The organism is Paenibacillus sp. R-74696, assembly GCF_055814915.1.
In genome coordinates this window covers 1-115,343 of the sequence record NZ_JBPULM010000023.1, presented here as the reverse complement: position 1 = coordinate 115,343, position 115,343 = coordinate 1, and the positions used below count along the sequence as shown (strand labels likewise).

The window sequence follows — 115,343 nt, the reverse complement described above, 5'->3', positions numbered from 1 at the left end:
GACCTTCGAGAACGGCCGTATTGTGAAGGCCGAGGCGGAGGAAGGCGAAGCGATTTTGCAAAAGCTGATTGATACGGATGAGGGTGCGCGTTATTTGGGAGAGGTTGCGCTGGTGCCGCACCATTCCCCAATATCGGAGTCCAACATCTTGTTCTATAATACGCTGTTTGACGAAAATGCTTCGAACCACTTGGCCATCGGCAGCGGCTATGCCTTCAATATTGAAGGCGGCAAGAAGATGTCGCCAGAGGAGCTGGAAGCAAACGGCGTTAATGCGAGCCTGACCCATAATGATTTCATGATCGGCTCTGCCGATATGGATATTGATGGCATTCAAGCCGACGGCACCGTCGTTCCTGTATTCCGTAAAGGCAACTGGGCGTTTTAAGATGTGAAAAATAAGCATGAAAAAACAGGCTCGGAGCTGCACGATGCAGCTTCGGGCCTGTTTTTCGTTGTTCTGCCTGATTCGTGTATGATAACGGCTAGGTTCCCCCGGCCAAGTCTCTAATATAGCTTGCCTTGGCGGTACAGAACCGTTGACAGCTTCATCACCGAATGATTATAGCAATTTTGCCGCAGCGTGTAAGTGGCGCTGAAGAAGGAAGGCAAAATGGAGCCGAGTGTGCTTTGCATTTTCTCAAACAGCATGCGATGCACCTGCTCTTCCGTCAAATATTGCGTTTCACGGCCTTGAAGCCACTCGAAATAAGAGACGATAACGCCGCCGGCATTGGCAAGAATATCGGGTATAATAATAACGCCGTTCTCGGAAAGCTTCTGGTCGGCTTCGCCGGTTATTGGCGCATTTGCCCCTTCGACGATGATCTTGGCTTTCACTTTAGCTACGTTATCCTGGCGTACCTGTTCCTCTAGCGCGGCCAGCACGAGCACATCGACATCCAGATACAGCACTTCCTCACGTTCCAAAATGTCTGCTTTGAGCTCAAGCTCTGCGAGCTCTTCCTTCGTCTTAGGCAAATCGCCTTGATGGCGATTGGCGTAGTCAATTAGTGCCGGAATTGATAAGCCGTCGGCATTGTAAAGCGTTACATTGCGGTCGCTGACCGCCACGACCTTATTGTTGAGATAGGTACATTTATGCGCTTCCAATGCTACGATGGAGCCAACATTACCGAAGCCTTGAACGGCGATGGACAGCGATTTTTCCGCTTGGGCGAGAACATTTTCAGCAAATGGATTAGAGCTGTTGGTCAAATAGCCGCGATGCACTTTAATAAAATCATGCAGCATATAGCGGAAGGTGAAATAAACGCCCTTGCCAGTCGCTTCCCGGCGTCCTAAGGAGCCGCCGTTAATGACGCTTTTTCCAGTAAAGCTGCCGAGATAGGGCTTGCCGGGATGAATATTTTTATATTCGGCCATCATCCAGTCCATCTCGCGTTCACCAGTCCCCATGTCGGGTGCGGGAATATCCTTTTCCGGACCGAGAATATCGGTAAAATATTGGACATATTTTTTGCATATAATGTATAGCTCTTTGGCTGAATAGTTGCGCGGATTAATACCGACGCCGCCCTTGCCGCCGCCGAAAGGAACGTCGTGAAGCGCATTTTTGAGCGTCATCAAGGCTGCCAGATTGGTAACCTCTTCTTCATTTACGGATTCGTGGAAGCGAATGCCGCCTTTGTATGGTCCAAGTGTATCGTTATGCTGGATGCGATAGGCGGGTATACGAACGACGTCGCCATCATCCATCGTAATGCGTAAAAAGGCTTTATTCACCTTGTTTGGCGTGGATAAAATAGCAGCTAAAGAGAGGAAAGCCTGATCGCGATGCTTTCCTTGTAAATCGGACAAAAAGGTGGGGTCACCTGATAATGCATGCAACGATTGCTGAACGATTGTGCCAGTTTGGTTTGCCATGTTTAATCGACCTCCAGTATGGGTAACGAAGATTGTAGTACATGGAGCCGGAGAGGGCACCTACATCATTTTAACATAGCAAGAAGACTAATCCAAAATGGAATATAGGTATTTCGTAATGAATACTGAGTTTTTTAGTTATTTAGACCTATATGACAAATGGAAAATAATCCAAAAGTATGTTGAAATATGTCGCTTTCCTCGTTAACATGTACAGAGCAAGAGAAAATATCATTAGATAAATAGAGGGAGAAGTGAAAGGTCATGGAACAACAATATCAAAATCAGAATGGCTACCAACAACAAAACCATTTGGCAGAGCCGGTAAGCTTTAAAGAGTGGATGATTACTATTCTGCTTTGCGCTATTCCACTCGTGAACATTATTATGCTGTTCATTTGGGCTTTTGGAGGCAATACAAAAATCAGCAAGTCAAACTATGCCAAGGCTTCATTGTTATGGGCTGCTATTGGTATCGTTTTATACATTTTGTTCTTCTTAGTATTCGGTGCTGCTCTAATTGCAGGCATTTCCGAAATGGAAAACTACTCTTACTAATATTTACAGCAGCCTGCGTCAAGCAGGTAAACAAATGGCGCTCCAACCCGCTGCCATGCGGCGAGGGGCGTCTTTCATTTTGCCCAAATCATGCTATAATAAACGACAATGAAATTCTACCATGGAAATAGAGGTGTTACGGATGGCGAAAAAAAATCGGCAGGCAGCAACGCAAGCGAGCAAGCCGAAAGCGGCCGCGGCAGATAGCCAGCAGGCGACCTTGAAGGATTTGCTGAGTGCTGATGTGCTGAGCAAGCTCAAGGAGCAGTCGAATGCGCTGAAGGCAGCGGAGGAGCAGAAGAAGCAGGATGCCGCCCAGAAGGCGGATGAAGCGCGGAAGCAGGAGCAGAAGCGGCTGGAAAACGATATGGAGTATTTGCTCAATAACAGCAAGCCGGGCGACTGGAAAAAATACAAATAAAGACGTATAGCGCGTTTGCTTGTTAGGCGCAATAAATACAAAAGGAATCATCGCTTCTGCCTGCGTGATTCCTTTTGTGCTTCGTATGCAGTTTATTTACTCGCTCTTGCAGAGTAGGGGTTTTTCGTTCGCCAGGCTTCACGCCATTCCAGCTTCCCCGCAGCTGCTCGGGATTCATTAAGCCTCGTTGTGCGAGCTTCTGTCTTGCTTTCTTCGCTGTGCTCATTGCCATAATCGTATGCCTCCTGTTTGCTGCTATGTGGTGCCCGATGCTTCAAAGCACTTGCTTCTATTATATGCTGAAAAACGTGCTTAGGAAAGTGTCGGCTTCTGGCAATTGACAGACTTTGCAGGCTGCGTTAAAGTCAATAGGCGAGCTTGAAAAGTAAGCGTCATCATATTGGACGGGCTAGCCGTCAAAAATCAGGTAAAAATGTTCAATTAACCGTTATATTAGGCTGCTTAGCGCCTGTACATCGGTTTGTTTCGTTATACTGAATTGAGGCGCAATTACATCCTCTTGTTGTTGCGAAAAAAGAAAGGGTGAAGGAAATGTCCGTAGGCGTATTGGCACATTTATTTGAGAGCTTGTCTTACCGGGAGCTGGCTGAGAAGGTGGGCGCTGCCGGATTTGGCCATATCCAGCTGGCGATGTGGAAGGCTATTAATGATGTCGATTTTAATAAACCGGGCAAGCTGACTCCAGGGCTCGCGATGTCGATAGCGGAGGAGCTTCGCAAACAAGGCGTGTCGATCTCCGTGCTTGGCTGTTATTTGCATTTCTTTGAGCGCGATGAGCAGAAGCTTCGCGAAAATATAGAACGGTTTAAGGAGCTGATTCGCTACGCACGTTTGCTCGGCGCGCCTATGGTTGCTTTTGAGACGGGAACCCATCCGGATGGCGTTTATACCGAGCAGGACTGGAAGACGCTAAAATCGACGGTTCAGGAGCTTATAGAGGAAGCGGAAAAATGGGGCGTATTCATTGGCATCGAGGCAGCCAGCGGTCATTTGATTGGCACGGCGGCGGAGCTGCATGCTTTTCTGCAACAGATCCCGTCCTCGCATGTTGGCGTCGTAATCGATCCGGGCAATTTGCTCACGACAGAAAACTTTGCCCGTCAGGATGAAGTCATTGAAGAAGCGTTTGCCCTGCTTGGCGACCGAATCATAGGCGCTCATGCGAAGGATCGTAAACCCGATGCGAATGGAGAGCTGCAGACGGTTCCGGCGGGCTATGGCGAAATGAATTACAGCCTTTATATGCGCTTGCTTAATAAGTACAAGCCGGGCGTTCATATTATTATGGAGACGGCGAGCGAGGAGCAAATGGCGTTTTCCAAAAGCTATATTGAGCGCATTCGTTCAGAATACGCATAGAGGTCGGTTTAATAAAAAAGGTTGAATTGGGCTTCCGTCCAATTCAACCTTTTTTCATGCGTTTATTGATTTCCTAAATTAAACCTCTATAGCTTAACATCCTTAACAAATTGCAGCAGCTCTTCTGACATTTTAGCCAGCGCTTGGGACGAGGAGGTTATTTCCTCCATCGTAGCCAGCTGCTGCTCGGTTGCGGCCGATACGCTTATGGCGCCGGAGGACGTTTCTTCTGCAACCTCGGCTACCCCTTGCAGGGACGCCGCCAGCTTATTCGTATCCTCGGACATTTGCTGCGAGGCTTCGGATACGGAGTGGATTTGCAAGGTCACGGAATTTACGGCTTGCTTAATGTTGTTAAAGGACTCACCAGCAGCAGATACCGCAGCAATACCTGCTTGTACGACCTCCTTGCCGTCATGAACGGATTGGACGGTACGCTCGGTATCCGACTGAATGGAGCGGACCAGCACTGCAATTTGCTGGCTGGACTGGGTCGACTGCTCAGCCAGCTTGCGAACCTCTGCGGAGACGACAGCAAAGCCGCGTCCTGCTTCTCCCGCGCGTGCAGCTTCAATCGCGGCGTTAAGCGCCAGCAGATTCGTCTGCTGGGCAATACCAGCGATTACCTCTACGATTTTGCCAATTTCATCGGAGCGTGAGCCTAAAATGCTAACGTCCTCCGCAATATTTTGTACCGTGGACTGAATATGGCCCATTTGCTCGACAGCGGATTGCACCGCGACCGTTCCATCTACAGCAGTCTGAGCGGCTGCCCGCGATTTTTCCGAAACCTGAAGGGCGCTCGCCGCAATGCCGCTCGCTTCCACTGACATATTGTTTACAAAAGCTACGCTCTCCTGAACGACTCTAATTTGCTGCTCGGAGCCGCCAGCTACCTGCTCAATAATTTCAACGACCTGCTCGGTTGCTTTAGTCGTCTGTTCAGCCCCGGCAGTTAACTGCTCGGACGAGGCTGCAACTTGCAGCGCATTTTGTGATACTTGCTCAATTAGATTGCGCAAATTTTGCGACATGGCATTAAAGGATGCAGCTAAAACACCTAATTCATCGCGATTTTTCACCTTAACGGCTTCACTTGTCAAATCCCCATTCGCAATACGTTCAGCGACGGCAGTAATTCGAACAATGGGCACCGTAATCATCCGGCTAATGAAATAAGCAATAGCTATCCCGGCCACAATCGAAATTAATGAAATAATGAGAACCATCAGCCGGGTGCTGGCCACTTTGGCCGACGTTTCTTCCGAGCTTAGACGGAGCACCTCTTCTTGCTCCAGAACGAAGCGATCCGCTGTTTCCATAAACTTGCTGATAATCGGTTCGTTTTTGGCGGCGAGGCGCATATAATCCTCTACTTTATTTTGTTTCTTGAATTCAATCATTTCCTCGGCATTGCTCGTATAGCTTTGTTGGAGCAAATCGAGTCCTTGCAGCAGCAGCCAGTCATTTGAATCGTTTGTCATGCCTTGCAGCTGCTGACTGACTTCATTATAACGGCGAACGGAATCACGGTAGGCATCGATTTCCGCCTCGTCATTCATCAGAAGATAGCCTGTAATGCTCAAGTTTTCATTTTTAATAGAGAGACTTAAATCTTTGACCAGACTGACACTATGGGCGCGTTCTTGCAGCAGCTTCTGATAGGTGCTGTTAATCGAGCCAATTTCCACATAGTTAAGGGAGGCGATAACAATGAGCAGCAGCAGAATCGAGAAAAAGCCGCCGTAAAGCTTTTTACTAATCGTTAGTTTCATCAGTTATTGTCCTTTCCGCCTAAGAAGCGGCATCTGCGAAAATTTCGTTCGCACCGTCCCGGAATTGTTTTGCGGCTTCAACCGGCGTAATTTGCCCAAGCAGCGTTTGATTTCTGATTTTGGTGAACAATGTGTTGATGCTGGTCGAAGTTAGGGGAACAGGCGGATCAAGCGGACTAGAATTTTTCTCAACTTCATCCATATAAATATACTGCTCTTTATCGGCTTCTTTCATCGTACTGAGCAGATGCTCGCGTACCTTAGCTGTGGCGGGAACACCGCGCTCGCCAAGCAAAATATCATTCGCTTCAAAGTTGTTGAAGAAAAAGTCAACGAACAAAGCCGCTTCATCCTGCAGCTTCGTATAGGCAGAGATCGAGAAATACATCGAAGGCTTAACGTAGTTTCCTTCAGAGCCGCCTTTAAAGGCTGGAAGCGGCAGCAGCTTTAATGCTGTGCCTGACAGATCCGTAAAGGAGACGACGTTATTGCTCGTCAGCCTATGGAAAGCAGCAAGCTGATTGACGAGAAGCGAATCCTTGTCAGCTGAGCGGTCTTTGAGAGTTGCTGCGCTTGCCATTAGGCCGTCATCAATAAGCATTTTCTCCAATGTGAAGAAGTCGGATAAATATTCATCCTTATCATAGCCAAGCGAGCTGCCGTCCTGGGAATAGTAGCTTGCTCCCCGCTGTCTGAGGTAATAGGAAAAGTCGAGCGACTCCGTACCGATCGGGACAAAGTTAGGGTCACTGATTTTTTCCTTAAGGTCGCGGGCTGTTTGAATGAAATCTTCATACGTATAGCCTGCTTCTGGAACAGGAATGCCAGCTTTCTCGAATATTTCCGGATTGTACATCATGCTTAAGGCATTTATGCCGGTAACGACGCCGTAAAGCTTGTCGTCTATCGTGCCTGTCGTGCGCGAGCTTGCGTCCAGATCGGAAAGATCAAGCTTGCCGGAGGCAGCCAAATCATCCAGCGGCAAAATCAGCTTGCGCTTGGCATACTCATCAATATATTTGTAATCCATTTGAATGACATCAGGGAAGTCTTGATCAGCTGCTGTCATAGCGAGCAGCGTCCAATAATCAGCATTTGGTGCATCTACCGGTTCAATTTTTATGTTTGGATATTGCTTTTCAAATAAATCAATGACTTTAAGCGTTCTTTCACGCCTCCCGTCATTGCCCCACCAATAAACCTTAAGCGTTTTTTGCCCATTTTCTGTTGCTGCAGACTCTGTGGTAGCAGCTTTGGTTGAGCAGCCAGTAGCGATTAGAGCTACAATGATGACAGTAAGAATGCTGAATCGGATTTTAAGAGCTGTCTTCACTTATTTCCCCCTTGCGGCTTTTTTTGCCATTTATATATGGTTAACTACTTATTATATCGGATTTACAATTTTTTTAATTAGAGCTGACATGTCCAATTTTATTGAACGGATGGCGAATACTATTTTGCGGCACTGTTTGCATAGGTATTAAAAGGAGCCCGGGTATCGAAGTCGGGGGACGGCAACGAAGTGGAGCGCCTGCCAGCGGGCGAAATTTATTTAAATATAAGCATGTATAAGTTCTCCCCTTATAATGGGCTTATATTTCACCCTCGAAACGGAAGCTTTGCCGCCAGAGGACGGCTTTCGGCCGTTTCACCTTATCACACGGGGAGGAATTTGCGATCGTATCCATAGTGGGAAGCAATCAGCAGCTGATTATACCAGAGGGATTATCGTTCCAAAATGTGACCGAGAGCCGCTTAACCTTTCAGGATGTGAGTGAGCGGATTTGCAGCTTTATTGCTGGAGATGTGCATGCTTCGTATCATTTTGTAGTGGGGACGGACAGTCAAGTATTTCGGGGGTATACGAAGTTTGTTACGGGGGTTGTCATTCGCAGAATTGGAAAAGGGGCCTGGGCCTGCTACCGCCAAACGGTTGTTCCCAGGGAAATGATGAAGCTCAGAGAAAAGCTGACGCTCGAGACGGTATTGTCGCAGGAGGTTGCTTATTATTTCATGGATGGCGTGCTGCAGCGAATGGAGGATTTGCTGCTGCCCTATGTGTATCAAGGGGCATCACTGGCGCATTTCATTGATATCGATGCCGGAACGGTGCCTTCTGTTAATGAAACCTCGCTTTATGTACAGGAGATGGTAGAGCGGGTGCAGGGAATGGGAACCTATGCTGCGCGCGTCAAGCCGGATTCTTATGCCGCTTCCTCCTATGCCAACCGTTTTACGAAAAAGGCGGTTCCCCGCTACAAGCGCAGGAGTCTGTTCTGAAGCAGCTAGACATCAGGCAGGCTTTCTTGCATATACGGTGGCACTTAGCTGCCCAGCATGGTATATTTCTGTTAGATCATAGGAATAGAAAGCAGGGATTATCGTGCGTATTGGGGCAATTGAGGCAGGCGGTACAAAATTTGTGTGTGGCGTTGGCAATGAGCATGGTGTCATTGAGGATCGCGTAAGCTTTCCGACGGAAAAACCAGAAATAACGATGGCGAATGTAGTCGACTATTTCAAGGACAAGCAGGTCGAGGCTATTGGCGTCGGCACATTCGGTCCGATTAATATTGATAAATCCAGCCCGCAATATGGGTTTGTTACGACAACGCCTAAACCGGGCTGGGGGAATTTCGATTTTCTTGGCGCATTGAAAGCTCACTATGATGTGCCTTATGGCTGGGATACGGATGTTAACGCTGCTGCTTATGGAGAAGCGGTGTGGGGTGCTGCTAAAGGATTGGATAGCTGCATTTATTATACGATTGGTACTGGCGTAGGCGTAGGCGTTTATTCGGAGGGCAAGCTGGTCCACGGACTTGTGCACCCGGAGGGCGGACATATTTTGACCCGCCGTCATCCTGAGGATACGTATGATGGCTTCTGTCCTTATCATGGCGACTGTCTGGAAGGCGTAGCGGCAGGTCCTGCTATTGAGAAGCGCTGGGGCGTGAAGGCAGTAGAGCTTCCACCGGAGCATAAGGCGTGGGAGATGGAAGCTTTTTATATCGCACAGGCTGTAGCGGGCAGCATTTTGCTGCTGTCGCCTCGCAAAATCATTTTGGGCGGCGGCGTTATGCATCAATTGCAGCTGTTCCCGCTTATTCACGCCGAAGTGAAACGTGCCTTGAATGGTTACGTGCAGGCAGCGGAAATATTGAACAACATTGAAGACTATATCGTATCGCCAGGACTAGGTGATAATGCAGGACTATCCGGTTCGCTTGCGCTTGGGCTTGACGCTTTGACAAATAGCCGGAAATAATCAGTCCTTTATAGAGGAGACGACAATGCAGAAACCCTATGAATTACCTCGTGCAACACCGGAAAGTCAGGGAATAAGCTCGGCAGCTATTCGTTCTTTTTTGGCAGGCATTGCAGATAATCATTTGGATCTGCATGGCTTGATGCTGATTCGGCATGGGCATGTCGTAGCCGAAGGCTGGTGGACGCCCTATCAGGCGGATCGGCAGCACATCGCTTATTCGTTGACTAAAAGCTTGAGTTCAATGGCGATTGGTTTCGCGGTGGAAGAAGGTCTGCTTTCCGTGGAGGATGCGGTGCTGGACTATTTTCCCGAGGAAGCGACCGAGGAGGTCAAAGCCAATATGGGCGGGCTTAAAATTCGCCACTTGCTTACGATGTCCACCGGACATACGAAGGACACGGCACGCTTTGATATGTTCCAATCCTGGTTGTCTGATCATGTCACTCCCAAGGTAGGCGATCGAGCCGACCGCAATTGGATAAAAGGATTTTTCGAGCAGCCGATTGAGCGTGAGCCAGGCTCGTTTTTCCTCTACAACAGTGGGGCAAGCCATATGCTGTCAGCTCTTGTACAGCGGGTGAGCGGCCATGATCTGCCGAACTATTTAATGCCGCGGCTGTTCGAGCCGCTGGGTATTGATCGTCCAGTATGGGATGCGGCGCCTAACGGAGAAGCTACTGGGGGCTGGGGAGCCAGGCTGAAAACTGGAGACTGGGCGCGTTTTGGCCAAATGCTGCTGGATAAAGGTATGTTTAACGGCAAGCGCATTATTTCCGCCGAATGGATTGAGCAGGCGACTGCCAAGCAGATGGACAACATCAATCATGGCGACGTCGTAACAGGCTCCGGCACGGATTGGCAGCAGGGCTATGGCTATCAATTTTGGCAGTGCAGACATGGCGCCTATAGAGGCGATGGGGCTTTCGGTCAATTTTGCGTCGTCCTGCCGGGGCAGGATGCCGTCATTGCCATCAACAGCGGCGTGCAGGACATGCAGCTAGTGATGGACATGATGTGGGAGCATCTGCTGCCAGCCATGCTGCCAAACTCGCTGCCAGAGAATGAAGCCGAGCTTGCGGGCTTGCGGGAGAAGCTGGGCAGCCTAGTCCTTCTAGAGCGCACTGCGCAGCCGCGCCCTCTGTTTGCCGAGGGGACGATTCATTATAAGGTGGAGCAAAACGAGGATGAGGTCACGGAGCTCAGCCTGATATTTGGCAGAGAAGTGACAACTTTATTGTGGAGCGATGCGGCAGGGATGCATCGTCTGGACTCTGGTCATCAAGAATGGTATTATGGCAATGAGCTGGCCAATGAAGCCGCAGCAGCCCGCGCGACCTGGCTGAGCAGTGATACGCTGGTTTTCGATATTTGCCGCGTCTTTACGCCTTATCATGACGAGGTTATTTGCACATTCAGCGGCAATCGTATTACAATCGCCTACAAGCATTTTGATTTTGTAACCCGGCATGGCGAGCTTGCTGGCGAGCGGCTTTCAAACTAGCATTTGACAACTATTCTATTAAACTTGAAGCTGCGGAGAAAGGAGGCCTTTGGTCATGAAGCGTTTGTGTCATAGCCTTATAATGTCCATGGGCCTCTACGGGCCGTTTTAAGCATAAGCATGAAGAGGATATGGCTTATTTATTATAGGCCGCTGCCGCAGGCAGCTTCTCTTCATATGCAGAAGGACCGTAGGCTGATGGCTTGCGGTCTTTTTTTGTCCAAATATAGAAACGGGTGTGGCGGACAAGCCCGGTCGTAATTCCTATTTTAAAGGAGATAATGCCCCATTTATGATTACCAAAACGTATAAACCTTATATTTTCAAAGCAGAAGCAGGCCAACCCACCGATGATTATTTCAATTATGCAACGGCCGTCCAAACGATTAAGAGCATGCTTGAGGAAGCCTTCGGCTCACCTATGCAGCTGTACATGCAGGATGACGGGGACGATGTGTGGGACTGGGTTTCGGATGATCTCGCGAGTGGATACGAAGGTGTAAAGCGGGAGGCTGCTATATACGACTTGGTGGAGGATCGCTCATTTCGCTTTGAGGATTCGAAGTCTGAAGCCAATTACCGGATCAATCCTTCGCTGCGCAATAATGTCATTTCTTATCCCGAATATGAGGTAGCGTTCGCCCGTATTCCTTTTTTGCGCCAGTATGGCCTGAACACGGAAGATATTATTTTTGCGAAAAATGATGAGACGATGCGTGCTTTTCTCGAAGCGATGCAGGCAAGGCAGCTTAGTGAGCGGCGCGTGACTATTTTTACTGATACGAAGGAAGGGTTTGAGCGCAGCAAGGAGCAAATCACGCGTATGGTAGAACGCGACGAGGTGATGATGAGCGATTCCTTGAAGCAGCAAATTTACCGTTCCATCGATGAGTTTTTCTCCCGGGATCGCGAGTTTTTCCAAACCTATAACGTACCGTATAAAAGAGGTATCCTCCTGTATGGCAAGCCGGGGAATGGCAAGACGACGCTTGTAAAATCAATCGCAGGCAGCGTAGAAGCTCCCGTCGCCTACTGGCAAATTACGGAGTATACGACGAGCGATTCGATTCAACAGGTGTTTTCCGCTGCGATGAAAATGGCGCCGATGATTCTCGTGATTGAGGATATTGATTCGATGCCAGAGTCGGCACGCTCCTTCTTTCTGAATACGCTCGACGGGGCAACATCCCGTGAAGGGCTGTTTCTAATCGGCACGACGAATTATCCAGAAAAAATCGATCCGGCGCTCATGAACCGCGCGGGCCGCTTCGACCGTGCTTATGAGATGAAGCTGCCGGATAAAGAGCTGCGGCTCGCCTACTTGCAGCGCAAAGGGTTCGGAAGACTGGCAGAGGAAGCGGATGGACTTATGGAGGACGCAGCGTTATTTACCGAGGGTTTCTCGTTTGCCCAGCTAAATGAGCTGTATGTGTCCGCGGCGCTTCAGAAGCACTACGAGCAAACTGTAGATTTGAAGCGGGTCATTGAAGAGCTGAAAACAGACTTTGACAAGGACCGCCGCGGAGTATGGATGGCAGACAAGGGACAAAAGCCGGTAGGCTTTCAAACGCGTTAAGCGTGCCTCGCACCTAACTAATATAATCGGATGGCGGCAAAGGATGCTGCCATCCGATTATGTTTGAATTGAAAGGAGTTTTGAAATGGTAATGGATTATGGTTCAAATGCAATCTCGCCATCCCGTCATTCGCGTGGACGTCGTTCGCCTTGGAAGCGAGTGCTGTTATGGGCAGCCATTGTCGTCATTGTTTTGATTTTGGGGATTTTCCTATTTTTACAGGCGAAGACGTATAGTCCGCTGGAAGAAGCGCTCACCGCGCTGGAAAGCGACGGCTCTGTTCAGGTAAGTGAGCTTAAGCATGGTTACCGTTTTGAGCCGGCAGCGGGCGAGGAGCTGCTCTTGCCTAACATCATTTTTTATCCAGGAGGTCTGGTGAAGCCGGAAAGCTACGCACCGCTTGCGCGGCGCCTGGCGGAAGCTGGACATCGCGTTTATGTGGCGTCAATGCCATTTAACTTGGCGCTTACTGCGCAGGACCGTGCAGATGAATACATAGCAGAGCATCCAGAAGAAAGCTATGTGATTGGCGGGCATTCGCTTGGCGGTGCATTTGCTGCAAGATATGCAGCAGAGAATCCGAATAAGCTGGCCGGCATCTTTTTCATGGGCGCTTATGCCGATGATGGGGCCGATTTGAGCGGCAGCAAGCTTGCGGCACTGCAAATTACGGGAACGCTGGATGCTGTGCTGAACAAGGAAACCTGGGAGCAGTCCAAGCAAAATTTGCCTACGGAGCTGACCGAATATGTATCGATTGAAGGCGGCAATCATGGCGGCTTTGGTACCTATGGCAAGCAGTCCGGCGACAATGATGCGACGATATCTGCTGCCGAGCAAGCGGACAAGGTGGCAGCTGCAATCGATGCTTGGCTTTCGAAGCTGCAAAAATAAAACGGTTGCCAAAGGATATTTTAGCCATTATAATGACGTTGAAAAGGTTTTCAAAAAAAAGAAAATAAAGGATGGTTTGGCGATGAAGCCTACGATCCGCGACGTTGCTAGAATGGCTAACGTATCCATCAGCACCGTTTCCCGTGTCATGAATGCGCCGGAATCGGTCACGAAGGATAAGCGACAGCGTGTGCTAGAAGCGATTGAAAGCTTGAACTTTCACCCGAATGCGCTGGCCCGAGGTCTTATTTTCAAAAAGTCGCAAATGCTTGGTGTTCTCATTCCCGACATCCGCAATGCTTATTTTGGCGAAATTATTCGCGGCATGGAGGATGCGGCTAAGCAGCTCGGCTACAATTTGATGATTTGCAATACGGACCGGGTGCCAGAGCGAACTATTTCTTATCTGGATACGTTGAACAAGCAGCAGGCCGATGGCTTATTGTTCGTCAGCGATTATGTCCAGAGCCAGTATTACGAAACGATGCAAGCTTGCGGTTATCCTGTCGTGCTTGTGTCAACCGTATCTTTCGAATATGAGCTTCCATCCGTCAAGGTTGACGAGGAGGCAGCTGCTTTCGAAGCGGTCAGTTATTTAATCGAACAAGGGCATCAGCATATTGGCCTCATCTGCTTCACGCTGCCCGACCCCATCTCAGGTCAGACCCGCCATGACGGCTTCGTCCGGGCTCTCGAACAAAACAACCTCCATCATTGTGCAGACTACGTAGAGTTTGCAACACACTGGTTTGAAGAAGCATATGCAGCCACCTCTCGCTTATTCGACCGACACCCACATCTTACTGCTGTATTTGCTTGCTCCGATGAATTTGCAATGGGCGTTATTTCCTGCTTGAATGATCGCGGAATTCGTGTTCCCGATCAAGTATCCGTTGTAGGCTTTGACAACCTGCGCATGTCTTGGATGACGATACCGAAGCTGACGACGATTGCCCAGCCCATGTATGCGATCGGCTGGAGAGCTGTAGAAAAAATGCATGAGCAGCTCGAAGGCAGAGAAGCTGCTGTTCTAAGAGAATGGCTTCCTCACGAGTTAATCATCAGAGAGTCCACTTTGCCTGCGCCTCATGTTCGCCTCCAAAGCACTGTGCATAAAGAAGCCTAGGCTGATGTTTGTTCGCTGTACTTGTCACCTGCGGTTCATTTGCTGAATACGTTTGATGTAAGCGCATTCAATTTGGGTGGAGCAGTGGCATTCTTTGGCTATCTCATTTCGCTTCAATCGTGAAGGGGGGGATGCATCATTACGCTATGAATATAGCTTCCATGAACGACGTACAACCTGCAAACGTACATCATGCGGCGAACGTTCATCAACGAGAATGACTTGCGATTCACTTGACTATGAACGATAAGGGGATGGTTCTTTTGAAAAAGCCATTTAAGTTTGGTTACACGCTCATGCTGAGCATGGTTTTAATTATGGCGCTGCTCGTAGCTGCTTGCGGAAGTGGCGGCAGCAATAGCACTCCAAGCGAGGAAGCGGCAGCAACAGCTACACCTGAGGCTAGTGCGGAAGCTACGAAGGAGCCGGCAGGAAACGCGGAGGGTTCGCCGCTGGAGCAGGCGCTTGCCGGCAACTACAAAGGAACGAAGGTATCGATGTTTGGTCCATTCGTTGATGTGGACCAGGTGAAATTCGAGGAGAGCATTAAGGCGTTTGAGGAGCAAACGGGCATCGACATTCAATATGAAGGCTCAAAGGAATTTGAGGCGACGATTTCCATTCGAATCGACGGCGGCAATGCGCCGGATATTTCTGATTTCCCGCAGCCAGGCCTGCTGGCGAATTTCGTGAAATCGGGCAAGGTTATCGATGTGTCGCAATTTCTGGACGCCGATAAGCTGAAGGGCAACTACAATCAAAGCTGGCTGGATATGGCGACGATGGAAGGTCCGAGTGGATCGATTATGGCCGGCGTATGGAATCGCAGCAGCGTGAAAAGTCTCGTCTGGTATCCAAAGAAAGAGTTCGATGATGCGGGTTATACCGTACCTAAGACCTGGGATGAGCTGCTGGCACTCACGGAGCAAATTGCCGCAGACGGTGATCCGGCATGGGCAATTGGAATCGAAAGCGGAGCGGCAACCGGGTGGCCCGCAACCGACTGGATTGAAGACATTATGCTGCGCACGACAACACCAGAAAACTATGATAAGTGGGTAAAAGGCGAGCTGCCGTTTACAGATCCTATTGTGAAAAATGCATTCGAGAAGCTGTCGCAAATTTGGCTGAATGACGACTATGTTTACGGTGGACGCAAGTCGATCGTAACGACCGCGTTCGGGGATTCGGTTACACCGATGTTTGATCATCCGCCTAAAGCATGGCTGCATCGCCAAGCCAGCTTTATTACAAGCTTTTTCCCTGAAGGGTTGAAATCGGGTGAAGATTATGACTGGTTCTACTTGCCGTCGATTGATGAGGCTTATGGTGACCCAGTGCTTGTTGCAGGTGATTTGTATGCGATGCATAACGACCGTCCGGAAGTACGCGCAGTTATGGAGTTTTTCACGACAGGCGAATCGATTAAAACTTGGGTGCAGTCCGGTGGCATAATCGCGCCAATGAATGATGCAAGCCTGGATTGGTATCCGACGGATGTGGAGCGCAGAATGGGCGAGCTCGTGAAAAATGCTTCGACGCTGCGCTTCGATGGCTCTGATCTGATGCCTGGCTCGGTAGGAGCAGGCACGTTCTGGAAAGGAACGACGGACTATATTAGCGGTACTGTTGATTTGGACGGCGCGCTTAAAGAAATACAGTCTGGCTTTAACAATTAAATTTTAATTGAAGGAGGGGCTGGGCCATGCTAGCTTCCACGCCAAAAACGAGCAAGTCGCGAAACGTTGCCGTTACTCTGGCTGTCGTGCTTGTAAATGCGATTTTACATTCAGGCATTTACCTATTCCTGCGCGATACGAATTTGCCATCTGTCTTATATGCTTTGCTTGCTATCATTTGGGGAGTGCTGGGCGTTTATTCGATTTATTGGTCGTTTAACTGGGCAGTGGAACAATATCCGGACATCTGGAAGCGACGCATCCAGCCCTTTATTTTCGTAGGACCTGCTGCGTTGCTGCTCGGCTGGCTGCTGCTTATCCCGACGCTGCGCACCTTATATATGAGTCTTATGGATGCCGGTACGGAGAAGTTTGTCGGACTTTCCAATTATGCCGCTATTTTTACAAACCGATTGCTGCTCACCGCGCTGCGCAACAATCTAATATGGGTCGCTTTTGGCGCTACCGCCTGCATCTGCTTGGGCTTGCTCATTGCAGTGCTCGCTGATCGCAGCAGCTTCGAGAAATTGGCGAAGGGCATCATCTTTATGCCGATGGCGATTTCCTTCGTCGCTGCTGGCGTCATCTGGAAATTTATTTATTTCTACAAGCCGGGAGATGAGCAGATCGGTCTGCTCAATGCAATCGTGGTCGCCTTCGGGGGGGAACCACAGGCATTTACCAGCATGCTTCAGCCCTGGAACAATCTTTTCCTGGTCGCCATTCTGATTTGGATGCAGACGGGATTTGCGATGGTGCTGTTCTCGGCGGCGCTCAAGGGCGTGCCGGAGGATATGCTTGAGGCGGCGCGCATTGACGGCGCAGGGGAAATTCGTATTTTTCGCAGCATCATTATACCAGCGATTTCGGGGACGATTTTGTCCGTATCGACGACAATTGTTGTCTTTACGCTCAAGATTTTCGATGTCGTCATGGTGATGACTGGAGGGCAATATGATACGGAAGTGGTGGCGACGCAGTTTTACCGCCAGTTTTTCATGTATCGCAACGCGGGCTATGGCTCAACGCTGGCGATTGTGCTGCTCATCGCTGTCATTCCCGTCATCATTATTAATTTGCGGCAGTTCCGGAAACAGGGGGGATTCTGATGAAGCGAACAAGGAAAAAGACGATGTCGAAAACAATCGTCAACGTCGTACTCGCTTTTATTTGCCTCATCTGGCTCATCCCGACGGTAGGCCTCTTGGTCTCCTCCTTCCGGCCTGCGGTTGATATTTTGCAGACGGGCTGGTGGACGGTATTCCCGCACCGTGATTATGTTGCGCAATCGACGATCACGCTGCCGAAGGAAACCGATTTGCGGCAGCCGATTGAGGTGAAGGGCGAGGTGTTTGACGATGATCAGTTGCGCAGCGGCGTCACCGCGCAGGATGGCAGCAGGCTGATCTGGGAAAATCGCCGGGCGCGCACGATTCAGGTGCAGCAGCCAGACTGGAAGGTGAACTCGAACTTTACGCTGGATAACTATAATGGCGTACTGACAGGCAAAACCTTTGAAATTATGCAGTCAGACGGCACGGTAAGAGCGCAGAAGGGAGAAGGCCTCTCCAAAGCATTTCTCAATACGCTGGTTGTGACGATTCCATCGACGATTATCCCGATCCTGATCGCGACCTTCGCCGCTTATGCATTTGCTTGGCTGCGGTTTCCGCTGCGTCGATCGATGTTCGTTGCTGTCATTATGATGCTGGTTGTGCCGCTCCAAGTTGCGCTCATCCCGATTTTGAAGGATTATACGGCACTTGGCCTGAACGGCAGCTACCTGGGCATATGGATTGCGCATACCGGCTTTGGCCTGCCGCTGACGATATATTTTATGTATACGTTCATCAGCCAGCTGCCTAAGGACTTGTTCGAATCGGCATTTATGGATGGCGCGTCGAACTTTACGATTTTCACACGGCTTATTCTGCCGTTGTCGGTTCCGGCGATTGCCTCCATCGGTATTTTTCAGTTTCTATGGGTATGGAACGATTATTTAGTATCCTTGGTGTTTATCGGCAGTCAGCCGGATGTACAGGTCATGTCGATGCGGATTGCCGCAATGGTAGGATCAAGAGGCAGCGATTGGCATCTGCTGACAGCAGCTGCATTCGTCTCGATGCTGATGCCGCTAACTGTATTTTTCGCCCTGCAAAAATATTTCGTACGCGGCTTATTGGGCGGCTCGGTGAAAGGGTAGGCAACTAAGGGCGTCTCTTCTTCAAGAAACCCGTGCGTATGCCCGAAAGATTGGGTACAATAGCTGGGTAGGAGGAGATTGAGGATGTCAGATATTACATTTTTGCGAAACTTCCCCTTTTTTGAACATTTGAATGATTTGGAGCTGGCGGCGATCGCTCCGCTGTTCGTGACGAAAACCTTTGCTAAGGGCACCCAGCTGTTCTGGGAGCAGGATGAAGGCGATGAGCTGTATATGATTAAAGCCGGAGCGGTGCAAATTTACCGGCATGAGGAGGATCGCGAGGTTATACTTGCTATTTTCCATGAAGGGGACTATTTTGGCGAGATGGCGCTGATTGATAGTACGAAGCTCCGTTCTGCGTCAGCGAAAGTATTGGAGAAAAGCAAGCTATATGTATTGAAGCGCGAGCAGTTTTTCGCCCTGCTGAAGGAAAATCCGGGCATTGCGATTCATATTTTGGGCATTACGCTGGAACGTCTGCGCAAGGCGAATGAGCTGATTACCGACCTGACGATTACGAATGCTCGTACGCGAATCTCGCGGCTGCTGCTGCGGCTGTCGGATAAATACGGAACGACGATCGGTCTGAAGCTGACGCATCAGCAAATTGCCGATATGACGGGAACGGTGCGGGAGACGGTGACCAAGGTGCTGCTTGAAATGCAAAATGAAGGTTATATTCGTATTGTGAGCAAAAAAATCAGCATTTTGAACAAAGAGCAGCTGCAGGTCATCGGCGGAATCCACCAGGATGGCAGGCTTAATGATGAGGAATCTATCGCTCAAGAAGGCTGATTGCCATTATTTTTGCGAAAATGTAATTTGGATTACATTTTTATGCGGGAGAAGTTGTTATGATCTAAAAGAAGAAGATAATAATAATGACGTGATGTCATCCTCCCGTTTATTCATTACCTATTCATAATGCGCTTCTGAGCGAAGCGCCCTCTCTATTAAGCAAGCATGATGCCTTGCGAGAGGCCGCCCTGAAAGTAGTATTTCACTACTGAGAGGGCGGCCTCCTTTTTTTTCGAATATAGGAAAGTATATCTTAATGTAATCCGTTCTCTATATTTCTCGGACTGAAACGCGCCGCGCCGCCAAAGGATGCCGGCAGCCGTTTCACCTTGCTTAACGAATAAATGATGGCTGCCATTGTTTACGATACGCAAGCGGCGTCATACCCTCCCTCCCCTTAAACAAATTGATAAAATGGCTGACGTTGTCTATTCCCACAAGCGGGGCGATTTCGGCTATAGGCTGATCCGAATATTTTAATAGCTCCTTTGCTTGTGAAATGCGAATGCCAATGACATATTCGTGAGGAGAGAAGCCTGTATAGCGCTTAAATTGCTTGGCGAGATGGTATTTGCTCACCGCATGCTGGCGCGCGAGCTGATCGAGCGTCAATTTCTGTGCATAATGCTGCTCTATTTCCCCAATAGTGGCGAAAATATAGGGCGGCAGCTCTGCGCTTGGCAGCTCCGGTTCGTGCGCTGCAAGCAGCACCTCGGTTAAAAGCTCAGTAAGCAGCAGTGAGCTGGCGAGCTCTGTGCGGGTGCTTTTTTGCTGATTTATTTGCAGCAATTGCTTGAGGCAGGCCTCAGTCCGGCAATTTGCTTGAAGTGTAATGACTGGGGAGCTCCCCGCGGCAAATTGCTCATAATATTCATGCGTGGTGCTGCCGCTGAGGTGTACCCATAAAAGCTCCCAATTGCCGCCGGCAGCGGCATCTGCGGCATAATGCTGGTAGCTCATGCAATCGATGAAAAACAACTGATGGGGCCGCAGCTCATAAGTGACGTCACGGTACGTCAAGCGGCCTGCACCCGCGAGCGTATAGACGAGCAGAAACGATTCAAGCTGCTCCCGCTCGGTATAATAAGGGGAGAATGCTTGAAAATGTCCAATTTCCTGAATGTAAAAAAGAGCAGATTTTGCGAATGGGGATGGAGTGGCGGCTAGGCGGACGGATTCAGGTGTCCAGGCATGAATGGCTTTTTCACGATAAGCAGGCATGGATGAATACCTCCCCAAGATTGTATTATTTTTGAACAACTTTATTTGATGTTTATTATAATGTAAGCCGTTACAATAGTCATATAAAACATGATTATAGCCGAGAGGATGATCCGTCATGACACTGCTGACACCGATTAAGCCTGCCCGCAAACCGAAAATTGGCTTGTATTCCGTAGGCTTGCGAGCTTATTGGGAGCAGTTCCCCGGCCTGCGCGAGCGCCTTGAGCAATATGGAACGTTTATTGCGCAGAAAATCGCCCAATGGGGCGAAGTATTCCATTATGGCTTGGTGGATACGGAAAGCGAGGGGCGCAAGGCGGGAGAATGGCTTAATATGCAAAATGTAGATTTGGTTTTCTGCCATGCCGCCACGTATTCGACCAGCTCGACGGTACTGCCTATCCATCAAATTAATAAAGCGCCTGTCGTGTTCCTTAATTTGCAGCCGACTGAGCGAATGAATTATGACAGCTCGACGACAGGAGAATGGCTGGCGCATTGCGGCGCTTGCCCGGTTCCCGAGTTTGCGAATGCCTTTAATCGAGCGGGAATTCCCTTCAAAGTCGTGAATGGCCTACTCGGGCTTGATTATACGCCGGAAATTTCGCTTACGAATGAGGTGACCAGCGAACGCAAGGAAGCCAAACGCGCATGGCTGGAAATTGAACAATGGGCAAGGGCTGCTGCTGTTCCACGCACGCTGCGCCACGGCCGTTTTGGCTTCCTCGGCAATACGTACAGTGGAATGCTGGACATGTATAGCGATTTTACGATGATTCAGGCTCAGACCGGCCTTCATATTGAAGTGCTGGAAATGTGCGATTTGGATCGCATGCTAAAGGCGATTACGCCGCAGGAAACGAAGCGCAAGCTGGATGAAGTACTGGCAATGTTCCAGCTCAGCGGCGACTCCCCTTCTGATCCGATTGCGAGAAAACCGACGGAGGAGCAGCTTGAATGGTCATGCAAGGTTGCGGCTGCACAGGAAAAGCTGGTGCGCGAATATGATCTTGATGCACTAACCTATTATTATCATGGTGCGCCAGGCAGCGAATACGAGAGGCTGCAAGGCGGTTTTATCGTAGGACATTCTTTGCTGACAGCCAGAGGTATTCCTTGCTCAGGAGAAGGAGATTTGAAGACGGCCATCGCTATGAAAATATGCGATATTCTCGGTACAGGCGGGAGTTTCGCGGAAATCGTCGTCGTCGATTACGTTGACGAGACGATTTTGCTCGGGCATGATGGGCCGTTCCATGTGGCGATATCCGAGGGTAAGCCGATTTTGCGCGGCATGGGTATGTATCATGGCAAGCAAGGAACGGGCGTATCCGTTGAAGCGAAGGTGCAGACGGGACCGATTACGACGCTCAACCTAACCCAGACAGGCGATGGCAGGCTAAAGCTGATCAGCAGCGAGGCGGAGTCAACCAACGGCCCAATTATGCGCATCGGCAATACGCAGACGCCAGTGAAGTTCAAGCTGCATCCGGATGATTATATGTCAAAATGGTTTGCCGAAGCGCCGACCCATCACTGCGCCATGTCTATTGGACATAACGCCGCGCTGTTCAGCAAGGTTGGGGAGCTTATGCGGATTAAGCATGTGGCGCTGGAATAAACGTAGGAATTGAATTGTGAGGGTTGAAATAAAGATAGGGAATGCGAAAAGCAATTCCTATCTTTATTTTTGTTGGCCTTTTTAATGATAACTTAAGGTGGTAGGAAACATTTGGAAGTGGAGTGAATAAGCCAATATATACGGTGCCTTACGATCATTTTTTTCCATTTGCTTTGAATACAATCATTCAGATTAAGTGTATAATATTAAAGAGTTATATTCATTGACACCTTATAGAATCAGTAGTTACAAATATATAATTTGCAATGAGAGGGTAGTGAAATGCAAATGAAACAACATGATGATTTAATGGAGGAATTACAGTCAGATCTTATGGAAGAAAAAGATATAGAAGACAAACTATTTGATAATGATTACCAAGAAGAAGCGAGCATTTATCCTGATGTTACTATTAAGGTGGAGAGAGAGCAATATTCGCTTTTTGAATTAAAGCGTAAGTACGATAAAAAGCCACAACAAGTTAAACTTGATCCTGACTATCAGCGCGATGATGTATGGGATGATAAGCAACGTTCAGAATTAATTGAATCAGTATTAATGGGAATCCCTCTCCCGGTTTTTTATCTTAATGAAACGAAAGATGGGCAATTAATTGTTGTAGATGGAAGACAAAGGCTTACAACATTTTTTCGTTTTTTTGATGATCAGTTTGAGTTGCAACAACTGAGAATACTAAATAATTTGCAGGGGCAAAGGTTTTCTGAATTAAAGCATAATCTTCAATCAAAGTTAGAAGATTATCAAATTATTGCACAGGTCATTAAGCCTCCTACACCAGATAGAGTTATTTTTGATATTTTTGATCGAGTAAACAGAGGGGGAACACAGTTAAATCAACAAGAGATGCGAAATGCTCTTTATCAAGGCAAAGCGACCAAGCTACTTGATGATTTATCAAACAGTGAATCTTACTTAGAGGTGACAGGTAAAACTATTACTCCAAGTCGAATGAAAGATCGTTATATGATATTAAGATTAATATCTTTTATATTATGGAGAAAAGGAGAATTAACTGAATATAAGCACAAAGAACTTGATGAATTTTTAGGAAGATCTATGAAATATATCAATGAAATGGATGATGAAAATATTGCAGAGCTTAAAAAACTATTTCATTTAACCATGCATAATAATATGATTATATTTGGGAATCGTGCTTTTAGGCGAACAAACGGCGAGAGGCGCTATCCAGTAAATTTTATTTTGTTTGAATCATTTGGATATCTATTCACTCAGTTTGATAAGAACACATGTGAAAATAATACGGTTCGCTTCCGTGAATTGGCCAATAAACTAATCGAAGATGAAAAATTTAACGAACTATTGTCCAAGGACCGAGGAACTGGCAGCGTTATACCAGATGTATTTGACAAAATGGATGAATTAGGACGGAGGCTAAGGGATGATAAATAGGCTTATTATTAGTGGTTTGAAAAGTATAGATGTAGCAGATATAGAAATAGAACCATTAACATTGCTGGTTGGTATGAATTCCTCGGGTAAATCAACGGTGATACAAGCATTACTACTTGCTATTCAGAATGTAACTGATAAACATAAATCACCTTTAAATGGCCAACTTGTTGCTATAGGTACTTTTGCAGAAGCTAGTAATTTCAGAACAAATGCCCGCAATATTAATCTGGAGTTAGGCTCGAATCAAAGTTCGTTTATTAACTTAGACTTTGCACAAGCAGATCCTCAAGCTATTTGTAATATAAGTAGTACTGGTACATTAATTGAGGATTATCTAAATCGTAAAAATAAAAGGATTCAATATTTATCGGCAAATCGTTTAGGTGCTCAAGACACATACTCTAAAAATTATAGCCAACATGATGAATCTGGAGTGCTTGGTGAATATGCAATTGATTATTTTGAAAATCACAAAAAAGATCCTATTGAGCCTTGTTTAATTAAAAATCCCGAAATAGGCAGTACATTGGATATTAATGTTAATTTCTGGTTGGGTTATATTATTAATGCTCAGCTATCTACAGAAGATTTAATAGGCACAGATAAAGTTAGAGCACAATTTCAAAATGCAGGAAATCGGAAGGTTCGTCCTAAAAATATTGGTTCAGGCCTGAGTTATATTATTTCTATAATAATTAGTATTTTATCTGCTAAAAAGGATGATCTAATAATTATCGAAAATCCTGAAATTCATCTGCATCCTAGAGCACAGTCTCGTCTGACTGAATTGTTCTCCTTTGCGGCAGAACGTGGAGTCCGTTTTGTTATAGAGTCGCATAGCGATCATATCTTTAATGGTATTCGTAAATCTATATACCATAAAAGAATACAAAAAGAGAAAGTAGCAGTTTATTATTTTGATATTGATGAGAATTTGGTGAGTAGACCTGTACGTATTGAATTTCAGAATAATGGAAACGTATCCAATCATCAAAAAGGACTCTTTGACCAGTTCGATGATGATTTGGATGAAATGCTGGGGCTATAAATTATGGAGCTTATTTTAAATGAGCTTTCACTTGATGGTCAATTCAGCTCTGTTCAAGCTTTTATGGATTCTTTGTCTCCTATGATTAAATTGCAAAAACTAATTGAGTCAACGAATGTCGTTATGCTACGTCATCATGAACTATATAATAGAAAAGTTACGTTAAATATTACGTTACATCAAGTATTAACTAATAATAGTGTTAAAACGTCCAATGAAATTCGCGTATTTAAGAAGTTACTACAAAAATTAATGTCGGATGACCCCTTTTGGACTTATGCACCTAAACATAGTCAAGCTGATAGCTATTATTCTGAATACTTAATGGGTTTGACATCCGGAAACGCCTTGGCAGAGGCATGTGAGAGGGACAAAGTTATTTTATCTTTTGAACATGAGCATTTTAAGATGGATACTGTTGAAGTATTGAAAAATGGGACACCTGTGGTACTTATTAATGTTACTAATCCTAAAATCTTATCTAATCTGCTATGGGAAAATAAACTCATAGTAAATGCAAGAGATTACTGTGTATATAGATATGATGAAACGAATCTTTCCTTTCAAATGCTGGAGCAAGAGCATGGATTTGAACAATTGGAGCAAGAAGAGATTAAAGCATTCTTATCCTCATTCGACAGCTTCATTCAATTGTCATGGGATGATATTTTGATTCATGATGGATTGCAATACAAGCCTTACTCACCTTCAAGACAACAAGACGACTGGTTCAGAAATTCGATTCATCGAGAGAAAACAATTAGTAAATTTAGAACTAGTCAAAAATATCGTTGTTATGGATATCGAGAAAATAATATCTTTTATGTTATACGATTTGAAAGAGACCATAAACACAGTGATCATGGTTAGAGAAATTAACCTATACTCACAAAAAACAACCCACACCAGTATATAAAAGGTGTGGGTTGTTTTTATTACATATCCTGAAGTTGAAATGTAAATTTATACGCGAGGTGCCTCAAGCTGCGCCTTAATGCCTTCCTTCGCTTCTTCGGCTTTCTCAGTAACAGCGTTGATGACATGTTCGGTGCTTTCCTTCGCATGGTCGGCTATGTCAGAGGCCTCATCGCGAACGGTGGTGGCGAGATTTTGCGTTTTATGGCCTATAGTTGAAACGAGATCGCTCGTTTTCTCGCTAATGTTGGAAGCTAGGCGACCTGTTTTTTGTGATAAATCGGAGCATGTATTGGAAAGAGATTTTCGCAGCTCGGAGCCTGATTTTGGAGCAAGCAGCAGGGCCGACAAAGCACCGAGTGCACCTCCAATCAGAATTCCCGCGAGCAGTCCGTTTGATTTTGCTTCGTTTACAGGGTTTGACATATTAATCCTCTCCTCTTATCTGGTTATCGTCTCTCATGTCATTAAGTAACCCGCCTAGCAAGTTTTGAAACAATGGTTAAAATGAGTGGCAGCGAAACACTCTTTATGGAAGGAGCATTATTTATAGGATTGGAAAGGCATAATCGTATATGATATAACTACTAGAGCGTTTCACTTTGAAAAAAAAGGTTGATTAACTTGTAGCAACGAAAGGAGCGCGAGCATATGCGAATCGCAATTGTGGACGACAACGCTACGAATTTGCTCATTATAGAGAAGATCTTGCAAAAAGCCGGATATACGAAATTAGCAACAGCCTCCTCAGCAATGGAGCTGTTTGATATTTTGGAGCTAGATGAGCCGAATGCGACGGAGCCGCCGGTTTCTCTCATTCTAATGGATTTAATGATGCCGGGCATCGATGGCATTGAAGCGTGCAGGCGCATTCAGGAAAGCGAGCGCTACCGCGATATACCGGTTATTTTTGTTACGGCGCTTGGGGATTCAAATAAGCTGGCGGAAGCGCTGGACGCGGGAGCGATCGATTATGTCATGAAGCCGATCAATAAAGTAGAGCTGCTTGCCCGCATCCGCTCAGCGCTTCGTCTTAAATATGAAAAGGATTGGCATAAGGAGCGCGATCAGCGAATTTCCTTCGAGCTGAATTTGGCGAAGCAGGTGCAGCGCAGCATACTTAGCGATCCGATAGACAATGATCGGGTCAAAATCGATGCGATTTATCGGCCATCCTCTGAGCTGGCAGGCGACTTTTATGCCTGGTACTGCCTAGGCGGCGGAAAATATGGCGTTATTTTGCTTGATATGATGGGCCATGGCATTTCTTCCTCGCTCGTATGCATGTATATTTATTCGGCGCTGCAGGATACGATTAAAAGCATCTCCGATCCCGAGCTCGTCGTGCTTGAGCTGAACCGGAGAATGATGCAGCTGCAGGGCTCGAATCAACTGATGAACTATTATTTTACCGCCATCTATTATGTGCTGGACACGAACGAGCAGACGATTGAATATGTCAATGCGGGGCATCCCGCTGGTATCGCTTTTGTGGATCAAAAACCGCAGCTGCTGACGGAAGGCTGCTGCGCGTTAGGATTTTTTGATAACATTGAAGTGAAAAAAGGCACGATTGCTTATCGCAATCAGGTGAAAATCGTGCTCTATACCGATGGCCTGCTCGATCAGCTCGCCAAAGGACAAGAGGATGATGTCCAGCAGCTGCAAGCAAGGCTGGGTGAAAATGGGGAACAGCTCGAGGATCATGTGCTGAATCTGTTCGAAGGCTTGGGACAGGTAAGCCAGCAGGATGATATTTGCCTCGTTACGGTCGAAACAAAAGCGAAGGCGTGATAGAAATACAAGCGAGATAGACATAGAAAAAATTTTGAAATCATGGCCCGCGAGCTGTTTCAATCATTCCCAAACGGTTTAATATAAGGATATCTGACTATTTCAGCAGATGCTGGTTTTGTATGAACAGCATGATCGGCTGCCTTTCACTTTATTGCAAACGTAGGCATGGTAAATGTAATAGTCGCTTTCATCCCGCGAGCGGCAAGCGGGCAGCCGATCTTCAAGATCGGCTGCTCTCCGCTTGTGCAGTGACGGTGTTATTGATATGATCTACTTAAAATTTGCCTTGGGAGTGTGTTCAATGACGTTAAACAAATTTCAGGCAGTTATTCATGAAACGGATAGCGCGATAATTGTACAAGTAGGCGGTGAGCTTGATTTGGCCGCAGCGCCTGAGCTGCGCTCCCTGCTCGAAACGGTTGTCAATCGTACGGATAAAACGCTTGTTCTTGATACGGAACGCCTTGCTTATATTGATAGTACAGGTATCGGCATCGTTGTGTCAGTCATTAAAGCGCGTGATGAGAAGAAAGCAGAATTTATCGTTAAAAATATTCCAAGAAGCATTAAGCGGCTATTTGATATTACCGGCATTTCAGGCTATATCAATGAAGGGACCGTAAGCTAAGGATGAAGCGTATTGTGATGCAAATACCGGCGGACGCACAATATTTGGATATCGTCAGGCTTAGCCTATACGGTATTGCTTCTAAAATGGGTTTTTCGTTTGAGGATATCGAGGATATGAAGGTTGCTGTTGGAGAGGCTTGCAATAACGCTGTTTTGCATTATACGCCAGATCAAGCGGGCGAGCGGGAAGCGGCTGATGCCGTTCAAGCAGCGGAGGACGAGCTTCAAATTTTAGTTGAATTTGAAGTGCTGCCAGATCATTTGACGATTAAAATTACGAACAGCGGAGCAGGCTTTGAAGCTGGCGCCTATATGGAAAAGGCCGGGCCGCTTGAAGGTGAAGACGCGAGCGGTTTGGAAGTTGGCGGACTTGGCTTGTATTTAATGCAGGCGTTAATGGATGAAGTTAATATACATTCCGCTGAAAGCACGCAGGTCATCATGACCAAGCGTCTTCTGCCGCTGCAATAACACATAACCACGACTAAGGCATGGGACTCCCCGGCAAGTCGTGGTTTTGTTTTTTTATATTGCTAGCCGGCTGCTGTTTCATTCCTTGTGGAGCAGGGTAACTTAAACGTAACAAGAAGCACAAGGAAAGTAAGGGGGCTATGCTTATGCTATGGGAGATAGGGGTTTTGATAGCAGCAATTGCTTTTGCCATACTCGTTTATTATGTGATAGAGGCGCTTAGATCACTTAAGTATTCACTTGATGAAATGAGGGTAACTTTAATCGAAGTGAAGCATGAGATATCGGCAATCGGTACAGAGGTGAAAAGTGTCGTTCAAACCACGAACTCTGTTGCGGATGATGTAAATATGAAGCTCAAATCGCTTGATTCGCTGTTCGGATCACTTGATGATGTGGGCCATGTCGTTCAGGAAGCGACCTCGGCGGTTAAGGAATCGGCGGTTGCACTCATTTCCTCTGTGAAATCAGGGCAGAAGCTGCGGAAGGAAAGAGCCGCTGTACAAGCCGAAGCGGAAGCAGCAAGACCGAAAGTGGCAGTAAATAACACAAAGACGGAATTACTTGCCCAAGGAGCAACGCTTGCAGCGAAAGTACTGCAGCTGCTCGTAGAGCGTAAATCTGCTGCAGGAGCCGCAGAAAGTGTATCTGGACCAGCTGGTATGCATAATACGGCTTCAAGCAGACAGTAAACAGACCGTTAGCAGCATGACGCACAAAACATAACATCTTACTGTAGAAAGGAAAGAATGGCTGATATGAAAACATCGGTGCAGTTGACAATTCCAGCGGAGGCAGATTATCTCGATATTGTAAGATTGACCTTATATGGTCTGGCCGTTAAATTAGGCTTTGAATATGAGCAAATTGAAGATATGAAGGTAGCCGTAGGCGAGGCGTGCAATAACGCGATTATACATGGTTATGAGCAGCTTGGCTCTGGCGAGCTGCAAGTGAATTTTGAACAGCAGCTCGACGGCTTGAAAATTTGTATTCGTGACAATGGCACCAGCTTTAATTATGAACAGGCTGTCAACCGTACAGCGGGGGCGCTCCATACGACGAGACTAAGCGATGCTCCAATTGGCGGACTTGGCCTGTATATGATGCAGGCGCTTATGGATCATGTGGAAGTGAATACGACTAGCGGTACGGAGGTCATTCTTACCAAACTGCTTGGCAGAAAAGAGGAGATGGCATGAGTACAAAACCCTCCTCCAAAGCTCCAAGTGAAATAGCCGCTTTCATGCAAACCTACCGTGATGAAGGTTGTAATGAAGCGGCTACGGCGCTTCTGGTGCATTATGAGGATATCGTTCGAATGGCTGCTGGCAAAATGTCTCGCAGCCGCCCGGATTTATATGAGGATTTATATCAGGTGGGACAAATGTCGCTGCTGCGGCTCTTTAAACAATACGATCCTTCAATCGGTATTCCGTTTGAAGGTTATGCGATGAAAAGCGTCATCGGCAATTTGAAAAATTATTTGCGTGACCGCTCTTGGTATATTCAAGTGCCTAGACGTGTAAAGGAAAAAGGCAGCATGCTTCAGCATGCGATAGATGAGCTGACGGTAAAGCTGGAACGCTCGCCGAAAGTGGAGGAAATCGCGGCCCATCTGGAGCTTACGCAGGAAGAGACGATTGAAATTTTGGCAGGACGTGATTATTACCATTACACGTCTCTGGATACACCGCTCACCAGCGAAGGGGATGGTGCTTCGATTGGCGATCTCATCGCTAATCCGTCCGATGAATTTAAAGCGCTTGATATGAAGCTGGATATAGGGGAAGCGATGAAAAGCCTCAAGGAAGAAGAACAGACCGTCATCCATTTAATCTATCAGGAAGGCCAGTCGCAGCGCATGATAGCCGACAAGCTGGGAGTTTCGCAAATGAGTGTTTCCCGGATTCAGAAGCGCGCGATTGAGAAGCTGCGGGCATGGCTGTAAGTTCATCTTGGGTGCCTCGTTTCTTGCCATACTCTAAGCAATAATGATAGAGTTATAGGTATGGTTGGAATGGAGGAATGACTTATTTGGCGTTCGATGCGCTTTACGATAAGAGCGAAAATTTTATTAGGCTACCTTAGCATACTACTATGTTTAGCTGTTGCTATTGTTATTATTGTTGTGCGTATAAATGCTTTGCAGAGCGAAATCAATTTCATAGCAGATCACGATATTACGGTTCATGAAATGGTTGATCAGCTTGAAATTAATATGCTTGATATGCAAAATGGGCAGCGGGGTTACGTTATCAGTGGTGACGAAAAGTATTTGGTTCCTTACAATGATGCTACTTTAGTATGGGGAAGCAATTATAATAAGCTGCATGAGCTATTGAATGATAATCCTACCCAACAGGCGAATTTAGAGGAAATTAAAGCGAATATCGAGCAATGGGGCAAGTTTGCAGGGCAGCCCGTTGTTCAACTGCGTAAAGAAAACAAGATGGATGCGATCCGGACCTATTATGCGAGTGATCTGGGCAAGGAAATTGTCGAAAAGGTGCGTACCCAACTGGATCAGCTTCGCACTTCGGAGAAGGAGCTAACGAAGCTAAGAGTGGAGACGCTCTCACAAAATAATCGCAATTTGCAATATGTGCTGTTTATTGCCTTTGCCTTAGTGACGATAAGCGCGATTGCTGCTGCTATATTCGTCTCAGGTGCCATTGTTCGTACGATTAAGGATGTCAAACATACGATTCGCAGCATCATCGCTTCAGAAGGTGATATTAATGAGCGGATTCGCGTGAATACGAAGGATGAAATTCGCGAGCTGGCCGAGGCGACCAATGAATTGCTGGACAATGTCAATGAAGAAAGCTGGGTACAGAAGCGTACCGTGGAGGTAGCGGATATGTATCAGGGCTTTAAGCATATTGCTGATCTGTCCGAAGCGTTTGTTTATCAAGTAACGCCGATGGTTGATGCTACTTATAGCGCTATTTATTTGCGCCATGTACAAAATGGCGTGACTACCTATGTGAAGACGGCTTCTTTTGCCGGGCATGAGCATGCCATAGAAGCGGCTGTAAGCTTCAAGCCCGGAGAAGGAATTGCGGGTCAATGTGTCGTTGACAAACGGCTGTATCATTTGACAGATTTGCCGATGGGATATGTTAAAGTCCGCTCTTCCTTAGGGGAGGCTTCTCCTCGAAGCTTGCTGGTGGCTCCGATTTTCTTCGAGGGCAAAGTGCTGGCGGTTGTGGAATTTGCCTCTTTAGGAAGCTTCGATGACAAACATCTTACGCTTATTAAAGCGCTGCAGGAAAGCCTTGGCGTAGCTATAAACAGCGTCGTAGGACGTATGGAAATCGAGCGTCTGCTTAATGAATCACAAATGCTGACCGAGGAGCTTCAGGCGCAGTCTGAGGAATTGCAGGCACAGTCTGAAGAAATGCAAATGCAGCAGGAGCAGCTGCGCCTGACGAACGATTATTTACAGGAGCAGCGGGACTTGGCGGAGCAGCGCAACAGTCAGCTGGAGCAGACGAAGCATGAGCTTGAGGATTATTCCGAGAAGCTTGTCCAGAGCTCGCAGTACAAGACGGATTTTCTGGCCAATATGTCGCATGAGCTGCGTACGCCGCTTAACAGCATTTTAATTTTGTCGCAGATGCTTTATGAGAATGAAAATAAGACGATGACGGAGGAAGAACAGCATTATTCCCACGTCATTCATTCGGCGGGCAAGGATTTGCTCAGCCTGATCGACGATATTTTGGATTTATCGAAAATCGAAGCCGGTAAGCTTGAAGTAACGATTGACGAAGTGAATATGACAGAAATTCCAATGTTGATGCGCCAGTTATTCGATCCTGTAGCCGAGAAAAAACAGCTTTCCTTCGTTACTGGCTTCGATGAGCAAGCGCCGCCTATTATTTCGACGGACGGTCACCGATTGCAGCATATATTAAAAAATCTGCTGTCCAATGCGTTCAAGTTTACAGATAGAGGTTCCGTGCGCCTCAGCGTTTCTCCTGTTGAACAATCAAGAATACTAGAGCTTTATAATGGCGAGGCTCCATCGGATACGATGATTGCGATTTCGGTAAGCGACAGCGGCATTGGCATTTCGCCAGACAAGCAAGCCATTATATTCGAAGCGTTCCAGCAAGCGGATGGCACAACGAATCGCCAATATGGCGGTACGGGCTTAGGCTTATCCATCTGCCGTGAATTTACCCGCCTGCTAGGAGGCAGGCTGCAGCTTGAGAGCGTGGAGGGCGAGGGAAGTACGTTTACGTTGTTTTTGCCAAGCTTAAGTGAAGAATTCGTAGCGTTCAGCCAGGAAATGCTGAATAGTCGTGACCAGTCGGCGGCTGGTGCCAATACCGTAATATGGCTTGCATCTGATGCTGCTGGAGGCGATTTTAAGCAACAGGATGTAGAAGAGCTTAGCGAGGAAGAGACGGCACAGCTTAAAGCTCATATAGAGGATACTCGGCTCTTTGAAGGAAAACGGGTGCTGCTCGTTGATGACGATGATCGCAATGTATTTGCGCTCAAGACGGCGCTTACCAGTAAAGGGGTTATCGTGGAATCAGCGAGCAACGGCAAGCTCGGCCTGGAGCTTTTGAATAAACAACCTGATTTTGATATTATTCTTATGGATATTATGATGCCGGTTATGGATGGATTGGAAGCTATACGCAGCATTCGCAGCAATCCATTGCTGAAGGAGCTGCCGATTATTGCACTCACAGCGAAAGCAATGAGGAATGATCGGGAGCGCTGCATGCAGGCGGGCGCCTCGGATTATATTAGCAAGCCGCTCCAAATGGAGCAGCTTTACTCGCTGCTGCGCGTATGGATGACGAAGCAGGAGGGCCGATGAATCAAGAAGTGGAAAACGTAGAGCTGGAATTATTTTTAGAAGGCATCTACCGTTATTATGGATTTGACTTTCGGCATTATATTCGTTCGTCGCTCTTGCGCCGGATTCAAAATCGGTTGCGTATTGAAGGAATTCCTACGATTACAAGACTGCTCGAACAGGTGCTTCGTGATAAAGAAATGCTGGACAAGGTGCTGCATGATTTCTCTATTAGAGTGACCGAGATGTTTCGGGACCCTGGTTTTTTTCGTGCCCTGCGGCAAGAGGTAATTCCTTATTTGCGGGGACTTCCAGAAATTAGAATTTGGCATGCCGGCTGTGCGACAGGCGAAGAGGTTTATTCAATGGCAATTTTGCTCAAAGAGGAGGGCCTCACCCAGCATAGCAAAATTTATGCGACCGATATGAGTGAGAGCGCGATTGAAAAGTGCCAGCGCGGTGCTTACCCGCTCAAGCAAATGCAAATCTATACGAAAAATTATATGGAAGCAGGCGGAATGAGCGCATTTTCCGAATATTATCAAACGGATCATCAATATGCTTATTTTTTGCCTGAGCTGCGGGATAATATTATGTTCGCCCAGCATAATTTGGTGACGGACGGCTCGTTCAATGAATTTCACCTCATTCTTTGCCGCAATGTGATGATTTATTTCGATACGACCCTGCAGCAGCAAGTCCATAAGCTGTTTTACAACAGTTTGGCGGCGGAGGGGTTTCTCGGTTTGGGCAATAAGGAATCTATTGTCCAGCTCGATAAGCATTTGAAATATGTCGAATTTAACCCGAATGAGCGGATTTATCGCAAACCAACATTAAGTGGAGATGCCGTAACATAAGCTATATTATTGAAAGAGCGGCTTGTCTGCTCTTTTTTTGTGTTATATAATTTTTTTGCCAATAGGTAAAAAAGGCAGGGATGCTATCAAAGATTGTCGAATACTTTAGGAGAAATGGGCTAGTGATGAATTTTCGAAGCTTTGAGGTGCAGGAATGAGAGAAGTATTGAGATACACAAGGTTCATCGTATTATTCTTCGTTTTATCCATCTGTTTAATGGTTCCTCGAGCTTTTGCGAGTCCTCCTCCTCCACCAATAACACATATTGATCAGTGGTATATTCAATGGCTAGATGAGGCAAGTCAGGAGCCGGTGCTCGCAGATGTGATGGATCAGGAGCACAATGATAGATGGATCTGGTCAACAGGCAATGATCGGGTAACCACCAAGCCGGAAGGCTTTAACTCCGCCTGGATCAAGATTGAGGTTCCAGATTTGAAGTGGGAAAATCCAGGTATTATGCTGGACGTGAACTTTGCACAGCAAATTCGTATATTTAACGATGGTTATCTTATATATGAGGATGAGCGCAACTACGGCTATGAGACGAACAATATTTTGCTGAAGCTGTCTCCTCATTATTATAATAAGCCGATATACATATATTTAAAAGGCAACGCAGATGCAAGCTCGCTAGGAATCGACGGTAGCGTGAAGCTTGGCGATTTCCAAAGTATGAATTCCAAGTATTTACAGAAAAATATTTTGGATATCATTTTGGGCGGCACACTTGTATTTGTATCGATTTCATTACTTATATGTATGCTGTTTGTGAATAAAATATATTGGCCAGGCTGGAATTCGTTATGTCTCCTGATGCTGTCGCTTGGGGTTATGACTTTGACGATTTCTCCGTATTTGTATGCGTTTTTCGGCAAATCCAGCCGAGTGTATTATTATTTGTTTGATATATCCTCAACGTTTATTATGACCTGGATCTTTTTGTTTTTTGAGCAAATTATCGGGAAAGGCACAAGCCGAATATTAAAATATGGTTTGCGCGTCCAATTAGTCATCTCCATCGGAAGCAGCGTGTGGTTGCTGCTGAGCATCCTGCTAGGCGGAGGGATTCTGCATTATTATGAGAGCATCGTGCCACTCATCTTCGCATCGTCCGTCATGATCGGCAACATCATCTTAATTTCGGTGCTTGCGCTTTATTGTATGAAGCGAAACCGGGAAAGTATTATTATTTCTACAGGTTTTGCGCTGTTTGCCCTAACAGTGGTATCCGAGCTGGTCATTTATTTTACACACAAAGATTATGAAATGTTTTATTGGAAATGGGGAACGCTGTTTTTCATTTTCTCCTTAATTGTGGTGTTGATCCGGCGGATTATTAATAACTATGAGCAAATGCTGCTGTATTCCCGAAAGCTGGAAGTATTCAATAATGAGCTGCAGCGTTCTGAGAAAATGGAAATCATTAGCCAGCTCGCCGCATCGGTTGCACATGAAGTGCGCAATCCGCTGCAGGTGACACGCGGCTTTCTCCAGTTAATTGGCCATCGTTCCGCCGATCAGAAGGATAAAAATTATATGCTGCTGGCTATCGACGAGTTGGATCGCGCCTCCAGCATCATTACGGACTTTTTGACCTTTGCCAAGCCTCAGGTTGAAATGACGACGATATTGAATATAGCGGAGGAATTAGGACAAATCGAAGCGATATTATCTCCGCTTGCTACGATCCAAGGTGGAGAGCTGCGGGTGGAGTCGAATTTTGAACTGTATGTGCGTGGAAATTCCTCTAAGTTCAAACAAGCGATTATTAATATTGTGAAAAATAGCATAGAAGCGCTGCCGACAAAGGGAAGCATCGACATTATTGCCTATCAGGAGGATTCCACCGTCATTATTCGCATTAGCGATAATGGAGTAGGGATGGAGGAGAGCGAGCTGGAAAGATTGGGCGAGCCGTATTTTTCCAATAAGTCCAAAGGTACAGGTCTTGGGCTGATGGTCACCTTCCGCATTATTGAAGTGATGAACGGTCGGATCTATTTTAACAGTATTAAAGGAGTAGGCACGGAAGCGTTCGTAAGTTTGCCTAAAGCGGAAATTCAATAAAAGCGCCTTGCCTTCCTGGCAGGGCGCTTGATTTATGACTGTACGTAGAGGCTTACTTCCAAGGTGGGGATGCGACAGCTGCTTGGGAGCTATCAGCAGGACTGACAGGGATAACGAGATAATAGCTGTTAGTCTGTTCTTCTACTGCTTTTACTTCAACGCCTTCTGGAATTTCAACTTGAAACGCCTCTTTAATAGCGGCACGTGGATCAGCCAGGAGCTGCTTCTTGAAAGCCTCATCTTCCCATGCTTTCTGAATAATTTGCTGTCGTAAATTGTTTTCGCTGCTCATACTGTTCCACCTTTCTAGTATTATGTATAAGTTCCATTTACATATTGTAACATGAAATTTCGACAAAAACTACTATATATTTTCAGAAAATACTAATGAATAGCAGCTTTTTTAGCGAATTTTGTCATGATAGTGTTTGAAAGAGTCCGCCCTCCATCTGTTTTTTTCGACTGAGCTCTATATTTTGAGCATCATTTGCGAGAGAAGCGGTTATGGAGGCGTGAAACTCCAGTAAATAACCAGCCTTAAGGCCTAATTTGAGATGCGCCTGTTCATATTGGCAAGCGAGCTCCACATAGTCCGTTAGTAGCCCCTGCACATATATCGCTTTTCTCACTTTACTGACTGTAATCGGCGACTGCTCCGGCCATCTATTCCTGAATAACGCTAGCAATCCATTGTAGCTTCCATCGGCCAAATCAGCTTCCCAGTCCGTCCAATCATCGGCCATTTGAAGCGCAACGAGCACATAATCAACAGCCTGTTCGACTGCTGGTATGAAGGCGTGCTGGCCCGAGAGGAGCAAGGCTCCGGTGCTGGCTATTTTCACGAGTGACGATTTTAAAGCGGTGCGAAGCGGATCGGTATTGAAATAATCGCTCTCGGACTCTTGGGCCACGCCAAGCGACCAATCGGCCATGTAGCGGTCGTAATACTCCCAAAACTTAGAGTCAGATGTATGCATACGGTGCAGAACACCGTACATCTGCGTATAAAATAAATGGCTCAAAGCCAGCTTCTGTCTGCTTTCCGCACTCCCCGTATCCATCACTTCATCCACAATGAAAAAATGCAGCATGCCGAATAAATTGGCAAGCGCAAGCTGCTCGCATTGCTCCTCGGCCACATCGGCTATTTCCGTCATCCAATAGGGCAGCAAATAGCCGAGATAGTTCTGGCTGCCGCTGCGATGCAGAGGATTAATATGCATGATATACGCTTGTCCCGTTTGATTTAGTGGTGCGGGGAATTTTGACGTTATTTGCTGTGCTTTGGAGAAAACAGCCTGAAGACTGGCTTCAAAATGGGTGATAAATGGCATGGGGTAAGAGTCCTCTTATCTTTATATAATAGGCTTAAAGGCACATAAAATAATTTGTTTTCCAGTATTATACTTTGTTTTGGCGGTTGAAGATAGAGGGGAAGTTAAGTAAAATGTAGAAACTTGGAACTTTTTTGTGGGAAAACGATAAAAAGAGTGCGGCGAATGCCGAAAGGAGTCGCGAATGGGACAAAACGGGCTATTAATGAAACCAGTCGTACCGATTTTGCGAATTTTTGATGAAGCACATGCTAAAGCGTTCTATATGGACTTTCTAGGCTTTCGGCTGGATTGGGAGCATCGTTATGAGGCGGATTTTCCATTGTATATGCAAGTATCTAATGGCTGCTGTGTGCTGCATTTATCTGAGCATCATGGCGATAGCTGCCCCGGCGCAGCTATTCGTATTGAAACGAGCCAAATTGAAGCCTATCATACTCTTCTGCTTGAAAAGGATTACCGTTACGCCAAGCCTGGACTGGAACGGACGCCTTGGCATACGCTTGAATGCATCGTGACGGATCCGTTCGGCAATCGGCTGCTTTTTTATGAAAACCAAATGAAATAAAGCCATACAAGCGGAGCTGATTCAATCCGCGGTATGGCTTTTCTATATTTCTCGGAATGAAACGCGCAGCGCCGCCAAAGGAAGGCGACAGCCGTTTCACCTTGAACTATAGGGAAGGATGTCCTAACGCTATCCTTGAAATCAGCGATAATATTCATCCAGCTTTTGCCGGTGCAGCAGCGCGCGCGCCTCATCAGCCGGAATCGGACGAGAGAACAAATAGCCTTGCAGCCGCTCGCATTTGAGCTCAGCCAGCATTTCCAGCTGGGAAGCGACCTCGACCCCTTCGGCCAAAACATCAAGCTGGAGGCTGTGGGCAAGGCTGATGATGGAATGGACGATTGAAATATCAGGCGTTACGCTGGTCATGTCGCGAATAAAAGATTTGTCGATCTTAAGTGTATCAATCGGCAGCTTTTGCAAATAGTGCAGCGAGCTGTAGCCTGTTCCAAAGTCATCAATGGCAATGCGCACGCCTAGCGTCTTGAGCCGATTCAGCTTGTTAATGACCTGATCGGCGCCTTGCAGGCCGATGCTCTCGGTAATTTCCAGCTCCAGCAAATCAGGAGGCAGCTTCGTTTCGAATAGTATATGCTTGATTGTCTCGAACAAGCTGTCATCCTCAAATTGCTTCATCGAGATATTGACCGCAATCGTTACCGGCATAAGCCCTTCATCTATCCAGCGTTTATGCTGCTCGCAGGCTCGGCGCAGCACCCACTCGCCGAGCTGGATAATCATGCCCGTTTCCTCGGCCAGGGGAATAAACTCCAAAGGAGAGATGAGTCCCCGCTCCGGCATATTCCAGCGCACAAGCGCCTCAAAGCCAGTGATTTCCCCTGTACTCGCCTTCACCTGCGGCTGATAAAGCAGCGTCAGCTGCTCCTGCTCCAAAGCGATCGCGAGCTGCTTCTCCATCGTTGTACGGCGTACGATTGATTCATTCATTTCGGAGGTGAAAAAGAGATAGCTGTTTTTCCCCTGTTCCTTTACTCGGTACATCGCAATATCAGCAAATTGAATCAACTGCTCGGAGGATGTGCCATGGTCGGGATATAGGCTGATGCCAATACTTGCAGTAGAAAGTAGTCGATTATTGTCGTAGACGATGGGAACGGCGATTTCGTCTAGTATTTTTTCTGCCAGCTGCTTGGCTTCTTGAGCTCCGGCATGCGTCAGCAAAATAATAAACTCATCCCCGCTGAGCCGGGCAATCGTGCCACTTTCTCCCACGCACTTGCGCATGCGTAGAGCTGTTTGCTCAAGTAAAAAATCGCCAGCCCGGTGGCCAAGCGTATCATTAATGAGCTTAAAGCGATCCAAGTCGACGAAAAGTACAGCGAACTGCCTGTCCATGCATGTGCTACATTGGGCCAAAGTCGCGGTCAGCGTCTCGAAAAACGAATGGCGGTTTGGCAAACCCGTCAAGGAATCAAAATAAGCAATGCGGGAAATCGTCTCCATCGATTGCTTTTGCGCGGTCACATTTTGGGCCACGATGTAGAACCCGGCGAGCTGCTCCTCGACAATAATGGGAATGACCGTTGCATGCAAATAAACAAGCTCACCCGTTTTATTAGTAATAGACGTTTCCTGATTAATAGTCCGTCCCGTATGGACCTGCTCCAATATGTGCTGCAGCTGCCAAGTCTCGACATCGTTTATCAATTCGTCAACCGAAAGGCCTATAAGCTCGGAAGCTATATAGCCAGTGACTTGTTCAATGGCGGCATTGACGCTCAGCAGCTTTCCTTGCAAATCAAACCACAGTACCATATCCGGATTATGCTCAAAAAGCGATTTAAAGCGCTGCTCGCTTACTTCCAGCCGCTTCTCATGCCATTTGCTGAGCGTAATATCGTGGACGACGAGCATAAAGCCGAGCGGGGTTCCTCGGAAGGACCGAAGGGCCTTGCCGACGATTCGCACGATGCTTCCGGCTTTTCCCTCGCCGGGCTTCAGCCATAGCTCTTGGACAATATCCTGCTCCCCCTGAAGCAAGCGGTTCAGGGGCTGCTGTTCGGAAGGGAGCGGCATTGCCCCGTTCATTTTAAAATAAAGCGGGTACATGCTGTCCTTGGCTGCTGCTGTAGTGAGAAAACCGTATTTTTCAGCTACGTAGTTGCTCATAACGAGTTGTCCATCTGTATGATAAATGATGATGCCTTCATTCATATGATTAAATAGCAGCCTGCTGATCGGTCGTATAAGCTTGCCGATACCAGGCCGATAAATGGTTTTTGCTATATGTTGGGTAATAGACAAGGGTTGCTGACACTTCCTCATGAGGTTCATTTATGTTTATGTTATGTTTGATGAGAATAATTGTCAACGATTTCCCTCCTGCTGGCTGCCAGGAAGAAATGCAGGAAAGATAAGTGCCATCGTTGCCATAAAAATATAATTGACAATGATTCTCAATAGGAATATACTTCGCAATAGAATAAATTCACATGATGTGGATTCTTAAAGGGGAAAATCGAATGAACTGGAAGTTAATCGCAATTTCATTATCTTGTGCAAGCCTATTATTTCTTTCTGCTTGTGGGTCGGATACTGCTACTAATACAAAAACAGACACTGCGGCAGCGACAGCAACAAATACAGCTGAAGAATCACCAGCAGCGTCGGAGGAGGCGCCTGCTGCTACAATAGCACCTGCCACCGAAGAGGAATGGCAGCCTGTTCTTGACGAATATCGCGCCTTCACGATTAAAGAGGCGGATTCGCTCGTTATTGAAACCGAAAAATTCGTCAACGCCGTTAAAGCGGGCGACATTGAGACGGCGAAGCAGTTGTATGCGCCATCGAGAATGTACTATGAAAGAATCGAGCCGATTGCTGAAGCGCTGGGCGATTTTGACCCGCATATTGATGCCCGTGAAAATGATGTCGACGAGAAGGAATGGAGAGGCTTCCACCGAATCGAGAAAATTTTATGGGAAGAAAATACTACAAAAGGCGCTGAAGGTTATGCCGACACGCTGCTTGAGGACATCAAGCTGCTTCGCGCACTGATGGAGACGGTCGAAATTGAGCCTAGCCTGCTCGTTACGGGTGCGGTTGAGCTGCTGAACGAAGTATCCTCCTCTAAAGTAACCGGCGAGGAAGAGCGTTATTCGCATACTGACTTGTATGATTTTGTTGCTAACGTAGAAGGTGCAGAGAAAATTTATGAGCTGCTCAAGCCGCAATTGAACAAGCATGATGCCGAACTGGAAACATTGATTGGCACAAGCTTCACAAATCTTGACGATGCGCTTGCCGTTTATAAAGATGGCGACGGCTATAAATCTTACCTTGATTTGAAAGAAGAAGATACGAAGAAGCTGAGCCAGCTGCTAGACGCTTTGGCAGAACCGCTTTCACAAATGGGCAAAATTTTGGGGGCTTAATGTCATGAGTTCTACTACTAACAACGACGATAAACAGAAGCATAATCAGAAGCAGGCTGGCGACAGTGTGCTGGAAAAACCGATGAGCCGCAGAGATTTACTGCGGCTCATGGGCGTTGGTGGGGCTGGTTTGCTGATCGGCGCGACTGGCGTAGGCGGCATTATGCAGGCGGCAAGCAAAACGCTGTCCGTCCCGACGACGGCGGCGACAGGGGCTGGAGCAAATGGAGATGTGCTGCCTTTTTACGGTGCTCATCAGGCAGGTATTGCGACGCCGTCACAGGATTTTATTTTATTTGCTGCTTTTGATCTGACAGCAGCTTCAATCGATGATGTGCGTACCTTGTTTCAAGTTTGGACAGCCGCTACGGCTGCAATGACGCAAGGAACGATGATTGGCACGGACAATAATAACTTGAACCTGCCGCCATCCGACACAGGCGAAGCCGCAGGCTTATCACCTTCCAAAACAACGATTACGTTCGGCGTAGGGCCGAGCTTTTTTGATGGGCGCTTTGGCCTGTCAAGCAAGAAGCCCTCTTCCCTTGAGGACCTTCCGGCATTTGGCGGCGATGAGCTGCAGCCGGAATGGTGCGGTGGCGATATCGGCGTGCAGGTATGCGCAAACGATATGCAGGTCGCTTTCCATGCCATTCGCAATTTGACACGGATTGCACGGGGCAAAGCGGTGCTGCGCTGGACGACGGAAGGCTTTCAGCGCACATCCGGCGCTGATAAGGAGGGCGCGACACCGCGCAACTTGATGGGCTTCAAGGATGGGACCGCGAACCCGGATACGAGCGATGAAGCACAGATGAAGCAGGTCGTCTGGGCTTCCGCCGATGACGGTGTACCATGGATGGCGGGCGGCAGCTATATGGTCGTGAGAAGAATTCGCATGCGGGTAGAGGTGTGGGATCGCTCGACGCTGTCTGACCAAGAGGCAACCTTCGGCCGCCATCGGGAGAGCGGTGCTCCCATTGGCAGCTTGAAGGAGTTTGACACTGTTGATGTGAATAAAAAAGATGAGAACGGCAAGCCGGTCATTCCAGCCAACTCGCATCTGGCACTTGCTAGAGGTGACGGGTCTTTGAAAATATTGCGCCGCTCGTACTCCTACTCCAGCGGTCTTGACAAGCGCACCGGACAGCTTGACGCGGGACTATTGTTTATTTGCTATAACCGCGATACGAGCAAGCAGTTTATTCCGATGCAGACCAAGCTGAGCCAAATGGATAAGTTGAATGAATATATCGTGCATACGGGCAGCGCCGTGTTTGCTTGTTTCCCTGGCGTCAGCGAGGGCGGCTATATTGGAGAGACGTTATTGTAGTAGGAGAGAGGAGAAGCGGCATATGTTTTCAAGTAGCAGCCGTTACAGTATAGGGTGGAAATGGCTCGGCATTATCGTTATTTTAGCAGCCATGGTTGCAGGCTCGATTGGCGTGAGGCCCGTTTTTGCAGAAACGTCCAGCGATTTGGATAAGCTGCTTCCGCTCGTTGGCGGAGCGCTTGCGGCGGCAAGCCAGAGCGACTGGGAACAGGCATTGGGCCATATTAAAGAAGCGAATGAGCGCTGGAAGCAGCTAAACGTGAAAAAATCAGATTTATCCGCCGATGTCGACTCCGCGCTGGCTCATGCGATCGTGCTCTTGGACCAGGGAGACAGCAAACCGGAGGAGGCGAAGGCTTCCTTATCCGAGCTGGCGAAGGCGATTAATAAATATGTGAAAAGCGTCCAGAAGGACGATCAATCCAAGCTGAGCGGCAAGGAAGCGGCGAACCTGCTTCTGCCTATGGCGACAAAGCTGCTGGTCGAAATTCAAGGAGAGCAATGGGGGAAGGCGAGCGCTGATTATAAGACGATTAACGATAATTGGCTGACGATTGAACCTGCAATCCGTTCGGACAATTTCACCGTCTATGGCAAGCTGGAGACGGCAATGAGCATGATCCGGATTGCGCTGCAGGCCGAGCCTCCGCGTGCGGAGCAAGCCGAGACGGAAACGAATGCGATGATTCAGCTGCTTAATGATTATATGGCAGGCAAAATCGATGCGGCTGCTGTACCAGCGGAAAAACTGGGCATTGCTGACCTGATTGCGATTGTGGATAAAGCAGCTAAAGACATAGCCGCGGGCAATTTAAGTGAGGCCGATGGCCAAATGCAAGCCTTCATTTCAAAATGGCCGTCGGTCGAGGGGCAGGTGCAGATTCGTTCTGCTGATGCTTATACGAAAATCGAAATTCAAATGACGGCGGTATCGGGCTATTTGCTCTCCAATCCACCGGTTCCGGATAAAGCCCAAGCCGTAATTGCCGAAATCAGAGAGATACTTGCTCCAATGGTGGAGGAAACGCGCTATACCGCCTGGGATGCTGGAATGATTTTGCTCCGCGAGGGGCTTGAGGCGATTCTTGTGCTTGCGGCTTTACTGGCTTATTTGAAAAAATCGGGCAACGAGTCGAAGCGCATCTGGGTATGGTCTGGCGTCTGGGTCGGCCTGCTGCTGAGCGCTATTATGGCTGTGCTGCTCACTTATGCGATTGCTCAAGCGGCTGCTGGCAGCGCGCGTGAAGCGATTGAGGGCATCGCTGGTCTTGTCTCCGTCATCTTAATGATAACCGTTGGCAACTGGCTGCACAGCAAAGCGAATTTGCGAAGCTGGAACAGCTATATAGACAACAAGATGGGCAGCGCAATTGCCCGCGGCAGTCTGTGGTCCCTGTTCGCTGTGTCGGCGCTTGCCATTATGCGGGAAGGGGCGGAGACGACGATATTTTATGTCGGCATGGCGCCTTCCATTGATCCATACCAAATGATCTTAGGTATTGGCGTAACGTTCCTGCTGCTCGTGGCAATAGCTTTCGTAATTATTCGCTTCAGCACGAAGCTGCCGATTCGGCCCTTTTTCATTGTGGCATCGGTGCTCATTTATTATTTGGTGTTCCGCTTTATGGGAGAAAGCATTCACTCGCTGCAGGTCGCTGCATGGCTGCCGACGCATGCGGTAAGCGAATTGCCTACCATTGGCTTCCTTGGTATTTATCCAACGCTGGAGACGGCGCTTACGCAGCTTGCGGTATTGGTGATCATAATCATAATGTTCGTGTGGCAGCAGGCGAGAAGAAAAGCGTAGTTAACCATTAAAGCTGTTTTGGGAACAATCTAAAGCGGATGCTTGCCCTTGAGGCGGGCATCCGCTTACTGTTTGGCGCTGCGACTATTGGTTTAATAGGGAATATGATAAACTAATAGCAACCCAGATAAAGGTGGAGAAAATGATGAAGGCTCAGACGATGCTTATATCCGCACTGCTGTTTGCATTTGTTATTGCGTTGTTTGCCGTAATTAATGTCAATTCGGTGCAAGTTAATTTTATGTTTGCGCAGACTCAAATTCCGCTTATCCTCGTCATTCTCGCTTCGACGCTCCTTGGCGGACTAGTTATTGGATTGTTTGGCATGGTGCGTGTGTTCCGCTTGCAGCGCCAGGTTAAGCTTCTGAATAAACAGGTGAATGAATTAACCGCTGAGGTGGAAAGAAAAGCAAAGCCGGAGCTTACACCTTTCAGCATCGATGAGGTTGCACTTCCTCAGACACGGACGTCAGTAGACCATTAATGACTCGCTATTTATACAGCTACAGCTGTCATGAAGAGGAATTGGAGCTATGCCGACTGGAATTGTCGCGACTGCTGGAAGCTCCGCTCAGTGATGGCTTCGTCGTGAGCGAGCATAACGTTCATCCGAGCCGCAGTCCATTTCTCAAGCGTCGCCTAGAGCTCTCCCTTTCAGGTGAAACTTTGCCGGAGCTGCTGGAGCAGCTGCCGCTTGTCGATTTGAATGGAGCGACATTCAAGGTGCTTTGCACAGTGGCGGACGCTCCATACAGCTACGAGGAGCAGCGCGGACTTGAGCGTTCCGTCGGCGCATCATTAATTGGAGTAGCGGATATGCGGCAGCCGGAGCGTCTGCTGGGCATTACCTTTTGGCAGCAGCGTTATTGGTTTGGAGACTGTGTGGAAGCGAGTGCAATCTGGCTCGCCCATCGGCAGAAGCCGCAAAATTATTCAACAGCACTTGGCACGAGGGTGGCCAGAGCGATAGTCAATATAGCTTCGGGGCCAGCAGGCGAGCCGCCCAAGGCGAAGGTGATCGACCCCTGCTGCGGCATGGGCACCGTGCTCATTGAAGCGTTGTCGATGGGCATTGATATTCGCGGTGTGGATCGCAATCCGCTCGCGATACGGGGCGCACGGGTCAATCTTGCTCATTTTGGCTATAGTAAGGAACTCGTTGCACTTGGCGATATGCGTGAGCTGGAAGGGCATTATGATGCGGCAATCGTAGATCTGCCGTATAATTTATGTTCGGTCTTGCCGATTGGCGAGCAGCTTGATATGCTGGAAAGTGTAAGACGGATTGCTGACCTTGCAGTCATTGTGACGACGGAGCCGATTGAAACGCAGCTTTCAGCTTCCGGCTTCAGCTTGGTCGATCGCTGCGAACTGCATAAGGGTGCTTTTACAAGATTTATTACATTGGTTAAATAATAAAGCGAGGTGATAATATGTCGGACGTGGAGAACAAGGAAGTACAGGAGCAGCCGAAGAAGCTGACTCAAGCGGAGAAAGCCAAGCAATTGCTGGCCCAGAAGAAGCAAGGTAAAGCAGATGCCTTCGCACAAGGCGGCTTTTCAACAAACACGCAGCAAATGAAGAGCCAGAACACGAAGAAGGTCAATAATCAACGCAAAAAGATGGGCGTGTAGTCAGCTTTCAGCTGGGCGATGCCTAATCGTTTGGATAGCCTTTTGTTATGCTGGGAATGTGCAGCGTAGCGGGAGGCTTATTTTTAATTAAAGCGTCTAGAAGGCGGGCATTCTCGTTAGTGTTTGATGCAAATTTGGATTATTTTTAAGATGCACGTGCAGGAATGAATCGCTGCTTCTTCCCGCATAATGTACCTATACCATATTTCTTTGCAATGGAGGGAGAAGCATGCTGGCAGCTGGTGGAGGAGCCGTTAACATATTTTTGCTGGCAGGTGTGGCTACGACTAAGAGTGCCTTTAACGTTTGTCGGGACAAGCTCGACCAATTATTTCGCGAGTCCGGCGTTGAGCCCCGCATTCATATTTTGCATCCTTATGGTGACAACAGCCGCAGTCTGCTTCGTCAGGTGCTTGAGGTGGGGAGCGATTTAACCAGCTTTATTGCAGCTGGACGCATTGGTGGGCAAATGGCTTACCGCCAAGTGAAGGAGAAGCTGATGAGCGCTGATGAACCTTCCCTGTTCATCGGACATAGCGGCGGCGGAGCTGCAGCTTATCAAGCGGCGAAAATGCTGATGGAACGCAATCTAATGACCAATTTCCGTGTCCTGCAGGTCGGTTCGCCGCGAAATCATATTGCGCCGCAGCTGAAAGACAAAGTCTGTTATTTGTATTCGGTGAACGAGGCGGGCAAGCTTAATGATCCCGTAAGCCGGATCGGCAGTTGGGGCGGTTGGACGCGAAGCACTTCCGGCTTGCCGCAATGGCAGCAGATGAAGCATGCACCAGGCAAGGTTGAGCCGATTCATGTCATCGGCGGGCATGCCCATTATTTCCGCCATCAGGAGGCGTTCCGCGACCAAGATGCCATCTGCAATTTGGATAAAACGATCGATCGCCTGCAGCTGTGGTTGAAAGACTGGCACTGATGTTCTACACTATAAGTAGTAAGTGTTCAAGATATACAGTGGTTAGGACGGAGGTACACTAGCAATGGCCAACACGCACACGTATTCCAAACGCGAGGAAATAGCGAATGCCATCACACATGGCATTGGAGCTGCACTTAGCGTTGCTGCGCTCGTTATTTTAATCATATTTGCAGTAGAGAAGGGTACAGCTTCTCATGTGGTCAGCTTTACGATTTATGGCACAGCGATGCTGCTGCTTTATGCCGCATCGACATTGGTGCACAGCTTTCCAGAAGGCAAGGCAAAGCGTGTTTTTGAATCGCTTGACCATTCCTTTATTTATGTATTTATTGCGGGGACGTATACACCCATTTTGCTTCATATTGTGCAGGGGACATTAGGATGGGTGCTCTTCGGCATCGTCTGGGGCTTTGCGCTCGTTGGCGTCGTATTTAAAGCATTTTTTGCTTCAAAGTTTTTGTTTACCTCGACTATCGTGTATTTGGCCATGGGCTGGCTAATCGTCTTTGCATGGAAGCCACTTACGAGCCATTTGGCGCCTGGCGGCTTGCAGCTGCTCATTACAGGCGGGCTGCTTTACACCGTGGGAACCGTCTTTTATATGTGGCGGGCGTTTCCTTATCATCATGCGGTATGGCATATGTTCGTGCTAGGCGGGTCCGTGCTGCATTTCTTTGCGATTTTGCTCTATATGCTCCCGTCATAAACGTTCAAAGAAGCTTGGCAGCGGGCGGATGCGTTTGCATCTGCCCGCTGCCAAGCTTCTTTGTGCATACATAAGAATGTCTACTGCGAAAGCAGCGGGCACCAGCCTGGGGGCTCCGAACAGATGGCTAGGGCAAAGATGGGTTCCTCGACATATAGATCGTTAAAATAGCTAGGCAGTACATGGTTGGCGGCAACCGAGCCGAGCCTGAACGAGCGCTTGACCTCGCCCTTTACATGCAAGTAATAATACGTTTTTTTCGTTTGAGGCGATTGATACACAAGTGTTGGGAGATGGGGAACGATATCATATTCGTTTTGAAAACGCCAATGGGTACCGACAAGATTGTTGTAATTGCGGACAAATTTAGGATCGCCGACCCGCGGTGCCCCGAACGTATAGACAATCGGCGATTTTATTGGAGTATTCGCGGCAATATCGGCAGCTGCAAGCGTAGCCAAAGCGCCGCCTAAGCTATGCCCGGTTATAAACAAAGGCTTATCAGCGGGCAACTGCTCCATAAGCGCCAAAATTTGATCGCGCGCTGACATATAAATATCGGTGAAGCCCTTATGCGTATAACCACCATTTTTCACGGGACGATAGGGTGTTTGCTGGGCGATAAAATCCGATACCCAATCGACGGCGGAGCCCGAGCCCCGGAAAGCGAGTACGGAGGACTGCCCCGATGTCAGCAGGAAGCCAAAGGCTTCCTCCGTCTGATCATAGGCCTTGGCCTTGAACGTCCCGACCAGCGTATAATTGCGCGGCACGAGAAACAGCCCGCTTGGATTCGTGAATTGCAAATACGTTTGACTGCATACCGCGGCCAAAAACAAAGCTGTCCGAGTGTCCAACTGCTGCGATTCCCGGTTGTTTTTTTTCAAAGTTGCCATTGCCCGACCTCCGCTCCTTATTGCGCCTTTGCGCGAGAAGTTTCTGCCTAATTGCTGTCTGCAAGTGGGAAGCTGATGTTGTAGCATATGAAAGGCTGGGCGTCCCCGCAACCGCTTGGGCCATGCCCTTACAAATAAATTTGGCAAAGTAGCATTGGACGCGAGCGGGGCTGCGCCGTTATAATAATAGGAAAAAAGCTTTACGATGGGAGCTTACACATGACTTTGCAGATTGGTGTTATTGGTACAGGTTGGTTTGGACAAATGCACGCTGAAAAGCTGGCGCGTATGGAAGGCGTTAACGTAGCAGCGCTAGTGGCTACAAGCAAGCAGAAGGCAGACGATGCGGCAAAGCCGTTTACAGATGCACGCGGTTATGAAAACGTTTCCGATATGCTCGATGACCGGAAGCTGGATGCAGTCTATATTTGTGTTCCGCCATTTGCCCATGGAGAGATCGAAAATGAGCTGGTGAAGCGCGGAATTCCGTTTCTTGTCGAAAAACCGCTTGGCGTCGATGTCGAAACGCCGGCAGCTATCGGACAAGCGGTACAGGCTAGCGGTCTCATTACATCAGTCGGCTACCATTTCCGCTATATGGACAGCACGGATAAAGCGAAAGAACTGCTGGAGGGCAGACTGGCTGCCATGGCTATCGGGAACTGGATGGGCGGTATGCCAGGTGTTGGCTGGTGGAGAAAAATGGAGGGCTCTGGCGGGCAGTTTGTCGAGCAGACGACTCATATTGTCGATTTGCTGCGCTATTTGCTCGGTGAAGTAACGGAGGTTTATGCAGCCTATGGCAACCGGATTATGGCGGGCAAGGAAGAAGGGGTTGAGGTTCCCGATATTGGAACGGCCACCTTTAAGCTGGCTAGCGGCGTAGTTGCTTCCATCAGCAATACTTGCGCCATCAGCGCCGGTGATCGTGCCGGACTGCACATATATACGGATAAAGGTGTATTGGAGCTTGGGCATCACGGGCTCATCGATATCGAATCCAGCCGCAAAACGGAGTACGTAAATAAGCGCGATCCCTATCAGCTTGAAAATGAAGCTTTTCTGCATGCCGTCCGCACCGGCGATACTTCACTCATTCGCTCCACCTATGCGGATGCTTTGCGGACGCAGGAAATTACAGTTGCGGCTAACCAATCGGCGAAGTCGGGCCTTCCTGTTCGTTTGCCCTCGTATTTATAAGCTGCTTTGCTGAAGGAATGAAGCGATGCTGTAAAATAAATCAAAGCCCCTCCATATTCGCTGGTATAGCGAGCAATGGAGGGGCTTATTTTATCTTAAATCTTGTTTGGCTACAGTCGGCGTGATCGAGTCAATGGCTTGGCTGCTTGTGCAGCCTGCTCCTGCGTGGCCGTCTTGGCAGACGATGTGCGCTCCGATGAGTAACGTCGCCCGCTGTCTTCATCCTCTGACGCTTCCTTATGCTTCTTACGGCTGTGGCGATCAGAACGAGAGGCAGCCAGCTTGCTTGAACCGCCGCGGCCAATCAGCATATCGCCAGTCCAGCCTTTTTTCCATAGCCACACGTAAATGAATACGGTAATGCCGATAATGAAGGCGCAAAGGATCGTAAAGCCCCACCATGTATGGTCCCAAGGCAGCGGCTCCAAATTCACACCCCAAAGGGCGGAAATGACCGTTGCCGGAGTGAAAATCACCGTGAAAATCGTCAGCGTCTTCATAATATCATTGCCGCGGAAGTTGGAGATGGCATCGTCCATTGAAATGAGTGTGTCAATCTCCAGTGAATAATGCTTGAGCAGCGTATCGATTCGTTCCAGCTTATGGGTAATGCGCTTGTAAGCTTCGCTTTCCATAATCCCGTCGAGAAAGGCTTCCTTCACCGAGCCGTGAAGCTCACGAACGGGCGTAAACAGATGACTCCAATGCAGCAGGTCATACCGTCTTTCAATGATGACGTCCATCAGGCCGGTACGATTGGCGCTGCGCATATTATTTTCAAGGTCTCCGAGCCGTGTTTCAAAGCCGTCCAGCCCTTCGTGAAAAGGGCCTAATATAACGCCGAGCATAACAAGCAAGGCTTCCGGAGCGGTATCACATGCTTCCAGCCTGCTCGTTACATCATCTGCTTGAAAGCGTATAGCTAGCCGCATATCCTCATGCATCGTCACAAGTCGCCTGCCGGATACCCAAAAGTGGAACGGCTGTATATCCGTGTGCACATCCGAGATCTGGATCATCAGTGTGCCATGAACAAGCGGCCCAAGCTCAGTTGCCGGGGCAACTGTAATTTGATTTGTCGTTCGTCCGTTGCATTCCTCAAGCCAGGAGGCGCATTCAGGAAGCAGCAGCTTCGCCTCGAGCTTTTGCGAATCGGCACCGTTGCCCGCCTGAACAGGGTATGGCCGCGCAGCAAGGAAGCTTTCATTATTTTTTCTGTTGTCCTTGCGTTTGGGCAGTTTCTGCCCTAACTCCGCATGCTGCCTTTCGATCTGCAGCATTTGCCAATCCCACTGCGCGGGATAGCGAAGCACTCGATGAATCATCGCCTTGCCCCCTGCTTGTCCGATTTCCATTTCACTTCCTTCCATCATACCTTGAAAGTGATTGTTGTACAACAACCGAGCGGCGAATCTGTAAGCAATACGATTGATTCCTTGCCGCTGAGGGTATAACTATTCTAAGAGCGCTCGGTCGAAGCCGGCTATAATAAGGCGTATGCATCATATGCCAAAATCAGCGGGCTTTTGTATTCACAATCAGGTTTTAGGAGGAGATTCGAATGGCTAAGAAGCTGGGGATTTTCAAGACGGAACAAGAAGTGATTGATACGATTACCGCATTGGAGCAAGCCGGATTCGTGCCTGGGGAGCTTCAAATCATTGCCAAGGACGGCGAGCATTCCCGCCGGATCGAGGCGGAAACCGATGTGCATGCCGATGAGGTAATGGAGCTGGCGCGGACGAAGGGAAGCCATGCGGGCAATGAGGGGACGGCGATTGCTGCGGCTGCGGCGATCCCTACGACTGGAATGACTGGAGCTGGCGGCTGGGCCGCGGTGCCTATGACAACGGATGGCTTGCTGGCGACTAATCTAAGATCGGATGATGACGGCATCAATCACGCGCTCAGGGCGCTTGGATTGGATAAAGCGGAGGATGAAAGCCGAGATGCGATTCGTGAAGGACACATTATCATCGTCATCGAGACGGATGAGAGCCATACGATGATGGACAAAGAGGGCGGACCGAAGCTGGCGCGGCTGTCAGTAGCGGAATCTGTGCTTCGCAGCCAAGGCGCTATGCATATTGCCGATCTTTAGAGATGAGATGAAAAATAGCGTTCAACATGAATGCTAAAGGTGACAAGAAATAACAAGCGAGAAACAAACGGCAAACAAAAGATAAACACAAATAAATGAACGAAGACCAGCAAAAGGCTTGTGTTATAAGGTTTACGTTATATAGAAAAGAAGGGCTTCGCCGATCGGCGGAGCCCTTTCTTTCGATATAACCGCTCAATAAGGCTGTGAGGCTTGCCTATACCTTTAATAAGGAAGGACGGTCAAGGCGCACGATGCTCGCGAGCGGGTGCTCCTCACCATGGATCATATCCCGCAGCATATAAGCAGCCATCATGCTGTAGACGGTGCCATTGCCGCCGTAGCCTAGGCAATAGTAGACGCCGGGCATTTTTGGATCAGCGCCGATAAAGGGTAGATTATCGCGGGATTCACCGAACGTGGCGCTCCATTCAAATTCCAGCGGCTGATCCAGCATCGGAAATAATGCTGTTATTTTCTCCAGCAGCTTATCAGTTCGCTTGCGCCGTAGCTTCTCGCTTTCAATCGGCGCTTCGGTCATTTCGTCCAGACCGCCGACGACGATCCGGCCATCCACCGTCGTGCGCAAGTATAAATAGGGGCGCGCCGTTTCCCAAATGAGGCATTGTCCCGGCCAATTGGCCCGCAGCTTCGCGTCATCCTGAACGCTAGTAACGGCGGCAAAGGAGCGGTTAATGTCGGCTTTAACCAGCTGGCCGCGCAATTCCTCAGGCTCATAGCCAATAGCGAAAATCACATGCTCCGCCTCGATTTCCCAGCCGCCTGCAGTCCGCAACAGCTGCCTGCCTTCAGCAGTTTGCTCATGCTTTACGATGTCGGTATGCTCATAAATTTGCAGCCCGGCTTTCGCCGCAGCGCTAGATACGCCCTGCACGAACTGGAATGGATTAACCTCGGCATCCCCCTGCGCCATAATGGCACCCGGTTTGCGGAAAGGAAACTGCCGTGAAATATCGTCAGCCTCCAGAAAGGTGACGTCAAATCCATGCTTGAGCAGCATCTCATATTCCTTCCGCAGCATCGGCAAATCCTGCTCGGAGGTCGCATAATAGAGGCTGCTTCTTGGAATGAAGCCGACATCTACGGGGAGCTGTGCCGCAACCTCCCCAAGCTGCCTCACAGCATCCAGACAGCCGCGATAGAAACGCGCAGCATCGTATTCGCCGATTTGGTCAGCGAGCTCCCACAGCATAATGTCATTGGAAAACTGGAGCAAGCCTGTGTTGGCCGATGTACTGCCGCCTGCGACGCTTTCCCGTTCGAGCATTGCCGCCTCAATGCCGCTTTTCGCCAAAATATAACCGCAAATACTGCCAGACATGCCGCCGCCAACGATGGCAACCTTCACTTTTTTGTTCTCGGTAATACGGGGATAGTCTGCCGGCGAATTTAAGGTTGTAGGCCAATACAGACTGCCTGTATGCAGCTCCTTCATCTGTGGCACAGCTCCTGTTCATTTGATTTTAAATGGCACTATTAGAAACCATTACACATCTATTCAATTGCCGTACCACTAATATGTCCCATAACAGCCTCTCTGTATTACAAGGAATGCGGCTTGCCTTATTCTTTCAGACTGCGCATCGCTTCGCGGTACGCGGTGGGGGACTGATTATAAAAACGCCGAAATTGCTTGGAAAAATATAGCGCATCCTGCAGCCCGACAGAAGCGGAAATTTGCTCAATCGTCAGCTCTCCACGCTCGCGAAGCATCTGTCTAGCCTTGTCTATTCTCAGCTTGAGCAGGAAGGTGACGGGTGTTGTTCCCGTTTTGCGTTTGAAGAAACGCGATAAATAGGCGCGATTGTAGCCAAGGGCCTCCGCCATTTGCTCAATAGAAACGGGATGGGCATATTGCGTCGATAAATAATGGATCATTTTTTGGAGCAATTGCTCCCCTTCATCATCGGCCATTAGCGCTTTGCCGCGAGCGGTATCGCTCATAACGGCGCTGTATTCAGCGAGCAGCAGCTGCAGATAGCCATTTGCTTTCAAATGTGCGGCCGCCTCATTCGAGCGGAAAATATGGAAGATATGATGAAAAAGCACGGCTGGCCGCTTGCTGCTGCCCGTATCAACGATAGGCTGTGCCACGGATAACCCTGCTGTCTCGAGCAGCCCGCTAGCCAGTGTGCCCCTAAAGGCAACCCAGCGGTAGCGCCAAGGGTTCTGAACGTCTGATTCATAGCTGACTAGCTGCTCCGGTTCGATCAGAAACGTGTGCCCTGCCCGCAGCTCGTAGCGGTTGTCACCACAAATGAAGATGCCGCTGCCTTCAAGCACGACATGCATCAAATAAAAATCATATACTTTCGGACCGAGGCGATGCGAGGGCTTCGTCTGGCTCTCCCCTGCGAACAACACGTGCAGCAGATCATTTTCGATGATCATAGGGCTTGAGGCGACTTTATAGTTCTCTGGTTTGGTCATTCATTACACCTGCCTGCAATTGGGAATAAAGACTGCTGTATTTGCGGATTTTAATAATCATAGCATGTCTTAAGATCGATATGAAAGTCACATATATCCATGTAAATAGCACTTTGCGCCATTTTAATTGCCGCTAGCCTTGCGCTATACTGAAGGGGAAGACATCGCCTTACATCAAATTACAAAAGACGATAAAAAGGGACGTGATTGCAAGTGGCAAATATTCAAGAGCTTACACAGAAATTTATCCAACAATATGGTGGAGACGCCTCCGCCATTCAAGTATTTCATGCTCCGGGCCGGGTGAATCTGATCGGCGAGCATACCGATTATAACGGCGGTTACGTTTTTCCGGCTGCTTTAACGTTTGGCACTACGCTGCTCATTCGTGCACGCGGAGACCGCAAGCTTGGGCTGGCAACGACGAATTTTCCAATAAGCCGGGAGTTCGACCTTGAAAATATCGTTTATGACGAAGCGGATGACTGGATGAACTATCCGAAAGGGATTTTCCACGAATTGCAGCAGCGCGGCGTGAGCTATACTTCCGGCTATGATCTGCTGTACCATGGCGAAATTCCGAACGGAGCTGGCCTATCCTCCTCGGCTTCCATTGAAGTGGTCACGGCTTATGCCCTGCTGACGCTTGAAAAACAGCCGATCGACAAGGTGCAAATTGCGCTGCTTTCACAAAAATCAGAAAATGAATTCAATGGCGTGCAATGCGGCATTATGGACCAATTTGCTGTGGCGAATGGCAAGAAGGATCATGCGATTTTGCTCATGTGCGACACGCTTGAATATGATCTCGTTCCGTTCCAATCGGGCAGCTACAAGCTCGTTATCGGCAACACGAACAAGCGCCGTGGATTGGTGGATTCCGCTTATAATGAGCGCCGCAGCCAATGCGAGCAGGCGGTTCAGGACTTAAAGCAGGCGTTCCCTGAGCTGACGCTGCTTGGCCAAATTAACTTGGAGCAGTTCAATGCAAACAAGCACCTGATCAAAGAAGATATCGTCCGCAATCGCGCCCAGCACGTTGTCGAAGAGATCGACCGGGTATTGCAATCGATGGAAGCTCTGAAAAAAGACGATCTCGCATTGTTCGGCCAACTGATGAATGGCTCGCATGACTCGCTGCGCGATTTGTATGAAGTAACAGGTGCGGAGCTGGACGCGATGGTAGCTGCGGCTCGCAAAGTAGACGGCGTGCTTGGCTCGCGCATGACAGGCGCAGGCTTCGGTGGCTGCACCGTATCGCTCGTTCATGAAGACAGCATTGAGAGCTTCAAGCAGCAAGTGGGCGAGGAATATACGGCGGTAACTGGACTTGTAGCGGATTTCTACGTATGCAGCATCGGCAATGGCGTGGAGCAGTTGGTTTAAGCAACGGCAACTGACTTAAGCGGTCTTATCGACTGAAACGAGTGAAACGGCTTAATTACACCCTCGAAACGGCAGTTTTTCCGCCAGAGGCCGGTGATAGCCGTTTACGCTTATATGCAAGCAAATTTGGGAGGGATAACACAATGGCAGTATTAGTAACAGGTGGAGCAGGATATATTGGTTCGCATGCCGTAGCATCACTTAAAGAGCGCGGCGAAGAAATCGTTGTGGTCGACAATTTGGAGCAGGGACATCGCGAGGCGGTAACAGGCGGAAAGCTGTACGTTGGCGATTTGCGCGATAAGGATTTTCTGGAAACGGTATTTAAGGAAAACAGCATTGATGCAGTCATTCATTTTGCTGCTAATTCGCTCGTAGGGGAAAGCATGCAAAATCCAGGCAAGTATTATCACAACAATGTATATGGCACATTATGCCTGCTTGAAAAAATGATTGAGCACAACGTGCTTAAGATTGTGTTCTCATCCACAGCAGCTACCTATGGCGAGCCGGAGAACGTGCCAATCGACGAGTACGACCGTACGCTGCCGACTAATGCCTATGGCGAAACGAAGCTGGCAATGGAAAAAATGATGAAATGGTTCGATGTCGCACATGGCTTGAAATTCGTATCTTTGCGCTATTTCAACGCAGCTGGTGCGCATGAGAGCGGAGTAATCGGCGAAGACCACAACCCTGAATCGCATCTTATTCCTATCGTGCTGCAGGCAGCGCTTGGACAGCGTCCGCATATTTCTGTGTTCGGCGAAGACTATGAGACGGAGGATGGCACTTGCATCCGCGATTATATCCATGTCAGCGATCTAGCCGATGCGCATGTGCTCGCCGTAGAACGTTTGCGTACAGGTGCGGACAGCTCGATTTACAACCTTGGCAACGGACAAGGCTTCTCCGTTAAGCAAGTGATTGACATTGCGCGCTCCGTAACCGAACGCGAGATCAAGGCTGTAATTGAGCCACGCCGTTCTGGTGACCCAGCTGTGCTGGTAGCTGCATCCGATCGTGCACGCAGTGAACTGGGCTGGAATCCGAAGCGCAACAAGCTTGAGGATATTATCCGCAGCGCATGGAACTGGCATGTGGCAAACCCGCAAGGCTACAAAGGCAAAGCACAGGAGTAGGAGCAAGAGGAAGGAGCGGTTTTCGCATGACAGACAGCCAGACAGCCGCCGCTAATGCGGCGAAGGCGCTTGTAAATATTGAAAGACTGATTGGTTTTGCTGAGCACCAGGGCTTGATTCACAAGCTGGACATTCATGCTGCCCGCAATGCGATGCTTGATTTATTCGGCTTTACAGAGCCGTATGAAGGCGAAATAGCTGAGGAGCAGTTGGATAGCGCAGTAACGATATTGGAGGATCTGCTCGATTATGGCCACAGCATTGGCCTGATTGAGGAAAATATTACGACCTATCGCGATTTGCTGGATGCTCGCATTATGGGCTTGCTCATGCCGCGTCCCTCGGAAGCAGTAGCAGCTTTCAATCGGACAGCAGAAGCAGAGGGCATTTCCGAGGCGACGGATGCTTTCTACAAGCTGAATATTGACTCCAACTACATCCGTATGGATCGCATTCGCAAAAATAAATATTGGCTGTACGATACGGATTATGGCAAACTGGAGATTACAATCAACCTGTCTAAGCCGGAAAAGGATCCTAAGGAAATTGCGCTGCTCAAGACGCTGCCGCAAGCCAAATATCCTCAGTGCCTGCTCTGTGCTGAAAATGTAGGCTACGCCGGACGCGCCGATCATCCTGCGCGGCAAAATCTGCGCGTGCTGCCGCTGACCTTGCAGGCCGAGCAATGGTATTTTCAATATTCGCCTTATGTGTATTACAACGAGCACAGCATCGTATTCAAGGGCGCGCATGAGCCGATGGCGATTTCGCATTCCTCGTTTGCGAGATTGCTCGATTTCGTCGAACAGTATTCGCATTATTTTATCGGCTCCAATGCCGATTTGCCGATAGTGGGCGGCTCAATTCTAAGCCATGACCACTTCCAAGCCGGACGTCATACGTTCCCGATGGAAGCGGCAGGGGTGGAAGCAAGCTTCGTTAATCCGGAGCTGCCAGGCGTCAAATACGGCATCGTAAGCTGGCCAATGTCCGTTGTTCGGGTCAATGGCGCTTCGAAGGCTGATGTGCTGAAGGCAGCCTGCAGCCTGCTTGATGCTTGGCGCGGGTATAGCGACGCGGATGCGGACGTTCTCGCATTTACCGCAGGTGCTTTGGATGCGGCACCGACGCCGCATAATACGATTACACCGATCGCGAGGCTGCGCGACAACGGCGAGTACGAGGTCGATCTTGTGCTTCGCAACAATCGGACGAGCGACGAGCATCCCGACGGGATTTTTCATCCCCATCAGCACCTGCATCATATCAAAAAAGAAAATATCGGCCTGATTGAAGTGATGGGTCTTGCTGTGCTGCCAGGCAGACTGGCAACGGAGCTCGGTCAAATTGCCGCCTATTTGACGGGAGCGGCGACTATGGATGCTGCCCTGCAGGAAAGCGCTCATCCGCTTCACAAGCATGCAGAGTGGATTAGAGAGCTGGTAGCGCGTTATGGAACGTCCTGCTCGGAGAGCGAAGCTCAGGCGTATGTGGAGGCACAGACGGGCGCGAAGTTCCTCGATGTGCTGAAGGATGCGGGCGTGTACAAACGCAACGATGCCGGAAAAGCAAGCTTCCAAAAGTTCCTGTTTTCCATAGGTTTGCAAACTGAATAATGTAGGCTAAACGGCGAAGCTGGCTTTTAATCCTGAGGGGGTTGAGAGCCAGCTTTTAATCTGTGAAATAATTAATTTGAAAAGTGTAAAAAATTATGGTATTTTTTATATGATAAAAAATACTATTTACGTTACTAATGCTTTATTGTGATCGTCAATATTACAAGTTAGATGGAGGAGTTTATATGCCAGAAACTATTATGCCGTTAGATGACTTTTTGCAGTTGAATTCGGATGAGCAAGTGGAAAAGCTGAAAAGATGGAAAATGGATTATACGCTTAAGGATATTCGTGAAGCTTGGGATTTCAAACATTCCGCTCAGTATTACATGCTCCTTAAGAAACTCCGCATCTATGAGCGGGTTGTAAATAAGTCGGACAAGTTCTACCCGGTTCCTGATCATTTGTCCTCACAATCGGGTGGTGGATTTGAACGTGGATGGAGAGGCCAGCCTTCTTACGCTCAGCAGGAGCTTAAGCTTCCAGCAGACCAGTTCAACTACAACTTGAACATAACGCTCAGTGGTGCTGAACTTGCTGAGAAGCTGGAGCGCCTTGCTTTCTTCCTGAAGGGCGAGCAGAAACAAGTTGCCATTTCACTGTCCCTTGAAGCTGCAGCAGCTGTAGCAGTCAAGGAATCCGAAACGACAGAAGAATAAAAACAAAGAAACCGGGGCAGCTCTAGCGAGTGCACCGGTTTTCTTGTGTTGTCGAAGGGAGTAATATAATGTATTTTAATGGTATTACTTGAAGCGCTGTATTACTTGTTCCTTAGCTTGCCTAGCTCTGTTACAAGGGCTTCTACTTCACTGATACTGAATTTCTCTTTGCCTGCAACAACCTCATACAATTCCTTAATGTCTTCGTATTGCGTAATATTGAAATGGGAAGCCTGCATAGCGGCAGCCGAAGCCATCTTTAATTTTGTTTTGATGGTATCAATCATAAATTCAATATTTTGCGGCGTTTGCTGTTCAAGATCAAGCATGGGTAAATCCTCCTTCATCATTCAGGGCATGAATGCATGCGCCTGCTGTTTCATACTAATGCCGTCATTGTAACATAATTTAAGAATGGACATCAGATAAATTGAATAGAGCCGATAAATCCGATACAATTAATAGCAGGATGGGTAATCATCATTTAGAACATGAAGGAACGTAGATAAATTGAATTAGTCAGCATAGCTTAAAGGAGCAGAAAGATGAAGCAGGCAGATCGTTGCAATCTCGAAATAGCTGAATTTCTGGCTCCGATTGCCAGCCAGTACCCGAATAGAAGCGAGGTTTCCTTCGTATGTATTGGTACAGACCGTTCAACAGGAGATTGCTTCGGGCCCCTCGTTGGCACGCTGCTGCGGGAGCAGGGCTGGGAGCATGTAATTGGCACAATGGAGCAGCCATGTGATGCTTATGCAGTAGAACAGGCAGTTCTCATGGCTGAAAATCGTGCAGTAGTCATTGCGATTGATGCTTGCCTAGGCAAGCCGCAGTCGGTTGGAACCTTTCTGGCGATGCCGGGTCCGCTCCAGCCGGGAGCAGCAACGGGCCGAAGACTGCCTCCTGTTGGACATTACAGCATTGCAGGTGTTGTGAATGCATTAAGCCACAAGCCTTACATAACGATTCAGACGACATCGCTGTATCACGTCATGCGAATGGCGGAGCAATTGGCAGCAGCGATAGCACTAGCATGGCCCGGCAGCAAACGCTTATTAAAATGGACCGAAGAGGAGCGTGTTTATTTTGGCTAATGGAGTTTCTCTGGCGAATCAAAAGCTGATGCTTGAGGAAGGCACCGAGCTTAGCTTTTACGACTCAGAAGCGTTAAAATGGCAAGCTGGAGCAGCGGGTTCAGATCCGGAGGCAGGCCATCCCGTGCTTGTATTGCTGCATGGCTACTGCGGCAGCTCGGCTTATTGGGAAGAGGTTGCACCGAAGCTGGCGCAGCAGTCGCGCTTGATTATTCCTGACCTGCGCGGTCATGGCCTATCTTCGGCTTCCGCCGATCTTGAAGCTGCTATGGAAGTGTATGCAGATGATCTTTACGCTATTCTTGTACATCAACGCATAGATAAAGTGTGCCTGCTTGGCCATTCGCTTGGCGGCTATATCGCATTGGCTTTTGCAGAGCGGTATGCGGATCGGTTGACGGCATTTGGACTCGTGCATTCTACAGCGCTTGCGGACAGCGAGGCGGCTAAAGACAATCGGGACAATACGATAAATTTAATCAAGCAGGGCAAGTTGGAGCAGGTCATTGACGGCATGTCGCAAAAGCTGTTTGCTCCGGATAATTTGGACAAGCTGCCAGACAAGGTAGCGCGTGTGAAGGCGATTGGCTATCAGACGGGTGGAACGGGAGCGATCGCTGCAGCAGCTGGAATGAAAGCAAGGCCCGATCGGACGAGTATTTTGCGTGAAGCCAAGCTTCCTGTGCTGCTGCTTGCCGGAGAAGGGGATCAAATCGTTCCACCGGAGCGGACGCTGTTATGGGATGGCCCCTCCATCACGCAAGTGCTGCTTAAAGATGCCGGCCACATGAGCATGCTGGAGCAGCCCGAAGCATGCGCAAAGGCAATCAGCAGCTTTATTGCTCCGCTAACTAAATAAGGACTAATTCAAGCGTAGGAGCGGGAATTTGCTTAGAGAAGGAGGCAAGAAGCGATGTTTCAACGGGATTATTTTATGCGCATGATTGAGCAGATGACGGAAGCGGTCGGACAAGTGATGCAGCTGAGGCGAGAGCTGAAGCAGGCGGACGCGCTTATCGTCATTGACGAGCTGCTGGATCGCAGGTTTGGGCTAAGCGGAAAGCTGATCCGTACGTTGTCAGACGAGGATTTGCTCGCGGTTATGACGAAAAACGGCGTCGTAGAAACGGACAATATTCAGGCAATCGCGATTTTGTTCAAGCAGGAGGCGGAGCTGTATGAGGATTTGGGCAAAGAAGCAGAAAGCTTCGCGCACAGTTTAAAGGCTCTGCATTTGTTTATGCGGCTTTCCCTCATCGACGCGCCGCCGACGCTTGCAAATTCGAGCGATGAGGTGGCGATTTTGCTCGGCAAGCTGTCGCCATATGAGCTGTCCTCTCGAACGAAGCGGCTGGTTGCCGAGTGGCATGAATCAGAGGGATCTTTTGCGCTCGCTGAAAATATTTGGTACGAGCTGCTTGAGGACGGCGCAGCTGACAAAGGCGAGGTCGCCGCGTTTTATATGCGGCTGCTGCCTTTTCAGGAGGACAAGCTCGCCGCTGGCGGCTTGCCGATTGAGGAAATCAGAACAGGGCTTAACAGCCTGGAGATGGAGCAATAGCAATGACAGAACAGTGGCAGCAGGATATTTGCCGCCTGACAGAAACGGGCGGGCTTTTGCAGGGAACGCTGAGCCAGCTTCGCCGCAAGGATGGAGATGCAGCGCCCAAAATCATCATACGTCCCGTCCAATTGAAAAATGGCCTTCATTATCAATTTGAAGCTCATTATGCAAATAAGGTTATACATAACAATTGGCTTCCTGAGGATGCGGGACCGAAGCTGGTCGAACTGCTCGGCGAGCAATATCGCCAGGCGCTTCTCAAAACGCAGGAAGCAGACATACAGCTGCTCCTTAGTAAAAAAGGCAAGCCGACTTTGCTTAGAAAGCCGCCAACCGCTACTTCGGCCAGCATGGAGCAGCAGCACAACCGCCAGAAGCAGCGCGTTATTGCAGAAGGGCACGCGGCTCCGTTTATGGTGGAGCTGGGCATTATGACGCCGGAAGGCAAGGTCCATGCGAAAAAGCAGGATAAGTTCCGACAGATCAACCGCTTCCTGGAAATGGTTGCCGATGTGCTGCCTCAGCTTCCGCAGGACAAGCCGCTGACCATTATTGATTTTGGTTGTGGCAAATCGTATTTGACTTTTGCTCTTTACCACCTGCTGGCGGTAGAGCAGAAGCGGGATATCCGCATTATCGGCCTCGATTTGAAGGCAGATGTCATCACTTTTTGTTCGGAGCTTGCACATACGCTCGGTTATGATAAACTGACATTTATGGTAGGAGATATTGCCGATTATGAAGGTGTGAGCGAAGCGGATATGGTTGTGACGCTTCACGCTTGTGATACGGCTACTGATGCAGCGCTTGCAAAGGCTGTCGGCTGGGGAGCAGCGGTTATTATGTCCGTGCCTTGCTGCCAGCATGAGTTGTTTAAGCAAGTGAGCAGCGACGCACTCGCCCCAATTTTATCGCAAGGACTGCTGAAAGAACGGTTTGCTGCAATTGCAACCGATGCGGCCCGCGGCACGCTGCTTGAGGTGCTGGGTTATAAAGTTCAAATGCTGGAGTTTGTTGATCCGGAGCATACGCCCAAAAATCTGCTTATTCGAGCGGTTCGCGGCGAGTCGGGCACACAGGCGAAAAAATGGGAGCAGTATGAGCAGTTTCGTAATTTTCTGCAACTAGCACCTAGTCTTGAGAAACTGCTTGCCGGACGTTTGCCCGCAAACTAGCAAGTATATTTGCCGCCAGAGGACGGCGTCAGCCGTTACACTTGTGGAATTGGTTTATTAATGCATGGATGATAGCGACCAAATTATAGATGCCGATTACTAGCGTTATCATGGTTAAAGGCGGGAAACAAGGAAATGAGAAAAGTTCAGATTGGCATGGTGCAGCCGGGGGACAGGCTTGCCAAAACTATTTTTCAGGATAACGGCAGCGTGCTGCTCGGCGCAGGCGTGGAAATGAATGACCGTTTTATTAATAGGCTTGAAAATTTGGGCTATGATTCTGTGTTTATTGAAGATAACGACACGGAGGATATCATGCCCGAGGACAGCATACGCGACGAGACGCGCAAAAAAGCGGCAGAGGCTGTTTCTGCAACGATGAATGCGTTCAAAGAGCCCGCCCTAAAAGGGCGGACGATTGCACCGGATATTGGCCGGACATTCCGCTCGGTATTCGGGTCCATTATGCAGGATCTCGCGAGCAGGCCGAATATGGCGGTCAATTTGACCAGCATTCATTCGGCGGATGCCTATTTGTTTCAGCATTCGGTGAATGTGGCGGTGCTCTCTGGCGTTATTGGCATTGCCAAGGGCTTTAATCGCAATCAATTGGAGGATTTGGGCATTGGCGCGCTGCTGTTTGATATCGGCATGACGAAGCTGCCTCAGCCGCTGCTGGCGACTAAAGGGCCCCTATCCGATAACGAGCGAAAAATTGTACAGAGCCACTCGATGGAGGGCTTTGATATTTTACGGAAGTATCATGACATTTCCCTCGTATCGGCCCACTGTGCCTTGCAGCATCATGAGCGTTATGACGGTTCGGGTTATCCACGCGGACTTAAGAATGATGATATTCATATGTTCGCTCAAATAGTCGGACTTGCCGATGTATATGACGCACTGACCTCACCGCGGCCTTATCGCAAAAGGTATACACCAACGGAAGCCATCGAATTTCTATTCGCGGCTGGCAATACATACTTTGATTTTGAGCTGATTAAGCTCTTTTGCCGCCATATTTCCATTTATCCGGTGGCGACGACGCTGCTGCTCAGCTCGGGACAGACCGCTGTCGTGACAGCGAACAATGAGCTAGCCCTGCATCGTCCGCGCGTACGCATTATTCGTGAAGCCGACGGCTCGCATACGGCTGCTCCTACTGAAATTGAGCTCAAGGACGACATGTATTTAACAATTGTCAAAGAGCTATAGGTTCAGAGCGCGAGTCTTTCTTGAAATATATGAATGAATAAGTTTCACAAGAGCTATTAAATAGCACGGATATAAATGGGTTTGCTAGGTTGGGGGCTTGACTATACGAGCATTCCTTATGCTGCATAAGCTGTTAAGGCAATAAGCGCATAAAGGAGTGGTATGATGTCTAAAAAAATGCAACCCCCGTTTTTAGGCCCTAAGGGTACAGGAAAAGTGATCAGCAAGGTAACCGGGACAAAGAGGCTTCAAAGTGGAGGCCCAACGTTTAGCCGTCTGACGGTCGTATGGGTTACGAACAATGGCGTGCCGTTTAATACGACCGGTTTTTTTGCCCGTCTGTTTAGAGGTAATAATGTCGTTGCGATTGCGGCGTTTGACCGCTTTGGTGTCGTCAGGTTTAACCAAATTCAGACGCTGACTTCCGTGTCTTACACGATTCGTTTGTACAATTCGAATGGCGTGTTGTTCCGTACAGCTTTCATTCCGGCAGGAGTACAAACATTCGCGGTTATCGGCTAACATCAGATCCTCTTGCATTTTCCGCTTATGGCAGGCGGAAAGGGCAGGAGGATTTTGCTTTCTCTTTGAATCTACTCTATCTTCATGTAATATGGGGGTAGATGTATAAAGGGGGAGCTTTGATACATATGGGTGTGCAGCATCATACTTTATCCAAGCTGGATATTATTCGCAGAATTCTATTTATTACAATTGGGGCTGCCCTAGTATCTGTAGCTTTAGAGATTTTTCTGGTGCCGAACCATATTATCGACGGCGGGATTGTAGGCATTTCTATTATCGTATCCCATTTTACGGGGCTGCCGCTCGGCTTGTTTTTGTTTGTATTGAATCTTCCTTTTCTGCTGCTAGGGTACAAGCAAATCGGGAAGACCTTTGCTTTATCGACGTTATATGGCGTTAGCGTCATGTCGCTGGGCACGTTTTTACTGCATCCGGTGCAGGCGATTACGAGCGAATATGTGCTCGCCGCTATTTTCGGCGGTGTCATATTGGGAGCTGGCGTCGGACTCGTTATCCGCTTTGGCGGCTCGCTGGATGGGACGGAAATTGTTGCGATATTGAGCAATAAGCGGCTGCCGTTTTCCGTAGGCGAGGTCGTCATGTTTTTTAATCTTTTTATATTGTGCAGCGCCGGTTTTGTATTCGGTTGGGATCGGGCAATGTACTCTCTATTTTCTTATTTCATAGCCTTCAAAATGATCGACATTACAATTGAAGGCTTCCAGGAATCGAAAGCCGTCTGGATTATTAGCGAAAGCTGGCAGGAAATTGGCGCAGCTATTATGAGCCGTCTCGGGCGCGGCGTCACTTATTTGCACGGCGAGGGCGGCTTTACGGGCGGGCAAAAACGGATTATTTTTTGCGTGATCACTCGGCTGGAGGAAGCAAAGATGAAATCGATCGTGCAGGAGCTTGATCCGTCTGCATTTCTGGCCGTCGGCAACATTCATGATGTGAAGGGCGGACGCTTTAAGAAGCGTGATATTCATTAGCAAAGGGGTTTAAGCTTTGGATGAGTTTGCAAGCATCAGCCATTGGACGGCGGGCAGGCAGCCTGTAGATTGGCAGCAGCAAAGAGGCGTGACGCTCGGTATTGGCGACGATACGGCCATCATTGCTCCTGCGGCGATGGCCGATGAGCTGGAAGGTCCATTGGAGCTGCTGATGGCCGTCGACACGATGGTGGAGACGGTGCACTTTAATGCCTATACGATGACGGATGAGGATATCGGGTATAAGGCGCTTGCCGCGAACGTAAGCGATATCGCGGCAATGGGCGGTTTGCCGCGGCATGCGCTCGTGTCTGTGAGCGTGCCAGCGGCGTATGGGCCGGAGCGGATAGCCCGGCTTTATGATGGGCTTTATGCGTGCGCCGCGAATTATGGCGTCGCGATTGTTGGCGGCGATACGACGTCTTCGCCGCAGCACTTGGTTGTTGCGGTGACGGTGACAGGAGCCGTCGAAGCTGGGCGGGCTTTGCGCCGCTCCGGGGCGAAGCCCGGAGACGCGGTTGTGCTGACCGGAGCCGTCGGTCTGTCGGCGGCGGGGCTGCATTTGCTGCTCGCGCGGAAGCAGGAGCGGCAGGGGCAAGAGCAGGCAGTGAGCGAAGCAAGGGAAGCGGCCGAAGCTGGTGATGCCAGTGAGATGAACTCTGCTGGGGATTCGCAAACAGTAAGCTCTGATGGAGCTTCCGCTAATGCAGAGCATGAAGAGGTGCGCGGAGCGGCAGTGCTTATAGCTGCGCATTGCCGCCCTGCGCCTTCCGTGCGCGCGGGACGTTTGCTGCTAGAGCGTGGCAGCTGCCATTCCCTTAATGATGTGAGCGATGGACTCGCCAGTGAAGCATGGGAAATTGCCGAAGCCTCGAAGTGCCGCCTTGTACTTAAGGAAGATTTGCTACCACGCAGCGGCAGTATGGCTGCTTATGCGGCTGATGTCGGAATTGATCCACTGGAGTGGATGCTTTATGGCGGCGAGGATTATGTGCTGCTAGGCACAATGGAAGCCGCTGATGTGCAGGCAGCCCGAGAAGCATTCCGTGCTGAAGGCTTGCCATTTTATATGGTTGGCGAGGTGAGGCAGGGGGCGCCTTCCGTGGAGCTGGAGCTGTCGTTGCCAGCCAAAGCAACGAATGTGGACAGCGGCGCTGCCAAACGTATGCCGCTTGCCAAGCGCGGCTATAATCATTTTAAGAAATGAAATTGGGTGAATAAGATGCAAACAGCGATTGGAGAAGCACAGTGGAAGGCGAGCAGCACGAAGGATACGGAAGAACTTGCGACGCTAATTGCTTCATGGGCAAAACCGGGCACGCTGCTGGCGCTTGACGGCGATCTTGGTGCTGGGAAAACGGCGTTTTCACAGTTTTTTGCCAAAGCGATTGGCGTGCAGGGCATAGTGAATAGTCCAACTTTTACGATTATCAAAGAATATGAAGGCGCAGAAATGCCCTTTTATCATATGGATGTTTATCGTGTTTCTCTTGAAGAAGCGGACGAGCTGGGGCTTGACGACTATTTTTATGGCAGCGGCGTGACGATAGTGGAATGGGCAAGCTTGATCGAAGAGCTATTGCCTGAGGAGCGCTTAGAGCTGTATTTGGAGCATACGGGCGGCGAGCATCGGTTAATTCGGCTGAAAGGCATCGGAGAAGCCTACGCAGGCTGGTGCCAGTTTTTGAATGACAGGGAAGTGGGGAAGCAAAATGGTTGAACAGGCGCAGCAGCCCATATTAGCATTTGATACCTCGACGGCTGCCCTTGCGGCGGCTGTTATTCAAGGTGATCGGATTTTAGGTGAAATTCAATCTTTTGCGGAGCGCAATCACTCCGTTTATATTATTACGCATTTAAAGCAGCTGCTTGAGGATTGCGGTGTAAGCAAGGATGCGCTTGGCGGCATTGCTGTAGGCGGTGGCCCAGGCTCTTACACGGGCATGCGAATTGCAGTAACGGCGGCTAAGACGCTTGCTTGGACCTGGGATAAGCCGTTAGTAGCGCTGTCCAGCCTTGAAGCGATTGCTTACGGGGCATGTGAGCGATTAAAACAAACGGATGCTCTGATTTCATCAGTGCCGCAGCAAATTCAGTCGGCTGATCCTAATATGAACAAGGGAGCAGTAGGGTTCATTCCTATCATGGATGCAAGGCGGGGCCAAGTATATACAGCAAGCTTCTCCTATGCATATGGCGATCAATGGGAACGTCAGTCGGCGGATGGAATCAGGCTGATGCGGGATTGGGTCGATCAGTTACTGAAGCAAGTTCAGAAGCAGGCTAACTATGTTACTAAAATTTACATCACTGGCGATCTTAAGCTTCATGAGGCGGAGGCGCAGCGGCTTGTGGAAGGCTGTGCAGAAGCGGGTGTAGAGGTCAGTCTGTTTCCTTATGAGCTGGAAGGCCGGGCGATAGCTGAGCTGGGGCGGAAACGGCTGCTTGCAGGTGATACAGATGACCTCCACACGCTTGCGCCCAACTATACGCAGCTGCATGAGGCGGAAGTTAAGCTGCAGGAGAAAGAAGCTGCCCTAAAGGCTGCAAAGGAAGCTGAATGGGCAGCCGCTCAATCGGCTTCTCTAGAGTCTGTCATAAATGCCGATGTGGATGCGGCTCGAGTAAAGGATGCGGAGCCATGATAAGAGAAATCAATCGGGATGAGATTATTTATCGGTCCATGACGTTGCAAGATATACCGTTTATTGTGGCAATTGAGCACGAGGCTTTCACGGGCCCATGGACAGCTGAAGCTTTTACCAATGAATTGACGAATAATATGTTTGCCAAATATATGGTGATGGAATACGAGAAGCAAGTTATCGGATATGCGGGCATGTGGGTGATCGTGGACGAGGCGCATGTGACGAATGTAGCGGTTCGTTCCGATCATCGCGGACAGGGACTCGGAAAGCTGCTGCTGGGCGAGCTTCAGCGGACGGCGGTATTTTTCGGTGCGAACAAAATGACGCTGGAGGTCCGGGTATCAAACGAGGTGGCGCAGCGGCTTTACCGCAGTCTGGGTTTTGAATCGTCAGGCGTTCGTCCCGGCTATTATTCAGATAATCAGGAGGATGCGCTCATTATGTGGGCGGAGCTTGATACGAGCAGCTTGGGCGTCCGGGAAGAGGGGTAGGAGCATTGAGCATACAACAACAAGAAGGAATGACGACAGCGGCAAATGAAAGCAAGTCAGGCCTCATTCTTGCCATTGAGACGAGCTGTGATGAAACATCCGTTGCCGTTATTCAGGATGGAAAGCATATATTATCGAACGTCATTTCGAGCCAAATTGAGGTGCATCAGCGCTTTGGCGGCGTTGTGCCGGAAATTGCCTCACGCAAGCATGTAGAGGTCATTACGCTGATGATTGAGCAGGCGATTGCTGAATCGGGCATGAAGCTGAAGGATTTATCCGCAATTGCGGTGACGCAGGGGCCGGGACTAGTTGGAGCACTGCTTGTTGGAATCGTAGCGGCCAAAACGCTGGCGATGGCGCTCGACCTGCCCTTAATCGGCACCCATCATATAGCGGGACATATTTACGCTAACCAGCTCGTCCATGAACTGGTATATCCGTGTATGGCGCTCGTCGTTTCTGGCGGGCACACGGAGCTTGTGCTGCTCGAAAATGAGGGCTCCTTTCGCATGATTGGTCGCACGCGCGACGATGCGGTTGGGGAAGCTTACGACAAAGTAGCCCGTTCGCTCAAGCTGCCTTATCCGGGCGGGCCGCATATCGACAGGTTGGCATCCGTTGCATCGGAAGCGCTGGCGCTGCCAAGGGCATGGCTGGAGGCGGATTCCTATGATTTCAGCTTCAGCGGCTTGAAGTCGGCGGTGCTCGCTGTTATTAATCAGACGCAGATGCGTGGGGATACGCTCAATGAAGCGGCGCTGGCACGGGGCTTTCAGGAATCGGTCATCGAGGTGCTTGTTGAAAAAGCGCTTCGCGCCGTTCGCGCCTATGGCGCCAAGCAGCTGCTGCTGTGCGGAGGCGTCGCAGCGAATCGCGGCCTGCGGGCAGCTCTGACTTCCCGCTGCGAAGCCGAAGGCGTGCCGCTGCTCATTCCGCCGCTGACGCTGTGCACGGATAATGCGGCGATGATTGGTGCCGCCGCTTTCCTGAAATGGCAGCGCGGCGAATATTCGTCACTTGATCTTAAAGCTGAGCCGAGCTTCAGCCTAGAAGGCTGGATGGCACCGCAGGCGCAGAGCTAGACTAACGGCTGCTCGAAATTTTTTTGAGCGCTGTGATTGACTTCTCATTTTTCAAGGCATATAATAGGCAACAATACTTTGAACTTCATATTCTGCAAACGCAAGGAACAGGAATAGTAGGGCCATTCCCGGAATGAACAGAGAGCTGCGGGCTAGTGCAACGCAGTCGACGGAAGCCTGAAGCTCGCCTGGGAGCGGAACAGTGGAACAGCTGGCTAACCATGGATAGCCGGATTTACTACACTGTCACGGCTAACCCCCGTAATCGGGTGCGCATCGATCAACATCCGGAGTTGATGATGTGCCTAAGGTGGGCTTTCTAATTTGCTGCAATAGCAAAGCGGAGGGTCAACAAGGGTGGTACCGCGCAGGATTGTAATAAGCCTGTCGTCTCTTGATTTATTCAAGAGGCGACAGGCTTTTCTTGTTGTTTGGAAGTTCAAAGTTGGAAGCAAGCAATGAAATGAGCAAGCAGGCAAGTTAGACATGAACCAGCATAAGAAGCTGAAATCACATACAGTAAACGCAAGGAACAGGAGTAGTAGAGCGGTAAAGCGGGATAACAGCGGGAACCTTGAACGGGATGCGGCAGGCGGATAACCAAGCTGCTGTATGGTCGATAAGGAAGCGCTGCAGAGAGCTGCGGGATGGTGCGACGCAGTCGAAGCTTACGTTCGAACTCGCCTGGGAGCGGAACGATGGAACAATCGGTGTAGGCGGCTAAGGTTAGCTGCGAGCCTGATATGCGTACATCGTTACGGAATCAGCCCCCGTCATCGGGCATCAAGCGGGTTTGGACCCGCGCGAATGCAGCAGGTATGGAATTATCCATCCAGCAGCAGCGTGAAAGGAGAAGCCGATCTGGTTTTTCTGCTCAAGGCGCACACAGGGTCCAGCCAATTAGAGTGGTACCACGGTGGGTGAAAAGCCTGTCGTCTCTTTCAATTAGAGACGGCAGGCTTTTTTTGTGCAGCTGTAGCTATAGTTAACTAAAATTTCAGGAGGTCATAACGATGACAACGGCAAATGAGACGAATAACGGTATGAGAAAAATTCAAATTTTTGATACGACGCTGCGAGACGGTGAGCAGTCTCCGGGTGCTTCCATCGATCCTGAACGTAAAATTATTATCGCCCGCCAGCTGGGTAAGCTGGGCATTGACGTCATCGAGCCGGGCTTTGCTATTTCCAGCCCCGGCGAATTTGCAGCGATTCAGCAAATTTCCCGCGAGCTGCAGCATGTTGAAATTGCCGGCTTTGCCCGGATGATGAAGGTCGATATTGATGCGGCGGTCAAGGCGACGCAGGATGCGGCAAGAAGAAGGCTGCATCTATTTATTTCCTCGTCCGACATTCATCTGCAGCACCAGCTGAACAAAACGCGCCAGGAAGTGGTGCAAATCGCCCGTGAGATGATTGCTTATGGCAAGCAGTTCGTAGATGAAATTGAATTTTCAGCGATGGATGCAACGCGCTCGGATCGCAATTTTGTCATAGAATTGGTCGAAGCAGCCATAGCCGAAGGTGCGACGATCATCAATCTGCCGGATACGCTTGGCTATGCGATGCCGGACGAAATCGATGATATGTTCCGATCTGTTCGTCGCCTGGCTAGAGGCGGAGAAACGGTTCGCTACAGCACTCATTGCCATAACGATCTGGGGATGGCAGCTGCGAACAGCCTGGCGGCTATTCGTGCAGGTGCGACGCAGGTAGAGGTTACCGTCAATGGCGTTGGAGAGCGCGCTGGCAACTGCTCACTGGAGGAAATTGCAATGATTATCGAGACACGGGGGTCGGTGCTGCAAATGGAGACGCGGATTGAGCAAAGCGAAATTTATGAAACGTCGCGGATGGTCAGCCGGGCGATGCATTATCCGATTGCATTTAATAAGCCGATTGTGGGCCGCAATGCATTCCAGCATGAGTCTGGCATTCATCAGGACGGCCTGTTGAAAAACCGCAATACGTATGAAATTATGGACCCGGAAGCGATGGGTATTCCGCGCAGCATGATCGTGCTGGGCAGACACTCCGGCCGTCACGCAATCAAGCATCGCCTGTCGGAATACGGGATCGCCGTAGAAGGCGAGGAGCTGGTCAATGTGTACAATCGCTTCAAGCAAGTAGCCGATGAGAAGAAGCTGGTGACAGATAATGAGCTGATTCGCATCGCTGGCGAAATGACGGCGACTCAGCCTGATCCGTATATGCTTACCGATCTGCAGGTGCTGTCGGGCAGCCATAAATCCCGTATTGCGACCGTGACGATTCGTGAAAATGATCTGGGTACCGAGCATTCCTATACAGGAACTGGCGATGGACCTCTAGAAGCCGTCATTCACTGTATTCAGCAAGCGATCCCTGTTGCGGCAGAATTCGAGGATCTGGAAATCCATTCGTTGTCCACAGGTGAGGATGCACACGGTGAGGCGGTCGTGACAATTGTCAACAATGGCGAGCGCTATCGTGGAACTTCGATTCATAGTGACATCGTATATGCAGCCGCACAGGCATATGTGGCAGCCTGCAATCAAGCGATGCTGACCATTAATAAGCGGGCGAATGAACAAAGTGTAATTTAATAGCAACCGCAAGAAAGGGACTTATTCACAGGGCGTTAAGCTTTGTGGATAAGTTCTTTTTTATGTGTAAAATCAAGGGTTTGACTGGGGATGGGCTGTTCGTGGAAAGTGGATAGTTTTTTCACTTTATCGACACTGGAATTGTGGATAATGTGAATAATTTTTCGGAAAAATCGACGGCATTAAAAATTTATGACGTTAACGTTTACAAATCCTTTATTTACGTCGGAAAATGTCGACAGAATTTACTAACAATTTGCGTCTGATTGTGGACAACTTTGTGGATAACTATTTTCGATGTAAAAAATGAAAATTTCCTATAGGTTTCCTTTTTATTTGCTTAATAACCTGAAATTATGCATTTTTTTGATCCGATATTAGAAAAATAGGATAAGAAAATGTGAGACATGTGATGAAGTATGCGGATGAGAAGGTCATTGCCATGATGTTCGGGGGAGAAGAGGAGGAGCAGGAAAAGGAAAAGGACCGCAAAGAAGGTGATCGATTATGAGTACGAATATGATTGCCCCGCATAATGTGCAGATTGCCCCATTCGAGCTTGTTCACATGCTGTCTTTATCCGTCGAGAAAAAAATCAATGAGCATGCGAAGCTTGTGTTTACCGGCATTGTGTCGGAGGAGCTGAAGGACAGTTACGTGTAAATGCCCGATCCCGGGACGGAGCCTCGAGGTAAGCCAGAAGGATGAAAAAGGGCGGACTACCGCTTATACCTACGATGCCGAGCAAGTACGTATGAAGGTTTATTTCCTTTAAGATTAAAAAGGGAAAAAGCCTTTTTTGCCGAAATGAATCAATAAGAGTTTATGAAGGTAATGGAACAAGAGTAGTTTCCCGTTGGCTGAAAAAGGAACCTTCTCTGTCATGCTTAGTTATATTTCATCTGGCTAATTATATAGAAGAAAGGCGTCAGCGATCGTTTATTTTAAAAATGAATCATTAAAAACTCACACTACAAGTCATATTTCTGAATTTTATTCGAATAAATCTATCAATATCCCTGAAAAAGTTGCGGAACCGCAATAAACTTGCGGTGGTAATTGCGTTTTTTTACGGTGAAATTACCGTTCATATGGGGTAAGGTTATAAGACAAGCGGTGGTTTCCGGCAGAAGATCAGAGAAACGGGGTTATGCCAAAACGTCTTATCAATCAGGGAGGCGACAATTAGGTGAGAAGGACAATGATTAAGGTAGACTCGGTATGTAAAGCTTATGGCTCGAATCAGGCAGTCGATAATATTTCCTTGAATATAAAAGAAGGGGAGTTATTTGGCATTATCGGCACGAATGGCGCTGGAAAGACGACGCTGCTCGAAATGCTGATGGGACTGCGTCAGCCCGACAAGGGACAAATCGAGGTGCTTGGCATTAATCCGGCTGCTGAAGCAACTGAGCTTCAGGAGCATATTGGCCTTCATCTGCAAAGTATATCGCTGGTGGATAAGCTGAATGTGAGGGAGGCGCTGGAAATGTTCCGCTCCTTCTATAAATGTTCAACCGAAATGAAAGAGATTATTGACCGCTTTGGCTTGGAGAGCTACTTGGATCGTCCCGTTAGGCGTTTGTCTGGCGGCTGGCGGCAGCGCGTGGCGCTGGCGATTTCTGTCGTCAACAACCCAAAGATTATTTTTCTGGATGAACCGACTACCGGGCTGGATATGCAAGCGAGAGAAGAATATTGGTCCATTATATTGGAGCTTAAGCGCCAAGGGAAAACGATTGTTTTGTCCTGCCATGATATGGGGGAAATGCAGCATCATTGTGATCGTATAGCTGTGCTGCGCCAAGGAAATCTAGTGAAATGCGATACCCCTAAGCGATTAATTTCGCAAATTCCAGCCGGTGGTTTAACGATGGAAGCCGTATATGTCCATTTTGCTTACGCGGGAGCCGTGTAACAGCAGCAGTTGGAAGGAGGGCTTACATTCATGAACCGGGATCGTGACCCCACAGGCCCATTTGTCAATCGTGCCGATATGCTCAGGAAACGAATGGAAATGATCGCTGTGCTGGTGAACCGAATAAACGAGGAGGAGATGGAACAGGAGCGGCTGAATTCAAAGAGGAAGGCGGGTTTTATTACTAAAATATTGAAAAATGTTGGTGCGTTTTTACTCCATCGTGTAAAATAGAAAAATCTTGAAACGATGGGGGTCTAAAGTTGGAGGACTGTGTACCTAAAATCGAATTTGAAATGCGAGAGATGGTCAAACGACATTTTACAGTGGACTCATTGATTCAATACGCCTACTTATTTTTAATGGACAGGCTGAATGAGCAGCTTCCTTTTGGACGCTTGACGGTGCTCCACTACCGGATGTTCGGCGGTGAAGGGACGGCAGTGTATCGTGCGGCGGCAGCGGTTGAATTTCTTATACTGGCGACCGATATTTTCGATGACTTGCAGGATCAGGATGCGCCAAAGCAGGCCTGGTCTGAAGCTCCTCTGCCTATAGCACTGCATCTTGCAGCTGCTTTTTTGACCCTTTCGCAGCAAGCGATGATGGATTCTGAATTCGATAGCTCCCATGTGCAAACAACAATGAAAATGATGAATCTTCAATTGCTGCAAGCGGCGAACGGGCAAATGATGGATTTAATGAACGTTGTGTCCGACGAGCAGTCTTATTTTCAGTCGATTAAGCAAAAGTCGGCAGCTTTAATCGTTCATGCCTGTATGACGGGCGTTATGCTGACCGGCCGAGGCTGGCATCCGATTGTAGCGGAATATGCAGTTGAGGTGGGAATGGCGGCTCAAATTAAAAATGACATTCGCGACCTGCTTCGCTGGGATGAGAAAAATGACTTTTTGCAGCGGAAGAAAACGCTTCTTACTCTGTACATGCTTGAGGATGCTGTAGACCAGCATAATTGGATTAGGGATTATTTTGAAGGTCGCTTGAATGAGGCTGATGTAGCGGATAAACGCGGCCTGCTTGAGGAAGCTTATGAAAAATCCGGTGCCATGCTGTACGGTTCAGTTGTGATGCGCACACATTATAACCGTTTTATGGAGCTCATGGAATCGGTTCCTGAGGTGGCCGTGCATAAGGAAATGCTGTTAAGCATATTGGCTAAAGAATAGCCTCCGAATAACACCGCAATGGTAGTTGCGGTAAATACGAACTAGATTTGCGTTTGCTTGGCTATCATTTCCTGTTATAGTTAACTACAGAAAGACCCTTACACATTCCAAGGAGGAGTTCCAGTGTTGAAAGAATTTATTCGTTCTTTAGCCAAAGACTCGCATATGATGGGTTTAGCAACTAGCGGGAACTTGCAAATGGCTGGAGTGACTCCAGCGGAGAAAAAAGCGATTTTTGAAACCCTGAGCATTCAAGCAGATAAGAAGGATAATTACCAAATGGTCTATTGGACTTAAGGTAATGTGCTGCAAGAATTTAGGGGGAGAAAGATGAAGTTGTTGCGCTCAAGGACACTATTGCTTTTTCTCTTCCTGAGTGGGCTTTTCGCTTTACTTGGTTACCTTACAATGGTTATAATTACTGATCCGTTTATTGGTGTAGTAACTGTGAAGAATTCACAGGGTGAGTACTTGGTTGAGTCCCTTCAGCCAGCAGGACAAGCTGTTCTGAAGGGCATTCATGTTGGGGACGTCATTGAGGAAGTGAATGGAAAACCGGCAGATCAGAATGTGAATATCATCAAGTTTTCTTCCGTAGAGAGAGTCGAAAGTATTGTCGTTAGTGGAAAAACTGGCGAATCAAGAAAAGTGACTTTCAATCGAGGATGGAATGGTGATCATACAGGTTTGGAACTGCTCATACAACTTTATCTTCCTTGGGCTTCACTGCTATTGTTTCTCGGTTTATCCTCCTTTTTGTATAAGAAAAGGAAAAATGATAGTTCTGCTATTATGCTTATATTATTTTTCTTAGCGATTGGGTTGAGTTATTTTTCTTCAGCCGCAGCCTATCGAAATGATTTGGTAGGTGTTACCGTTATGTATGCGGTAATTCCATTTGTAGCTATTTTATTCTTGCTATTTATGAATATGTACCTGCGAAGATATGGTATTATCTTTATTAGCCCTAAGCTAATATGGTGTTTATCAGCAGCTTTCAGCGTCGTTTCATTGTTTTGCCTCGTCTATATTTGGACGAATTTTATTCCGGAAGAGGTATTTTTAAACGCTAGAATGGTATATCATGCCACACTGATAGTCGGTAATTTTATTTGCGTCTACCAGTTGTTTAGGAAATTCTTTTATTATCGGAATAGCAGGTTCAACTCTTTGTTCAAAATAACGCTGACTTCGCATTTGGCTGCGTTCACTCCATTTACGACAATGAATTTATTGCCGTTGTTGGGAGGAAATATTCAAATTTTGCCAGCGGCGTTCACAGCACCTTTTTTGTTCGTGCTGCCGATCGTTTACTTTTATTTATTAACATCCAACCAATTGTTTGATGTTGATTTTATATTGACCCGCTTTAAGTATTATACATTGCTGTCCTTATTGCCGGCACTTGTCGTTACGATGACGATTGCTGCGATTGTAAGTAGTGACACTGTATTCTCTTGGGTCAGATGGCTTCAAATCTTTATCATTAATTACGCTGTTATGACCCTGTTTCTTTATTCCAAGGAGCAGATTGATCATAAATTTCGTCCCAAGCTTTTTAAAGCGATGTACAGCTACCAAGACAGCCTTGATCGTTTCTCGCGCAAAATTGCACGAGTCATGAAGCGGGATGATCTGGAGATGGTGCTGAAAGAAGAAATTGGGGCACTGATTCCGGCTAGCCGAATTGATTTTCTCATTGTAGACCAGGTTGAAGCATTGGTTATTCCGGCAGGAATGCAGGATGATGAGCAGAGTACCGCTATTTTTCTACTGCAAGTAACAGAATCGCTTCAAGTTGGGGAAGTCGTTGAGCTGCCTCATGGTCTGGGACTAATTATTGGCTGTCAGAAGTCAAAGCAGTACATCGTATGGATTGGCTCCAAAACCAACCATACCCGTTTCAATTCAGATGAGCTTCGTTGGCTCAAGACGCTTGCGAATTATGCAAGTATCGTATTTGAAAACTTATATCTGATTGAAAGCTTAATCGAGGATTTAGAATCTGAGGTTAAGAAGGAGCAGGCGACAACACCTTGGATTTTAAGATTGTTGTTTTGCCTCTCGGAAAATGAACGGCGGAAGCTTGCAGCCGATCTTCATGATTCTGCGCTTCAAGACCAATTATTGTGGTACCGAAGGCTGGAAGCACTCATGCTGGACCATCCGATAACGGAAAAGCTTGAAGTCGAGCTTGACGAAATCAAGGAAGGACTGCTTGATGTCATCCATCAAATTCGGGAAACCTGCAATGAGTTAAGACCGCCGCTGCTTAAGGAAATGGGCATTGTTGAAGCATTGGAATCGATCATTGAGCATACGCAAATGAGAAACAATTTTGCGGTTGATTTTCGGGCCAAGCCTTTTGACAACCTGCTTAACGAAGAGCAGATTACAGCGATTTACCGCATTGTCCAAGAGTTGCTTCGCAATGCTGATAAGCATGCGCGTGCCAATCTGGTCACGTTAGAGTTGGAGCAGAGAACAAACATAGTTTATTTTCACTATAAGGACGATGGGGTCGGCATGGATGTCGATTACATGGAGGCTTCTTTCGAGCATATGGGTTTATCCGGTATTAAAGAAAGAGTCGCTAGCCTTGAAGGTGAAATAACATTCCGGTCGAAACGTGGAAAAGGTCTTGAGGTCATTATTATATTGCCGCAAAATATGACGACTGGCCGATCGGAAAGGGGTTTGCTGCGTGATTCGTATCTTATTAGTTGATGATCATCCATCTGTCGGAGAAGGCACCAAAACGATGATTGAACAAGATCCTGAAATGAAGGTGACGGTTGTATTATCGGCCATGGAAGCGCTGGATGCGATTAGCAACGAAGGATTTGACATTATTTTATGTGACTTGAACATGCCAGGCATAAGCGGTCTTGAGCTTGCAAAACGTTTGATTCAGCAAGATCCGGATCGTAAAGTGCTCATATATACTGGTTATGAAATTAGTACGCATTATAATTTATTGATAGAATGCGGCGTTTCCGGCTTTATCTCTAAGACGGTCTCGCGAGAACAGCTGCATAACGCCATTCGATGCGCTATGCGAGGGGAAGCGGTTATTCCGATTTCACTGCTCAAGCAGCTGCGACGCAACGAAGTCAAAATTACGCGTGCTGAGAAAGTAATTGAAGAAGTATCGATTAAAGAACGCGATCAGGATATTTTGCAGCAGGTCGCGTACGGCAATAGCAACAAAGATATTGCCATTAAGCTGCATATGAGTCAGCGTACTGTAGAGTACCATCTAACCCGGATTTTTGAAAAGCTTAACGTTAGGTCCCGATCGGAAGCAATCGCGGAGGCAAAACGGCTTGGCATTATCCGACTTGAGCAATTTGTCCCTTGAGTTTTACCGTTGCTGCCTATATATTCGATAGGCAATGACATTTTCATATTGGGATAGCTGTGGCAATCATTGCGAGCTGCAGTCACTTGATCCCCCCAGTAATACCCTAACATTGGTTTCCCTCTCAATGCTTGCGCTTTTATAGCGCAAGCATCTTTTTATATTTTTTTATGACCAGGTTCGCCAGTACTTCCTAATATAAAAGAAGAACATTAACGAATCCGTGTAGCTTATGATTCGTTAATGTCCTGAAATGTTATTTAATATTATTAATAAAGGAAGTGTTGCAGCGAATACTATTCACTAAGGGTTTCCCATTGCTCATAGGCCTCGCTTAAAGCGGTGCGCTTCTGGTCGATTTGTGACTGGATGTCCTGAATACGCATGTAATCGTTGAAAATAGCTGGGTCTGTCAGTTGCAGCTCCAGATCCGCAATGGCTTGCTCTAGCTCTGCAATATCGGCTTCGACCTGCTCCAGCTTGCGCTGACGGCTGCGTTCCTCACGCTTTGCCTGCTTGTCCAACGCGTAATCGCTAACGTTGTCGGAAGGCGCAGTAGCTTTACTGCTAGCAGTCCGCTTAGCTTCTTCCTCCAGCCGTGCTTCTTCGAGTTCATGCTTTTTCTCTATCATTTCGTCATAATTTCCTAGGAAATGTTCGGTGCCCGCAGGTGTCAGTTCGACAATGCGCTCCGCCATTTTATTAAGGAAATAACGGTCATGAGAAATAAAGAGCAGCGTGCCTTCATAATCGAGCAAAGCGGATTCCAGCACTTCCTTGCTGTACAAGTCCAAATGGTTGGTAGGCTCATCCAAAATGAGCACATTGGCTTGAGCCAGCATGAGCTTGGCAAGCGATACACGAGCTTTCTCGCCGCCGCTGAGCGCCGAAATGCGTTTAAGCACATCTTCGCCGCTAAATAGAAAGCTGCCAAGAACAGTTCGAATACGAGATTCCTCCATATGAGGGTAGAGCCCCCAAACTTCTTCCAATACGGTATTCGTCTGATTAAGTCCAGTGTGTTCTTGGTCGTAATATCCGAGCTTGACGTTGGACCCCCAGGCGATGGTGCCGCTCGAAGGCTGGCGCTGTCCGACAATCGTTTTGAGCAGTGTCGATTTGCCAATACCGTTAGGTCCAATAAGAGCCACCGTCTCGCCACGCTGCAAGCGGAAGGAGACATGCTGGAACAAGGGCTTGTTTTTCTCGTCAAACAGCACGGATAAATCCGATACCTGCAAAACATCTTTACCGGTTTGGCGCTCAATTTGGAACGTGAAGTTGGCTTTCTTTAAATCGCCCAGCGGTTTGTCGAGCACGTCCATTTTGTCGAGCGCTTTACGGCGGCTTTGAGCGCGTTTCGTAGTAGAGGCACGGACAATATTACGCTGAATGAATTGCTCCATCTTGGCAATTTCGTCCTGCTGCTTCTCAAACTGCTTTAGATCGCTTTCGTATTCTGCAGCCTTCAGGTCAATATATCGGCTGTAGTTTCCTGTATAACGTTTAGCGGAATGCCGTTCGATTTCAACAATCGTCTGCACAAGCGCATCGAGGAAATATCGGTCATGAGAGACGACAAGAATCGCGCCGGAATAGCTGCGCAAATAGCCTTCAAGCCAAGTGAGCGTCGGAATATCCAAATAGTTGGTGGGCTCATCGAGCATGAGCAAATCAGGAGCTTGAAGCAAAATACGGGCGAGCGCCAGCCTCGTCTTTTGACCGCCGCTGAGCGTATGGATAGGTGTATCTGGCGGAAAAGTGCCAAAGCCCATGCCGTGAAGAACGCTGTTGATGCGCGTATTGATTTCAAAGCCGCCTTGCTCGCGAAACCAGTCAGAGCGGCGGGAATAGCGGTCGAGTACCTCTTCATAACGCTTTGGCTGTTCATGCAGCACGGGATCAGCAATTTGCTGCTCCAGATCGCGCAGCTCCTGCTCGGCCTCCAGCAAATGAGCAAATACGGCGCGCATTTCGGCTTCAATGGTGCGGTCGGATTGCAGACCGCTGTTTTGAGCCAAATAGCCGAGCCGCGTTTCCTTGGCCTTGTGGATGGCGCCGGAGTCGAAAGAAATCTCTCCCGCAATGATTTTTAACAGCGTGGACTTGCCCGCGCCATTGACGCCAACAAGTCCGATGCGCTCGCGTTCAAGCACCTGCATCGTAATATTTGATAATATGGGATCTACACCGTAGCTTTTACTTATATTAGAAACTTGAAGCAGCATAAAAAATACCTCCAACGAATAATTGCTTAGCTTTCGCTTGCTTGCTATTTCATTATATATTAACACAAATGCAAGCCGCCATTGGCGAAAGTTGCATAACAATGGTAAACTGAACATAATTGAAATTGAGGAATTGGAAAGGCAGAATAGCGATTATGACGGACAATGAAAAATCGCAAATAAAGGCGGAAAAACAGCGTATTCGAGCGGATGCTGCTAAAGCTCGCGATCGCTTGTCCAAGCAGGATCGGACATTACGGTCTGAGCTTGCTTGCAGCGCATTAAGCGTATGGCTGGAAGAACATCCGGAGCAGCGCGAAATCATGTGTTATGTTCCATTTCGCTCTGAGCTGGACATGTGGCCGCTAATGGAATGGGCGTGGTCAACCGGGCGTGAGGTAATCGTACCCCGTTGTCACCCGCTTGATCGCTCGATGACACTGTACCGGCTGCAATCGCCAGCGGATTTAATGGAGGGTGCATATGGAATCCGTGAGCCTGACCCGGCGAAATGCGAGGAGCTTCCGCAGGGGCATGTGCCAGGCATCATCATCGTCCCAGGCATTCAGTTTGACCGCATTGGCGGACGAATGGGCTATGGCGGAGGTTATTATGACCGATTTGCGGAGCGGGCAGGCGAGGCAGGGAAGCGCGCGATGTGGATTGGCGCAGCTTTCGAGGCGCAGGTTGCAGAGCAGGTTCCGATGCAGGAGCATGATTTGAAGATGAACGGAATCGTAACGGAATCCGGGATTCATTTGCTATAGAATCCGTAAGGGGGAGAGAGTGCTGTGGGATTGACGCATTTTAACGAGCAGGGCAGGGCCAAAATGGTGGATGTAAGCGATAAGGACGTTACGTCTCGCAGTGCTACAGCACAGACGACCGTTACGATGCACAGCGAGACGCTAGAACGGATTAAAGCGGGAACGATAGGCAAAGGCGATGTGCTGGCCGTATCACAGGTTGCAGCCATTATGGCCGCGAAAAAAACATCGGACGTCATTCCGATGTGCCATCCGCTTCCTTTGACTGGCGTGGATGTGCGCTTTGATGACAATGGCGCAGATGAGCTATACATACAGGCAACCGTGAAAACAACAGGTAAAACAGGGGTCGAAATGGAGGCGCTGACAGCAGTTTCGATCGCCGCTCTTACCGTTTACGATATGTGCAAAGCAATTCAGAAGGATATGGTGATTGGCCCGACACATCTTGTTGCAAAGACCGGTGGCAAAAACGGCGATTACCAGTTTCAAGCGGAAGCAGACTCGATAGAAAAATAAAGCAAGGCGGCTGTTTCCAGCGATGGAATCACCCATGATCGGACAAGGGATGGGAGGAACGGTAAATGCAGTGGAAAGTGGCTATTTTGACGGCTAGTGATAAAGGCTCGCGCGGTGAACGTGAAGATACAAGCGCACAAGTTATCAGGGAGCTGGTAGAGGAAGAGCTTGGCGGCGTAATTGTCGATTATCGCATCGTTCCGGATGAGCAGGATGAAATTATGGCAGCCATCATTGAGATGACCGAATATTATCAAGCGGATTTATTGCTGACGACAGGAGGGACAGGACTTGCGATTCGTGATGTGACGCCCGATGCTACATTGCGGGTGGTCGATCGGGTTATTCCAGGTCTTTCAGAAGCGATGAGGTTTGGCGCTATTCAAAAGACGAGAAGCGCCATGCTGTCCCGAGGCGTATGCGGCATCCGTGGCAAGTCGCTGATTGTGAATTTGCCGGGCAGCCCGAAAGGTGTCCATGAAAGCTTAATGGCCATTATGGATCAACTGCCTCAAGCCCTTGAGATTATTTCCGGTACACAGGGAGAGGACGTATTATGAGCAGCGCTGGGCAGCATAAGCAGCAAGGGCAAGCAGCAACAACGGCCGAGCTGAGTTTGGAAACCAAGACGGTGCTAAAGGAAGTGTCCGTCTACGATGCCATTGGTTTGCGGCTGGCTCATGACCTCACCCGTATTGTACCGGGTGAGTTTAAAGGCCGGATTTTCAAAAAAGGCCATATTATAACCGAAGCTGACATTCCGAATCTGCTCGATATTGGCAAGGAGCATATTTACATTATGGAGCTTGCCCCTGGCGAGCTGCACGAGGATGATGCTGCAAGCAGGATGGCAAAGGCGCTTTGCGGAGACGGCATCTGGCTAAGCGAACCGCATGAAGGTAAAGTAAGCATGAAATCCGAGCTGCTTGGGCTTGTTGAGGTTGACGAAGCGCTGGTGCATGCCATTAATTCGCTCGGGGAAATTGCGCTTGCGACGGTAAAGACGAATAGCGTAGTGAAGAAGGATGGACAGCTTGCGGCTACTCGCGCTATTCCGCTTGTCGTGCCGGAATCCAAGGTAGAGGAAGTTGAGCGCTTGGCAGCAGAGTATCGCTCGGCACATGAGGGCGCTGCGCCCGTTCGTGTAAAGCCATTTCGCAAGCTGCGAGTGGGTCTGCTGACGACGGGCGGGGAAGTATTCGGCGGGAGGATCGAGGATAAATTCGGTCCCGCTGTCCGCAGCAAGCTGGAAGCCTTCGGCTCAGAGGTCATCGAGCAGCGTTTTGCTCCCGACGACAAGCAGGTGATTGTTAATGAAATTAACTATTTGCTTAGGCAAGATTATGATATGATATTGGTAACAGGCGGAATGTCTGTCGATCCTGACGACCGCACACCAGGGGCAATTAAGGCGTCGGGTGCACACATCGTTAGCTATGGAACGCCGATGCTGCCTGGATCCATGCTGTTAATGGGTTATTTGAACGAAGTGCCAATACTTGGCTTACCGGGATGCGTCATGCATGACCCGTTTACTTCATTCGATGTCCTGCTGGCACGCATACTTGCGGGGCATCAAATTGTGAAGGAAGATATTATACAGCTCGGTTATGGCGGTTTGTACGGATGCTGAGTTTGGACAGACATCCAAGAGTGAGAAGGAGGTAGACGATTATGCCATCTATTGGTGCAACGGGAATTATTTTGCTGGTGCTAGTGGCCCTGCTGTTGTTTGGTCCTAACAAGCTGCCTGAATTGGGTAGAGCTTTCGGTCGGACACTTAAGGAGTTTAAAGCGGGTGCAAGAGATGTAATGGATGATGAGCCAAAGGACAAAGAGGAGAAACGGATCGACGTTTCCAAATCAGACAATACTGAGTCGAATAACAAGCGGCTGCCGGATTAATCGGGCCCGCTTTTTTTCTGGAAGGAGATTGTGACAGATGGGAATCAGGCAAGACGAAGCTACCGAACAACCCTTTAATCGCGAACGGCTGCGTGAGGAAGGCCTGATGCCGCTGCTGGAGCATGTCGGAGAGCTTCGCAAACGGATTTTTTATATGCTGCTCGTTATCTTGGTGGGCCTCATTGCTGGTTTGTTTGTGGCAAAGCCTGCTTATGATTTCATTATGAGCCTTGAGCCAGCGCGCTCTCTCCCGATGCATACGTTCTCCTTGTGGGACGGGGTCGGCGTCTATATGAAATTCGCGCTCGTCATAGCGCTTATTATTACGATTCCATTTACGGCGTATCAGCTATGGGCATTCGTTAAGCCAGCTTTGCATGTAAAGGAACAGCGGGCGACGCTTAAATATATCCCATTCGCTTTATTGATGTTTTTGGTGGGACTGTCATTTTCTTATTTTGTCGTTTTTCCACTCGCGTTTCATTTCACCAGAAATGTTTCGGACAGTTTGGATTTGGTCGAGACGTTCGGAATTATTCAATATTTCACCTTTATGTTTAATATTTTGATTCCGATTTCGCTGTTATTTGAGCTGCCGCTGGTCATTATGTTTTTGACCGCAATCCGGATTTTGAATCCGATTCGTTTGCGCAAAATGCGCCGCATTTCCTATTTCATTATGATTTTTATTGGGGTCGTAGTGACGCCGCCCGATTTTGTATCGGATGCGCTCGTGGCCATCCCATTAATCGGTTTATATGAAATCAGCGTTTTCCTGTCCGCTGCAATATACCGCAAGCAGCTTGCTGCAGACAAGCTGCGCGAAGAGGAAATGAACGAAGAAGTCTCATAGCTTCGTATGCGACCATCGTTACATAAATCCCCATATCCATTGCTTTCATAGCAGTGGACACGGGGATTTTTCTGATTTTATGCCAGGTATCATTATTTTCATGTTGACAATTTTCGAAGCAAAATATAATATTGAAACAGTTGTTTAAATCGATTGTTTAAAACATTTGTTTAAACCAGATAAATAGACACAGACAGGATGGGATTGGCGATGAAAAACACGATTCAAGCTTTTATGAAGCGTCCAACAACAATTGTTGGTATTATTACGGCGCTTATGTTTCAAATTGTATTTTCAGTTATATGGATGACAGGTTATAATGGAGTGACCGATCGTATTGATAAACTGCATATTGCAATAGTCAATGAAGATCAACAGTTCGGCGCGCAAATCGCAGGTTCTTTGGTCGGCAATTTGCCCTTCCAAATGTCGCAGCCTGCAAGTCTTGAGGATGCGAAGCAGCAGCTTAATGCACGTGAGCTGCAAATGATTATTTATTTCCCTGCTGATTTTTCGCAAAAGGCGATGGCGGCAGATGGCAAAGCGGATATTGGCTATTTTATCAATGAATCCAACCCTGCTTTAATTAAGAGCATTATGAGCAATGTTGCTGCAGAGGTAACGAAGGAAGCCAATGCACAGGCGATAGAGCAAGGCATCGCAGGTACGCTTGGCAAGGCAGGTGTTCCGGTGGAGCAGGCGGCGATTGCTGGCCAAAGCTTAGCGGAACGTATTACGGCGAACATCGAATCCATGAACCCGGTCAAAGGCATGAGCAACCAAATGGTTCCGATGATGATGGTGCTCGCTTCTTATGTTGGCGCGATGATTATGGGGATGAACCTGGAGCAATCGTCGATGATGGTTAGTGCTGTAGCAGGCCGCTGGAAGCGTTTTGCAGCTCGAAGCATTATTACGGCAGGTGCGGCAATTGGCGTATCGCTTGTAGGCTCTTCTTTGCTCGCTGCATTTAATGGACAAATGGAGCAGGGCTTCTTGAAGCTTTGGCTGTTCCAGCTCATGTTCGTGCTTGCGTTTATGTTTGTCTCTCAAATGTTCTTATATGTATTTGGTATGGCAGGCATGCTGTTTAATACTATTGCACTGTCCGCGCAGCTCGTTTCATCTGGTGCGATTGTGCCGCGTGAGCTGCTACCGGATTTTTATGTGAAACTTGGAGAGACGCTTCCTGCAACTTATGCAGTTGAGGGGCTAATGAATGTGCTGTTCGGTGGTACGGGCATTGGAAGCGAGCTTGTGGTACTGGCTATTATGACGATCATCGGTTTTGTGATCAGCATGGCAGCGGTTGGCTTGAAGAAGCAGCTTGCGCCGAAGCCGGGGCAAATGGCAATGAAGTCGAATTAATTCGTTTCCGCGCTTTCTAATCAGCCCCAAGTGTTTGCGTCAAATAAAGTGGTTGCCGTTAGGAGGCTGTGATGAAAGCTGCGGATATCGATGTGAAAATGAGAATTTTGCTGGCAGCGAAAAAGCTATTTGCCGCTCAAGGCTTTGACAGGACATCCGTCAGGCAAATTTGCGAGGAAGCAGGCGCGAATGTGGCGCTGATCTCTTATTATTTTGGCGGGAAAGATAATTTGTTTTTCGCACTGTTTGAAGCTTTTTTTCCTAGCAGGGGCATCGCTTCTATCGCTCAGGATATGGAACCGCTTGAAGGCATGAAGCTATTAATTCGGGAGCTGCTCACCTCTCGTTATCAGGATGCTGAGCTATCCTACATCATTCAATGCGAGCTTGCGCTGCATACACCGCGGATTGAAATGATTCAGGAGCGTGTCCTGCCGATCTGGCAGCTGATACATCAATGGCTTCTGAAGGGGCGTGAGCAGGGAGTGTTTGAATTTCATTCGGTTCACATGGCTTTTACGGCGGTCAGCTCAACCCTGCTTTTTCCGAAAGGAAATATCCACACGCTGGTGCTTATGGGCGAGGATACGTCTACGCTGGAGGAGCGGATTACGGATACGACGGCTTTTATTCTCAAAGCGTTAAAGCCTTCGGAGCAATACGAATAAGCTTATCCATAAACAAGAGAAAACCAACTTCAACTCCGTTATTGCAAGCGGGAGGTGAAGTTGGTTTTTTTTCGCCTAAGTATGGATGCTCACATTTTTCTTCATCATCAGGTAAGCGGCTTCCGCATCGCGGGCCTCCAGCGCGTCAATGATCGCCTGATGCTCCTTGACGCCTACTTGGGCAATGAAAGTAGGCTGTTTAATAAATAAATACTTATAGCGGCGAAGGTGCATTTGCAGCGAGGAGGTGAATGATTGAATATAGGCATTATCCGCCAGCTCCAAAATGACATTATGGAATTCCTCATCATATTCGATCGCTTCATAGGGCTTATTCTCCTGAATGCATTTCGCAAACTGGGCATTCAGCTCTTTAAGGCGGACTATATGCTCCGGCTGAATATGCGGCACTGCAAGCTCTGCCGCGAGAGCATTCAGCGCAACAAGCGGCGCATAAAGCTTAGGCATATCCTCTTCTTCAATCATCGTCACTCTTGTTTCCTTGCTGGGCATCATTTGCACAAGCCCTTGTACTTCAAGCAATTGCAGCGCTTCGCGAATCGGCGTTCGGCTGACGCCAAGTGCATCTGCAAGCTCAGCATCAATCAGCTTTTCTCCAGGCTGAAGCGTGCCTTCTATAATCCATTTCTGGAGCTGAGCTAAAGCTCTGTCCTTCGCAGATATTCTGAGCGGCGAGGAATAATTAGTCGGTATCGGCATTACATCACCTTCTTCAAGAAAATTAAACTACAGCTCTCAAACGGCGTTTTTGGCTACTTCCTATCATATATCGAAGCAGCAAGAGGGTGCAAATGGATTAAAGTAAGCTCCGTTTAGACAAAAAACAATCGGGAAAATAAACCTTGCTATATCATACATAATCAGAATATAATATGCAATATATCGCATATCAAACATCGATTTTTACTTCGAAAAAGGAGAACCTGATGTCAACCAATCAAGCTGCTATTCGGCCGACCAATGTGGCGGCCACTACTTTTTTTCCGATTTTGTTTGCTGCAAGCTCGGTACATTTGCTCAATGATACGATTCAAGCGATTGTGCCTGCACTGTATCCGGTGCTTAAAGATTCTTTTTCATTAACCTTTTCGCAAATTGGCCTTATTACTTTAATCATTAATTTGACGGCAGCGATTTTACAGCCGCTTATTGGCATTTTCACCGATAAACGACCGATTCCAAGGCTGCTGCCGATCGGTGTTCTTTTCACCCTTGCGGGTGTGCTGGTGCTGTCCTTCTCGGCGTATTATTGGATGATCCTCGCTGCGGTTATGCTGATTGGGGTCGGGTCAGCGATATTCCATCCGGAATCGGCGCGGGTAGCTTATTTGGCAGGCGGGGCGCGCAAAGGACTGGCGCAATCGATTTTTCAGTTTGGCGGAAATATTGGACAAGCGCTTGCTCCGATCATGACGGCGATGCTGTTCGTACATACGGGGCAAAAGGGTGTCGTTTGGTTTTCCCTGCTGCTCGTTGTCGGTTTCATGCTGCAAAGCTACGTCGCCAGATGGTATACGAAGCACTTGAAGGCCGAGAAGGAGCGCAAGGGGACGGTGCAAAATCATCCGTTTGCAAGAAGCGGCCTCTCTAAGACAAGAGTAGCGTTTGCGGTTACGATTATTATGATTTTGGTCTTTTCTAAATATGTTTATATTTCAGCGTTAACGAGCTATTATTCTTTTTATGCCATAGAAAAATTCGGGGTATCGACCAGCCAGGCGCAGATGATCCTGTTCGTCTTCCTGGTTGCCAACGTTATTGGGCTGCTGTTCGGCGGCATGCTAGCGGATAAATTCAGCCGCCGTGCGCTGATCTGGTTTTCGATTTTGGGGACGGCTCCCTTTTCACTCGCCCTGCCGTATGCGAATTTAACGTTTTCCGTCATCTTGATCTTTTTTGCGGGGTTGATTTTGGCTTCGGCGTTCTCGATCATTATGGTGTATACGAACGAGCTGCTGCCAGGGAAGGTCGGGCTCGTATCAGGCATTTTCTTCGGTCTTGCTTTCGGGCTTGGCGGAGCGGGCTCGGCCATTCTTGGCAATCTTGCTGATGCGACAAGCATTGTGTTCGTTATCCAGTGCTGCTCGTATTTGCCGCTGCTGGGGCTATTCACCGTATTTCTCCCCTCCGACAAAAAGAATAAGCCGCTGCAAGCGTAAGCGGAAATAGGAAAGAGCGATGATTCGCGCCGGAAGGTGCTGGTCATCGCTTTTTTGCTTGCCAGCTGCGTAAGCTTGCCTGCGATAAAGTCAAAATAATGATATAGGTTGGCAAAATACCGTCACAGCGCGAACGGCTTTTTTTCTATGATAAAGGTATCCATTATAGATCGAGGTGAAGGCTCATGAATCCGCTACAAAAAACAACGGCCAAGCAGAAGCATTCAGGCAAACGGCAGCTGGCGGCGAGGCGGTCAAGCGGCGCGATCCAGCGAAAAGAAACGCTCGCGGGTTTTCTGTTCGTAGGCCCGATGCTGATAGGAGTGACGGTGCTGACGCTGCTGCCGATACTCGCAACCTTTGGGCTGTCGCTGGCAGACTGGAATTTTATTGCTGGCTTTGATGGCCTGAAATGGGTCGGCTTCGATAATTTTGAGCGGCTGGCGAAGGATGCAGCATTTCTTAAATCGCTTAAAAATAATGCGTACTTTCTGCTGACTGTTCCCGCCTATTTGGCAGTTTCGATGTTTCTCGCGATTATGATCGACAAGCATGTGTATTTGAAAAGCTATTTCAAGGTTGCTTATTTCATGCCGTACATTTCCAGCATTGTAGCGGTAGCTATCGTCTGGCAGGTGCTTTTTCACCCGTCAGCGGGGCCGGTTAATCAGTTGCTTATGGCGCTCGGTATTGAAAATCCACCCAAATGGATTGCTGATCCGAAATACGCGCTTCCGTCGCTCATGATGATTACCGTTTGGACGGCTATCGGCTTTAATATGATCGTGTATATTGCTGGACTTCAATCGATTCCGCGGGATTTGTATGAGGCGGCCGATATTGATGGGGCAAACGCTTGGGTGAAATTCAAAAGCATTACGTTCCCGCAGCTGTCGTCAACCTCCTTCTTCCTGCTTGTAACGGGCATTATCTCGACGTTCAAGGTGTTTGATTTAATTGCGATTTTGACCAAGGGCGGGCCACTTTCCTCGACTAGCATGATCGTCTGGTATTTATACGATACGGCGTTCGTCAATCTGAAAATCGGCTACGCCTCATCGATGGCGGTCGTTCTGTTCGCCTGTGTGCTGCTCATCACCCTTTTGCAATGGGTTGGCCAGAAGAAGTGGGTGAATTATTAAAAGCAATACTATAAGGGAGGCAAGAAGAGAATGAACCAAAAAACGATAAATACGGTCCGTAAATCGATTTTCACGGTGATAATGATGGGGATGAGCATTTTGTTCCTGCTGCCCTTCGTCTGGATGCTGTCTACTTCCTTTAAAATCGAGGCGGACGTATTCACCTATCCGATCCAGTGGATACCGAAAACGTGGCATGTCATCGAAAATTACAAGGAAGTGTGGAATGGGCAATTTCCGTTCTATAAATACTATTTGAATTCCATTAAAATTACAGTAGTTACGACGATACTATCGTGCATTGTATCCGCGCTTGCTGCTTATGGCTTCTCCAAAATCCAGTTTGCAGCAGGTAAATATTTGTTTCTTATCGTACTGGCTACTTATATGATCCCGCAGCAGGCGATTTTAGTGCCGCAGTTTATTTTGTATCGCTCGATTGGTTTTTTCGACAGCCATGTGGGACTTATTCTGCTCGGCAGCTTCAGCGTGCTTGGCACCTTCATGCTGCGCCAATTTTTTATGGGCGTTCATAATGAATATATTGAATCGGCGAAAATCGACGGGGCGGGGCATGGCCGGATATTTATGCAAATTGCGTTTCCGCTCGTACGTCCCGCCGTTGCAACGTATGCGATTTTGCGCTTCATTTGGACTTGGAATGACTATCAGAATCCGCTGATCTTCCTGCGCACAGACAGCCTGTATACGATACAATTGGCGATGCAAAAGTTTACAACCATTAACGGCGAGTTTTATTCGCTCATTATGGCGGCTGCCGTATCGTCCATCGTGCCGCTGCTGATCATTTTCGTCATTGGACAAAAAAGCGTCATCGAGGGCATTGCAATGGGCGGCGTAAAGGGGTAGTAGGGTCAGTTGCAGGACAGGCAGCAGTGATGCCTACCCCAAGCAGGCTCCTAGGGGAAGTCAAAATAGTCGTAAATGTAGTCAATATTGTAGTATAGGAGCGGGCAGCCGCATTGCTACAATAACGATAGATAGAAAGCGCATACAAACATATTTCAGACAGCTATCGTTATTTTTTATTTTTGAGGAGGAGGGTTTGCATGTTTAGAAAAATGAAATGGTTATCGCTTATGCTGATGTCGATTATGATGGTGGCGGCTGGCTGCTCATCAGGCGGAAACGCAAATAGCGGAGGGGCAGCGGCTTCGCCAGCAGCGAGCAGCGGCACGGAAAGTCCGGCGCAGGCGGCTGATGAAGAGGTTACGATTAAGCTGCATACGTTCGGCAACGAGGCGAGCTATAATTGGAAGCAGACGATTGCGGCATTTGAGGAGAAAAATCCAAACATCAAGGTTGATGTCGTCGTATTGAGCGAGAAGGGCGATACGCAGGAGGCGATTCAAAAGCTGGATCTTGCCGCATCCTCCAATGAGCAGATGGATGTCATCATGTTCAGTGATCCTGCTGGCTATGCGCAGCGCGTTGGTCTGGGCATGGTTGCTCCAATTGATGATTTTATTGCTAAAGAAGGCTTTAAGGTTAATGAGGAGTACAAGGTCGATACGATGCTGGACGGCAAATATTATGCGCTGCCAGGCAAGTTTAACCCATGGTATGTGCTGCTGAACAAGACGCAGCTGGCCGCTGCGGGGCTAGAGGTGCCAACCGAATGGACATGGGATGACTTTATGAGCTATGCGAAGACGCTTACGACAGGCGACGGGGCATCGAAGCATTACGGCACGTATTTCCATGGTCCGCAAAATGGCGGCTGGATGGAGTTTCTGAAGCTGGCGCTGGCGAATCAGCCGGATAATACCGAGTTTTTGAAGGCGGATGGCACGTCCAATCTGGATAATCCGCTCATGCGCAAAACGCTGGAGCTGCGTGTGCAGATGGAGAAGCAGGACAAGTCGGCATCCCCTTACACCGATATGATTTCGCAGAAGCTGCATTACCGCAACCAGTTTTTCAATCAGGCAGTCAGCATGGTCATGATTGGTAGCTGGATGAACACGGAGCTTGGCGGAACCGAGCAGTTCCCGCTTAACTTCGAGGTGGCGGTCGCTCCGATTCCGAAAAATGCAGCGGCAGACGAAGGCGGCTACACGATGGTGACGACGGATTATGTGTCGGTTGCGGCTTCCTCTAAGCATAAGGATGCAGCGTACCAATTTGTTCGCTGGTATACGACCGAAGGACAGATCGCTCAAGGTAAAAATGTTCCGTCCTGGAATGGCATTGACGATTCCCAGCTGGAAACGATTATTGATACGATTTTGAGCGGTACGGCAAATCCGGAGAAGGTCGACAAGCAGTCGCTGCTGTCGGTGCTGAAAAACGCCAAATCGTCCAAAATCATTCCGCCTGTTACGTATCAATCTGAAATTTATAAAGTGATCAATGAGGAGTATGAGAAGCTGATCTTTGATCAGCAGGATATTGATCAGACGATTGCCGCTTTGCAGGAGCGTGTGCAGCAGGTGATTGATTCGAACAAAAAGTAGCAGTAGCTATGTGTGGTGGAAGAAAGTCTGCTGCTCAAAAGATTGGCTTCCGATCGCCGTTATCGTCAAATTTCCTATGCTTATAGCAAGGGGAAGGGTAGGAATTTGACGATAAAAGCGAGCGCTAAAGGCTTACGAGGAAATTAGTTCCCGCTTTTACCGGCAAACATCAGTGGTTTTGTGATGTTTGCCGGTAATTTAGCGGAAGTTATTTCGTCGTAATGCCTATCGCTTCTCCAGCCCAATCTTATTGCTACGCAGACTTTTTCAAAATATAAGCATGTATAAGTTTCCCCCTTATACTCCGCTTCTATTTCACTGCGAAACGTTAGCTTTACCGCCAGAGGACGGCGGCAGCCGTTTACGCTTGAATTCTAAGCATGTATAAGTTTCATCCTTATATCCGCTTAGAATTCTCCGGCAAAGCTCTTCGCTCGTCCCAGAAGGACGACGAAGTCGTTTTTGCTTGCCACACGGGTAAAAGCAAAGGGAGAAGTGCAGAGCTGTTGCTGCACTTCTTTTTGCCTGAAACCGTAGAAAATCAATAGTGGCGTTCTTTATACAATGGCGCTCTTTGCGTTGCTCGCGGACAGTAAAGTCCCTATTTTCCCATTTTCGTCCTTTTTCACATCGCTGCGGACCGTGAGGCCGTTATATCCCTCAAGCTAGGCTCATTTCATGTTATGCAGCACATATAGCGGCTTCTGAGTCCGCGAGCACGGCCAAAGCTTGTTTTGCTCACAAATAACGGCCTCACTGTCCGACACAAGGCCATTTCCATTTAAACAGCTTCATCTTAGGGTCAAAGCTGATCGACGGAAGCTTCCCGAACTTATATGCTCTAGTCCAATCGATATAGAAAAAATCTTAAGGGAAAACGACGCGGAAATGGTGCGTTTCCGTTACACTTGAAAGAAATACGAAAAAGGGGTGGGGTTGTGTCTAGTCAATGGCTGTCGCTGCTGCGGCTGAGGTCATTTCGCTATCGGTTGATGGTAGCGGCCGTCGTCTGTCTGCTCCTCCCCGCTTTAATCACGCTCGCCGTCTACAATATGCTGACGAAGGATGCGATGAAGCAGGAGGCGGTCACGCAATCGCAGCAAAAGCTGGAGCTGGTGGACGGTTATGTGTCGAATCTGTTTAATTATATGTTTTATATCGCCAACAACGTACAGCTGGACTCGGAAATGAACCGGATTATGAAAGCGATTGCTTCAGGCAAAACCTATGAAGGCGCAAGCGCGGAATATGACCGCTACCTCGACCGCATGAAGATTATGAATAAAATTGAAAATATGACCGTCGTCGGCGATAAGGCTTTTGTGACGATTTTACTGAAGGACGGGACGAATTTTGCCAATTATTCGTTTGATGAATACGATCCCGGCTTGTTTCGCGAGGAGCCTTGGTTCGCGCAATTAAATGGGCTGTCCGGGCTGCAATCGTTTTGGCCGGGGGCTACGCCGACGGTGTTTGACAGCGATAAAATTCGCAGCCCCTATCAGCTCTCTATTGCCCGGGCTTTGCGTGGGGATAGTGTGAATCCCTACGGCTACGTCATTGTGACGATACTGGAAAACAAGGTGAGCGATATTTTTAGAAAAATCGAGCTGGAGCAGGAAACGATGCTGCTCGGCAGCGAGGACCAGATTTTATCCCATCCCGACGCTAATCGTGTGGGCGAAATTTTTCCTTACGCAACGCTTGCGAGCGAGCAGGCCGACCCGCATATTTTGCAAATCGAAAAAGAGGATTATTTAATGGCCTGGCATACAAATTCGCTTACGGGCTGGAAGCTGGTGTCGCTTACTCCTTATGACCGCGCTGTTTTTAAGCTGAATGTCATTTTCAAACGCGTTTTTATGTTCCAGCTCGCATCTTTCTGCTTGTTTATGGTGCTGCTGCTTTATTTGCTGGGGAAATTTACACGGCCGCTCGTTCGTCTGGGGCGGGTAGCGGAGACGGTGCAGCGCGGTAATTTGGAGGTGCGCTCGGGCATTCGCGGGGAGGATGAGATCGGCTATTTGGGCCAATCCTTCGATTTAATGCTCGATAAGGTGAAGGAGACGATTGGCGAAATTACGAAGACGCAGGTGCGAAAGCGCAAGGCGGAGCTTGCGATGCTCCAGGCGCAGATCAATCCGCATTTTCTGTTTAATGTGCTGAATTCGATCCGGATGAAGGTGCTGCGCAAAGGGGATTCGGAAAGCGCGGAAATGATCAGCTCGCTGTCCAAGCTGCTGCGGATGACCATTAGCCAGGATAAAGGCGTCATCCCGCTTCATGAGGAGGTCGATCTCGCAATCGATTATGTGAGGCTGATGAATATGCGGCAAAAAGAGAAGGCGGAGCTCACGCTTGACCTGTCGCCTCTGAGCTTAACAGCACTTGTCCCGCGTTTCTGTCTGCAGCCGATTATTGAAAATGCGCTTATTCATGGTCTCAGTCAGCAGGCCGGCTTAATGACGATTAGCGCAAGCGAAGCAGAGGGTGGCTATCAAATAACGGTGAGCGACAGCGGCGAAGGCATTGAGAAGGGAAAGCTCGAACGGCTGCGACATAAGCTTGGCGCGAGCTCTTTAGAAAAGCTTGAGCAGGAAGCGGCAGCTGAAGAGGATGGTGATGCAGCCGTCTTGCCAGGCAAGTTCTCGGGCATCGGGCTTGTAAATGTATACGAACGGATGGGCATAACCTACGGCGAACGCTTCCAGATGACGATAGACAGCGATATCGGGCAGGGCACAGTCATTACGCTGTACATTCCGAAGCAGGTGGTGGATTCTGATGGTTAAGGTGATGCTGGTTGATGATGATTATCCGGTGCTGGATCTGCTGGCTTTTGCCATTGAGTGGGAGGAGCTGGGCTTTCAGCTGCTAGGCATGCATGAGAATGGCGAGGTTGCGCTGGCAGCGGCGCTGGAGGAAATGCCAGATATTCTGATTACAGATATCGGGATGCCCCGCATGGACGGGCTGGAGCTGATACGCCGGCTGAAGGAGCGCAAACCGGAGCTGCGCGTAGCCGTGCTGTCCTGCCACGATGAGTTTCGTTATGCGCAGCAGGCGCTCAAGCTGCAAGTACAGGATTATTTGCTCAAGGATACGCTTGATCCTTCGGATATTCGCAAGCTGCTGCTGCAATTTCAGGAGGAGCTTAATGAGACGAAGGATTTGCATATGGAGCAGCTCCGCAAGGAGCATTTGGTCGATCGCAACAAGGCGCTGCTGAAGGAGCAGTTTATTAGGGCGACGCTTCATCAGCCGATGCTGGATCCCGTCAAATGGCAGCAGGAGCTGGGGGCATTCGGCCTGCCATTCGGAGCTGGCGAGCTTGTCATTCCCGTGCTCGGCATCATCGACGATTATCCGCGGGCGCTGCAGCGTTTTCGCTCCGAAGAGGTGCTGCGTTTTGTGGTGGACAATGTCACCCGCGAGGTGATGGCAAGCAGGGAGCACATTCGCCCCGCTGCGCATTTTGTGTACAGTCCACAGGAATCCTTCATCATGCAGGTATGTCCGCAGGGGCTGAAAATAAACGGCTTCGACGAGGTGAAGCTGCTGCTGGCGGAAGTGCAGCGGACGCTCAGAAGCTCGCTGAAGCTGACGATGTCTTTTCTGATCGGCGATAGCGCGGGCGATCCATTGCGCTTGCGGGAAGCGCTGGCAGAGCTGCTTTCCGGGGCGGAGGCGCGCTTTTATCGCGCGCCAGGCTCTATTGGGAAGGCGTGCGCCGGTAAGGCGGCGCAGCCCGCAAAGGCAGGCAGCGACAATCCGCTGCTGGAAAGGTTTGGCGAGGCGGCCGAGCTGCTGCGGGAGGCGCTGCTGGGCCATAAGCGCGAGGCGGCAGAGGAGCTGGTGTGCCAGTGGCTGTCGCTCGCGGAGCAGCGGAGGCTGCCGCCCGAGCAGGTGAAGGATTGGGTGTTTAAGCTGCTGCTGGATGTAAAGCTCAAGCTTCAATTGATGCAGCATACCCGCTCAGCAAGCTCGATTGACGTCAGCCACCATGAGGTGTGGGAGCTGGGCAACCTTGCCGAGCTGCAAGAGTGGCTAATTGCCCACTGCTTGTCAGCGATAACCGCTTCCGAAAATGGCGTCAGCGGCAGCAAGCGGGCCGAGGTGATCGACGCTTGCGAATACGTTTCGCAGCATTTGGACAAAAAAATCAGTCTCGACGAGGTCGCCGACCAGCTGTTTATGAACTCCAGCTATTTTAGCCGCCTGTTCAAGAAGGAAATGGGCGAGACCTTTATCGAATATGTAATACGGATGAAAATGCATCGAGCCAAAGAGCTGCTCGATCAAACGGGCTCGCCCATAGGCAAAATATGCGAGACGCTGGGCTACGATAACCAGAGCTATTTTATAAAGCTGTTTAAGTCGTGTACAGGTGTGACGCCTGTGGAATATCGGAGAGGGCAAAAGCGATTGTAAGCGATGCCAAGGTAGGGTTCGTTGTCTTAAGCCGAGATGGAAAGATGCTTGAGGTGTAGGGGGACGGAAAGGGAACAGCTTGGAAATGGATAGAGCATGGGTAGAGCATGGATAGAGCATGGATAGAGCATGGATAGAGAGCATATAGAGCACAGATAGAAACGAATTGGGAACTTAGAACAATCGTAAGGCTGTGGAAGCATGGGGAGAGGAGCGGAATTTATGAAGCAGCAAGAGCAAGAGCAAGAGCAAGAGCAAGAGCAAGAGCAATTCCTACTGGAAAAGCGCTTTGCGGAGCGTTTCTTGGGACAGCTGTATTTGCCAGCAGAGCGTCGAAGCGGGCTGGCGCTGTTATTGAATGGAGAGCCGCTGTCTGCGGGACAGCTAGGCGATGAATGGTATGACAAGCTGCGCAAAGCTGCGGTGCAGCGTCCGTTAGTCGAGGAGATTCGCGCCGAGGCACAGCGCCAATTGGCGAGCATTGAGCCGGAGCTGAGCGAAGCCCTGTTTCGCATGTACAAGGAGACGGGAGAGCGGCTGCCGTATGAGCGGGTTTATTTTCAAAAAAGGCGGCGGTTGAATTCATTTGCACTTATGGCGCTGATTGAGCCTGAGGAGCCGTCATATTTGGAGGCGCTGCAGGCTTCGCTTTGGTCGATCTGCGAGGAGCGGACGTGGTGTCTGCCCGCGCATGTCGGTGGGGCAGAACAGCAGACGCCCATTGATTTATTCGCTGCGGAGACTGGCTTCGCACTCAGCGAAATAAGCGCGCTACTTGGCTTGCGGCTGCCAGAGGAAGTGCACCTGCGTATTCGTGAGGAAGTGGAAAAGCGGCTGTTTCAGCCATTTTTGACAGAGGGGCCTTATTTTTGGGAGAGCGCGGAGCATAATTGGGCGGCGGTATGTGCCGGGTCGATTGGCGCGGCAGCATTGCATTTGATGGACGATCTCGAACGGCTGGAGGCCGTGATTTCCCGCACGCTAGCTGCGATGGATTGCTATTTGGACGGCTATGGCGAGGATGGAGCGTGTGCGGAAGGGTATTCGTATTGGCAATATGGCTTTGGCTTTTATGTTTATTTTGCACAGCTGCTTAAGGCGGCAACGGATGGAGCCGTTGATTTATTTCGCAGCCCAAAAGTGCAGGAAATCGCAATGTTCCAGCAGAAGTGCTTTACAGGTGGACGCAGCATTGTGAATTTTTCCGATGCTCCTCCTGAAAGCGGTATCTTCATGGGGCTGAGCTGCTATTTGCATCAGGAGTTTCCTTCTGTGGCAATGCCGCATGCGAGCTTGCGCGACGCTTATACAGGGGATCATTGCGCAAGGTGGGCGCCTGCGTTGCGGAATTTGCTTTGGTGGGAGGAAGCGGGACGAGGCTCAGGGGATGGGCCGGAGCAAGGAGCCCGGCAAGAGACTCGGGAAGAGGATCAGGAAGATGGATTGCAGGAAGGACTGCAAGGTGATGGCGCAAGCACTGCGGGCCAGATTGTGAAGTATGCTGATGCTGCCTTATGGCCGACAGAGTCGCATTATTTGGAAAATGTACAGTGGCTGCTGTCCCGTTATGTCGCGGAGGATGGAGCTGCATATAGTTTTGCCGCCAAAGGCGGACATAACGCAGAGCCGCACAATCATAATGATGTTGGGCAGTTTGTACTTCATGCGGACGGAGAAGCCTACATGGCGGATTTGGGCAGCGGGGAGTATACGGCGGACTATTTTGGCCCGCAGCGGTATGCGCTTTGGTGCAACGGCTCGCACGGACATTCCGTGCCGATCATTGGCGGCGCGCGCCAGCGCGAGGGCGCGGACGCGCGCGCCGTGGTTGTGCAGGCGGCGACCAGCGCGGAGCTTGACGTGCTGGAGCTTGAGCTGCAGGCCGCGTACGGCGAGGAAGCGGGCCTTGCAGGGCTGGGGCGGCGCTTCGAGTGGAACAAGAAGGGCGCGCTGCCTGTGCTGACGATCCGAAGCCGATATCGGTTTCGGGAGGAAGTGGACGGCGAGCGCGAGATTATCGAGCGCTTCGTTGCACGGCAGATGCCGGAGGCCCGGGAGGCCGATGGTGTCGTGGTCTTGCAGGGACGCAAGAGGCTGACGATTGCGTTTGATGCGCAGCAGTGGAAGCCAGTGGTGACGCAGCGGAGCGATATGGATCATTTTGGGCGTGAACGGCAATGGTACACGCTGGATTTTCATCATTTGCAGGCGGGAGCTGCGGCCGTGGAAGAGGAGTTTGTTTTTCGCTTTGAGCCATAGGCTGGAATAGCTAAGAGCACGAGATTAATGCGCCAAACAAAAGGAGAGCGAAGCAATGACAGGGCAGGAGAAGGGGCAGAAGCAGCAAGACTGGGTGAATGAAGCTTGGGACAAGGTGAATCAGAAGATTGGACGGACTAGCGGCCGAATCGGTGCGCAATTTCCACATGCAAGCGTGAACGGGACTTATGTGCTGGAGTCGGCGCATTGGTGGACGGCGGGATTTTGGCCAGGACTGCTATGGCTGCTCTATCAAGATGAACATTCGTGCACGGAGCGCTACAAGGAGCTTGCCGAAGCCTGTGAGCTTAAGCTCGACGAGGTCATCATGGGCTATGACCGGCTTGACCATGATATCGGCTTCATGTGGACGCTTACTAGTGTGGCACGCTATAAGCTGCTGGGGGAGGAGGATTCGCGGCGGCGGGCACTGCTTGCAGCGAACCTGCTAAGCGGCCGCTTCAATATTCAGGGCCGCTATATTCGGGCATGGAACCCTTGGCGGGAAGGCGAGCGCAATGATGGACTGGCTATTATCGACTGTATGATGAATTTGCCGCTGCTCTACTGGGCTTCGCGCACGACGGAGGACCCGCGCTACAAGCATTTGGCGATGGCGCATGCCGATACGGTACTGGAGCAATTTATTCGGCCGGATGGCTCGGTCTATCATATTGTAGAGTTTGATCCGCAAAGTGGCGAAGTAGCTGCGAAGCATGGCGGGCAAGGATTTGCAGCCGAATCGGCATGGTCGCGGGGCGCATCCTGGGCGATTTATGGCATGGCGCTCAGCTACGCCCATAGCGGCGAGCAGCGGTATTTGGATGCGGCGAAGCGCACGGCCCATTTTTTTCTGGCGAATTTACCTGAGGATTCCGTGCCGCATTGGGATTTCCGGATACCGGAAGGCGTGGAGACGTACCGTGATTCATCGGCGGGCGCATGCGCGGCTTGCGGCTTGCTGGCGATTGCGGACGTAGTGCCAGAGGTCGAGCGTGACTTGTATCGCAGTGCGGGGGAGCGGATTTTGAAATCGCTGTACGAGAACTATGGCGCATGGGCGGACGATGCAGAGGAGGAAGGGCTGGTTTTGCATGGCACGAGCCACTACCCGGAACGCAAAAATCTCGACGTCCCGCTCATCTACGGCGATTATTTCTTTACAGAGGGCCTGTCCAAGCTGCGCGGCTACGATAGCTTCTGGTCGTAGGTCGAGCATTTGGCGGAAGTAGATCGCTATTCGATTAGCATAGATAGGGAACAGAAAGGGGCGAACGGCCGTTGATTGGGGAAAAAGGTACAGATTCAGGCGAGAGAGTGCAGTTAGCGGAGGAACGAAAGTATTGGGTGAGCGAGTTATGCCGTGTAGCCGAGCCTGTGCTGCGCCTGCTAGCGGCTCGGGAGCTGAAAAAAACGATGCCTGTGCAGGCTGCTGCGGGACAGGATCGCTCTGATGTGACCCATCTGGAGGCGCTGGGCCGTCTCTTATGTGGAATAGCGCCTTGGCTTGAAGGCAGCGGCGGGGCAGACGAAGCGGAGGAGCGGCTGCGCCAGCAATATGCGGAGCTGTCACGTGCTGCGATTGCTGCTGGCTGCGACCCGGAATCTCCTGATTATATGAATTTCGCCGAAGGCTTTCAGCCGATTGTCGATGCGGCGTTTCTGGCGCAGGCGATTTTGCGTGCGCCGACGGAGCTTTGGGATAAGCTGGATGCCAAGGTGCAGAAGCATGTTGTCCAAGCTTTCAAACTAACCCGCTCGCGCAAGCCATTCGCCATGAACTGGCTGCTTTTCTCTGCGATTATTGAAGCAGCGTTGTACCGCATGGGTGAAAGCGATTGGGACCCGATGCGTATTGATTATGCGCTCAAGCAGCATGAGCAGTGGTATGTTGGTGACGGAGCCTATGGCGATGGGCCATCGTTCCATTTCGACTATTACAACAGCTTTGTAATCCAGCCCATGCTCGTTGACATCGTGGCAGCCGTTCATGGCTGCTATGAAGATTGGGATGCCATGCAGGCGAGCATCAAGGAGAGAGCAAGGCGCTGGGCAGAGGTGCAGGAGCGGCTTATTTCTCCTGAAGGCACCTTTCCCCCGCTGGGCCGCTCGCTTGCCTACCGCTGCGGCGCCATGCAAAGCTTGGCGCAAAGCGCGCTGCTCGGCGAGCTTCCCGGCAGCGTTTCTCCGGCACAGGCACGCTGCGCATTGACCGCGGTTATTCGGCGCAGCTTGTCTGTGCCCGGCACATTTACAGAGGATGGATGGCTGACCATCGGCTTTTGCGGCAGCCAGCCAGACATTGGCGAGCATTATATTTCCACAGGCAGCTTGTATTTATGCGCGGCTGTGTTTCTCCCGCTGGGACTTGCCGCTGAGCATCCCTTTTGGAGCGGCGAGCCTGAGGATTGGACAGCGCGCAAAGCGTGGTCAGGGGCTGTTTTTTCAATGGATCAGGCATTGAAAGGGTTGCAGTCGTAATAGGCTGCGAGAGTAAGAGAAGAGTACGTGCTATTAGCAGCAGGAGTAAGCAGTGAGGCGCGGCTGTACTGAACAGGTTGGCCTTCTCTTATTTTGCTGCTTTTTCGAACCCGCATATCCAAGAAATGATAAGCTTCAGCCGTGCCTCAAACTTTCACAGAAGACCGTTTACCTTGGAGCAAGCTCGGCAACAATGGATGAGGGGCTGCGCTCGCACTGCATGAGATGAAGCAGAAGGCTTCATAAAACGGTCTTTTTGCCAATGGTATGTAAATTTCCTGCAAAAATCATTCCCAAGCACTTGAAATTAATAACGAAAAAAAGTATGATAAACATGATTGTTAGCACTTCATGCTCATGAGTGCTAACAAAAATAAGCGACAAATTTTTAAAGGAGGCTATTTTCAATGATCAGACCTTTGGGTGAACGTGTATTAGTAGAAGCGATCGCGAAAGAAGAAACGACTGCAAGCGGTATCGTTTTGCCAGATTCGGCTAAGGAAAAACCGCAAGAAGGTAAAGTGGTGGCTGTTGGCAGCGGCGCGCTGAAAGACGGAGTTCGCGTAGCGCTTGAAGTTAAAGAAGGCGATCGCGTCCTTTTCTCCAAATATGCGGGAACAGAAGTCAAATACGACGGCAAAGAGTATTTGATTATGAAAGAAAGCGACATTCACGCGATCTTTGAATAGGCTGCTCACATACAGCTTGACTGGACTTAAACGAAACGGCGCAGGCCGTTAAGCATACTTATATGAATATATTTTCGGGAGGTAAATGTTAATGGCAAAGGATATTAAATTTAGCGAAGACGCTCGCCGCGCAATGCTGCGTGGTGTTGATGCACTTGCAAATGCTGTAAAAGTTACACTCGGACCTAAAGGCCGCAACGTCGTGCTGGAGAAAAAATTCGGCAGCCCGTTGATCACGAACGATGGTGTATCCATCGCGAAAGAAATCGAGCTGGAAGATGCATTCGAGAACATGGGTGCACAGCTTGTTAAAGAAGTAGCAACAAAAACAAATGATGTTGCCGGTGACGGTACAACTACAGCTACTGTTTTGGCTCAAGCGATGATTCGCGAAGGTCTGAAAAACGTAACAGCTGGCGCTAACCCAATGGTTATCCGCAAAGGTATTGAAAAAGCGGTTAAAGCTGCAGTGGAAGAGCTGCAAAACATCGCTAAACCAATCGAAGGCAAACAATCCATCGCTCAAGTTGCGGCTATTTCTTCCGCTGACGATGAAGTTGGCCAACTGATTGCAGAAGCTATGGAAAAAGTGGGCAACGACGGCGTTATTACCGTTGAGGAGTCCAAAGGCTTTGTAACGGAGCTTGAAGTGGTTGAAGGTATGCAATTCGACCGTGGATACATCTCCCACTACATGGTTACTGACACAGACAAAATGGAAGCTGTTCTGGATAACCCGTATATCCTGATCACTGACAAAAAAATTACAAACATTCAGGAAATTCTTCCTGTGCTTGAGAAAGTCGTTCAATCCGGCAAACAGCTTCTGATCATTGCAGAAGATGTAGAAGGCGAAGCGAACGCAACTCTGGTTGTGAACAAACTGCGCGGTACATTCACTTGCGTGGCTGTTAAAGCACCAGGCTTCGGCGACCGTCGTAAAGCGATGCTGCAAGATATCGCGGCACTTACTGGTGGTCAAGTGATCACTGAGGAACTGGGCCTTGAGCTGAAATCGACTACGGTTGAGCAACTGGGTTCTGCTCGTCAAGTACGCGTAACAAAAGAAAACACAATCGTGATTGACGGCAGCGGCGACGCTTCTGACATCGCGGCTCGTGTAAGCCAAATCCGTACGCAGCTGGAAGAAACAACTTCCGACTTCGACCGCGAGAAACTGCAAGAGCGTCTGGCTAAATTGTCCGGCGGCGTAGCGGTTATCAAAGTCGGTGCTGCTACTGAAACAGAATTGAAAGAGCGCAAGCTTCGCATCGAAGATGCCCTGAACTCGACTCGCGCAGCGGTTGAAGAAGGTATCGTATCCGGTGGTGGTACAGCTCTAATTAACGTATATAAAGCAGTTGCTGCTGTTAATGCAGAAGGCGACGAGCAAACAGGCGTTAACATCGTTCTTCGTTCCCTTGAAGAGCCGCTTCGCACAATTGCTGCGAATGCTGGCCAAGAAGGTTCGGTTATCGTTGAGCGCTTGAAAAATGAAGAAATCGGCATTGGCTACAACGCTGCTACTGGAACATGGGTTAACATGTTCGAGGCAGGTATCGTTGACCCTGCCAAAGTTACACGCTCCGCGCTGCAAAACGCAGCTTCCGTTGCAGCTATGTTCCTGACAACTGAAGCCGTTGTTGCTGACAAGCCTGAACCAAAAGGCGCTGGCGGCGGCATGCCTGACATGGGCGGTATGGGTGGAATGGGCGGCATGATGTAATGAAATCATTATCGAAGTAATTCGATAATGAGCGACCGCGCTTAAGCGGTAGATTTCATCGCCGATGGGGCTGAAAAACGCTCCATGCGGTAGAACTGACAAGGCTTCCGAGCCTTTCAGCTTTATATCATCCCAGCATTTTGCTTCATAAATTGAGGTTGTAATGACCACGACTTGTGAAGCAGTCACAGTTATAAATAATAAATCAAACAAAAACCACTTCTTAATAATTCTATTAGGGAGTGGTTTTTTTTGTTGTTTAAATTTGCTTATAAGGATTTTCTGGATGACAGTCGGTTTAAGAATACTACGAAAGTGAACATCAGAAATGATCAGACAATGTTAGGTGAGTTCATTAACTATTGTGTAGAACATGAAGTGGTTGCATGGTGGAGTGCGAGGTAATGAAGGGAAGTCCTGCTAAGAAAATAAAGCTACTGAAAGTTGATGTGAAGATAGATGCGTTTAGTGATTGATAAGGGAATGACAAGTAATCCGCAGAAAATGCCGGGGGTCTCCATTAAACTATACTCATGGAAAAAAATGGTTACAAGTTTAAAGTTTTCTTTGTAATTCACCGATGATTCTATCAATCATGGTAGGATGAGAGGGCGAAAATGATAGGATTTTCGCATTTACTGTCGCAATTTTAGTTGTTATGTAAGGAAGGTAAGTAAGTATAACTGAAGCCGGGGGACGATGCATTTGTAATGACGAAGCGGTCAGTGGGATACCGTCTTTGAGCTTGATAATAAGCGTGCCAGCACGGCAACGAAAGAGATTCAAAACTACGAATAGAGAGGATAAAAAGGGATGAAACAAGTAATTAAACAGGCATGGAAATTAAAATCGCGTCTACTTGCATTGTTAATTGCCATCAGCCTGGTAGTGAGCTTGTTGCCAGTGCATCAGGTGGCAGCATCAGAAACCAGTAGTTTTCAAAATATGAATCGAACGCTCGAATTTCAAGATGTTAGTTTAACGGATTGGTTCTACGATGAGGTAGTCTATGTCCAGCAGAATGGATTATTTAACGGAACGGGTGAGGATACTTTCTCGCCTCATGGAACGATGACTCGTGCCATGTATGTGACAGCACTAGGAAGAATGGCAGGTGTGGATGTAAGGGAGTATCCTGTCTCGACTTTTGCCGATGTGCAGACGGGGGCGTGGTATGCACCGTATGTGGAGTGGGCAGTTAAGACAGGGATTACTGTTGGTACGGGCAACCAGAACTTTTCTGCAGATACCACAATAACTAGGGAACAGATGTCGACGATGACTTTACGTTATTTTGAACACTATCAAATTCCCTATCAAACTAGTAATTCCATAACCACAGCACCAGCAGATCTTGCGAGTGCATCATCTTGGGCAGCCGATGCTATTGTCAAACTGTGGCAAGCAGGCTTGTTCGTCGGCGATAAAAATGGTAACTTCAACCCGCATGCCCAAGCAACTCGTGCGGAAGCAGCTGCTACCTTCATGCGTAGTGACGCGATTGTGAAGGAGTGGCAAGACCAAAATCAACCGACGACAACACCAACACTAGCACCAACACCTGAACCTAGCAGTAAAATTGGTGCTGGTGGCGGCAACAGCGGCAATAACAACGGTGGCAACGGTAATACGAATGACACTTTACATACGCTGACGTTCGAGAGCAACGGCGGGTCGGCAGTGACTGCTCAGACGGTACAGAAAGGGAAAACGCTAAATAAGTTGCCTGTACCGACAAAGGAAGGATTTATTTTCCAAGGATGGTTTAGGGACAGTGATTTGTCACTTATCTTCGCGGAAGGCAGTAGCGTTACTGCTGATTCGAAGTTGTATGCGAAGTATATTGATAATGTGAGTAATGCTGTACAGAGTATTCCCAGTTATTCGGTGCTGGATGTTGCGCCGGGTTTTACCATTAATGTAAACGATGTATCCGGTAATTTGACAGCAGAGGAAGTAAAGGCAGGGATGACGTTTGTCGATACAGCGGACCCTGATTCTACGGGAATTAGCGTCATTGGTATGAAGGGTACTTTCCATGTAGTGTCTGCCGCTGAAGACGGTAGATTTGAAGAAGGTCACACTTATCAACTTACGTTGATGAACGACAATCTATCCTTCCAAGGTCAAGATGTGACAACGAGCATCTATGTGTTCAGTGTTGCCAAACAAGAAGCTATGGATATTCCGTTGAATCCGAATATGGTCTATTTATCCTTCGAGGATGTCACGGATATGAAACTGAATGGCGAGAATGTGGATTCGCCTGCAATTTCGGTAGTAACTGCCACGGTAGGTAATAACGAAACTGCTCTTGCCGAGGCGAATACGGGCAGCGGCACTTTCAAGTATGTAGGAAGCACCGAGGTTCAAGTTGGCAATATCGTTGCCATCTACGAAGGGATTCGACCTGATCAACGCACGGTAACTACCAGTGGTATCGACGACGGTGACGTTGCCTATATACAGATTACCAAGATGGAAGGCAACATCTATACCTATGACCACGCGGATGCCAAGCAGGTATTGTTCAGACCAGATGTTTTGCCAGTGAGTGAAGAAGCGGATACGGATGGGGACCCAAGTAATAACTCCATTACGATAGAACATGTTGCGATGAACTATAGCGATAGCCAATATGAGCCATTCGGCTTAAGTGATCTTACGACCGTTGATGTGGGCGATTTTATTGGATTCTATGAGGGTGAGTTTGCTCAAGAAGGTTCTAAAGTAACTCATTATGGGCGGATCACGAGTATTACGCCTGTGGCAGAGATGGATATTATCGAGTATACCGATGCTACTATGCAGGACATAGAGCAGGCCTTTAATATTTATCAACACCAAGCAATTGACGGTGATCAATTGCTGTCAGATGAGGATATTGCGAAGTTAGAAGAACAAATTGAGCGGCAAGCGATAGATAGCGGATTCGTCGATCAAGCTGCGAAGTATCTATCCACCCTATCGATGGAAACAGACACCTTCAAGGCACAAGCACGGGGGATTTCACCAGAGAAGCTTCGTAGCGTGGAAAAAATCAAAGTAGAGAATTTGACTGTCGTTGCTTCACTCGGTACGACACTTAAGAACATTGCTGGTCGAACATCTGGAGTTAGCGCTAAGCTTCAGGTAGGGGCCGACATTGTAATTAGGATTCATGAAGAGAGTGACCTTGTTATCCATATGACCGGAACATTCATTGAGGAGATCAGCTTGGATCTCGGCATCAATGGAGACCTGCAAGGACATTGGCTTACATTGTGGGGCATCCCTTATTGGTATAGCATAGATGATTATGTTATTACTGCTAATTTGGATGCTCGCACCTACACCGGGATCAATATCACTGCAGAGATTGCTACCGTTGAACATGATAAGTTGGGTGATGCGCTGGACGATTGGCTTGGAGAGAAGAATGCTGGTCGACTAGGCAAGGTATTGAACATTGCAAAAGAGATTCAAGCGTTGCTTGATGGTGTGCAGGATACGGGAGTAGATTCGGCGACACTGAAGGCTAAATATCAAGAGATGCTGGAGAACGATACAGATTGGGTTACTTTAATCGAGAAGACACTTCTTGAGAAAAGCATGCGCGTAGTATTGGGACTTATAGAAATCAAATTTGAAGCAAAATTCGTTGTCAAAGCAAAGGTTAATCTAACGATAGGGACAGACTTCTTCTACAAGACTGCTAAGCGCTACTCGGTTACGTTACGTGTGCTAAGTCTCAATGGTAATACTAGCACGGTAAGTCTGCCAGGTGACGGTGATTATCAGTTTACATTCTATGTCATGGGTACACTCGGATTACGGGCGGGTATTCATCTGGAGCTACAAGCAGGGCTTGGTAGCGTTGATTGGAATAGCATTGGAATTTCTGTAGAACCCGGCGCATATGTGAACTTATGGGGATATTTCTACTATCAATTGAAAAATATGAACGGGGTACAGTCCACCCAGTCATCTGGTGCTCTATATGTAGAGATTGGTCTATACTTGGAAGTCGAAGTAGGAGCACAATTGGGCGATGGGGCTATTTCGGGCAGTGTGCCCGTGTATGAGAATACATGGCCGCTGTATACAGTAGGGGAGCAAACTAATGTTTTCGACTTCTCCTATCCGCAGGATGATAAACTCGGAATTACATTAGCAGGAAAGGCTTCATCTCTCTATTTACCTACGAAGCTAGTAACGATGAGCTTGCTCGATTTGAAAACAGGGGATACAAGTGAAGAGACATATCTCGAGCATTTAAAGTTTTCGATTGATCCTACGAAATTTGATGTTCAGATAGATAATCCGAACTTCTACTATTACAAAGAACGCCGGTCGATAAGTGTAGTCGATACGAGTATTCCAGTAAGCACGGGCAACTTAGTCATTACATGGAAGGGTTCACCGCTTACGTTCAATTATGAACCGCTCAAGCGTACCATTCCGTTAATCTGGCTTTCCAAAGCGGGTGACTATACGTTCCAATTGGATCCACAGAATGGAGAAATGACCGAAGTTATCGCTGCCGCTTATAATGCGAAGATTAGTGTAAAAACTCCGATCAAACCGGGATACACCTTTAATGGATGGTACACTGAGGCTTCTGGCGGTACGAAGGTGACGATACCAAGCCAAATGCCTGCAGAGGATCGCAATTTGTATGCGCAATGGATTGCGAATACAAATACAGCTTATACTGTTGAGCATTATTTGATTGATCCGAATACAGGAACAGCGTCTTCGCCTGTTTATACGGAAGCATTGACCGGGACTACAGAAGCAGAGATTAGGATAACATCCGATAAGTTTAAGGATCAAGGCTACAGGAATAGTTCGGTAAGCGGGGTGTATATCAAGGGAGATGGTTCGACGGTCGCTAGATTGTATTACGCTCCAGCGAATCGTACGATGAGTTTCAATTTTGGCTACACAGGTTCCCAGAGCATCAAGGTAACGGAGCAATTCGGCAAGAACATTGCCGCACGTATACCATCAATACCAACGAGGTTGGGATATACGTTTGCCGGATGGACACCGGAGGTTCCTAGCACTATGCCAACTTCAGATACAACCTATACCGCAAAGTGGATAGCAAGGGAGGATACATCTTACCAAGTCGTGCATTTACATCAAAATATTTCAAGCAATACTTATACGGTGGTAGATACAGAATCTTATCGCGGTACAACTGGCACCGAAGTGGATCTAATGACAATTCAACCTAAGTCCTATGAAAACTTTACGATTGATTACAGCAATCCGGGAACTGTACTTAAAAGCAAAATAGCAGGTGACGGTACAACAACTCTGAAGGTATTCTACAAGCGCAGCACTTATAAGATGACGATTGATTACAATGGCGCAGGCATGGACACTAGTGCAGTTGACGTACCATATGGAGCGACTACGTCGCTACGTTTAGGTACTCCAATTAGGGAGGGATATACATTCGCAGGATGGTTGCCTGCACCACCACAAACGATGCCCAATCAGAATGTTGAATTTACCGCACAATGGACGGGTAACAACTATACGGTAAGCTTCAATGTTAACGGTGCTTCACAGGAGGTTGCGGATCAGACATTGGGCTATGGCGATAAGGTGATTATACCTACTGCACCGACGCGGGAAGATTATGTGTTCGGTGGTTGGTACAGAGACATAACCCTTACGAATGCGTATGATTTTGCGACAGCGGTGGTATCAGGTAATTTTACGTTGTATGCAAAATGGAATGAACTTAGTTATACGGTAAGTTTCGACAGTAGTGGCGGTACATCGGTGCCTGACCAGACGGTAAAAAAGGGAGCTGTGGTTAGCATACCTACAGACCCGACGCGGGAAGGTTATGAGTTCGCTGGTTGGTATAGAGATAACGCTCTAACGAACGGCTACGATTTTACGACAGCGGTGGTAACCGGTGATATGACGTTGTACGCAAAATGGAATAAGAAACAGCTGAAAAGTTACACGGTAAGCTTTGACAGTAATGGCGGCACATCATTGCCTAACCAAACTGTAGAAGAAGGAGCCGTGGTTATGGCACCTGAAAATCCAACGCAGGAAGGTTATGTGTTTGACGGTTGGTACAGTGATAATGCTCTAACGAGCGCCTACAACTTTAAGACAGCGATCGTAACAGATGATATTACTTTGTATGCGAAATGGATTAAGAAACAGCAAGATAGTTTAACGGTGACCTTCGACAGTAATGGCGGCACATCAGTGCCTGGACAAACGGTGCAAAAAGGATCAATTGTTAGAGTACCTACAAGCCCAACACGGGAAGGCTATTCGTTCGTTGGTTGGTTCAGTGATAGCGCCCTAACGAAAGCCTACATCTTCTCGACACGGGTGGAAACGGGTGAACTTACGTTGTATGCGAGTTGGTCTAGACGCAGTTATACAGTAGTTTTCAACGAGAGGGGCGGTACACCAGTACCTAGCCAGACTGTAGGAGCGGGAGACATGGCTATAGTACCTGAAGGGTTTACACGGGAGGGTCATACGTTTGCTGGTTGGTTCAGTGATAGCGCCCTAACGAAAGCCTATAATTTCACGGATCCTGTGGTGAGAAATATAAGCTTGTACGCCAAATGGACGATAAATTCCTATACGGTGAGCTTTAATAACAATGGCGGAGGGCATATTAATAGTGTTGAAGTGATATACGGCAACAAAATAAATATACCTAGCAATCCTGGGAGGGACGGTTATGTGTTCGGCGGTTGGTATATTGATCCTGCGTTGACGGAGCTTTATAATTTCAAAACATCATATGTGTATAACGATATTACGTTGTATGCGAAGTGGACGGTCAACTATACGGTGAGCTTCGAAACGAACGGTGGTTCGGCAGTAGCTAATCAGTCTGTTATACATGGTGAATCGGCTACGATCCCAAATTCAAATAAAGATTCTTATGCACTCGAGGGCTGGTACATCGACGCCGATCTGACTGAAGTATATGACTTCAAGACACCGGTGACGAGTCCTATCACGTTGTATGCGAAGTGGATAACTGGTTCTTACACGTTCACTTTCGACAGTAACGGTGGATCGAGTATAGGAGGGGGGAGAGTGCCAACTGGCGGCAAAGTTTCGAAGCCTACAGGTGTATATTATACACCGAGATTGGAAGGTTATGTGCTCGCCGGCTGGTATAGCGATAGCAGTTTGACGAGTCCTTACGACTTCGAGACACCAGTGACAGCAGACATCACGCTATACGCAAAGTGGGTGCCGTCACCATGGCAAGCTATAGGTAGCCCAACAGAAGAATACTCTCCACAATACGCAATAGATAGCCAAGGCAATCTTTTTGCAGCATTTGCGCAGGGAAGCTCTGTCATCGTGAAGAAGTACGAGAATGGTGAATGGATAGAGATTGGCAATAGTGGTGGCAGCAATGTAACTGTTTATGGTGTAGATATCGGTATAGACAGCAATGACACACTTTACATTACTTATTCACTTAATGATGGGTTTTACGTTGATTATTATACCGTTGTGAGAAAATATGATGGATTCAAATGGGATACTATAGGCTCGCCTACTAATGGGCTTGTCAATAAGAAGAATCCAAAGATATCGTTCGACGGTGCTAACAATCCGTATGTCGTATATTCTTCTGCCGGCTATGAAGATCGACTTCAAGGGGTGGTGAAATATGACGGTACAAATTGGGTGAGCGTTAGTGGTGGTATAGATCTATCGAAAGGTGCTTACTATTCTCCAGATATCACATTCGATAAAAACAATACCCCGTATTTATTTTTTAGGACTTCTGAAAAAACGGTGTTGAAGTATGAGGATGGCTCTTGGAAGGATGCCATCAATGATAACTCATCTGGGGATTTACGGGGTGGAAGTTCATCAATAGCATTTGGCTTGAACAATGAGCTTTATTTCGCTTATAGTGGTAACAATGTAATTGGATTGACACAATATACAGTACCTGACTGGGAACCTGTAGGCATAAGCCATCCTTTACAGACATCGAGTAGAGGATTGGGCATACCTATGGTAGTTGATAGCAAAGGTACGCTGTATATTGCCTATAATGATGTAGCCAACGGCAACAGGCTGACCGTGATGAAATACGACGGCAGTTGGCATCCTGTGGGCGAAGTTGCTATCTCTGGGGATATGCCAGACTATTTACAGCTTATTATAGATAGCCAAGACAATATCTATGTGATGTATCAGGAAATCACTAATCAAGGAGAAGTTAAAACGTTCGTGAAGAAGTATGAGCCAAGCTTGGATCTGGTCTCTCCGTAATCTTAGATCGTACAGGGCAGTCTATTCCCACCGGAATAGGCTGCTTTTCTGTTAGTCGATTCAAGAATGAGATGTGTGAACAGCTTCGCTCAGATTCAGGATACAAATTAATGTGTAAAAACTCTTGTAAGGGTTCATACAATGGAACCCATATTTACATTTATGGCAGCAATTTTACTTTCCCGTGGGAGTTACAGATATGGGATAGTAATGATTCTTCTGCGAACGAACAATCTCATAGCGAGCATAAGGCTAAACGTGCTTACATATCATGGCTGCAGATTTATGCTGAATCAAGGCTTAGTGAAATTAAAGGGGCGAGTGAAATGTTCTTCTATTCGGAATTCATAAATTAATCACGGATTCTGAACAATGGGATTCAGTCGTTGAAGAAATATTTCAAAGTTACCGGCAATATGGATCTACCGAAATTGCTGACATGGAAAGAGAAGTATGCTATATGCCAAATGGTCTGACAGGAACTGCTCCCATGCTGAAAGTGTTGTCCAGTGAAAGTGGGATAAGAGTTATGGATTTTATCTTAGATGTATTGGTAAAGTTTGAAGATTATTCGGCTGTTGATCTAGTTAATAAAACCCATGAAAAGGGCGGTTCCTGGGATAGGGTCTACATTCCAGGAATGAACTGTGAACGGACCAGTGATCTTTAAATACCACCACATCGTTCAATGAGATAAAAAGAGCTCGCATTTGAGCTCTTTTTTTATATGTAGCTTTTTGATATTAAAAGAATCTTTAAAAAATAACGGCGCTATCTCGGGGCCACCGCAATGTGGGCAATCCAAAATAAGAGACCTTCCCTAAGTTCATTGAACTCTTGAGAGGTCTCTTATTTTTAATCTTTCAATCTAATTCTTGCTCTAAAACCGCTTTTACTAAACGACGTACTTCATCTGTTGATGTGGTATCCATTAATTGGTTTCTTAGTTCGCCTGCGCCTCTAAATCCACGAACATAGATTTTGAAAAAGCGAAGAAGCGGTTTAAATGAACGCGGCAGAATTTCTTTTGAATATTTATCGTGAAGATCCAACTGTAAAAGAAGTAAATGGAGAAAATCCTTCGCGCTATGCTCTTTAGGTTCTTTTTCAAAAGCGAATGGATTGGTGAAAATGCCGCGGCCTATCATGACGCCATCGACGCCGTATTGTTCTACTAATTTTAATCCGGTTGCGCGGTCAGGAATATCTCCATTAATCGTTAACAACGTATTTGGAGCCATTTCATCGCGTAATTTTTTTATTTCAGGGATTAGTTCCCAGTGCGCAGCTACTTTACTCATCTCTTTTTTGGTACGAAGGTGAATGGAAAGATTCGCAATATCTTGCTTCAATATATGTCCTAACCAATCGCGCCACTCGTCAATAGCGTGGTAACCCAATCTTGTTTTAACACTAACCGGCAATCCACCTGCTTTTGCGGCTTGAATAATTTCTGCTGCAACTTCAGGATGCTGTATTAATCCCGCGCCTTTCCCATTGGAGGCGACGTTTTGTACGGGGCAGCCCATGTTTAAATCAATACCACGAAAACCAAGTTTTTTCATATCCATACTCATCTGTTCAAAAAATGCAGGTTTATTGCCCCAAATATGAGCGACAATCGGTTGCTCATCTTCTGTAAACGTTAATCGACCACGGACACTGTCTTTTCCTACAGGGTGACAATAACTTTCTGTATTTGTGAATTCTGTGAAAAATACGTCGGGTTTTGCAGCTTCACTAACGACGTGACGAAATACAACATCTGTGACATCTTCCATTGGCGCTAATATAAAAAATGGCTTTGGTAAGTCTAGCCAAAAATTTTGTTCGTTACTCATATTATCTCCTCTTGTTGCATCATATAAAAACCAAATAAGCGATAGCAAAGTCCTTTACCCACCATACATAATATCATTTTTTTTCGTTTGATGCACAGATTCAATTGTGTGATCGAGTGACCTATCGAGTTGTTCCCGCATAGGAAACATATGCTTGAATAATTCCATGGTCACATTTTGACCACGAACACTGCAAACACATCATATTGACTTGGAAATATAGGACTGATTTTTAAGGGGGTTCGGATAGAAAAACTAACATCATACTCGCAACTATCGTCTTTAACAAGAAAGCCAATACAGCTCGAAGCGCAGCTATGTATTATAAAAATTTTTGGGGAAATTACAAAATGCACAATTTTTATCAAGGAATTTGTTGGATTATGACGAATATTAATACTATATTTCTATATATGACTTGGGGGGATTTATTTTGCAGGGACGGGAAGCAATAAACCGAATATTGTCGATCAGGATTTTGAAAAGAGCACTGGCTATTTTCTTAACACTGGTAACAGTTTTGTTTAATTTTCAAGGTCACATTGTACAAGCTGCATC

At 48.3% G+C, this 115,343-nt stretch carries 101 protein-coding genes (1 of these 101 running past the window's edge); 84 read left to right on the top strand and 17 right to left on the bottom strand.

Annotation, left to right across the window (positions count from 1 at the left end; translation table 11 throughout):
- Window positions 1-388: the end of an aminopeptidase gene (locus ACSR9A_RS06910; protein ID WP_473756325.1), read on the top strand. It extends 848 nt beyond the left edge of the window; 388 of the gene's 1,236 nt are visible here — the last part of the coding sequence; its start codon lies off the left edge, out of view; it ends in the stop codon at window positions 386-388.
- Window positions 389-507: 119 nt separating this feature from the next.
- On the opposite strand, the gene ACSR9A_RS06905 is transcribed toward ACSR9A_RS06910, so the two are convergent.
- The gene (locus ACSR9A_RS06905; protein ID WP_473756323.1) at window positions 508-1,887 is read right to left on the bottom strand and encodes a Glu/Leu/Phe/Val family dehydrogenase; all 1,380 of its coding nucleotides are present in this window, start codon (window positions 1,885-1,887) and stop codon (window positions 508-510) included.
- 264 nt (window positions 1,888-2,151) lie between these two features.
- Between ACSR9A_RS06905 and ACSR9A_RS06900 the strand changes: the two genes are divergently transcribed.
- Together ACSR9A_RS06900 and ACSR9A_RS06895 are read left to right on the top strand one after the other, a co-directional pair.
- Window positions 2,152-2,445, top strand: coding sequence for a hypothetical protein (locus ACSR9A_RS06900; protein ID WP_473756321.1), 294 nt, complete (start codon window positions 2,152-2,154; stop codon window positions 2,443-2,445).
- A gap of 142 nt (window positions 2,446-2,587) precedes the next feature.
- Window positions 2,588-2,866: a YqkE family protein gene (locus ACSR9A_RS06895; RefSeq protein ID WP_341279456.1), complete on the top strand. Its 279-nt coding sequence runs from the start codon at window positions 2,588-2,590 to the stop codon at window positions 2,864-2,866.
- Between the two features lie 22 nt (window positions 2,867-2,888).
- Here the strand turns inward: ACSR9A_RS06895 and ACSR9A_RS06890 are convergent, their stop codons facing one another.
- Complete coding sequence (locus ACSR9A_RS06890; RefSeq protein ID WP_341279455.1) at window positions 2,889-3,098, bottom strand: hypothetical protein; 210 nt, start codon at window positions 3,096-3,098, stop codon at window positions 2,889-2,891.
- 320 nt (window positions 3,099-3,418) lie between these two features.
- Here ACSR9A_RS06890 and ACSR9A_RS06885 point away from each other — a divergent pair, with 320 nt between their 5' ends.
- Entirely contained in the window at window positions 3,419-4,246 is an 828-nt protein-coding gene (locus ACSR9A_RS06885) for a sugar phosphate isomerase/epimerase family protein (protein ID WP_473756320.1), read from the top strand.
- Between the two features lie 86 nt (window positions 4,247-4,332).
- Here ACSR9A_RS06885 and ACSR9A_RS06880 read toward each other — a convergent pair whose 3' ends face one another.
- Both ACSR9A_RS06880 and ACSR9A_RS06875 read right to left on the bottom strand, forming a co-directional pair.
- The gene (locus tag ACSR9A_RS06880; RefSeq protein WP_473756318.1) at window positions 4,333-6,021 is read right to left on the bottom strand and encodes a methyl-accepting chemotaxis protein; all 1,689 of its coding nucleotides are present in this window, start codon (window positions 6,019-6,021) and stop codon (window positions 4,333-4,335) included.
- A gap of 19 nt (window positions 6,022-6,040) precedes the next feature.
- On the bottom strand, window positions 6,041-7,354 hold the full coding sequence (locus tag ACSR9A_RS06875; RefSeq protein ID WP_473756317.1) for an ABC transporter substrate-binding protein: 1,314 nt from the start codon (window positions 7,352-7,354) through the stop codon (window positions 6,041-6,043).
- Between the two features lie 356 nt (window positions 7,355-7,710).
- Between ACSR9A_RS06875 and ACSR9A_RS06870 the strand changes: the two genes are divergently transcribed.
- The 10 genes from ACSR9A_RS06870 (at window position 7,711) to ACSR9A_RS06825 (ending at window position 19,070) form a co-directional block, all read left to right on the top strand.
- On the top strand, window positions 7,711-8,301 hold the full coding sequence (locus ACSR9A_RS06870; protein ID WP_341279450.1) for a ribonuclease H-like YkuK family protein: 591 nt from the start codon (window positions 7,711-7,713) through the stop codon (window positions 8,299-8,301).
- 103 nt (window positions 8,302-8,404) lie between these two features.
- On the top strand, window positions 8,405-9,289 hold the full coding sequence (locus ACSR9A_RS06865; protein WP_473756315.1) for an ROK family protein: 885 nt from the start codon (window positions 8,405-8,407) through the stop codon (window positions 9,287-9,289).
- Window positions 9,290-9,314: 25 nt separating this feature from the next.
- Window positions 9,315-10,793 (top strand): serine hydrolase domain-containing protein, encoded by a 1,479-nt coding sequence (locus ACSR9A_RS06860; RefSeq protein WP_473756314.1) that lies wholly within the window; start codon window positions 9,315-9,317, stop codon window positions 10,791-10,793.
- A 292-nt stretch (window positions 10,794-11,085) separates the two neighbouring features.
- A complete protein-coding gene (locus ACSR9A_RS06855) occupies window positions 11,086-12,369 on the top strand; it encodes an AAA family ATPase (protein ID WP_473756313.1) in 1,284 nt (427 codons plus the stop codon).
- An 85-nt stretch (window positions 12,370-12,454) separates the two neighbouring features.
- Entirely contained in the window at window positions 12,455-13,264 is an 810-nt protein-coding gene (locus tag ACSR9A_RS06850) for an alpha/beta fold hydrolase (protein WP_473756312.1), read from the top strand.
- Window positions 13,182-14,390: a LacI family DNA-binding transcriptional regulator gene (locus ACSR9A_RS06845; protein WP_473756311.1), complete on the top strand. Its 1,209-nt coding sequence runs from the start codon at window positions 13,182-13,184 to the stop codon at window positions 14,388-14,390. The genes ACSR9A_RS06850 and ACSR9A_RS06845 overlap by 83 nt, the downstream gene beginning before the upstream one ends.
- Window positions 14,391-14,686: 296 nt before the next feature.
- Window positions 14,687-16,069 carry an ABC transporter substrate-binding protein gene (locus ACSR9A_RS06840; RefSeq protein ID WP_473756353.1) on the top strand — a complete coding sequence of 461 codons (1,383 nt, stop codon included), beginning with the start codon at window positions 14,687-14,689 and terminating at the stop codon, window positions 16,067-16,069.
- Between the two features lie 26 nt (window positions 16,070-16,095).
- Entirely contained in the window at window positions 16,096-17,178 is a 1,083-nt protein-coding gene (locus ACSR9A_RS06835; RefSeq protein ID WP_341279444.1) for a carbohydrate ABC transporter permease, read from the top strand.
- Complete coding sequence (locus tag ACSR9A_RS06830) at window positions 17,178-18,272, top strand: carbohydrate ABC transporter permease (RefSeq protein ID WP_473756310.1); 1,095 nt, start codon at window positions 17,178-17,180, stop codon at window positions 18,270-18,272. The genes ACSR9A_RS06835 and ACSR9A_RS06830 overlap by 1 nt, the downstream gene beginning before the upstream one ends.
- Before the next feature lie 84 nt (window positions 18,273-18,356).
- Window positions 18,357-19,070, top strand: a complete 714-nt coding sequence (locus ACSR9A_RS06825) for a Crp/Fnr family transcriptional regulator (protein ID WP_473756309.1) — start codon at window positions 18,357-18,359, stop codon at window positions 19,068-19,070.
- A gap of 336 nt (window positions 19,071-19,406) precedes the next feature.
- Here the strand turns inward: ACSR9A_RS06825 and ACSR9A_RS06820 are convergent, their stop codons facing one another.
- Window positions 19,407-20,294 carry a helix-turn-helix domain-containing protein gene (locus ACSR9A_RS06820; RefSeq protein ID WP_473756308.1) on the bottom strand — a complete coding sequence of 296 codons (888 nt, stop codon included), beginning with the start codon at window positions 20,292-20,294 and terminating at the stop codon, window positions 19,407-19,409.
- A gap of 118 nt (window positions 20,295-20,412) precedes the next feature.
- Between ACSR9A_RS06820 and ACSR9A_RS06815 the strand changes: the two genes are divergently transcribed.
- The 4 genes from ACSR9A_RS06815 to ACSR9A_RS06800 all read left to right on the top strand — a co-directional run bounded on the left by ACSR9A_RS06815 (window position 20,413) and on the right by ACSR9A_RS06800 (window position 25,273).
- Window positions 20,413-21,918 carry a hypothetical protein gene (locus ACSR9A_RS06815; RefSeq protein ID WP_473756307.1) on the top strand — a complete coding sequence of 502 codons (1,506 nt, stop codon included), beginning with the start codon at window positions 20,413-20,415 and terminating at the stop codon, window positions 21,916-21,918.
- A gap of 282 nt (window positions 21,919-22,200) precedes the next feature.
- Window positions 22,201-23,352 carry a GmrSD restriction endonuclease domain-containing protein gene (locus ACSR9A_RS06810; RefSeq protein ID WP_473756305.1) on the top strand — a complete coding sequence of 384 codons (1,152 nt, stop codon included), beginning with the start codon at window positions 22,201-22,203 and terminating at the stop codon, window positions 23,350-23,352.
- Complete coding sequence (locus ACSR9A_RS06805; RefSeq protein ID WP_473756304.1) at window positions 23,342-24,403, top strand: DUF3696 domain-containing protein; 1,062 nt, start codon at window positions 23,342-23,344, stop codon at window positions 24,401-24,403. The genes ACSR9A_RS06810 and ACSR9A_RS06805 overlap by 11 nt, the downstream gene beginning before the upstream one ends.
- Window positions 24,404-24,406: 3 nt before the next feature.
- Window positions 24,407-25,273: a hypothetical protein gene (locus tag ACSR9A_RS06800; RefSeq protein WP_473756303.1), complete on the top strand. Its 867-nt coding sequence runs from the start codon at window positions 24,407-24,409 to the stop codon at window positions 25,271-25,273.
- A gap of 93 nt (window positions 25,274-25,366) precedes the next feature.
- On the opposite strand, the gene ACSR9A_RS06795 is transcribed toward ACSR9A_RS06800, so the two are convergent.
- Window positions 25,367-25,744, bottom strand: coding sequence for a YtxH domain-containing protein (locus ACSR9A_RS06795; protein ID WP_473756302.1), 378 nt, complete (start codon window positions 25,742-25,744; stop codon window positions 25,367-25,369).
- 225 nt (window positions 25,745-25,969) lie between these two features.
- Here ACSR9A_RS06795 and ACSR9A_RS06790 point away from each other — a divergent pair, with 225 nt between their 5' ends.
- The 9 genes from ACSR9A_RS06790 (at window position 25,970) to ACSR9A_RS06750 (ending at window position 35,969) form a co-directional block, all read left to right on the top strand.
- Window positions 25,970-27,112, top strand: a complete 1,143-nt coding sequence (locus tag ACSR9A_RS06790) for a PP2C family protein-serine/threonine phosphatase (protein ID WP_473756300.1) — start codon at window positions 25,970-25,972, stop codon at window positions 27,110-27,112.
- 304 nt (window positions 27,113-27,416) lie between these two features.
- The gene (locus ACSR9A_RS06785; RefSeq protein WP_046229046.1) at window positions 27,417-27,743 is read left to right on the top strand and encodes an STAS domain-containing protein; all 327 of its coding nucleotides are present in this window, start codon (window positions 27,417-27,419) and stop codon (window positions 27,741-27,743) included.
- A gap of 17 nt (window positions 27,744-27,760) precedes the next feature.
- Complete coding sequence (locus ACSR9A_RS06780) at window positions 27,761-28,216, top strand: ATP-binding protein (RefSeq protein WP_473756351.1); 456 nt, start codon at window positions 27,761-27,763, stop codon at window positions 28,214-28,216.
- Window positions 28,217-28,383: 167 nt separating this feature from the next.
- Window positions 28,384-28,908 (top strand): DUF948 domain-containing protein, encoded by a 525-nt coding sequence (locus ACSR9A_RS06775; protein WP_473756299.1) that lies wholly within the window; start codon window positions 28,384-28,386, stop codon window positions 28,906-28,908.
- Window positions 28,909-28,965: 57 nt separating this feature from the next.
- The gene (gene rsbW, locus ACSR9A_RS06770) at window positions 28,966-29,418 is read left to right on the top strand and encodes an anti-sigma B factor RsbW (RefSeq protein ID WP_341279434.1); all 453 of its coding nucleotides are present in this window, start codon (window positions 28,966-28,968) and stop codon (window positions 29,416-29,418) included.
- 44 nt (window positions 29,419-29,462) lie between these two features.
- Window positions 29,463-30,167: a sigma-70 family RNA polymerase sigma factor gene (locus ACSR9A_RS06765; RefSeq protein WP_237163518.1), complete on the top strand. Its 705-nt coding sequence runs from the start codon at window positions 29,463-29,465 to the stop codon at window positions 30,165-30,167.
- Window positions 30,168-30,362: 195 nt separating this feature from the next.
- Window positions 30,363-33,059, top strand: coding sequence for a CHASE3 domain-containing protein (locus ACSR9A_RS06760; RefSeq protein ID WP_473756298.1), 2,697 nt, complete (start codon window positions 30,363-30,365; stop codon window positions 33,057-33,059).
- Window positions 33,032-33,898, top strand: a complete 867-nt coding sequence (locus ACSR9A_RS06755; RefSeq protein ID WP_473756297.1) for a CheR family methyltransferase — start codon at window positions 33,032-33,034, stop codon at window positions 33,896-33,898. The genes ACSR9A_RS06760 and ACSR9A_RS06755 overlap by 28 nt, the downstream gene beginning before the upstream one ends.
- 154 nt (window positions 33,899-34,052) lie before the next feature.
- Window positions 34,053-35,969, top strand: a complete 1,917-nt coding sequence (locus ACSR9A_RS06750) for an ATP-binding protein (protein WP_473756296.1) — start codon at window positions 34,053-34,055, stop codon at window positions 35,967-35,969.
- A 52-nt stretch (window positions 35,970-36,021) separates the two neighbouring features.
- On the opposite strand, the gene ACSR9A_RS06745 is transcribed toward ACSR9A_RS06750, so the two are convergent.
- Together ACSR9A_RS06745 and ACSR9A_RS06740 are read right to left on the bottom strand one after the other, a co-directional pair.
- A complete protein-coding gene (locus ACSR9A_RS06745) occupies window positions 36,022-36,261 on the bottom strand; it encodes an NHLP leader peptide family RiPP precursor (protein WP_056037153.1) in 240 nt (79 codons plus the stop codon).
- A gap of 124 nt (window positions 36,262-36,385) precedes the next feature.
- On the bottom strand, window positions 36,386-37,303 hold the full coding sequence (locus ACSR9A_RS06740) for a hypothetical protein (protein ID WP_473756295.1): 918 nt from the start codon (window positions 37,301-37,303) through the stop codon (window positions 36,386-36,388).
- A 184-nt stretch (window positions 37,304-37,487) separates the two neighbouring features.
- Here ACSR9A_RS06740 and ACSR9A_RS06735 point away from each other — a divergent pair, with 184 nt between their 5' ends.
- Entirely contained in the window at window positions 37,488-37,871 is a 384-nt protein-coding gene (locus tag ACSR9A_RS06735) for a glyoxalase superfamily protein (protein ID WP_473756294.1), read from the top strand.
- Between the two features lie 141 nt (window positions 37,872-38,012).
- Here ACSR9A_RS06735 and ACSR9A_RS06730 read toward each other — a convergent pair whose 3' ends face one another.
- A complete protein-coding gene (locus ACSR9A_RS06730; protein WP_473756293.1) occupies window positions 38,013-40,136 on the bottom strand; it encodes a putative bifunctional diguanylate cyclase/phosphodiesterase in 2,124 nt (707 codons plus the stop codon).
- 218 nt (window positions 40,137-40,354) lie between these two features.
- Here ACSR9A_RS06730 and efeO point away from each other — a divergent pair, with 218 nt between their 5' ends.
- The 8 genes from efeO (at window position 40,355) to trhA (ending at window position 47,680) form a co-directional block, all read left to right on the top strand.
- Window positions 40,355-41,266: an iron uptake system protein EfeO gene (gene efeO / locus ACSR9A_RS06725; protein ID WP_473756292.1), complete on the top strand. Its 912-nt coding sequence runs from the start codon at window positions 40,355-40,357 to the stop codon at window positions 41,264-41,266.
- 4 nt (window positions 41,267-41,270) lie between these two features.
- On the top strand, window positions 41,271-42,599 hold the full coding sequence (gene efeB, locus ACSR9A_RS06720) for an iron uptake transporter deferrochelatase/peroxidase subunit (protein WP_473756291.1): 1,329 nt from the start codon (window positions 41,271-41,273) through the stop codon (window positions 42,597-42,599).
- Between the two features lie 22 nt (window positions 42,600-42,621).
- Complete coding sequence (locus ACSR9A_RS06715) at window positions 42,622-44,406, top strand: FTR1 family protein (protein WP_473756290.1); 1,785 nt, start codon at window positions 42,622-42,624, stop codon at window positions 44,404-44,406.
- A gap of 142 nt (window positions 44,407-44,548) precedes the next feature.
- Complete coding sequence (locus ACSR9A_RS06710; protein WP_473756289.1) at window positions 44,549-44,890, top strand: LapA family protein; 342 nt, start codon at window positions 44,549-44,551, stop codon at window positions 44,888-44,890.
- Window positions 44,890-45,822: a TRM11 family SAM-dependent methyltransferase gene (locus ACSR9A_RS06705; protein ID WP_473756288.1), complete on the top strand. Its 933-nt coding sequence runs from the start codon at window positions 44,890-44,892 to the stop codon at window positions 45,820-45,822. Before ACSR9A_RS06710 ends, ACSR9A_RS06705 begins: the two co-directional genes overlap by 1 nt.
- Before the next feature lie 17 nt (window positions 45,823-45,839).
- On the top strand, window positions 45,840-46,040 hold the full coding sequence (locus tag ACSR9A_RS06700; RefSeq protein WP_341279422.1) for a hypothetical protein: 201 nt from the start codon (window positions 45,840-45,842) through the stop codon (window positions 46,038-46,040).
- A gap of 229 nt (window positions 46,041-46,269) precedes the next feature.
- The gene (locus ACSR9A_RS06695) at window positions 46,270-46,971 is read left to right on the top strand and encodes a hypothetical protein (protein WP_473756287.1); all 702 of its coding nucleotides are present in this window, start codon (window positions 46,270-46,272) and stop codon (window positions 46,969-46,971) included.
- Window positions 46,972-47,035: 64 nt separating this feature from the next.
- A complete protein-coding gene (gene trhA / locus ACSR9A_RS06690) occupies window positions 47,036-47,680 on the top strand; it encodes a PAQR family membrane homeostasis protein TrhA (protein WP_341279420.1) in 645 nt (214 codons plus the stop codon).
- An 80-nt stretch (window positions 47,681-47,760) separates the two neighbouring features.
- Here the strand turns inward: trhA and ACSR9A_RS06685 are convergent, their stop codons facing one another.
- Window positions 47,761-48,576 carry a lipase family protein gene (locus tag ACSR9A_RS06685; protein WP_473756286.1) on the bottom strand — a complete coding sequence of 272 codons (816 nt, stop codon included), beginning with the start codon at window positions 48,574-48,576 and terminating at the stop codon, window positions 47,761-47,763.
- Window positions 48,577-48,795: 219 nt separating this feature from the next.
- Between ACSR9A_RS06685 and ACSR9A_RS06680 the strand changes: the two genes are divergently transcribed.
- Window positions 48,796-49,776 (top strand): Gfo/Idh/MocA family protein, encoded by a 981-nt coding sequence (locus tag ACSR9A_RS06680; RefSeq protein ID WP_473756285.1) that lies wholly within the window; start codon window positions 48,796-48,798, stop codon window positions 49,774-49,776.
- 110 nt (window positions 49,777-49,886) lie between these two features.
- Here ACSR9A_RS06680 and ACSR9A_RS06675 read toward each other — a convergent pair whose 3' ends face one another.
- On the bottom strand, window positions 49,887-51,131 hold the full coding sequence (locus ACSR9A_RS06675; protein ID WP_473756284.1) for a magnesium transporter CorA family protein: 1,245 nt from the start codon (window positions 51,129-51,131) through the stop codon (window positions 49,887-49,889).
- A 206-nt stretch (window positions 51,132-51,337) separates the two neighbouring features.
- Between ACSR9A_RS06675 and ACSR9A_RS06670 the strand changes: the two genes are divergently transcribed.
- Window positions 51,338-51,877: a hypothetical protein gene (locus ACSR9A_RS06670; protein WP_473756283.1), complete on the top strand. Its 540-nt coding sequence runs from the start codon at window positions 51,338-51,340 to the stop codon at window positions 51,875-51,877.
- A 217-nt stretch (window positions 51,878-52,094) separates the two neighbouring features.
- Here ACSR9A_RS06670 and ACSR9A_RS06665 read toward each other — a convergent pair whose 3' ends face one another.
- Window positions 52,095-53,333 (bottom strand): NAD(P)/FAD-dependent oxidoreductase, encoded by a 1,239-nt coding sequence (locus ACSR9A_RS06665; RefSeq protein WP_473756282.1) that lies wholly within the window; start codon window positions 53,331-53,333, stop codon window positions 52,095-52,097.
- Between the two features lie 128 nt (window positions 53,334-53,461).
- Window positions 53,462-54,328, bottom strand: a complete 867-nt coding sequence (locus tag ACSR9A_RS06660; RefSeq protein WP_473756281.1) for an AraC family transcriptional regulator — start codon at window positions 54,326-54,328, stop codon at window positions 53,462-53,464.
- Between the two features lie 213 nt (window positions 54,329-54,541).
- Between ACSR9A_RS06660 and ACSR9A_RS06655 the strand changes: the two genes are divergently transcribed.
- The 4 genes from ACSR9A_RS06655 (at window position 54,542) to ACSR9A_RS06640 (ending at window position 59,131) form a co-directional block, all read left to right on the top strand.
- Window positions 54,542-55,714 (top strand): galactokinase, encoded by a 1,173-nt coding sequence (locus tag ACSR9A_RS06655; RefSeq protein WP_473756280.1) that lies wholly within the window; start codon window positions 54,542-54,544, stop codon window positions 55,712-55,714.
- Window positions 55,715-55,857: 143 nt separating this feature from the next.
- Window positions 55,858-56,856 carry a UDP-glucose 4-epimerase GalE gene (galE, locus tag ACSR9A_RS06650; protein WP_341279412.1) on the top strand — a complete coding sequence of 333 codons (999 nt, stop codon included), beginning with the start codon at window positions 55,858-55,860 and terminating at the stop codon, window positions 56,854-56,856.
- A gap of 26 nt (window positions 56,857-56,882) precedes the next feature.
- Entirely contained in the window at window positions 56,883-58,472 is a 1,590-nt protein-coding gene (locus tag ACSR9A_RS06645; protein ID WP_473756279.1) for a UDP-glucose--hexose-1-phosphate uridylyltransferase, read from the top strand.
- A gap of 185 nt (window positions 58,473-58,657) precedes the next feature.
- Window positions 58,658-59,131: a hypothetical protein gene (locus tag ACSR9A_RS06640; RefSeq protein ID WP_341279410.1), complete on the top strand. Its 474-nt coding sequence runs from the start codon at window positions 58,658-58,660 to the stop codon at window positions 59,129-59,131.
- A 101-nt stretch (window positions 59,132-59,232) separates the two neighbouring features.
- Here ACSR9A_RS06640 and ACSR9A_RS06635 read toward each other — a convergent pair whose 3' ends face one another.
- Window positions 59,233-59,460 carry a DUF1128 domain-containing protein gene (locus tag ACSR9A_RS06635; protein ID WP_341279409.1) on the bottom strand — a complete coding sequence of 76 codons (228 nt, stop codon included), beginning with the start codon at window positions 59,458-59,460 and terminating at the stop codon, window positions 59,233-59,235.
- Window positions 59,461-59,676: 216 nt separating this feature from the next.
- Here ACSR9A_RS06635 and yyaC point away from each other — a divergent pair, with 216 nt between their 5' ends.
- From yyaC to ACSR9A_RS06530, 21 genes are all read left to right on the top strand, one after another.
- Window positions 59,677-60,225, top strand: a complete 549-nt coding sequence (gene yyaC / locus ACSR9A_RS06630) for a spore protease YyaC (RefSeq protein WP_473756278.1) — start codon at window positions 59,677-59,679, stop codon at window positions 60,223-60,225.
- A complete protein-coding gene (locus ACSR9A_RS06625) occupies window positions 60,218-61,084 on the top strand; it encodes an alpha/beta fold hydrolase (protein ID WP_473756277.1) in 867 nt (288 codons plus the stop codon). Before yyaC ends, ACSR9A_RS06625 begins: the two co-directional genes overlap by 8 nt.
- A gap of 54 nt (window positions 61,085-61,138) precedes the next feature.
- The gene (locus ACSR9A_RS06620; RefSeq protein WP_473756276.1) at window positions 61,139-61,786 is read left to right on the top strand and encodes a DUF6483 family protein; all 648 of its coding nucleotides are present in this window, start codon (window positions 61,139-61,141) and stop codon (window positions 61,784-61,786) included.
- A gap of 2 nt (window positions 61,787-61,788) precedes the next feature.
- Window positions 61,789-62,964 carry a class I SAM-dependent methyltransferase gene (locus ACSR9A_RS06615; RefSeq protein WP_473756275.1) on the top strand — a complete coding sequence of 392 codons (1,176 nt, stop codon included), beginning with the start codon at window positions 61,789-61,791 and terminating at the stop codon, window positions 62,962-62,964.
- Between the two features lie 135 nt (window positions 62,965-63,099).
- Window positions 63,100-64,179, top strand: a complete 1,080-nt coding sequence (locus tag ACSR9A_RS06610; RefSeq protein WP_473756274.1) for an HD-GYP domain-containing protein — start codon at window positions 63,100-63,102, stop codon at window positions 64,177-64,179.
- Window positions 64,180-64,344: 165 nt separating this feature from the next.
- On the top strand, window positions 64,345-64,701 hold the full coding sequence (locus ACSR9A_RS06605) for a hypothetical protein (RefSeq protein WP_473756273.1): 357 nt from the start codon (window positions 64,345-64,347) through the stop codon (window positions 64,699-64,701).
- A gap of 128 nt (window positions 64,702-64,829) precedes the next feature.
- Window positions 64,830-65,696, top strand: a complete 867-nt coding sequence (locus tag ACSR9A_RS06600) for a YitT family protein (RefSeq protein ID WP_341279402.1) — start codon at window positions 64,830-64,832, stop codon at window positions 65,694-65,696.
- A 16-nt stretch (window positions 65,697-65,712) separates the two neighbouring features.
- Window positions 65,713-66,903, top strand: a complete 1,191-nt coding sequence (locus ACSR9A_RS06595) for a thiamine-phosphate kinase (RefSeq protein ID WP_473756272.1) — start codon at window positions 65,713-65,715, stop codon at window positions 66,901-66,903.
- Window positions 66,904-66,918: 15 nt separating this feature from the next.
- Complete coding sequence (gene tsaE / locus ACSR9A_RS06590; protein ID WP_473756271.1) at window positions 66,919-67,416, top strand: tRNA (adenosine(37)-N6)-threonylcarbamoyltransferase complex ATPase subunit type 1 TsaE; 498 nt, start codon at window positions 66,919-66,921, stop codon at window positions 67,414-67,416.
- Complete coding sequence (tsaB, locus tag ACSR9A_RS06585) at window positions 67,385-68,341, top strand: tRNA (adenosine(37)-N6)-threonylcarbamoyltransferase complex dimerization subunit type 1 TsaB (protein WP_473756270.1); 957 nt, start codon at window positions 67,385-67,387, stop codon at window positions 68,339-68,341. Before tsaE ends, tsaB begins: the two co-directional genes overlap by 32 nt.
- Window positions 68,338-68,835: a ribosomal protein S18-alanine N-acetyltransferase gene (gene rimI, locus ACSR9A_RS06580; RefSeq protein WP_473756269.1), complete on the top strand. Its 498-nt coding sequence runs from the start codon at window positions 68,338-68,340 to the stop codon at window positions 68,833-68,835. Before tsaB ends, rimI begins: the two co-directional genes overlap by 4 nt.
- Before the next feature lie 29 nt (window positions 68,836-68,864).
- A complete protein-coding gene (gene tsaD / locus ACSR9A_RS06575; RefSeq protein ID WP_473756350.1) occupies window positions 68,865-69,920 on the top strand; it encodes a tRNA (adenosine(37)-N6)-threonylcarbamoyltransferase complex transferase subunit TsaD in 1,056 nt (351 codons plus the stop codon).
- Window positions 69,921-70,503: 583 nt separating this feature from the next.
- Complete coding sequence (locus ACSR9A_RS06570; protein WP_473756268.1) at window positions 70,504-70,644, top strand: hypothetical protein; 141 nt, start codon at window positions 70,504-70,506, stop codon at window positions 70,642-70,644.
- Window positions 70,645-70,963: 319 nt separating this feature from the next.
- On the top strand, window positions 70,964-72,505 hold the full coding sequence (locus ACSR9A_RS06565; protein ID WP_473756348.1) for a 2-isopropylmalate synthase: 1,542 nt from the start codon (window positions 70,964-70,966) through the stop codon (window positions 72,503-72,505).
- A gap of 507 nt (window positions 72,506-73,012) precedes the next feature.
- On the top strand, window positions 73,013-73,168 hold the full coding sequence (locus ACSR9A_RS06560; protein ID WP_473756267.1) for a hypothetical protein: 156 nt from the start codon (window positions 73,013-73,015) through the stop codon (window positions 73,166-73,168).
- A gap of 538 nt (window positions 73,169-73,706) precedes the next feature.
- On the top strand, window positions 73,707-74,423 hold the full coding sequence (locus tag ACSR9A_RS06555) for an ABC transporter ATP-binding protein (RefSeq protein ID WP_473756266.1): 717 nt from the start codon (window positions 73,707-73,709) through the stop codon (window positions 74,421-74,423).
- A gap of 30 nt (window positions 74,424-74,453) precedes the next feature.
- The gene (locus ACSR9A_RS06550) at window positions 74,454-74,657 is read left to right on the top strand and encodes a hypothetical protein (RefSeq protein WP_341279394.1); all 204 of its coding nucleotides are present in this window, start codon (window positions 74,454-74,456) and stop codon (window positions 74,655-74,657) included.
- Window positions 74,658-74,686: 29 nt separating this feature from the next.
- Window positions 74,687-75,610 (top strand): polyprenyl synthetase family protein, encoded by a 924-nt coding sequence (locus ACSR9A_RS06545; RefSeq protein WP_473756265.1) that lies wholly within the window; start codon window positions 74,687-74,689, stop codon window positions 75,608-75,610.
- A gap of 123 nt (window positions 75,611-75,733) precedes the next feature.
- Window positions 75,734-75,907 (top strand): competence pheromone ComX, encoded by a 174-nt coding sequence (comX, locus tag ACSR9A_RS06540; RefSeq protein ID WP_473756264.1) that lies wholly within the window; start codon window positions 75,734-75,736, stop codon window positions 75,905-75,907.
- Window positions 75,908-76,780: 873 nt separating this feature from the next.
- A complete protein-coding gene (locus tag ACSR9A_RS06535; RefSeq protein ID WP_473756263.1) occupies window positions 76,781-78,337 on the top strand; it encodes a sensor histidine kinase in 1,557 nt (518 codons plus the stop codon).
- A complete protein-coding gene (locus ACSR9A_RS06530; RefSeq protein WP_046229099.1) occupies window positions 78,315-78,971 on the top strand; it encodes a response regulator transcription factor in 657 nt (218 codons plus the stop codon). The genes ACSR9A_RS06535 and ACSR9A_RS06530 overlap by 23 nt, the downstream gene beginning before the upstream one ends.
- A gap of 296 nt (window positions 78,972-79,267) precedes the next feature.
- Here the strand turns inward: ACSR9A_RS06530 and ACSR9A_RS06525 are convergent, their stop codons facing one another.
- Window positions 79,268-81,199, bottom strand: a complete 1,932-nt coding sequence (locus ACSR9A_RS06525; RefSeq protein ID WP_473756262.1) for an ABC-F family ATP-binding cassette domain-containing protein — start codon at window positions 81,197-81,199, stop codon at window positions 79,268-79,270.
- 155 nt (window positions 81,200-81,354) lie between these two features.
- On the opposite strand from ACSR9A_RS06525, the gene ACSR9A_RS06520 reads away from it, so the two are divergent.
- The 8 genes from ACSR9A_RS06520 to ACSR9A_RS06485 all read left to right on the top strand — a co-directional run bounded on the left by ACSR9A_RS06520 (window position 81,355) and on the right by ACSR9A_RS06485 (window position 87,279).
- Window positions 81,355-81,966 (top strand): 5-formyltetrahydrofolate cyclo-ligase, encoded by a 612-nt coding sequence (locus ACSR9A_RS06520; RefSeq protein ID WP_473756261.1) that lies wholly within the window; start codon window positions 81,355-81,357, stop codon window positions 81,964-81,966.
- Window positions 81,967-81,990: 24 nt separating this feature from the next.
- Window positions 81,991-82,485, top strand: a complete 495-nt coding sequence (gene moaC, locus ACSR9A_RS06515; RefSeq protein WP_338552938.1) for a cyclic pyranopterin monophosphate synthase MoaC — start codon at window positions 81,991-81,993, stop codon at window positions 82,483-82,485.
- A gap of 65 nt (window positions 82,486-82,550) precedes the next feature.
- Window positions 82,551-83,045 (top strand): MogA/MoaB family molybdenum cofactor biosynthesis protein, encoded by a 495-nt coding sequence (locus tag ACSR9A_RS06510; RefSeq protein ID WP_341279388.1) that lies wholly within the window; start codon window positions 82,551-82,553, stop codon window positions 83,043-83,045.
- A gap of 56 nt (window positions 83,046-83,101) precedes the next feature.
- Window positions 83,102-84,118, top strand: a complete 1,017-nt coding sequence (locus tag ACSR9A_RS06505) for a molybdopterin-binding protein (protein WP_473756346.1) — start codon at window positions 83,102-83,104, stop codon at window positions 84,116-84,118.
- Window positions 84,119-84,159: 41 nt separating this feature from the next.
- Entirely contained in the window at window positions 84,160-84,390 is a 231-nt protein-coding gene (gene tatA, locus ACSR9A_RS06500) for a twin-arginine translocase TatA/TatE family subunit (RefSeq protein ID WP_046229102.1), read from the top strand.
- A gap of 37 nt (window positions 84,391-84,427) precedes the next feature.
- Entirely contained in the window at window positions 84,428-85,243 is an 816-nt protein-coding gene (gene tatC / locus ACSR9A_RS06495; protein WP_473756260.1) for a twin-arginine translocase subunit TatC, read from the top strand.
- Between the two features lie 210 nt (window positions 85,244-85,453).
- The gene (locus ACSR9A_RS06490) at window positions 85,454-86,611 is read left to right on the top strand and encodes a YhgE/Pip domain-containing protein (RefSeq protein WP_473756259.1); all 1,158 of its coding nucleotides are present in this window, start codon (window positions 85,454-85,456) and stop codon (window positions 86,609-86,611) included.
- 71 nt (window positions 86,612-86,682) lie between these two features.
- Window positions 86,683-87,279 (top strand): TetR/AcrR family transcriptional regulator, encoded by a 597-nt coding sequence (locus tag ACSR9A_RS06485; RefSeq protein ID WP_473756258.1) that lies wholly within the window; start codon window positions 86,683-86,685, stop codon window positions 87,277-87,279.
- A 75-nt stretch (window positions 87,280-87,354) separates the two neighbouring features.
- Here ACSR9A_RS06485 and ACSR9A_RS06480 read toward each other — a convergent pair whose 3' ends face one another.
- On the bottom strand, window positions 87,355-87,999 hold the full coding sequence (locus tag ACSR9A_RS06480; RefSeq protein ID WP_473756257.1) for a GntR family transcriptional regulator: 645 nt from the start codon (window positions 87,997-87,999) through the stop codon (window positions 87,355-87,357).
- A 227-nt stretch (window positions 88,000-88,226) separates the two neighbouring features.
- On the opposite strand from ACSR9A_RS06480, the gene ACSR9A_RS06475 reads away from it, so the two are divergent.
- The 13 genes from ACSR9A_RS06475 to ACSR9A_RS06415 all read left to right on the top strand — a co-directional run bounded on the left by ACSR9A_RS06475 (window position 88,227) and on the right by ACSR9A_RS06415 (window position 113,614).
- Window positions 88,227-89,459: an MFS transporter gene (locus tag ACSR9A_RS06475; protein WP_473756256.1), complete on the top strand. Its 1,233-nt coding sequence runs from the start codon at window positions 88,227-88,229 to the stop codon at window positions 89,457-89,459.
- 185 nt (window positions 89,460-89,644) lie between these two features.
- A complete protein-coding gene (locus tag ACSR9A_RS06470; protein ID WP_473756255.1) occupies window positions 89,645-90,601 on the top strand; it encodes a carbohydrate ABC transporter permease in 957 nt (318 codons plus the stop codon).
- A 30-nt stretch (window positions 90,602-90,631) separates the two neighbouring features.
- A complete protein-coding gene (locus ACSR9A_RS06465) occupies window positions 90,632-91,471 on the top strand; it encodes a carbohydrate ABC transporter permease (RefSeq protein ID WP_473756254.1) in 840 nt (279 codons plus the stop codon).
- A 200-nt stretch (window positions 91,472-91,671) separates the two neighbouring features.
- A complete protein-coding gene (locus tag ACSR9A_RS06460) occupies window positions 91,672-93,078 on the top strand; it encodes an ABC transporter substrate-binding protein (protein WP_473756253.1) in 1,407 nt (468 codons plus the stop codon).
- Between the two features lie 938 nt (window positions 93,079-94,016).
- Entirely contained in the window at window positions 94,017-95,870 is a 1,854-nt protein-coding gene (locus ACSR9A_RS06455) for a cache domain-containing sensor histidine kinase (RefSeq protein ID WP_473756252.1), read from the top strand.
- Window positions 95,863-97,509, top strand: a complete 1,647-nt coding sequence (locus ACSR9A_RS06450; protein WP_473756251.1) for a response regulator transcription factor — start codon at window positions 95,863-95,865, stop codon at window positions 97,507-97,509. Before ACSR9A_RS06455 ends, ACSR9A_RS06450 begins: the two co-directional genes overlap by 8 nt.
- 222 nt (window positions 97,510-97,731) lie before the next feature.
- Entirely contained in the window at window positions 97,732-99,768 is a 2,037-nt protein-coding gene (locus tag ACSR9A_RS06445; RefSeq protein WP_473756250.1) for a hypothetical protein, read from the top strand.
- A gap of 55 nt (window positions 99,769-99,823) precedes the next feature.
- Window positions 99,824-100,978 (top strand): glycoside hydrolase family 88 protein, encoded by a 1,155-nt coding sequence (locus tag ACSR9A_RS06440; RefSeq protein ID WP_473756249.1) that lies wholly within the window; start codon window positions 99,824-99,826, stop codon window positions 100,976-100,978.
- Between the two features lie 71 nt (window positions 100,979-101,049).
- A complete protein-coding gene (locus tag ACSR9A_RS06435) occupies window positions 101,050-102,249 on the top strand; it encodes a DUF2264 domain-containing protein (RefSeq protein ID WP_473756248.1) in 1,200 nt (399 codons plus the stop codon).
- A gap of 407 nt (window positions 102,250-102,656) precedes the next feature.
- Window positions 102,657-102,938 (top strand): co-chaperone GroES, encoded by a 282-nt coding sequence (gene groES, locus ACSR9A_RS06430; RefSeq protein ID WP_046229112.1) that lies wholly within the window; start codon window positions 102,657-102,659, stop codon window positions 102,936-102,938.
- 91 nt (window positions 102,939-103,029) lie between these two features.
- Window positions 103,030-104,664: a chaperonin GroEL gene (gene groL / locus ACSR9A_RS06425; RefSeq protein WP_473756247.1), complete on the top strand. Its 1,635-nt coding sequence runs from the start codon at window positions 103,030-103,032 to the stop codon at window positions 104,662-104,664.
- Between the two features lie 813 nt (window positions 104,665-105,477).
- Window positions 105,478-112,944, top strand: coding sequence for an InlB B-repeat-containing protein (locus tag ACSR9A_RS06420; RefSeq protein WP_473756246.1), 7,467 nt, complete (start codon window positions 105,478-105,480; stop codon window positions 112,942-112,944).
- A 460-nt stretch (window positions 112,945-113,404) separates the two neighbouring features.
- The gene (locus ACSR9A_RS06415; protein ID WP_473756245.1) at window positions 113,405-113,614 is read left to right on the top strand and encodes a hypothetical protein; all 210 of its coding nucleotides are present in this window, start codon (window positions 113,405-113,407) and stop codon (window positions 113,612-113,614) included.
- A 193-nt stretch (window positions 113,615-113,807) separates the two neighbouring features.
- On the opposite strand, the gene ACSR9A_RS06410 is transcribed toward ACSR9A_RS06415, so the two are convergent.
- Complete coding sequence (locus tag ACSR9A_RS06410) at window positions 113,808-114,785, bottom strand: tRNA dihydrouridine synthase (RefSeq protein WP_341279370.1); 978 nt, start codon at window positions 114,783-114,785, stop codon at window positions 113,808-113,810.
- Between the last annotated feature and the right edge of the window lie 558 nt (window positions 114,786-115,343).

What these genes read in the sequence shown, in the direction of transcription:
- ACSR9A_RS06905 (WP_473756323.1), bottom strand. Translation starts at nt 1,887, where the DNA reads ATGGCAAACCAAACTGGCACAATCGTTCAGCAATCGTTGCATGCATTA.
- ACSR9A_RS06900 (WP_473756321.1), top strand. Translation starts at nt 2,152, where the DNA reads ATGGAACAACAATATCAAAATCAGAATGGCTACCAACAACAAAACCAT.
- ACSR9A_RS06895 (WP_341279456.1), top strand. Translation starts at nt 2,588, where the DNA reads ATGGCGAAAAAAAATCGGCAGGCAGCAACGCAAGCGAGCAAGCCGAAA.
- ACSR9A_RS06890 (WP_341279455.1), bottom strand. Translation starts at nt 3,098, where the DNA reads ATGGCAATGAGCACAGCGAAGAAAGCAAGACAGAAGCTCGCACAACGA.
- ACSR9A_RS06885 (WP_473756320.1), top strand. Translation starts at nt 3,419, where the DNA reads ATGTCCGTAGGCGTATTGGCACATTTATTTGAGAGCTTGTCTTACCGG.
- ACSR9A_RS06880 (WP_473756318.1), bottom strand. Translation starts at nt 6,021, where the DNA reads ATGAAACTAACGATTAGTAAAAAGCTTTACGGCGGCTTTTTCTCGATT.
- ACSR9A_RS06860 (WP_473756314.1), top strand. Translation starts at nt 9,315, where the DNA reads ATGCAGAAACCCTATGAATTACCTCGTGCAACACCGGAAAGTCAGGGA.
- ACSR9A_RS06855 (WP_473756313.1), top strand. Translation starts at nt 11,086, where the DNA reads ATGATTACCAAAACGTATAAACCTTATATTTTCAAAGCAGAAGCAGGC.
- ACSR9A_RS06850 (WP_473756312.1), top strand. Translation starts at nt 12,455, where the DNA reads ATGGTAATGGATTATGGTTCAAATGCAATCTCGCCATCCCGTCATTCG.
- ACSR9A_RS06845 (WP_473756311.1), top strand. Translation starts at nt 13,182, where the DNA reads ATGATGCGACGATATCTGCTGCCGAGCAAGCGGACAAGGTGGCAGCTG.
- ACSR9A_RS06840 (WP_473756353.1), top strand. Translation starts at nt 14,687, where the DNA reads ATGCTGAGCATGGTTTTAATTATGGCGCTGCTCGTAGCTGCTTGCGGA.
- ACSR9A_RS06835 (WP_341279444.1), top strand. Translation starts at nt 16,096, where the DNA reads ATGCTAGCTTCCACGCCAAAAACGAGCAAGTCGCGAAACGTTGCCGTT.
- ACSR9A_RS06830 (WP_473756310.1), top strand. Translation starts at nt 17,178, where the DNA reads ATGAAGCGAACAAGGAAAAAGACGATGTCGAAAACAATCGTCAACGTC.
- ACSR9A_RS06825 (WP_473756309.1), top strand. Translation starts at nt 18,357, where the DNA reads ATGTCAGATATTACATTTTTGCGAAACTTCCCCTTTTTTGAACATTTG.
- ACSR9A_RS06820 (WP_473756308.1), bottom strand. Translation starts at nt 20,294, where the DNA reads ATGCCTGCTTATCGTGAAAAAGCCATTCATGCCTGGACACCTGAATCC.
- ACSR9A_RS06815 (WP_473756307.1), top strand. Translation starts at nt 20,413, where the DNA reads ATGACACTGCTGACACCGATTAAGCCTGCCCGCAAACCGAAAATTGGC.
- ACSR9A_RS06810 (WP_473756305.1), top strand. Translation starts at nt 22,201, where the DNA reads ATGCAAATGAAACAACATGATGATTTAATGGAGGAATTACAGTCAGAT.
- ACSR9A_RS06805 (WP_473756304.1), top strand. Translation starts at nt 23,342, where the DNA reads ATGATAAATAGGCTTATTATTAGTGGTTTGAAAAGTATAGATGTAGCA.
- ACSR9A_RS06800 (WP_473756303.1), top strand. Translation starts at nt 24,407, where the DNA reads ATGGAGCTTATTTTAAATGAGCTTTCACTTGATGGTCAATTCAGCTCT.
- ACSR9A_RS06795 (WP_473756302.1), bottom strand. Translation starts at nt 25,744, where the DNA reads ATGTCAAACCCTGTAAACGAAGCAAAATCAAACGGACTGCTCGCGGGA.
- ACSR9A_RS06790 (WP_473756300.1), top strand. Translation starts at nt 25,970, where the DNA reads ATGCGAATCGCAATTGTGGACGACAACGCTACGAATTTGCTCATTATA.
- ACSR9A_RS06785 (WP_046229046.1), top strand. Translation starts at nt 27,417, where the DNA reads ATGACGTTAAACAAATTTCAGGCAGTTATTCATGAAACGGATAGCGCG.
- ACSR9A_RS06780 (WP_473756351.1), top strand. Translation starts at nt 27,761, where the DNA reads ATGCAAATACCGGCGGACGCACAATATTTGGATATCGTCAGGCTTAGC.
- rsbW (WP_341279434.1), top strand. Translation starts at nt 28,966, where the DNA reads ATGGCTGATATGAAAACATCGGTGCAGTTGACAATTCCAGCGGAGGCA.
- ACSR9A_RS06765 (WP_237163518.1), top strand. Translation starts at nt 29,463, where the DNA reads ATGCAAACCTACCGTGATGAAGGTTGTAATGAAGCGGCTACGGCGCTT.
- ACSR9A_RS06755 (WP_473756297.1), top strand. Translation starts at nt 33,032, where the DNA reads ATGGATGACGAAGCAGGAGGGCCGATGAATCAAGAAGTGGAAAACGTA.
- ACSR9A_RS06750 (WP_473756296.1), top strand. Translation starts at nt 34,053, where the DNA reads ATGAGAGAAGTATTGAGATACACAAGGTTCATCGTATTATTCTTCGTT.
- ACSR9A_RS06745 (WP_056037153.1), bottom strand. Translation starts at nt 36,261, where the DNA reads ATGAGCAGCGAAAACAATTTACGACAGCAAATTATTCAGAAAGCATGG.
- ACSR9A_RS06740 (WP_473756295.1), bottom strand. Translation starts at nt 37,303, where the DNA reads ATGCCATTTATCACCCATTTTGAAGCCAGTCTTCAGGCTGTTTTCTCC.
- ACSR9A_RS06735 (WP_473756294.1), top strand. Translation starts at nt 37,488, where the DNA reads ATGGGACAAAACGGGCTATTAATGAAACCAGTCGTACCGATTTTGCGA.
- efeO (WP_473756292.1), top strand. Translation starts at nt 40,355, where the DNA reads ATGAACTGGAAGTTAATCGCAATTTCATTATCTTGTGCAAGCCTATTA.
- efeB (WP_473756291.1), top strand. Translation starts at nt 41,271, where the DNA reads ATGAGTTCTACTACTAACAACGACGATAAACAGAAGCATAATCAGAAG.
- ACSR9A_RS06715 (WP_473756290.1), top strand. Translation starts at nt 42,622, where the DNA reads ATGTTTTCAAGTAGCAGCCGTTACAGTATAGGGTGGAAATGGCTCGGC.
- ACSR9A_RS06710 (WP_473756289.1), top strand. Translation starts at nt 44,549, where the DNA reads ATGATGAAGGCTCAGACGATGCTTATATCCGCACTGCTGTTTGCATTT.
- ACSR9A_RS06705 (WP_473756288.1), top strand. Translation starts at nt 44,890, where the DNA reads ATGACTCGCTATTTATACAGCTACAGCTGTCATGAAGAGGAATTGGAG.
- ACSR9A_RS06700 (WP_341279422.1), top strand. Translation starts at nt 45,840, where the DNA reads ATGTCGGACGTGGAGAACAAGGAAGTACAGGAGCAGCCGAAGAAGCTG.
- ACSR9A_RS06695 (WP_473756287.1), top strand. Translation starts at nt 46,270, where the DNA reads ATGCTGGCAGCTGGTGGAGGAGCCGTTAACATATTTTTGCTGGCAGGT.
- trhA (WP_341279420.1), top strand. Translation starts at nt 47,036, where the DNA reads ATGGCCAACACGCACACGTATTCCAAACGCGAGGAAATAGCGAATGCC.
- ACSR9A_RS06685 (WP_473756286.1), bottom strand. Translation starts at nt 48,576, where the DNA reads ATGGCAACTTTGAAAAAAAACAACCGGGAATCGCAGCAGTTGGACACT.
- ACSR9A_RS06680 (WP_473756285.1), top strand. Translation starts at nt 48,796, where the DNA reads ATGACTTTGCAGATTGGTGTTATTGGTACAGGTTGGTTTGGACAAATG.
- ACSR9A_RS06675 (WP_473756284.1), bottom strand. Translation starts at nt 51,131, where the DNA reads ATGGAAATCGGACAAGCAGGGGGCAAGGCGATGATTCATCGAGTGCTT.
- ACSR9A_RS06670 (WP_473756283.1), top strand. Translation starts at nt 51,338, where the DNA reads ATGGCTAAGAAGCTGGGGATTTTCAAGACGGAACAAGAAGTGATTGAT.
- ACSR9A_RS06665 (WP_473756282.1), bottom strand. Translation starts at nt 53,333, where the DNA reads ATGAAGGAGCTGCATACAGGCAGTCTGTATTGGCCTACAACCTTAAAT.
- ACSR9A_RS06660 (WP_473756281.1), bottom strand. Translation starts at nt 54,328, where the DNA reads ATGACCAAACCAGAGAACTATAAAGTCGCCTCAAGCCCTATGATCATC.
- galE (WP_341279412.1), top strand. Translation starts at nt 55,858, where the DNA reads ATGGCAGTATTAGTAACAGGTGGAGCAGGATATATTGGTTCGCATGCC.
- ACSR9A_RS06645 (WP_473756279.1), top strand. Translation starts at nt 56,883, where the DNA reads ATGACAGACAGCCAGACAGCCGCCGCTAATGCGGCGAAGGCGCTTGTA.
- ACSR9A_RS06640 (WP_341279410.1), top strand. Translation starts at nt 58,658, where the DNA reads ATGCCAGAAACTATTATGCCGTTAGATGACTTTTTGCAGTTGAATTCG.
- ACSR9A_RS06635 (WP_341279409.1), bottom strand. Translation starts at nt 59,460, where the DNA reads ATGCTTGATCTTGAACAGCAAACGCCGCAAAATATTGAATTTATGATT.
- yyaC (WP_473756278.1), top strand. Translation starts at nt 59,677, where the DNA reads ATGAAGCAGGCAGATCGTTGCAATCTCGAAATAGCTGAATTTCTGGCT.
- ACSR9A_RS06620 (WP_473756276.1), top strand. Translation starts at nt 61,139, where the DNA reads ATGTTTCAACGGGATTATTTTATGCGCATGATTGAGCAGATGACGGAA.
- ACSR9A_RS06615 (WP_473756275.1), top strand. Translation starts at nt 61,789, where the DNA reads ATGACAGAACAGTGGCAGCAGGATATTTGCCGCCTGACAGAAACGGGC.
- ACSR9A_RS06610 (WP_473756274.1), top strand. Translation starts at nt 63,100, where the DNA reads ATGAGAAAAGTTCAGATTGGCATGGTGCAGCCGGGGGACAGGCTTGCC.
- ACSR9A_RS06605 (WP_473756273.1), top strand. Translation starts at nt 64,345, where the DNA reads ATGTCTAAAAAAATGCAACCCCCGTTTTTAGGCCCTAAGGGTACAGGA.
- ACSR9A_RS06600 (WP_341279402.1), top strand. Translation starts at nt 64,830, where the DNA reads ATGGGTGTGCAGCATCATACTTTATCCAAGCTGGATATTATTCGCAGA.
- tsaE (WP_473756271.1), top strand. Translation starts at nt 66,919, where the DNA reads ATGCAAACAGCGATTGGAGAAGCACAGTGGAAGGCGAGCAGCACGAAG.
- tsaB (WP_473756270.1), top strand. Translation starts at nt 67,385, where the DNA reads ATGACAGGGAAGTGGGGAAGCAAAATGGTTGAACAGGCGCAGCAGCCC.
- rimI (WP_473756269.1), top strand. Translation starts at nt 68,338, where the DNA reads ATGATAAGAGAAATCAATCGGGATGAGATTATTTATCGGTCCATGACG.
- tsaD (WP_473756350.1), top strand. Translation starts at nt 68,865, where the DNA reads ATGACGACAGCGGCAAATGAAAGCAAGTCAGGCCTCATTCTTGCCATT.
- ACSR9A_RS06570 (WP_473756268.1), top strand. Translation starts at nt 70,504, where the DNA reads ATGCGGCAGGCGGATAACCAAGCTGCTGTATGGTCGATAAGGAAGCGC.
- ACSR9A_RS06565 (WP_473756348.1), top strand. Translation starts at nt 70,964, where the DNA reads ATGAGAAAAATTCAAATTTTTGATACGACGCTGCGAGACGGTGAGCAG.
- ACSR9A_RS06560 (WP_473756267.1), top strand. Translation starts at nt 73,013, where the DNA reads ATGAGTACGAATATGATTGCCCCGCATAATGTGCAGATTGCCCCATTC.
- ACSR9A_RS06555 (WP_473756266.1), top strand. Translation starts at nt 73,707, where the DNA reads ATGATTAAGGTAGACTCGGTATGTAAAGCTTATGGCTCGAATCAGGCA.
- ACSR9A_RS06550 (WP_341279394.1), top strand. Translation starts at nt 74,454, where the DNA reads ATGAACCGGGATCGTGACCCCACAGGCCCATTTGTCAATCGTGCCGAT.
- ACSR9A_RS06525 (WP_473756262.1), bottom strand. Translation starts at nt 81,199, where the DNA reads ATGCTGCTTCAAGTTTCTAATATAAGTAAAAGCTACGGTGTAGATCCC.
- ACSR9A_RS06520 (WP_473756261.1), top strand. Translation starts at nt 81,355, where the DNA reads ATGACGGACAATGAAAAATCGCAAATAAAGGCGGAAAAACAGCGTATT.
- ACSR9A_RS06510 (WP_341279388.1), top strand. Translation starts at nt 82,551, where the DNA reads ATGCAGTGGAAAGTGGCTATTTTGACGGCTAGTGATAAAGGCTCGCGC.
- tatA (WP_046229102.1), top strand. Translation starts at nt 84,160, where the DNA reads ATGCCATCTATTGGTGCAACGGGAATTATTTTGCTGGTGCTAGTGGCC.
- tatC (WP_473756260.1), top strand. Translation starts at nt 84,428, where the DNA reads ATGGGAATCAGGCAAGACGAAGCTACCGAACAACCCTTTAATCGCGAA.
- ACSR9A_RS06490 (WP_473756259.1), top strand. Translation starts at nt 85,454, where the DNA reads ATGAAAAACACGATTCAAGCTTTTATGAAGCGTCCAACAACAATTGTT.
- ACSR9A_RS06485 (WP_473756258.1), top strand. Translation starts at nt 86,683, where the DNA reads ATGAAAGCTGCGGATATCGATGTGAAAATGAGAATTTTGCTGGCAGCG.
- ACSR9A_RS06480 (WP_473756257.1), bottom strand. Translation starts at nt 87,999, where the DNA reads ATGCCGATACCGACTAATTATTCCTCGCCGCTCAGAATATCTGCGAAG.
- ACSR9A_RS06475 (WP_473756256.1), top strand. Translation starts at nt 88,227, where the DNA reads ATGTCAACCAATCAAGCTGCTATTCGGCCGACCAATGTGGCGGCCACT.
- ACSR9A_RS06470 (WP_473756255.1), top strand. Translation starts at nt 89,645, where the DNA reads ATGAATCCGCTACAAAAAACAACGGCCAAGCAGAAGCATTCAGGCAAA.
- ACSR9A_RS06465 (WP_473756254.1), top strand. Translation starts at nt 90,632, where the DNA reads ATGAACCAAAAAACGATAAATACGGTCCGTAAATCGATTTTCACGGTG.
- ACSR9A_RS06460 (WP_473756253.1), top strand. Translation starts at nt 91,672, where the DNA reads ATGTTTAGAAAAATGAAATGGTTATCGCTTATGCTGATGTCGATTATG.
- ACSR9A_RS06450 (WP_473756251.1), top strand. Translation starts at nt 95,863, where the DNA reads ATGGTTAAGGTGATGCTGGTTGATGATGATTATCCGGTGCTGGATCTG.
- ACSR9A_RS06445 (WP_473756250.1), top strand. Translation starts at nt 97,732, where the DNA reads ATGAAGCAGCAAGAGCAAGAGCAAGAGCAAGAGCAAGAGCAAGAGCAA.
- ACSR9A_RS06440 (WP_473756249.1), top strand. Translation starts at nt 99,824, where the DNA reads ATGACAGGGCAGGAGAAGGGGCAGAAGCAGCAAGACTGGGTGAATGAA.
- groES (WP_046229112.1), top strand. Translation starts at nt 102,657, where the DNA reads ATGATCAGACCTTTGGGTGAACGTGTATTAGTAGAAGCGATCGCGAAA.
- groL (WP_473756247.1), top strand. Translation starts at nt 103,030, where the DNA reads ATGGCAAAGGATATTAAATTTAGCGAAGACGCTCGCCGCGCAATGCTG.
- ACSR9A_RS06420 (WP_473756246.1), top strand. Translation starts at nt 105,478, where the DNA reads ATGAAACAAGTAATTAAACAGGCATGGAAATTAAAATCGCGTCTACTT.
- ACSR9A_RS06415 (WP_473756245.1), top strand. Translation starts at nt 113,405, where the DNA reads ATGCCAAATGGTCTGACAGGAACTGCTCCCATGCTGAAAGTGTTGTCC.
- ACSR9A_RS06410 (WP_341279370.1), bottom strand. Translation starts at nt 114,785, where the DNA reads ATGAGTAACGAACAAAATTTTTGGCTAGACTTACCAAAGCCATTTTTT.